This window comes from Secundilactobacillus odoratitofui DSM 19909 = JCM 15043 (assembly GCF_001434895.1).
Classification (GTDB): Bacteria; Bacillota; Bacilli; order Lactobacillales; family Lactobacillaceae; genus Secundilactobacillus; species Secundilactobacillus odoratitofui.
The window spans coordinates 114,500-220,259 of record NZ_AZEE01000030.1; the positions used below are offsets into that span (position 1 = coordinate 114,500).

The 105,760-nt window shown below is 43.8% G+C and carries 94 protein-coding genes and 1 riboswitch (1 of these 95 only partly in view); of the genes, 74 read left to right on the forward strand and 20 right to left on the reverse strand.

The window, feature by feature from the left end; translation table 11 throughout:
- A protein-coding gene (locus FD04_RS10770; protein WP_056948796.1) for an MMPL family transporter crosses the window boundary here: on the reverse strand, positions 1-1,905 show its 5' portion. It extends 810 nt beyond the left edge of the window; only the first 1,905 of its 2,715 coding nucleotides appear in the window; it begins with the start codon at positions 1,903-1,905; the stop codon falls past the left edge of the window.
- Positions 1,906-2,101: 196 nt separating this feature from the next.
- On the opposite strand from FD04_RS10770, the gene FD04_RS10775 reads away from it, so the two are divergent.
- From FD04_RS10775 to FD04_RS10800, 6 genes are all read left to right on the forward strand, one after another.
- Positions 2,102-2,344 (forward strand): hypothetical protein, encoded by a 243-nt coding sequence (locus FD04_RS10775; RefSeq protein WP_054700717.1) that lies wholly within the window; start codon positions 2,102-2,104, stop codon positions 2,342-2,344.
- 5 nt (positions 2,345-2,349) lie between these two features.
- Positions 2,350-3,327, forward strand: a complete 978-nt coding sequence (locus FD04_RS10780; RefSeq protein ID WP_056948798.1) for a linear amide C-N hydrolase — start codon at positions 2,350-2,352, stop codon at positions 3,325-3,327.
- Positions 3,328-3,417: 90 nt separating this feature from the next.
- Positions 3,418-4,041 carry a glycoside hydrolase family 73 protein gene (locus FD04_RS10785; protein WP_056948800.1) on the forward strand — a complete coding sequence of 208 codons (624 nt, stop codon included), beginning with the start codon at positions 3,418-3,420 and terminating at the stop codon, positions 4,039-4,041.
- Between the two features lie 70 nt (positions 4,042-4,111).
- The gene (locus FD04_RS10790; RefSeq protein WP_056948802.1) at positions 4,112-4,855 is read left to right on the forward strand and encodes a TerC family protein; all 744 of its coding nucleotides are present in this window, start codon (positions 4,112-4,114) and stop codon (positions 4,853-4,855) included.
- Positions 4,855-5,193 carry a thioredoxin gene (trxA, locus tag FD04_RS10795; RefSeq protein ID WP_056948804.1) on the forward strand — a complete coding sequence of 113 codons (339 nt, stop codon included), beginning with the start codon at positions 4,855-4,857 and terminating at the stop codon, positions 5,191-5,193. Before FD04_RS10790 ends, trxA begins: the two co-directional genes overlap by 1 nt.
- A gap of 91 nt (positions 5,194-5,284) precedes the next feature.
- Positions 5,285-6,163, forward strand: a complete 879-nt coding sequence (locus tag FD04_RS10800; protein ID WP_056948805.1) for an NAD(P)-dependent oxidoreductase — start codon at positions 5,285-5,287, stop codon at positions 6,161-6,163.
- A gap of 173 nt (positions 6,164-6,336) precedes the next feature.
- Here FD04_RS10800 and FD04_RS10805 read toward each other — a convergent pair whose 3' ends face one another.
- The 3 genes from FD04_RS10805 to trpX are packed head-to-tail and all read right to left on the reverse strand — an operon-like array spanning position 6,337 to position 9,000.
- Entirely contained in the window at positions 6,337-7,110 is a 774-nt protein-coding gene (locus FD04_RS10805) for an ABC transporter ATP-binding protein (protein WP_056948807.1), read from the reverse strand.
- A complete protein-coding gene (locus FD04_RS10810) occupies positions 7,103-8,008 on the reverse strand; it encodes an ABC transporter permease (protein WP_056948809.1) in 906 nt (301 codons plus the stop codon). Before FD04_RS10810 ends, FD04_RS10805 begins: the two co-directional genes overlap by 8 nt.
- The gene (gene trpX, locus FD04_RS10815) at positions 8,005-9,000 is read right to left on the reverse strand and encodes a tryptophan ABC transporter substrate-binding protein (RefSeq protein ID WP_056948811.1); all 996 of its coding nucleotides are present in this window, start codon (positions 8,998-9,000) and stop codon (positions 8,005-8,007) included. The genes FD04_RS10810 and trpX overlap by 4 nt, the downstream gene beginning before the upstream one ends.
- A gap of 612 nt (positions 9,001-9,612) precedes the next feature.
- On the opposite strand from trpX, the gene FD04_RS10825 reads away from it, so the two are divergent.
- Complete coding sequence (locus tag FD04_RS10825; protein ID WP_056948815.1) at positions 9,613-10,455, forward strand: homoserine O-acetyltransferase/O-succinyltransferase family protein; 843 nt, start codon at positions 9,613-9,615, stop codon at positions 10,453-10,455.
- Positions 10,456-10,603: 148 nt separating this feature from the next.
- On the opposite strand, the gene FD04_RS10830 is transcribed toward FD04_RS10825, so the two are convergent.
- Both FD04_RS10830 and FD04_RS10835 read right to left on the reverse strand, forming a co-directional pair.
- The gene (locus tag FD04_RS10830; RefSeq protein WP_056948817.1) at positions 10,604-11,281 is read right to left on the reverse strand and encodes a CPBP family intramembrane glutamic endopeptidase; all 678 of its coding nucleotides are present in this window, start codon (positions 11,279-11,281) and stop codon (positions 10,604-10,606) included.
- 20 nt (positions 11,282-11,301) lie between these two features.
- Positions 11,302-11,688: a VOC family protein gene (locus FD04_RS10835; RefSeq protein WP_420806524.1), complete on the reverse strand. Its 387-nt coding sequence runs from the start codon at positions 11,686-11,688 to the stop codon at positions 11,302-11,304.
- Between the two features lie 414 nt (positions 11,689-12,102).
- Here FD04_RS10835 and FD04_RS10840 point away from each other — a divergent pair, with 414 nt between their 5' ends.
- On the forward strand, positions 12,103-13,650 hold the full coding sequence (locus FD04_RS10840; RefSeq protein WP_056948820.1) for an ABC-F family ATP-binding cassette domain-containing protein: 1,548 nt from the start codon (positions 12,103-12,105) through the stop codon (positions 13,648-13,650).
- A gap of 89 nt (positions 13,651-13,739) precedes the next feature.
- Positions 13,740-14,327 carry a L,D-transpeptidase gene (locus tag FD04_RS10845; protein ID WP_056948821.1) on the forward strand — a complete coding sequence of 196 codons (588 nt, stop codon included), beginning with the start codon at positions 13,740-13,742 and terminating at the stop codon, positions 14,325-14,327.
- 360 nt (positions 14,328-14,687) lie between these two features.
- Here the strand turns inward: FD04_RS10845 and FD04_RS10850 are convergent, their stop codons facing one another.
- Positions 14,688-15,599: a proline-specific peptidase family protein gene (locus FD04_RS10850; RefSeq protein WP_056948823.1), complete on the reverse strand. Its 912-nt coding sequence runs from the start codon at positions 15,597-15,599 to the stop codon at positions 14,688-14,690.
- A 51-nt stretch (positions 15,600-15,650) separates the two neighbouring features.
- The gene (locus FD04_RS10855) at positions 15,651-18,065 is read right to left on the reverse strand and encodes a Xaa-Pro dipeptidyl-peptidase (RefSeq protein WP_056948825.1); all 2,415 of its coding nucleotides are present in this window, start codon (positions 18,063-18,065) and stop codon (positions 15,651-15,653) included.
- Between the two features lie 154 nt (positions 18,066-18,219).
- Here FD04_RS10855 and FD04_RS10860 point away from each other — a divergent pair, with 154 nt between their 5' ends.
- Positions 18,220-19,398 (forward strand): cation:proton antiporter, encoded by a 1,179-nt coding sequence (locus FD04_RS10860; RefSeq protein WP_056948827.1) that lies wholly within the window; start codon positions 18,220-18,222, stop codon positions 19,396-19,398.
- A 506-nt stretch (positions 19,399-19,904) separates the two neighbouring features.
- On the opposite strand, the gene FD04_RS10865 is transcribed toward FD04_RS10860, so the two are convergent.
- The gene (locus FD04_RS10865) at positions 19,905-21,290 is read right to left on the reverse strand and encodes an APC family permease (RefSeq protein WP_054700734.1); all 1,386 of its coding nucleotides are present in this window, start codon (positions 21,288-21,290) and stop codon (positions 19,905-19,907) included.
- Between the two features lie 220 nt (positions 21,291-21,510).
- Here FD04_RS10865 and FD04_RS10870 point away from each other — a divergent pair, with 220 nt between their 5' ends.
- The 10 genes from FD04_RS10870 (at position 21,511) to FD04_RS12830 (ending at position 28,422) form a co-directional block, all read left to right on the forward strand.
- Positions 21,511-21,936: a bis(5'-nucleosyl)-tetraphosphatase gene (locus FD04_RS10870; protein ID WP_056948829.1), complete on the forward strand. Its 426-nt coding sequence runs from the start codon at positions 21,511-21,513 to the stop codon at positions 21,934-21,936.
- A 13-nt stretch (positions 21,937-21,949) separates the two neighbouring features.
- Positions 21,950-22,519: a nucleoside/nucleotide kinase family protein gene (locus FD04_RS10875; protein WP_056948831.1), complete on the forward strand. Its 570-nt coding sequence runs from the start codon at positions 21,950-21,952 to the stop codon at positions 22,517-22,519.
- A 102-nt stretch (positions 22,520-22,621) separates the two neighbouring features.
- Positions 22,622-23,059 (forward strand): Fur family transcriptional regulator, encoded by a 438-nt coding sequence (locus FD04_RS10880; protein WP_054700737.1) that lies wholly within the window; start codon positions 22,622-22,624, stop codon positions 23,057-23,059.
- Between the two features lie 110 nt (positions 23,060-23,169).
- Positions 23,170-23,661, forward strand: a complete 492-nt coding sequence (locus FD04_RS10885) for a hypothetical protein (protein ID WP_056948834.1) — start codon at positions 23,170-23,172, stop codon at positions 23,659-23,661.
- 17 nt (positions 23,662-23,678) lie between these two features.
- Complete coding sequence (locus tag FD04_RS10890; protein ID WP_191981761.1) at positions 23,679-24,641, forward strand: DUF6681 family protein; 963 nt, start codon at positions 23,679-23,681, stop codon at positions 24,639-24,641.
- Between the two features lie 579 nt (positions 24,642-25,220).
- Complete coding sequence (locus tag FD04_RS10895) at positions 25,221-25,961, forward strand: amino acid ABC transporter ATP-binding protein (protein ID WP_056948835.1); 741 nt, start codon at positions 25,221-25,223, stop codon at positions 25,959-25,961.
- A gap of 17 nt (positions 25,962-25,978) precedes the next feature.
- Entirely contained in the window at positions 25,979-26,812 is an 834-nt protein-coding gene (locus FD04_RS10900) for a transporter substrate-binding domain-containing protein (protein WP_054700746.1), read from the forward strand.
- Positions 26,809-27,447 (forward strand): amino acid ABC transporter permease, encoded by a 639-nt coding sequence (locus FD04_RS10905; protein ID WP_054700749.1) that lies wholly within the window; start codon positions 26,809-26,811, stop codon positions 27,445-27,447. Before FD04_RS10900 ends, FD04_RS10905 begins: the two co-directional genes overlap by 4 nt.
- Positions 27,448-27,460: 13 nt before the next feature.
- Positions 27,461-28,114: an amino acid ABC transporter permease gene (locus tag FD04_RS10910; RefSeq protein ID WP_056948837.1), complete on the forward strand. Its 654-nt coding sequence runs from the start codon at positions 27,461-27,463 to the stop codon at positions 28,112-28,114.
- Between the two features lie 128 nt (positions 28,115-28,242).
- Positions 28,243-28,422: a hypothetical protein gene (locus tag FD04_RS12830; protein ID WP_054700751.1), complete on the forward strand. Its 180-nt coding sequence runs from the start codon at positions 28,243-28,245 to the stop codon at positions 28,420-28,422.
- A 249-nt stretch (positions 28,423-28,671) separates the two neighbouring features.
- Here FD04_RS12830 and hflX read toward each other — a convergent pair whose 3' ends face one another.
- Positions 28,672-29,949 carry a GTPase HflX gene (hflX, locus tag FD04_RS10920; RefSeq protein WP_056948839.1) on the reverse strand — a complete coding sequence of 426 codons (1,278 nt, stop codon included), beginning with the start codon at positions 29,947-29,949 and terminating at the stop codon, positions 28,672-28,674.
- Positions 29,950-30,177: 228 nt separating this feature from the next.
- Here hflX and FD04_RS10925 point away from each other — a divergent pair, with 228 nt between their 5' ends.
- From FD04_RS10925 to FD04_RS10950, 6 genes are all read left to right on the forward strand, one after another.
- Complete coding sequence (locus FD04_RS10925) at positions 30,178-31,827, forward strand: peptide ABC transporter substrate-binding protein (protein ID WP_056948840.1); 1,650 nt, start codon at positions 30,178-30,180, stop codon at positions 31,825-31,827.
- 391 nt (positions 31,828-32,218) lie between these two features.
- Entirely contained in the window at positions 32,219-33,853 is a 1,635-nt protein-coding gene (locus FD04_RS10930) for a peptide ABC transporter substrate-binding protein (protein ID WP_056948842.1), read from the forward strand.
- 155 nt (positions 33,854-34,008) lie between these two features.
- A complete protein-coding gene (gene opp3b / locus FD04_RS10935; protein WP_056948844.1) occupies positions 34,009-34,938 on the forward strand; it encodes an oligopeptide ABC transporter permease in 930 nt (309 codons plus the stop codon).
- A 16-nt stretch (positions 34,939-34,954) separates the two neighbouring features.
- Positions 34,955-35,977 (forward strand): ABC transporter permease, encoded by a 1,023-nt coding sequence (locus FD04_RS10940; protein WP_056948846.1) that lies wholly within the window; start codon positions 34,955-34,957, stop codon positions 35,975-35,977.
- A gap of 13 nt (positions 35,978-35,990) precedes the next feature.
- Positions 35,991-37,082, forward strand: a complete 1,092-nt coding sequence (locus FD04_RS10945) for an ABC transporter ATP-binding protein (protein ID WP_054700752.1) — start codon at positions 35,991-35,993, stop codon at positions 37,080-37,082.
- A complete protein-coding gene (locus FD04_RS10950; RefSeq protein ID WP_056948848.1) occupies positions 37,082-38,041 on the forward strand; it encodes an ABC transporter ATP-binding protein in 960 nt (319 codons plus the stop codon). Before FD04_RS10945 ends, FD04_RS10950 begins: the two co-directional genes overlap by 1 nt.
- Before the next feature lie 711 nt (positions 38,042-38,752).
- Here FD04_RS10950 and FD04_RS10955 read toward each other — a convergent pair.
- Positions 38,753-39,238 (reverse strand): hypothetical protein, encoded by a 486-nt coding sequence (locus FD04_RS10955; protein WP_054700755.1) that lies wholly within the window; start codon positions 39,236-39,238, stop codon positions 38,753-38,755.
- A 486-nt stretch (positions 39,239-39,724) separates the two neighbouring features.
- Here FD04_RS10955 and FD04_RS10960 point away from each other — a divergent pair, with 486 nt between their 5' ends.
- Genes FD04_RS10960 through FD04_RS10970 form a run of 3 tightly spaced genes read left to right on the forward strand, consistent with a single transcriptional unit; the run spans position 39,725 to position 42,468 of the window.
- Positions 39,725-40,213, forward strand: coding sequence for a hypothetical protein (locus tag FD04_RS10960; protein WP_054700758.1), 489 nt, complete (start codon positions 39,725-39,727; stop codon positions 40,211-40,213).
- A 16-nt stretch (positions 40,214-40,229) separates the two neighbouring features.
- Positions 40,230-41,204 (forward strand): hypothetical protein, encoded by a 975-nt coding sequence (locus FD04_RS10965; RefSeq protein ID WP_054700761.1) that lies wholly within the window; start codon positions 40,230-40,232, stop codon positions 41,202-41,204.
- Positions 41,205-41,256: 52 nt separating this feature from the next.
- Complete coding sequence (locus FD04_RS10970; RefSeq protein WP_056948850.1) at positions 41,257-42,468, forward strand: hypothetical protein; 1,212 nt, start codon at positions 41,257-41,259, stop codon at positions 42,466-42,468.
- A gap of 256 nt (positions 42,469-42,724) precedes the next feature.
- On the opposite strand, the gene FD04_RS10975 is transcribed toward FD04_RS10970, so the two are convergent.
- The 3 genes from FD04_RS10975 to FD04_RS10985 form a co-directional block, all read right to left on the reverse strand.
- Positions 42,725-43,147 carry a hypothetical protein gene (locus FD04_RS10975; RefSeq protein ID WP_056948852.1) on the reverse strand — a complete coding sequence of 141 codons (423 nt, stop codon included), beginning with the start codon at positions 43,145-43,147 and terminating at the stop codon, positions 42,725-42,727.
- A 436-nt stretch (positions 43,148-43,583) separates the two neighbouring features.
- On the reverse strand, positions 43,584-44,246 hold the full coding sequence (locus tag FD04_RS10980; RefSeq protein ID WP_054700769.1) for a histidine phosphatase family protein: 663 nt from the start codon (positions 44,244-44,246) through the stop codon (positions 43,584-43,586).
- A gap of 40 nt (positions 44,247-44,286) precedes the next feature.
- On the reverse strand, positions 44,287-46,143 hold the full coding sequence (locus FD04_RS10985; RefSeq protein WP_056948854.1) for a cation:proton antiporter family protein: 1,857 nt from the start codon (positions 46,141-46,143) through the stop codon (positions 44,287-44,289).
- A gap of 100 nt (positions 46,144-46,243) precedes the next feature.
- On the opposite strand from FD04_RS10985, the gene helD reads away from it, so the two are divergent.
- From helD to FD04_RS11055, 14 genes are all read left to right on the forward strand, one after another.
- Entirely contained in the window at positions 46,244-48,538 is a 2,295-nt protein-coding gene (gene helD / locus FD04_RS10990) for an RNA polymerase recycling motor HelD (RefSeq protein ID WP_056948856.1), read from the forward strand.
- Positions 48,539-49,389: 851 nt separating this feature from the next.
- A complete protein-coding gene (gene coaA, locus FD04_RS10995) occupies positions 49,390-50,313 on the forward strand; it encodes a type I pantothenate kinase (protein WP_056948859.1) in 924 nt (307 codons plus the stop codon).
- A 237-nt stretch (positions 50,314-50,550) separates the two neighbouring features.
- Positions 50,551-52,101: a glutamine-hydrolyzing GMP synthase gene (gene guaA, locus FD04_RS11000; protein WP_156660462.1), complete on the forward strand. Its 1,551-nt coding sequence runs from the start codon at positions 50,551-50,553 to the stop codon at positions 52,099-52,101.
- Positions 52,102-52,595: 494 nt separating this feature from the next.
- Entirely contained in the window at positions 52,596-53,183 is a 588-nt protein-coding gene (locus tag FD04_RS11005) for a hypothetical protein (protein ID WP_056948862.1), read from the forward strand.
- Positions 53,184-53,229: 46 nt separating this feature from the next.
- Entirely contained in the window at positions 53,230-53,829 is a 600-nt protein-coding gene (locus tag FD04_RS11010) for a hypothetical protein (protein WP_056948864.1), read from the forward strand.
- A 27-nt stretch (positions 53,830-53,856) separates the two neighbouring features.
- Complete coding sequence (locus tag FD04_RS11015; RefSeq protein WP_235805695.1) at positions 53,857-54,537, forward strand: zinc ribbon domain-containing protein; 681 nt, start codon at positions 53,857-53,859, stop codon at positions 54,535-54,537.
- A gap of 27 nt (positions 54,538-54,564) precedes the next feature.
- Positions 54,565-55,125, forward strand: coding sequence for a hypothetical protein (locus FD04_RS11020; protein ID WP_056948866.1), 561 nt, complete (start codon positions 54,565-54,567; stop codon positions 55,123-55,125).
- A 729-nt stretch (positions 55,126-55,854) separates the two neighbouring features.
- On the forward strand, positions 55,855-58,557 hold the full coding sequence (locus tag FD04_RS11025; protein ID WP_056948868.1) for a class I SAM-dependent DNA methyltransferase: 2,703 nt from the start codon (positions 55,855-55,857) through the stop codon (positions 58,555-58,557).
- Positions 58,547-60,499, forward strand: a complete 1,953-nt coding sequence (locus FD04_RS11030; protein WP_056948870.1) for a DEAD/DEAH box helicase — start codon at positions 58,547-58,549, stop codon at positions 60,497-60,499. The genes FD04_RS11025 and FD04_RS11030 overlap by 11 nt, the downstream gene beginning before the upstream one ends.
- On the forward strand, positions 60,492-61,703 hold the full coding sequence (locus FD04_RS11035) for a GIY-YIG nuclease family protein (RefSeq protein ID WP_056948872.1): 1,212 nt from the start codon (positions 60,492-60,494) through the stop codon (positions 61,701-61,703). The genes FD04_RS11030 and FD04_RS11035 overlap by 8 nt, the downstream gene beginning before the upstream one ends.
- A gap of 41 nt (positions 61,704-61,744) precedes the next feature.
- The gene (locus FD04_RS11040) at positions 61,745-62,350 is read left to right on the forward strand and encodes a hypothetical protein (protein WP_056948874.1); all 606 of its coding nucleotides are present in this window, start codon (positions 61,745-61,747) and stop codon (positions 62,348-62,350) included.
- The gene (locus tag FD04_RS11045) at positions 62,343-63,320 is read left to right on the forward strand and encodes a hypothetical protein (protein WP_054700791.1); all 978 of its coding nucleotides are present in this window, start codon (positions 62,343-62,345) and stop codon (positions 63,318-63,320) included. The genes FD04_RS11040 and FD04_RS11045 overlap by 8 nt, the downstream gene beginning before the upstream one ends.
- Positions 63,321-63,684: 364 nt before the next feature.
- Complete coding sequence (locus FD04_RS12955; protein ID WP_369404645.1) at positions 63,685-63,771, forward strand: helix-turn-helix domain-containing protein; 87 nt, start codon at positions 63,685-63,687, stop codon at positions 63,769-63,771.
- A gap of 226 nt (positions 63,772-63,997) precedes the next feature.
- Positions 63,998-64,861, forward strand: coding sequence for an IS3 family transposase (locus FD04_RS11055; protein ID WP_162255761.1), 864 nt, complete (start codon positions 63,998-64,000; stop codon positions 64,859-64,861).
- A gap of 746 nt (positions 64,862-65,607) precedes the next feature.
- On the opposite strand, the gene FD04_RS11060 is transcribed toward FD04_RS11055, so the two are convergent.
- Entirely contained in the window at positions 65,608-66,087 is a 480-nt protein-coding gene (locus FD04_RS11060) for a hypothetical protein (protein ID WP_054700794.1), read from the reverse strand.
- Between the two features lie 473 nt (positions 66,088-66,560).
- On the opposite strand from FD04_RS11060, the gene FD04_RS11065 reads away from it, so the two are divergent.
- The 12 genes from FD04_RS11065 to FD04_RS11120 all read left to right on the forward strand — a co-directional run bounded on the left by FD04_RS11065 (position 66,561) and on the right by FD04_RS11120 (position 79,830).
- On the forward strand, positions 66,561-66,959 hold the full coding sequence (locus FD04_RS11065) for an iron-sulfur cluster biosynthesis family protein (RefSeq protein ID WP_054700797.1): 399 nt from the start codon (positions 66,561-66,563) through the stop codon (positions 66,957-66,959).
- Positions 66,960-67,029: 70 nt separating this feature from the next.
- Positions 67,030-67,548 carry a GNAT family N-acetyltransferase gene (locus FD04_RS11070; protein ID WP_054700800.1) on the forward strand — a complete coding sequence of 173 codons (519 nt, stop codon included), beginning with the start codon at positions 67,030-67,032 and terminating at the stop codon, positions 67,546-67,548.
- Positions 67,549-67,799: 251 nt separating this feature from the next.
- Positions 67,800-68,717, forward strand: coding sequence for an ABC transporter ATP-binding protein (locus FD04_RS11075; protein ID WP_056948876.1), 918 nt, complete (start codon positions 67,800-67,802; stop codon positions 68,715-68,717).
- Positions 68,704-69,486, forward strand: coding sequence for an ABC transporter permease (locus tag FD04_RS11080; RefSeq protein WP_054700802.1), 783 nt, complete (start codon positions 68,704-68,706; stop codon positions 69,484-69,486). Before FD04_RS11075 ends, FD04_RS11080 begins: the two co-directional genes overlap by 14 nt.
- Before the next feature lie 155 nt (positions 69,487-69,641).
- Positions 69,642-70,574, forward strand: coding sequence for a serine hydrolase (locus FD04_RS11085; RefSeq protein WP_056948878.1), 933 nt, complete (start codon positions 69,642-69,644; stop codon positions 70,572-70,574).
- 131 nt (positions 70,575-70,705) lie between these two features.
- Complete coding sequence (locus tag FD04_RS11090; protein ID WP_056948880.1) at positions 70,706-71,692, forward strand: C39 family peptidase; 987 nt, start codon at positions 70,706-70,708, stop codon at positions 71,690-71,692.
- A 19-nt stretch (positions 71,693-71,711) separates the two neighbouring features.
- Positions 71,712-72,740 (forward strand): DUF5776 domain-containing protein, encoded by a 1,029-nt coding sequence (locus tag FD04_RS11095; protein ID WP_056948882.1) that lies wholly within the window; start codon positions 71,712-71,714, stop codon positions 72,738-72,740.
- A 469-nt stretch (positions 72,741-73,209) separates the two neighbouring features.
- Positions 73,210-73,860 (forward strand): ABC transporter ATP-binding protein, encoded by a 651-nt coding sequence (locus FD04_RS11100; RefSeq protein WP_054700816.1) that lies wholly within the window; start codon positions 73,210-73,212, stop codon positions 73,858-73,860.
- A complete protein-coding gene (locus tag FD04_RS11105; protein ID WP_056948884.1) occupies positions 73,853-74,614 on the forward strand; it encodes an ABC transporter permease in 762 nt (253 codons plus the stop codon). The genes FD04_RS11100 and FD04_RS11105 overlap by 8 nt, the downstream gene beginning before the upstream one ends.
- Positions 74,615-74,680: 66 nt before the next feature.
- Positions 74,681-77,215, forward strand: coding sequence for a M1 family metallopeptidase (locus tag FD04_RS11110; protein WP_054700819.1), 2,535 nt, complete (start codon positions 74,681-74,683; stop codon positions 77,213-77,215).
- 198 nt (positions 77,216-77,413) lie between these two features.
- A complete protein-coding gene (locus tag FD04_RS11115) occupies positions 77,414-78,520 on the forward strand; it encodes a GGDEF domain-containing protein (RefSeq protein ID WP_054700822.1) in 1,107 nt (368 codons plus the stop codon).
- 218 nt (positions 78,521-78,738) lie between these two features.
- Entirely contained in the window at positions 78,739-79,830 is a 1,092-nt protein-coding gene (locus FD04_RS11120; protein WP_156660465.1) for a glycosyl hydrolase family 8, read from the forward strand.
- Positions 79,831-79,899: 69 nt separating this feature from the next.
- On the opposite strand, the gene FD04_RS11125 is transcribed toward FD04_RS11120, so the two are convergent.
- Entirely contained in the window at positions 79,900-81,273 is a 1,374-nt protein-coding gene (locus FD04_RS11125; RefSeq protein WP_056948889.1) for a sugar porter family MFS transporter, read from the reverse strand.
- 508 nt (positions 81,274-81,781) lie between these two features.
- On the opposite strand from FD04_RS11125, the gene FD04_RS11130 reads away from it, so the two are divergent.
- From FD04_RS11130 to FD04_RS11150, 5 genes are all read left to right on the forward strand, one after another.
- The gene (locus tag FD04_RS11130) at positions 81,782-83,527 is read left to right on the forward strand and encodes a thiamine pyrophosphate-dependent enzyme (RefSeq protein WP_054700828.1); all 1,746 of its coding nucleotides are present in this window, start codon (positions 81,782-81,784) and stop codon (positions 83,525-83,527) included.
- A 31-nt stretch (positions 83,528-83,558) separates the two neighbouring features.
- Positions 83,559-84,437: an RluA family pseudouridine synthase gene (locus FD04_RS11135; protein ID WP_056948891.1), complete on the forward strand. Its 879-nt coding sequence runs from the start codon at positions 83,559-83,561 to the stop codon at positions 84,435-84,437.
- Positions 84,438-84,601: 164 nt separating this feature from the next.
- Positions 84,602-84,793, forward strand: a complete 192-nt coding sequence (locus tag FD04_RS11140) for a hypothetical protein (protein ID WP_054700831.1) — start codon at positions 84,602-84,604, stop codon at positions 84,791-84,793.
- A 781-nt stretch (positions 84,794-85,574) separates the two neighbouring features.
- Positions 85,575-86,300 carry a DUF1003 domain-containing protein gene (locus FD04_RS11145; RefSeq protein WP_054700834.1) on the forward strand — a complete coding sequence of 242 codons (726 nt, stop codon included), beginning with the start codon at positions 85,575-85,577 and terminating at the stop codon, positions 86,298-86,300.
- Positions 86,301-86,374: 74 nt separating this feature from the next.
- Positions 86,375-86,959, forward strand: coding sequence for a GNAT family N-acetyltransferase (locus FD04_RS11150; RefSeq protein ID WP_054700837.1), 585 nt, complete (start codon positions 86,375-86,377; stop codon positions 86,957-86,959).
- A 78-nt stretch (positions 86,960-87,037) separates the two neighbouring features.
- Here the strand turns inward: FD04_RS11150 and FD04_RS11155 are convergent, their stop codons facing one another.
- Positions 87,038-87,982: a dihydroorotate oxidase gene (locus FD04_RS11155; protein ID WP_054700840.1), complete on the reverse strand. Its 945-nt coding sequence runs from the start codon at positions 87,980-87,982 to the stop codon at positions 87,038-87,040.
- Between the two features lie 355 nt (positions 87,983-88,337).
- Here FD04_RS11155 and FD04_RS11160 point away from each other — a divergent pair, with 355 nt between their 5' ends.
- The 9 genes from FD04_RS11160 (at position 88,338) to FD04_RS11200 (ending at position 97,274) form a co-directional block, all read left to right on the forward strand.
- On the forward strand, positions 88,338-88,745 hold the full coding sequence (locus FD04_RS11160) for a hypothetical protein (protein ID WP_235805696.1): 408 nt from the start codon (positions 88,338-88,340) through the stop codon (positions 88,743-88,745).
- A 19-nt stretch (positions 88,746-88,764) separates the two neighbouring features.
- Positions 88,765-89,961 (forward strand): MFS transporter, encoded by a 1,197-nt coding sequence (locus FD04_RS11165; RefSeq protein WP_420806525.1) that lies wholly within the window; start codon positions 88,765-88,767, stop codon positions 89,959-89,961.
- A 213-nt stretch (positions 89,962-90,174) separates the two neighbouring features.
- Complete coding sequence (locus FD04_RS11170; protein WP_056948895.1) at positions 90,175-91,461, forward strand: uracil-xanthine permease family protein; 1,287 nt, start codon at positions 90,175-90,177, stop codon at positions 91,459-91,461.
- Positions 91,462-91,523: 62 nt separating this feature from the next.
- The gene (locus tag FD04_RS11175) at positions 91,524-92,846 is read left to right on the forward strand and encodes a cytosine permease (protein WP_054700973.1); all 1,323 of its coding nucleotides are present in this window, start codon (positions 91,524-91,526) and stop codon (positions 92,844-92,846) included.
- Between the two features lie 556 nt (positions 92,847-93,402).
- A complete protein-coding gene (locus FD04_RS11180) occupies positions 93,403-93,939 on the forward strand; it encodes a GNAT family N-acetyltransferase (RefSeq protein ID WP_054700843.1) in 537 nt (178 codons plus the stop codon).
- A gap of 298 nt (positions 93,940-94,237) precedes the next feature.
- Positions 94,238-95,161 carry a cation diffusion facilitator family transporter gene (locus FD04_RS11185; RefSeq protein ID WP_054700846.1) on the forward strand — a complete coding sequence of 308 codons (924 nt, stop codon included), beginning with the start codon at positions 94,238-94,240 and terminating at the stop codon, positions 95,159-95,161.
- A gap of 19 nt (positions 95,162-95,180) precedes the next feature.
- On the forward strand, positions 95,181-95,828 hold the full coding sequence (locus FD04_RS11190; RefSeq protein WP_054700849.1) for a metal-dependent transcriptional regulator: 648 nt from the start codon (positions 95,181-95,183) through the stop codon (positions 95,826-95,828).
- Positions 95,829-96,029: 201 nt separating this feature from the next.
- Positions 96,030-96,779 (forward strand): threonine/serine exporter family protein, encoded by a 750-nt coding sequence (locus FD04_RS11195; protein ID WP_054700852.1) that lies wholly within the window; start codon positions 96,030-96,032, stop codon positions 96,777-96,779.
- Positions 96,780-96,788: 9 nt separating this feature from the next.
- Positions 96,789-97,274 (forward strand): threonine/serine exporter family protein, encoded by a 486-nt coding sequence (locus tag FD04_RS11200; protein ID WP_056948897.1) that lies wholly within the window; start codon positions 96,789-96,791, stop codon positions 97,272-97,274.
- A gap of 120 nt (positions 97,275-97,394) precedes the next feature.
- On the opposite strand, the gene FD04_RS11205 is transcribed toward FD04_RS11200, so the two are convergent.
- Both FD04_RS11205 and FD04_RS11210 read right to left on the reverse strand, forming a co-directional pair.
- Positions 97,395-97,775, reverse strand: coding sequence for a DUF1634 domain-containing protein (locus FD04_RS11205; protein ID WP_054700855.1), 381 nt, complete (start codon positions 97,773-97,775; stop codon positions 97,395-97,397).
- A 1-nt stretch (position 97,776) separates the two neighbouring features.
- The gene (locus FD04_RS11210; RefSeq protein WP_056948899.1) at positions 97,777-98,622 is read right to left on the reverse strand and encodes a sulfite exporter TauE/SafE family protein; all 846 of its coding nucleotides are present in this window, start codon (positions 98,620-98,622) and stop codon (positions 97,777-97,779) included.
- A 229-nt stretch (positions 98,623-98,851) separates the two neighbouring features.
- On the opposite strand from FD04_RS11210, the gene FD04_RS11215 reads away from it, so the two are divergent.
- From FD04_RS11215 to FD04_RS11230, 3 genes are all read left to right on the forward strand, one after another.
- A complete protein-coding gene (locus FD04_RS11215) occupies positions 98,852-99,517 on the forward strand; it encodes a phosphatase PAP2 family protein (protein ID WP_056948902.1) in 666 nt (221 codons plus the stop codon).
- Positions 99,518-99,917: 400 nt separating this feature from the next.
- On the forward strand, positions 99,918-101,363 hold the full coding sequence (locus FD04_RS11225; RefSeq protein ID WP_056948906.1) for an ABC transporter permease: 1,446 nt from the start codon (positions 99,918-99,920) through the stop codon (positions 101,361-101,363).
- A 19-nt stretch (positions 101,364-101,382) separates the two neighbouring features.
- Positions 101,383-102,054 (forward strand): ABC transporter ATP-binding protein, encoded by a 672-nt coding sequence (locus FD04_RS11230; protein WP_054700861.1) that lies wholly within the window; start codon positions 101,383-101,385, stop codon positions 102,052-102,054.
- A 166-nt stretch (positions 102,055-102,220) separates the two neighbouring features.
- On the opposite strand, the gene FD04_RS11235 is transcribed toward FD04_RS11230, so the two are convergent.
- Positions 102,221-103,021, reverse strand: a complete 801-nt coding sequence (locus FD04_RS11235) for a lp_1002 family arylesterase (protein WP_056948908.1) — start codon at positions 103,019-103,021, stop codon at positions 102,221-102,223.
- A 108-nt stretch (positions 103,022-103,129) separates the two neighbouring features.
- Between FD04_RS11235 and FD04_RS11240 the strand changes: the two genes are divergently transcribed.
- Positions 103,130-103,669: a GNAT family N-acetyltransferase gene (locus FD04_RS11240; RefSeq protein ID WP_054700864.1), complete on the forward strand. Its 540-nt coding sequence runs from the start codon at positions 103,130-103,132 to the stop codon at positions 103,667-103,669.
- Positions 103,670-103,753: 84 nt separating this feature from the next.
- Positions 103,754-103,931, forward strand: a riboswitch (Lysine riboswitch).
- Positions 103,932-104,009: 78 nt separating this feature from the next.
- The gene (locus FD04_RS11245; protein ID WP_056948910.1) at positions 104,010-105,476 is read left to right on the forward strand and encodes an amino acid permease; all 1,467 of its coding nucleotides are present in this window, start codon (positions 104,010-104,012) and stop codon (positions 105,474-105,476) included.
- Positions 105,477-105,760: the final 284 nt, after the last annotated feature.

Here is a 105,760-nt window from a genome sequence, read left to right on the forward strand (position 1 = left end):
AGAGAGGTAACTGTAAACGTTATTGTAGGACTTAATTAGACCAGTAAGACTTGAAGTTGTTTTCTTCAAACTACTTTGAATTGCTGAAATTTGACTAGCATAACCCGAAACACTGGTCTGCACAGAAGCTGTTTCAGTGCCGGCAGTTGAAGCTTGGTTGCCAAGGGCTCTCATGTTGCTGGCCACTGTTTGAAGCTGGGTGCTAATTAAGGCTAATAAACGCTGGTAACGTTTAACTTTAGCACTTGCACTGGACTGCTGTGAAACAGTTGCTCGACCAGCAATTTGAGAGACCTGTGATCGAACAGTGCTTGTATCAGAATTAAGCTTATTGGCGCGGGTCACTAAACTGTCGATTTTGGTTGCAGTCGCGTTTAATTTAACCTGGTTAAGTTCACTTCGGTTACTCTTTAATTCAGTTTCGAGTTGGGAAAGCTGATCGGTGGCACCTTTTAGGGTGACGTTCATTTGGTTAAGCTGGGTATTAACGTAGTACTCCGTCATTGGTTGCCCGTTAGGTTGTGTCAGTGAAGTAACACTGGCAACACCGGGCATTGATTGAAGTTTAGTGGTTAAATTATCTAGCTGTAGGAGGGCCTTCTCGTTGTCCACCCGTTGGTTACTTTGAACATAAATGGTGACTGGCGTTGCTTTACCTTCACCAAAGTGGGCGTTTAAGACACGCATCCCCATGACGGCCTGGTTATTAGGTGAAACGGTTTTGGCAGCCGAGAAGTTCAAATTGTCGTGGTAGAGAACCGCAAATGGTCCGACACAATATAGCACGGCAATAATCGCAATAAATGGTTGCCAGAGACCAAATTGCCCCATCCAGGTCCAGAAACGATGTGGTTTAGTTGGTAACTCAACAGCAGGCCAGAAGAAGCGTTCACCCAATAATTGCAAGAAGATGGGTGCAATCGTAATTAAGCCGAGGGTGACAATTAGGGTAGTTAAAGCTAGGCCTGACATGGCACGAAGCGTTGAAAAGCTGAAGAAGTAAAAGCTTGCAAAAATAACGGTTAACGTACCACCCAACAAAAAGAGGAAGTTACGACTACTCTGAATGCTATGAGTCGTTGCTGCAGTCGCATTCTCGCCAGCTTCTAGGTGGGCTTTGAAGGCGTTAAAGATGTGGTAATGGCCAAGCGTCCCCAAAATGAGCGTTACAAGTAAGATGAGGAGTGGCAAGTACTCCGAATAAGGAAAGCCGGTGTGACTGGCAAGATTATTGATCAAGCCGAGAGAAACTGCGAACATCATCAGCATTGATAACGTTGAAATCAGTGGTGCAATCAGGGATTTAAAAATAACGCCGATAATAAGAAGACTTAAAATAAAACCGATAATTGCGGTAAACGTAGTGACTTGGCTAATTTTTTGATTAGCAGCGTCGTTGACCAGTTCAGGGCTGGTTAGGTATGTTCTTAAGCCGTTTGTTTTGATCTGGGACTGCAACTGTTTAGCCAGGACCCGAGAATCACCCTGGTATCGATCAATGGCAATTGTGATGATCTCAGTTGATTGATCCTTAGAATAAAACTGACTCTTGGCAGTGGGGTTAGTCGTCATCGTTTGAATTGACTTGATGCCATAGACTTTTTCCTTGTTAGTTAAGCGTTGGACAGTTTTGTCAATACTTAGCTGTTGCGCTGTCGTTAACTTACCACTAGGGTTGTTAAAAACTGCCGTGACGTTGTATGTACCCGAGATGTTGCGACCCCAAGTGTTTTGTATACTACGTGCGGTCATAGGTTGACTATTGTTGGCCAATTGTGGTTGACCGCTGGTTTGAATCAAGTCAGAGGTGTTAGGCATCATCACGATTGCAATAAAGATTGCGATGAGCCAAAACAACAATGAAAAGATTCGATGATCATGTAACTGACGTATCCGCTCTTTCATTGAAAAAATCTCCCTTAAGAAGTCACCGTGTGTGGTGCATAGATATAAGTTCTATATTAACATAGCCTGACACGGTTTGGGCGTGATTCAACAAAATTTAACACACAAGGTGAAACAACTTGTTGAACAAAATAGTATCAATTTTTTGAAACTTTTCTTATAATAAGAAACCACGAACATAAAGGACGGTGGCATCATGTCAGACCATTATCAGAGCCCTTTCCAGGACTTAAACACAGATAAAAGATTTAATTTAGCTAATCAATTAGCAACGACTTATCAGCTTGATGTCAGTCAAATCTTATTTACTTACCTGAAGGTTGCGCAGCCTATTCTTGCCAAGCAATCTCGAACTAATCAGATTTCAGAAAAAGCGCAACGCGAAATTGATACGCAATTTGAACAAACGTTAAAATCCCTCAGTCAGTTAAAGGAGTAGTTGTTATGTGTACGAGTATTTACCAAATTGCATTGGACGGTAGTCACGTACTCGGTCGAACAATGGATTGGCATGCATTGGGTGCAGAACCCGTTTTTGTTCCTAGACAATATCAGTGGCGTTCGGTCTTTGATGACCATTCGTATCAGAATCGCTATGGTATTATCGGTAGTGGCGGTGCTCACGATGCCGAAATCGATATTTCAGATGGTATTAATGAATATGGCTTGAGCGTTCAGAAATTGACGTTTACCAATGGTGCTTTATTTGATGAAACAGCGTCAGATGACCTGATTTCGCTGGCGCCATTTGAATTGCCGCTTTACCTCTTGGGGCATTTTAAGTCAATTGCTGAAATTGAAGCCCACTTACCCGAAATTCAAATGATGAGTGGTGAAAACGCAGTTAAGCCATATGGCCACCCAGAACTGCACTTTGTCGCTTCGGACGCCACTGGCCGGATCGTTGCAATTGAAACGTCGCACCGGCCATTGAAGGTGATTGAAAATCCGCTAGGGATACTTACAAACGCTTACGACTTTAAACGGCAGCTTAGGCAACTCGACGACTACATGACGTTCACCCCCGCCTTCAAAGCGGGGACCGTGCCACTCAATACACCTCGCGTAACGACTGGTCGTTTTTCGGGTAAAAAAACGCCCTCAGGGTCTTATACACCCGGGTCACGGTTTATTCGAGCCGCCTACTACAAGGAACGGACTGATCAACCAGCTGATGAGGAAGCCACTGTGATTAGTACTTGGCACTTGTTAAACAGTGTGAGTGTGCCCAAGAGTAAGGCTTATCAGCAAAACTATTCGGTATATCGGGCCGCAACGAGCACTGAGAGTCGGTCGTATTATTATGAACCGTATAACCGACTTGGCATTGTTAAGTTGCAACTAACACCAGAGATGCTTTCCCGAACCAAGCCAAAGTTTTATCATGTGACGGATCGTTTAAAAACGACGACCCTGAATTAGGTCGATTATTAATGAATTATTTACAGTCACAGCTAACGTAGTCATGTTAAACTTAATTGGTAGAAAATTGATAACTAGGAGATTAAATTTTTGGCCAAGAAGCGTCGACGTAAAAAGAATAATCAATCGGGTGTGGCAACGCTGATTTTTGTACTCGCACTATTTGTCATCGGCGGTGGCGTGGGGGTGCGCTATTTAATGAACGACTTTTTTGGTACTCAAAATCGTTCGACAGCCCAAGTCTCAACTTCAGAAACACCGGAACAAAAACGACAACGACGGTTTATATCAGCAATGGCAAAGCCGGCAGTTCGGGTTTATAAGAAGAATCATCAAGTACTGCCAAGCATTGTTGTGGCGCAAGCCATTATTGAATCTAACTGGGGACAATCTCAACTCTATCAACAAGCAGATAATCCCTTTGGTATGAAGGGAAATTACAACGGTAACACGAAGTTATTTCCGACAACTGAGTATGTGAACGGCAAGGCTGAGAAAATCAACGCCTATTTTCGAGTTTATCCCAGTCTCGAAGCGGCCATTTTAGACCACGATGCGGTAGTTAGTCGGCAATTTTTACCATCTGGCACTACCAATTATCGAACGGCAGCTAAATTACTCCAAACCAATGGCTACGCAACTGACCCATCCTACGCTAAAAAATTGATCAACGTGATTGGTACGTATAGTTTAAATCGCTTTGATGGGTATTAACTGCTTGCGTATAGCTAGTCCCAATTGGTATGATAGTCCTTAACTAATAGGATAGGAGAGATGCACGAGATTGTTCGACTTAATTAGAAATCTATACGGCCCGTTTTTTGACCTGCATAACTGGGAGACGGTGATTAGCTCTGGTAGTGACTGGCTAATTATCTTTTCATTAGTTTTAATCGAATGTTTGCTTTCTGTTGATAATGCCGTTGTACTGGCAGCACAGACCCAGGCGCTACCGACCAAGGAACTGCGTGAAAAGTCCTTGTTCTATGGTATTTGGGGCGCATACATTTTTAGATTCCTGATTATTGGATTAGGCACATACCTCATCCACTTCTGGGAAATTAAAGTTTTGGGCGCCGGTTACTTACTGTTTTTGACGTTCCAGTATTTCTCAAAGTCCCGTGTTAAACATACCCGTAAGTTAGTTTCGAAACGTAAAAGCCACATCTCACTCTTTTGGTCAGTGGTGATCCAGATTGAAATTATGGATATCGTTTTTTCCATCGATTCCGTGCTGGCATCTTTGGCGGTTTCGCCTAACCCGGTCATTGTGTTGATTGGTGGTATGATTGGTATTTTGGCCATGCGTGGTATCGCAGAGATGATCATGCGTTTAATGCGCATTATTCCAGAACTAGAGCCGATGGCCTATGGTTTGATTGCACTGATTGCAATCAAACTGTTCTTGAGTATACCGATGATTGATATTGAAATTCCAGCAGCCATGTTTGGCTTGATCGTGTTGGCTGCTGTGGTGTTGACCTTATTGATCCACTTTGGCCGCAAACGACGAAAGAAGCAACAGTGATGGCAGTAACGATTACAGAACAAAACCTTAGCGACGAAACTAAGGAAGGCTTAGTTTTAGTTGATTTTTGGGCATCATGGTGTGCACCTTGTAAGATGATGGAACCGGTTTTAGAGCAACTCGAGACCGATTATGGTGACCAGGTGAAGTTTGGCAAACTCAATGTTGAACATCAACAAGACCTGGCCATGAACTATAAGGTGATGAGTATTCCAAGTTTGGTCCTGTTTCGTGATGGTAAGGCAGTTGAGAAAATCACTGGCCTGTATCCTAAGGACAAGCTGGCAGGATACTTAGATAAAAAAATTGCAGAGCATCATACAATCAAACAAAACTAGTGTTTCGGTCATTTTCAAAATGTCGCTGAACAAGGCTGGGACAATTTCACATTGTCTCGGCCTTTTTAATAAGTAATAGGAGGTCTTCAAGATGAAAATCGGCTTTATTGGTACTGGCGTGATGGGCGCCGCAATTGCACAACACCTCATGGCGGGTGGTCACGAGTTAATCGTGAATAATCGGACTAAGGCCAAAACCGATGCGTTAGTTAGCGCCGGGGCAACGTGGGCGCAGACACCAGCTGATGTTGCTCAGGCAGCCGACGTTATTTTTTCGATGGTGGGGTATCCGACCGATGTAGAAGAAATTTACTTCGGTGACACTGGTATTTTTCAGACGCTCTCAGCTGGCAAAGTCGTTGTTGATATGACAACCAGTACCCCAACCTTGGCGGTAAAAATTGCCAAACAAGCAGCCCAAATTGGTGCAACTGCCCTCGATGCACCAGTTTCTGGCGGTGACGTTGGCGCTCAAAAGGCGACCTTGACCGTTATGGTCGGTGGCGATGAAGCCACTTATCAACGTATTTTGCCACTATTCAATCTGATTGGTCAGCGCGTTCATTTGTTCGGTGAAGCGGGTAAAGGGCAACATACTAAGATGGCCAATCAGATCATGATTGCCGGAACGATGACTGGTACAGTTGAGATGATGGTTTACGCTCAACATGCTGGTCTTGAGATGACGGACGTCTTGGCGACCCTGAATAGTGGTGGCGCTGCTAACTGGAGCATGGCAAACTATGGTCCCAGAATTTTGAAAGGTGATTATACGCCAGGCTTCTTCGCAAAGCACTTTCTCAAAGATTTACGAATTGCATTAGACGAAGCAGATAAAATGCACCTCAAGTTACCAGCCACCCAACTCGCCAAGCAGTTGTATGAGACGATGGTCGATGAAAAGGGATTGGGCAATGATGGGACTCAAGCGTTAATTAAGCTGTATGAGAGTGGTGCTGTGAACGATTAGTCACTAACCTTTGAGTTAATGAGGTCAAGTGACCGCTTAAATTGCCTGTATATATTAATTCGTCCCAAACTGGCGGGCGACGACACAATCAAAAAGCGCATCATCGAATTTTCAATTAAGAGAACTCGATGATGCGCTTTTTGTCATATTATGATAAATTACTGGTCAATTTTTTAGTCTTGTAAATCTGAGAAGAAACTGTAAAGCGTTTCTTGGGTGAGCGCCTGTTTTTCGGCGCCGGAAACGTCAAAGGTGATTTGACCGTTGCCAATCACGATTAATCGATTGCCATACTTAAGTGCATCATCCAAGTGGTGCGTGATCATCAAGCAAGTTAGGTTCTCAGCGGTGATCCGTTCGTTGGTCGTGGTCATCAATTGCTGTGAGGTCTTAGGATCAAGTGCTGCAGTGTGTTCGTCGAGCAGCAAAATATCGGGTTTCCTGAGGGTCGCCATCAGGAAACTGAGTGCTTGTCTTTGTCCACCGGATAAATTACCAGTTGGGGTTGTCAGACGTTCATCTAAGCCATTTCCCATCCCGCTGGTTAGTTTCTTAAACTCAGCCATGTGGGCATTCAAATGACGTGGTGTTAAACGGCGGCGTTCACCACGCTTAGTTGCCAGGAGTAAGTTTTCAGCAACCGTCATTCGTGGCGCTGTACCTAGCTTTGGATCTTGGAACACGCGACTCAAAAAACGCGTGCGGCGTTCCTCGGATTCATGTGCGATAGATTCACCGCGGAGCAAGATATCACCTGAATCAATCGGTAAATTGCCAGCAATCGAGTTAAACAGGGTTGATTTACCAGCCCCATTTGAGCCCAGTACCGTAATAAAATCGCCTTCGTTGATGGTCAGGTTCAGATCCTTTAACAAAGTTAATTCTTCAGGTGTGTTGCGATTAACTTTAGTGACCACGTGACGTAATTCCAAAATTGGTTTACTCATCAGTCGAGACCCCCCGTTTCCAGATATGTTTAAAGTTAAACACGTTACGAAAGACTGGTAACATCATGCAAAGTGCCAATACAACGGATGAGAACAGCTTCAAATCATTGGTATTGAAACCGAGTCGAAGGACGATTAGTAAGACGAAACGGTAGAGGATCGAACCAAGCGTAACTGCGACCAACCGTTGATTCATGGTTAGTTCACCAAAGGCAACTTCACCAATGATGATGGACGCAAGGGCGATCACGATGACGCCGATCCCCATGTTGACATCTGCATAGCCGTCGTTTTGAGCGACTAAGGCGCCACCTAATCCAATGACACCGTTAGATACCATTAAGCCCATGATTTTCATACTATCGGTTTTAATTCCCAACGACCGCGCCATTTTTTCATTATCACCGGTAGCGATAAAGGCTTGACCGAGTTCGGTTTGGAGGAAATAAATCAAAACCAAGGTTAAAATCGTGATGACGACAAATCCGAGCATAACGCTATCAAAGTACATTGGTAAGTGTTCAAGAAATGGTAATTTGAGCAGCGTGGGTTTATCCAGCAACGTCAAGTTAGAACGCCCCATAATGCGGAGGTTAACGGAGTAGGCTGCCGTCATGACTAAGATACCAGCAAGCAGGATGGGAATTTTCCCCTTGGTATAGAGTAGGCCAGTTGCTAAACCACAAAGCATGCCGACACCAATTGCAATCAGTGTAGCCCAGATTGGGCTGATACCGTGGTTAATGGCAGCAACACAGGCTGCGGCACCCATTGGGAAAGTACCTTCAACCGTCATATCCGGGAAGTCGAGAATTCTAAAGGTTAAGAATAGTCCGAGACCAAGGGTTGCCCATAGCAAACCCTGACCAATGGCTGAAACACCTAATCCAAATGTCATTTAATGATCTCTCCTTTCTGTTTGGCTTCTTTAATTAGGGCACTTGGGAACGTGATCCCCAGTTTTTTGGCTTCCGGTAAATTCAAAATTAAATCACCGTGCTTGATGTAGTGAATCGGCGTGGTTGCGGGTTTCTTGCCCTTTAAAATATCGGCTGTCATTTGCCCAGTAATCACACCCAGTTTGTATTGGTTGATACTGTAAGTTGCCAGGCCACCGCTTTTAACCATCGTGTCGACTGCTGGGAATACGGGTACCTTGGCGGAATTGGCGTTTTTAACGAGGGTTTGCATCGCTGAAGCCACGGTGTTGTCGGTTGGGACATAGACCGCATCAACGTTTTGCACCATTTGCTGTGAAACCTGGTCCACGTCATTGGTGTTAGAAATCGAGTAGGCTTTCAACGTGATGTGTTCTTGCGCGCAGAGTACTTTGAACTGCTTATACTGAGCACTGGCTGAATCATCGCTTGAGGTGTAGAAGATGCCAAGGGTCTTCATTTTTGGCATCACTTTTTTAATTAAGCCAAGTTGTTCCTTCAGGGGTGCTTGATCAGAAACACCAGTAATGTTGTGACCGGGACGTTGGTTGTTTTTAACCAAACCAGCCCCCTTTGGATCAGTGACCGCACCCAAAACAATTGGAATTTTCGAGGTTGCATTGGCTAGCGCCTGGGCTGAAGGTGTGGCAATCCCAATGACTGCATCAGCATCTTCATTGACAAATCGGTTACTCATGGTCATTAAGTTACTCTGATCATTTTGAGCATTTTGAAAGTCAATTTTGACGTTTTTACCAGCGTGGTAGCCGTTTTCAGCTAAACCGTGAATAATGCCTCGGTGAATGGCATCTAGCGCTGGGTGGGACATGAGTTGTAAAATACCCACGGTTGGCTTGGCAGTTTTGGCAGGTTTGCCAACGCCGCCCTCGTCAACGTAAGCGAAACCTAGAAAAACTAATATAATGGCAATAAGCGCATATAATCGCTTCATAATCTGATTCCCCTAACTTAAAAATTGATGGCAATAAAAAAACGACTTCCTCGCAGAAGTCGTCAGAAAGGCGCGACGTGCAAGGGTAGTCATGCAGCGTCACTCACATATAAAGTAACCGGCATGGACACGTATTGAACATGAGCTCAAGCCGCATCCGAAGTAGCAGCTTGATTACCGGTTTTGCCAACTATTAAGTTGAAAATTAAACTTTAGCATGTGAATTCCTCCGATTTAAATTACTTTCATTATAAGCAGTGGGGTAACGGTGTGTCAATTATTTTCATGGTAGCCAACCCTTGACCGATGTTGGCGGATGTGCTAAATTAGTAGTCAATTAAAAAACGATGAGTCTATGACAAGAAGAGTAATCGCGCTTAACTGTTTAGAGAGCTCCTGAAGTGGTGAGAAGGAGACTGTGAGGCCGGTGAAGATGAACTTGGAGAATGGTAACGGTGTTACGCTGTTGCTACGGGGTACCCGATATCTGCGCGAATTTGAGGTGTCAATTTTTAATTGGCATGAAGATGGGTGGTACCACGTGAAAACGTCCCAAACTGCGAAAACAGTTTGGGACGTTTTTTTTGACGACATCGAGAGGGAGGACACAGCATGACAGTGATTTTGAATAATGGTTTAATGGCATTGCAACACGTAAACGCAACAACAAGTAAGCATTTTGTGAAAGTATTGGTTGTGAATCTGATGCCAAATAAATTAGAGACTGAACGCCAATTCGTACACCTGCTGAGTCACCTTTCTGTTGATGTTGCCGTTACTTTTTTAAGAATGAGTTCACATCGAAGTAAGCACACCGATGAGCGGTTACTGGCACAAAATTATGCCAGTTTATCCTCAATTTACCATCAGCATTTTGACGGCATGATTGTTACTGGCGCGCCGGTAGAAGAGATGGCCTTTGAAAAGGTTGATTATTGGGCTGAATTTCAAGCGTTGATGGATTGGCGTAAACAACACGTCAGTCAGTCGATTTTTGAGTGTTGGGCTGCTCAAGCAGGTGTGTATGCAGATTTTGGTATTCAAAAACAGGTGACAAATGCCAAGTTGTTTGGGGTGTATCGTTGTCGAATCAACCAACGTACTGAATTAACGGCTGGATTGGACCGGCTATCAATGCCCCAATCACGGCATGCGACACTTGGTGCAATCAATAACCCTGCCTTACGAGTCGTTGCCAGTGATCCAGAGGCTGGTCCGGTGGTTCTCACGTCGGCTTCAACGCATTCTACCTATATCAGTGGTCATCCGGAGTACGAAACCAAAACACTGTTCAATGAATTTCACCGTGATCAAGAAAAGGGGCTACCGATTCAATTGCCTAAGAATTATTTTTCTGCCGCGGTGCCAGTGAACACTTGGCAAAGCGATAGTATTCATCTTTATAATAATTGGGTGCATCAATTAACCCGTGATCAAGCAGGTATTATCAGTTAAATGAGTTGATTAAACATGAATAAACAAAAGGGCGCAACCACGAAATCATGGTTGCGCCTTTTTGTGCTTGATAAGCTACTTAGTAGTTATCGTATATTCATTATACACCAAGCTTTAAAATATAGAAACCGCATTCCCTAAAAAACCGTCAAATAATGCTCCAGAGGTTATTGAGGAAGTGAAGGGCGATGTTGTAGCGGATGTCCTTAAAGTAGAGATAACTCCCCGCTAGAACCCAACCAAGTGATGCATACAATAACGTGGTCACTGAAAATGACAGAGTGTGCATATAACCGAAAATCAAACCACTAACAATTACTCCTAGTAGGTTGGACCAACGCGTGTTTTTGGCAAAGAAAAAGTTAAAGAAAAAGCCACGGAACAGGTACTCTTCAAAAACTGGTGCGATCAAAACGCCATATACGTTATTCCAAAAGGGTAACAGCTGAATCTGACTATCCAGTGCAGATTGGTTGCTGGGCATGGGTAAGATATGGTGCAAGATTAATTGTGACCAAAAAATTTGGACCACTAGCATTATGAAAAAGGCAAACAAGACGCGTGACAAGCGCCGGATGGTCAGTTTGTAATGACCAAATTGGCGGGGGTTATTGCGCTTCAACTGGCGTTTATAAAACCAGGTAAAGCCGACCAGCAGCACGGCGACCGTAATCAGCATGACGCCGATTGCTCGATTCGCGAGTGCCGGGTTTGTTTTGGCGTACTTAGTGGCCAATGATAATTCAGATGAATTAATCAAGTAGGCAATCAGAAGTAAAATAAAGCCGAGAATTCGGCCGGTTTGTCTGGTTAAATAGTGAATCACAGTGTCACCTCGAATTGGACTTAGTAAGTGATGATCTTAATGAGATTATGGTCCGGATCACGGACCCAAAGCGCCGTTCCCTTACCTTTAGCGCCTTGATAATCAACTGGACCATCATCAATTTCAACCGCATAATTGGTTAAGTGGGCCAAGGTGTTTTCCAAATCATCGTGGGTTTCAAAGGCGAGTTCAGCGGAACCTGCTGCGACAGATTTAGCGGCTAAGTGTTGTGCAGCTTCTGCCTCAGTCTGAAATTCCAGATCACGGTGGGCAAGGTGAACAGTGGGTCTCGGCGCATTTTTAACGATTGGGAGGTCAAATACCTCGTGATAGAACCGAATTGAGCGGTTAATGTCTGTAACGGTTAGTGTAATGCTATCAATATCTTTAATGTTCAAAGTCGTCATCCTTTTATCGAAAATAGTATAGGTTTCATTATACCACGGCGTCTTGGGAGGAGAACTTATGAGATTACACAGCAACATTAAAACCGTTGGTAACGGTTACCGTTTATTTTTATAAGACACACGAACAATAATGTTTGAAAACGCTTGCTAAAACAGGCCCGTATCCCCGAATTTCTTGCTATTATGGGGTATTAGTGATAGGGTAGTTAAGTTATAAAGTAAAATGAGAAATGAACGTAATCGGTAGTTGACGCAGAGTTAAAACAAAATCGTGATGATGTCATCCCGACGTTAACTTCCGCATAAGAAAGGACGAGGCACACGGCCTGGCTTCTCAGACCGTGCGCCTCGTTCGCTTATAGCCAGAAGCCACTGAGATAAGTTACTCATTTTTGAATGTAAGGAGGAACACAAATGGCGTTACTAGAAGTTGAAGACCTAAGCATGGCGTTTGCTGATAAGCGACTCTATGACGGCGCAAGTTTTCAACTAAATAAGGGTGAGCACATGGGCATTGTGGGTCAAAACGGGGTTGGTAAGTCAACCTTGATCAAAGTTTTGACCGGTGACCAATTACCACTATCCGGTTCAATTACGTGGCAACGTGGGATCCACGTTGGCTACTTAGACCAATACGCGGACATTCCAGAAGGGATGACGTTAATTGATTTTTTGCACACTGCTTTTCAAGAACTGTATGATCAAAACGACCGAATGACGCAATTGTACACGGAGTATGCTGAAACGGCTGATGATAAGTTACTAGAGCGAGCCGGGCGAATTCAAGAAATTCTTGAAGCCAACAATTTTTATGATATCGAAACTGAAATTGAACGAATTATCACTGGCTTAGGTCTTGATGACATTGGCCGTGATCACGAAGTTGCGCAGATGTCAGGTGGTCAGCGTTCTAAAATCATCTTGGCAAAGTTACTGTTACAACATCCAGACGTGATTTTACTAGACGAACCGACCAACTATCTAGACGTCGGGCACATTGCTTGGCTAGTCGATTACCTCAATGATTTTGATGGTGCTGCCATGATAATTTCTCATGACTATGATTTCTTAGACCAAGTGACTAACTGTATCATCAACGTCGCCTTTGGGAAAATCATTAAGTACCGTGGCAGTTTCAAGCAAGCCATGCGACAACGAGCAGAACGTGAAGAAGCCCAGCGTAAAGAGTACGAAAAACAACAAGTTAAGATTGAAAAGACCGAAAAGTTCATCGCTAAGTTTAAAGCCGGAACGCGTTCTAAACAGGCGAAGTCTCGTGAAAAACAATTATCACACATGGACTTGGTTGATCCACCTTCGAGTAACATTCAAGCTAATTTTAATTTTCCGTACGCGGATACGGGCTCTCAAAACGCGTTGGTGGTTGACCAACTCTCAGTTGGTTACAATCGTCCACTTTTAAAACCGGTGACGTTCTCAGTTAACACCGGTGAAAAGGTGGGGTTTGAAGGGTTTAACGGGGTTGGTAAGTCAACTTTGATTAAGACGATTTTAGGCATTATTGAGGCTAAGGGTGGCGAAGCCCACTTTTCACCTTCGGCTCGGGTCAGTTACTTCAGTCAAGATTTGGAATGGGAGAACGATCGGCAAACGCCACTTCAGATTATTCAGGCCAAGTACGAAAAGTTGCCGCAAAAGGCCATTCGGACAAAGCTCGCTAAATGTGGTTTAGATGCCGCCAATGCCATGAAGCCAATTGGCCAACTCTCAGGTGGTGGGCAAACCAAAGTTAAGCTTGCCATGATGGAATTTGAACCAAGCAACTTCTTAATTTTAGACGAACCAACTAACCATTTGGATGAAGAAACCAAGGAAGCTTTGAAGGATGCAATCAATAAGTTCCCAGGTAACGCCATCGTTGTCAGCCATGAGGTCAGTTTCTACAATGGCTTGGCTGATAAAGTCTTAAACGTTGAAAAACTAAGTCTTAAGAATCAGTAATGTTGCAGCAAGTGTCAGCAAATTGTCATCGTCTTGTGACGTTGGCATGCTACAATTGAGAAAATTAAGCAAGGTTTGGAGATCTGAAAATGAAGCGGGTTCTGCAATTATTCGTCGTGGTCGTGGCACTAGGTGTGTTGGGCGTAGCTGCTCATCACCTGATGACCCCGACTGCTAGTGAACATGCGGCGACACAAACGACCAAAAAACAAACCAGTCAGACTAAGAAGAAGGCGGTTGTGATCAATTGGCATAAGCCATCTGAAAACAAACCGTATCCAACTTGGTCAAAGCTCGATGATCCATGGGTGCTGGTTTCAACGAAACACCAACGAGTCTACATCAAAGATGGTAAAAAGACCGTCTACACAATGTTTGCCTCAACCGGTGTTAATAACTCAACGCCAAAGGGGACGTTCCACATTCAAGCCGAACGTGGGGATTTCTTCTATAATGCCAATTCCAAGGAAGGGGCTCACTATTGGGTTTCCTTCAAAGATCATGGAATCTACCTTTTTCATACTGTGCCAACGGATGCCGAAGGTCACTACAACGTTGAGGAAGCCAATCAGCTTGGCAAAACAGCCCATTCTCATGGCTGTGTCCGCCTGGCGGTGCCTGACGCAAAGTGGTTCTACGAACACGTTACGTATGGGACTAAGGTAGTCGTTGAGTAGTTATATATGAGAATTTTAAACGCACTTATAGCCTTCTAATCAGGAGGATATAAGTGCGTTTATTTTATAATTCGTTTGATTGAGTCATGAGTATGCGGGAAAAGTTCGCCTTCGGCCGCCAGCCAGTTTTGACGAGTAGTTGTGGGACCGACTGCAACCGCTACGCGTTTTCCGTCTCGGTATTGAGACTCGGAACCCACGAGTCTCAATACCGTCCAGTGCCACTAAACGCTGACGCGTAAAGTGGTAGTGGCAGTACAAGTTATCATAGGAAAAGCGCCTCAGTCGATTAACCACAAAAGGCTATCAACTGAGACGCTTTACTTATGCATAGCTAAAATTGCATTGAAAACGACTTAATTAGTCATTGAATTGATCATTTTCAACGTCGCAAATAAAAGTTGCTAAGTGATCGTAGTAGACCGGTGCGTTATCGATCATGTGGTGGTGACCACCCTCAGGCGTCGTCACTAAACGAGCATGAGGAATTTCAGTGGCCATACGCTTAGCGGTTGCAACGGGCATGGTTTCATGTTCACCAAAGGTTAGCAACGTTGGGACTTTAATCTCGCTTAAGTGTGATTCAAATTGCCATTCCTTCAGTTTACCAGTGATGACGAATTCGTTATCGCCTTGGAAAGCACCGTAAACTGGGCGTGACATGGTTGGAATCAAGTGAGAAATAGCGGCTGGTTGCTTTCGATCAACGTAACCAGCGTTTAAAACATCCACGTACTTTTGGTATTGTGGATCGTCATAGTTGTTGGCGGCTTCTTGCTTCTTCATGTAGGCAACAGCGTCGGCGGGGAGGGCTTCTTCGCGGACTTGGTTGACGTGAGCAACGTACTCGTCGATATTGTCGACCATTGATGAAATGATGGCACCCTTCAGGTGTTGGCCATACTTAGCAGCGTACATTTGAACCAATGCGCCACCCCATGACTGACCAATCAAGTAAAATTGATCGATGCCGAGCTTTTGGCGCACTTCTTCAACTTCATCCAAGAAGTAATCATAAGTTAAATACTTGTCCGCAATTTTAGGGTCAGAATAGTCTGGTTGGTCTGAGTACCATGAGCCCAATTGATCGTACATATGAACTTGGACGTTGAGCCCCTGCTTTTTCAATTGTTGAGCAGTATCTTCCCAATATTCATGGTTGCCACCAGGGCCACCATGGAGGGCGAGCAGGTGAATATCGCCTTCGCCTTGAGTGTTAGTCCAAAGATGGTAGCCGTTATCTAATGTAATGATTGTTGTACCTTGCTTCATTAAACGTTCCTCGATTCTATAAATAAGTTAATTAACATCATAGCACTAAGCTTAAAGGTGTGGAACCTCCAACCAGCTATTTGTGGCTGAAATCGTGTAAGTGATGGCTTGATTACCGCGAATTGTCATACCAAAGTCCGTTGCGTAGATCAGTAGCCCAAGTTGATGACCTGGTGTCAGTCGATAATGGGTAGGTTGCAACTCAATTTGCGTTTGATAAAACTGATTAGGTTTAATCGCTTCGACTTGCGTTAAGTGTGTGCGGTTTTGTAAGTTCAAGTGGCCTTTGCTGATCAATTGGTAGGGTGATGGCTTAGTTGCTAATTCATACTCGCGTAAATCTTCTTTTTTAAAGTGGTCACCAAGATCCATTGCCTGACGCGCTAACGTTGTTGGCAAGCCGTTTAATCGCTTAAACAGCCCCAAATCAACCAATTGCGCGCTAATTAAACCAATCGTTTGATTGACAGCAACGTTAAGGTGAACAACCGGACAGCCATCGATAGTGAGTGTGTCGGTTTGAACTGGCGCAACTAGTCTTAATCGGTTAGTTGCCAGTGGCGATGACGCTGCTACTAAATCATGTTGCCAGTCAGAAATGTTGTGAGCATAGTGATCAAACTGTTTGGCCGGCAGTTGGTCTTCAAATTGATAGGTCTTGTCGTCAGTGTTAGTCGTTGAAAGGACTTGAGCGCCAAAATGGAAAGTCGTCTTATTATTCGTGTCAGCGCCCCAATCGTTGAAGGGGTGCCAAGTTTCTGGCGTGGCGTTATCTTGAACTAAAACATCTGGCAAGATGGTTTCAGCATGATTATCGACATCGTAAAGTTCATGTGATAGCCACAAATTAACCATGTCGGTGAAATCCAAAGACCTGAAGTTATTGATGTAGATGTGTGGGCCTTGGTGAAGAATTAATTTATGATTGATCGGTAATTTCGTCATTGCACGCCAAAGCTTCTCCGCATTGCGTGGTTTGACATTCCAGTCGTTCAAACCATGCACAATCATGACGTCAGCCTTGATGTTTGCGGCTTGATTACGATAGTTACGCTGATCCCAAAAAGCATCGTAATTACCGTTTTGGCGATCTTGTCCACGGGTGATTGTGTCAAGTTGCCGTTGCCAAGTGGCTTTAATTCTTGCGTAATCACCGGCTTGTTGCTGTCTTGAGAAAGTTTCTTCAGCTAAGACGTCAGCATCTTCGCCCGGAAAGCCACCCGGCGCAATGACTAAGCCGCCCTCACGGTAATAATCATACCAGCTGGAGATGCCCGCTTCACAAATAATGGTTTTGAGCCCCTCAACGCCAGTGGTTGCTGCAGCCGTTGCCAGCGTACCAAGGTAGGACCGGCCAGTCATGGCGACCCGATGATTCGACCAAGTTGCTGCAATGGCAACGTTAGCCGTCCGATTGGTAAAGGCAACCCGCTTGCCCGTTAACCACTCAATCACGGCAATGGTTGAAGTAGTTTCTTCTGGATCGCCCGTAGTTCTGAGACCATCGGATTCTTTGGTACCAATCCCCGCCGCGTACACCACGGCAAACCCGCGGGCAAGAAAATAATCATTAAGGCTGTAATCAAAAGTATTACCAAAGCTCTCTTCAGCTTGATCAGAATGACCGTTGATTACACGTGGTGCTGGCAAGGGATTTGAATCGTGGGTGAGAGTGTTCGAAGTTACGGTATTTGATGTTGGTTGTTTAACGGTTAAAGGGACATTAACATCGTGGGTCAATGCTTCACCGGCCGCATCGTTAGTCCCTTGATTATAGGGTGAGGCTGTATAGAGCGTCGGAACAGATTGCGTATTTGATTCGATTGGTCGAGTGATTTCAACCTTTAACAGGTCTCGTTGACCGTCGTGATCGGTGTCTTGGGGTGATTCCACGTAAACAACTTCGTGAATCAGTTTGGTCGTATCAAACACGGGTTGGGCCTTACCATTAAAGAAGAGTGGTTTTGGGAGTTGATTACGAGCAAGTAACTGGCGGTAATAGCCATGTGACGCCAGTTGATCTAGAAACGTTTGGCCAGTGGTCGTGTGGGTAATTAATAGTTGGTACCAGGCGTGTAACAGATCGGTATTCGTTAAGGTAGACTGGTCAAAATTCGGTAAATTCACGGTACTGTGCAGTTTTTCAGGGTGAGTTAAGTCAAAATCAGCCTCAACCTGGAAGCCTAATAGCTGTAAAAAGAGGTTCCAAATCATGGTCGCAGTAATGGGCGTGGTCATCTGAACCAGAGAAAGGGCGTCCATGTCTTTGCTGACAAGTAAATTAGCAATTTTGTTGTCTGCTGCTTCTTGCGTGGTCGTTTCCGGGAAACTCTGACGGAGTAAGTGGTGCAGTAACCGATGAGTTGTTAACCTTTCAGTGGCGGCTGTAATAAAGTAAATTCGTTTTAGTTCTTCAATTTCAGTAGTCGTTGAAGTTGGTGCGATTGCGAATTGATTTAGTTTCATAAATGAAATGACCTCCTGTCGTGACAATACTGTCATTATACCCTGAATGTGGTCATCCGGGCATTAAAGGTCGTGGCGTCTCGATGGCAATTGTAATTCATTCCATGTTAAACTAAAACGAGTGAAGCAACGTTACCGAGAAAGGAATGTGTTCGTGGATTATATTGGCGGCATAGCTTTAATTTTATTTGCAACTACTATTGCCGGTGCCTTGAGTCAACGGATTGGGGTACCGAGTGTCATTGGTCAGCTACTGGTTGGTATTTTACTTGGACCAGCTGTTTTAAATTGGATCCGACCGGGCGAGTTGGTTTCCGTGGGCGCCGAGATTGGCGTGATTATCCTAATGTTTATGGCTGGACTGGAAAGTGACCTAAAATTGCTGAAACGGTATTTTAAACCTGCCGTGAGTGTGGCAACTTTCGGCGTGATTTTACCCATGGCCTGTTTTTATGTCTATGGATTGGTGATGCACCAGAGTTTTGAACGCGCCGTTTTTTGGGGTGTTGTGTTCGCGGCTACCTCAGTTTCCATTTCCGTCGAGGTGTTGCGCGAATTAGGTAAATTGAATACCAAGGAGGGCGCTACGATTCTTGGTGCAGCTGTGGTGGACGACATTATGGCGGTGCTCATATTAAGTGTGTTTGTTAGCATGTTTTCGAGTCGCAGCCAACAATCGCCCAACTTGGCGCTAAGCTTAGTTGAACAGTTAGCGTACTTTGTGATGGTTTATGTTCTGATACGCTGGATTGCACCTATTTTGATGCACCTCTTTAAACGATTGGCACTGCCACAGTCAGTCCCAATTATGTCGTTAATTATCTGTTTAGGGATGGCATATTTGGCTGATTTAACTGGGCTCAGTGCCGTTATCGGTGCCTTCTTTGCCGGGATTGCAGTGGCTCAAACTCCTGCTCAAAAGGAAGTAACGGCAAACATCAGCCCAATCGGCTACGCGTTTTTTGTCCCTATTTTCTTCATCAGTGTGGGGTTAGAAATGCGTTTTGATCATTTCTGGACGAATATTTGGCTGATTGTGGGCATGACAGTTGTTGCCATTTTATCCAAACTAGTTGGCGGCGGTCTCGGCGCAAAACTCTTGGGCTTTTCGTTCAACAGTGCCTACGTGGTCGGTGCCGGAATGGTGTCACGCGGTGAAATGGCCTTGATCATTGCTCAAATTGGCTACCAAGCCAAGTTGCTGGCCCCAGCGCTGTATTCAGAATTGATTGTGGTCATTATTTTAAGCACAGTGTTAGCACCGTTGTTACTCAAACACGCCATTCGACGGAATCAAACTGAATTGCCTGCTGCAGATCAACAGGCGAGTTAAATCCGCGCTGTTTGTTTCACGAATAATGGATTGATTCGAGTAAGTTATTGATTAAAGGTATAAAAATATTGTTAAGTGGTCCGACTGCCTTCTTGCGTAGTCGGGCCACTTTTTTGACAAAAGCATAAACGGCAGTAAACTGGCTGGCCACTGAAAATAAGTCTTTTGAGGTTAACTCAAAGAAAGCGATATGAATGAAACCATAACGGATAAGGTCAAAATTGTAGTTTTGTAACGAGAACGGAAGGTAAGGCGCTGGATCAATTGCAGTGATAAGTACGAGTTGGCGCTTTAGCGCTTACTCGTACTGGACGTTTGTGAGACTTCGGGTTTTGAAGGCTCACAAACGAGGTGGAAGACACGTGGATTTCGTGGCTGAAGCCGGTCACACAGCAATTGAACCAGCGCTTTACCTGGAGTGGTAGTGACAGTAGCAATCTCGGCAACAGAAAAACCCTAGCGAAAACACGCTAGGGCTTTTCAAAACGTTTATTAAATTTAACGACTTAGTTTAAACGGCTATGTTTCAAACCATAACCAAAGTAAAGTGCAAGCCCAAACAGGAACCAGATACCAGATGCAATCCAGGTTTCAGCTTGTAATTGCGTTAACATGAAGATACAAAGTAGTCCAGAAATCACTGGTAATACAGGATACCATGGCACTTGGAAGCCTTGGTGATTTTGAATTTCTTTGTTACGATGAAGTGGAATAATGCCAAATGAGACGAATAGGAAGGCAATTAAAGTCCCAATATTAACCAAGTTTGTCAACTGATCAAGTGGGACGAAGCCACCCATAATGGCAATCACGGCCGTGACGGTTCTGAGACTGTGAATCGGGTTACCATGTTGATCAAGTTTACCAAGGAATTTTGGTAACAAGCCATCACGCCCAATCGAATAGATCAACCGCGAAGAACTGTAAATCATAGTGACCATCATCGTGAACATCCCGGCCAAGGCACCTAACGCGATGATACCGGCTGCCCAGTTTTGGTGAACAACTTGGAGGGCAAATGAAACGGGGTCTGATACGTCGAGCTTCGTGTAACTGATCATCCCAGTGAGCACGATTGAGACCAATACATAGAGGATGGTGGCAATGATCAGCGTCCCAATAATCCCAATTGGCATGTTCTTCTTTGGATTTTTAACTTCTGCTGCAGAACTGGAAACGGCATCAAAACCTAAGTAGGCAAAAAACACGGCAGATGCACCAGCAAAGACCCCGTGGGTACCAAATGGTGTGAACGGATGCCAGTTACCGGGTTTGACGTAAAAAGCACCAACAATAACGAATAATAAGATGATGGCTATTTTAACAAATACAATAAAATTGTTAAGCCGTACGGAGGACTTGACACCGTGGCCCAGCATAAAGGAAATAATCAACACAATGATGATTGCAATCCAATTCCCATACGTACCATGAGCGGGGTCTAGTGGCCCAACGATGGCACTTGGAATAGTGATTCCAAAGCCGCTCATAAACGATTTGAAGTAAGCACCCCAAGCACTTGAAACGGCGGCTACCGCTAAAACGTACTCCAAGATTAAAGCCCACCCAAGGATCCAGCCAATGATTTCGCCAAAAACGAGGTTGCCGTATGAATAGGCGCTGCCGGCAACCGGTAAAGCGGACGCAAATTCCGCGTAACACATTGCGGCCGTGGAACAGACAATTGCGGCAATAACAAAGGACAAAATGATACCGGGACCGGCTTTGGTGGCAGCAACGGTTCCGGGTAAGATGAAAATCCCAGTCCCAATCACGGCTCCAATCCCGAGCGAGATTAAATCAACTGCTGACATGGTCTTCACAAACTGTTTGTCAGTTTCCAGGTAGCGGTCAACCTTTTCTCGACGAAAAATACGAGAAATTAAAGACATGTTGAATCCTCCAAAAATTAAAAAATAATGATAGTCCTATGTTAACTTTTCTAAGGTATCTAAGCAAGCGGTTTGGGATTAGTTGTGGCCTGCACGTCACGAATCCAATTGATGACTTTTTTGAGCACGGCGCTGAAATGTCTGTTCGAACCTATTTAAATCCCTATCGGAATAAGCTAAAATAGAAGCTATCATTTAATGTAGGAAGGATTGATCGATTATGACTACGGAAGTCGCAAGTGGCGCCGTTGTTTACCGGGTTGTTAATGGGCAACCGGAATATTTATTGTTAAAGAGTGCAACTAGTCAGTTCTGGGGTTTTCCGAAGGGCCACGTTGAAGGTGACGAAGATCTGATTGCGACCGCGACTCGTGAAATTCGTGAAGAAACCCAACTTCAAGTTTCTGTGGATACTAACTATCATGATCAATTAGCTTACGATATGGCAAACGGCAACCATAAAGAAGTGCATTTGTTTGTCAGCGAGGTCCCAAGTTCCGTTGCAATTAAAAAACAAGATATTGAAATTAGTGATTACGGTTGGTTTGACGAGCAAGCTGCTGTGCAACGTTTAACTTACGATAATCTAAAAGCGTTGCTTAAACGAGCCCATCAGTATATTTCTGCTAAGATCAGTGCGCAATAGAGTGGAGGATGAGATGAAGCGAGTGATTGTGATCACCGGTGCCACGGGAACGGGGAAAACGACGGTGAGTACGTATTTAAAAAAGCAGTATCAGATTCCACGGATCATTACGCACACCACCCGACCGAAGCGGCCTGGGGAGCGAGATGGTGTTGATTATTATTTTGAAGACGCAACGACCTTTGATCATAACCACTACTTAGAAGACGTGGCGTATGCTGGTTACCGTTATGGGTCGTCTTATGAAGGGCTCGAACGCGCATTTCAAAAAGCGGACCTTGTCAGTATTGTCTTAGACACTAAGGGTGCTGAGACTTATGCAGAACGGTTAGGTGAACAAGCCGTCATTCTCTTTTTAACTGTTGGCAAAACAACTGTGTTGCATGAGCGGCTTAAAGAACGTGGTGATCAAATTGAGATGATTAAATCACGGATCAAGAGTGATGAATACGAACGTGATCTCACCTTACCAGATAGTTTAACTAAGACCGCGCGGGTGATTCAAAATGATGATTGGTCGCAAACTCAGGTACGACTTGATCAATTGATCAACTCACTGAGGCTTGGAACATCCACTGCCTAATGTGGCAACATGTATAAAACGTGCATCGGACTGAAATCTATGCTAGAATCGCTTAAGCGTAATCATTATGATTTAGATTGAGTCAATAAAGAGGTGCCACAGATGCAACAACAATTAAGCGAAGCATTAACCGTTTTAAAACAAAACCACTTAAAGGTGACCAAGCAACGTAAGGCGTTGTTGACTTACCTACTACAAAATCAAGACCACTATCACGATGTGACACTGGTGGATGACTATATGCGTCAACAATTTCCAGGAATGAGCCATAACACCATCTACCGCAACATTAAGGAATTCGAAAATGCTGGCATGGTGGAACAGCAAGTACAAGGTGATCAGGCACGGGTTAAGTATCAGTGCGACTTTAGTCACTTACACCACCACCACTTTATTTGTCAAAAGTGCGGTAAAGTCACCGAGCTAAAGGCCTGTCCAATGGATGTTTTTGAGGCACAATTGCCAGGCTATGAGATTGTTGGCCACCGGATCGAGCTGTATGGCATTTGTCCGGATTGTCAGCTTGCGATGACGAAATAATGACAACTGTAAACAAACCTTAGTTAATATTTAAGGTTTGTTTTATTGTTTCTTTGGTTAAATTTGAGATACTAGGGGTACAGAATTAAGTTTGAAGGGAGCAAGTAAACATGGCATATCGTACACCACCATTTATCACGCCATTTGCAATTGTTTCAATTGCCTTGGCACTTGGTGCAACTAACGTGGTGGTTAACTCTGTCAGCCATTCAAGTGAAGGCAAGCCCACCAGTTCAAAAGTGGTTTCAACAAGTGATTCACTTGGCTCAGATAAGCAATCGTCTGCAGACAGTAAGTCTTCTAAGAAGGACTCAAGCAGTGATAGCTCGAAAAAAGACGATAGTTCAAGCAGCAATAAAAAAGATTCAAGTAGTACGGATACACAGTCAGATACAGGTACTAGCAGTGCCAAAACAACCACGACTAAAAAAGCGAAATCAACGGGCATAACTACTGGCAATACGGGTACCGGGACTGGTACTGGTACTGGTAACACAACTACGGATAATAGTTCGGTGACGGCAAATACCGCGACGGATGATACAACGACTACAACCACTGGTAATACGGATACAGCCAACCAAGATACCACGGGACAATAATAGGGAGGTGAGATGGTTTGTTTAGTCTCTTAGATATGATTAATCACTACCTTGGGTACGTGAATTTAAACGTTAAACTGAAAAACCGAATCTATACAGTCTTGGGTGTGATTGGCGACATCTACCTTCTGTACGTTTCGATTCGTTGGATCCAAAACGGTTATGCGCTACGTGGTAGTCTAATTTTACTTGTGGCCTTGATATTAGCCTACTTTACGGTGATGAACGTCTTTTATTACTTCACTGAAAAAAAGCCACCGTTTGATGTTTCACCCAAGATTGAAAAAGTGTTAGGTAAAACGTTAGGTGGCACTGATCCGGCAGCTGAAGCGGAACGGAAAGCTGCTGAACAGGCACGCGGTTCAAATAACTTATTAAATGGAGCTAACATTCCAGCTAATGGTTACTTTGACAGTAAGAAAATTCTGCCAGGTAAAGTTGCAGTTGATATTAATCAACGGACGAACATTGCCCGACTGGCTGATCAACTACAACAGATGAACCTGATGGCCCCTGATTACGGTGGTCTTGGTGCTCGTGAACTCGGGCAACAGCTTAAACAGCATCACAAACCAATTTTTGCCATTGGCCTGGGGGTTAATATTCCCTACTTTGAATTACAGCATGACGGCAATGACTTAGTCGTGTACGCGGGAATTAATCAGGCACAAAAAGCACCAATGGGTAAAATAACGACTGTGGGCTTACAACCGATCGATGACGTTTATGACAAAGTAAAACTCTACTTGGCTAACGTGATTTTAGTTGGTGGTCCATTTATGGAACTGGGACGTAATGAACCCATCGAAAAACAGGCACCTTACACGATTCGAGTCCAGTTAGCCTATGAACGTGAAGCGACAGAACCTGAGACGAGCCATTCAACTGTTTCTGATCCAGTTGGGAACCTTTCAACCCATACGCTGCATCATGCACAACCGATGGCAGCGCCAACGTCACGGATGAAACGGTATCATTAATTTGATTTAAGTTAGCATGTCAACAAGGCATTGCAGATTCTACTTAGTTGGAATCTACAGTGCCGTTTTTGTTTGCTTGATGTTGAGAAAATGACCTGATTAGATTCGAAGTATGACTAATGTTCGGAATTTAAGCTAATTTGATTGAATTTGTGTTTTCATTTTTCATTTAAATTTTATGAGAAACATGCAACGTCTTTCATAAAATGAATATTTTTCCGCCAAATGAAAAAATTATCGCAGTACCGTAAGGTTGATTTAACGCTGTTTTAACCGGTGAGCACCCCATAATACCGGAGTTTGTGAGGATATTTATTTTGACCATTTAATGGTTTTGGTTTAGAATTTATTATGAGTTAAAATTAGAAGTATATGAAATTTCCGTTGTTCGATAAGGCGTGATGTTCGTATACTTTCGGTAATAACGCGACTCACAGGGGCGAACGTATCGGGCGTTCCGGAGCGTACTGCGAACAAGCCGCATGACCATCTGGGTCGTACAGCTTGTTCCTTTATACTCCGAGTAAAACCGTTGTTAAGTCTCAAGTTTGACTATTCATAGTGTGGAGGGGAATAAACATGTCAATGATTGAATTTCATGATGTTCAAAAATACTACGGCGACTTTCATGCCTTGCATGACATTAACCTAACCATTGATGCCGGTGAAACGGTGGTTTTAATTGGCCCATCAGGTTCAGGGAAGTCAACGTTAATTAGAACGATCAACGGGCTGGAAACCATTCAAGAAGGTAAGCTGATCGTTAACGGTCAAGACTTGGCTGAGAAGAAAACGGATATGAACCGAATTCGTAAGAACGTTGGGATGGTGTTCCAACACTTTAATTTGTACGCAAACAAAACAATTCTTGAAAATATTATGTTGGCACCCCGGATGGTGTTGCACCGTCCAGAAGATGAAAACAAGAAGTTAGCAATGGATCTGCTCGATCGAGTCGGACTGGCTGATCAAGCACCTAAGTTGCCAGCCCAACTATCTGGTGGGCAACAACAGCGTATCGCTATCGCACGTTCATTAGCCATGAAGCCAAAAGCACTGTTATTTGATGAACCAACCAGTGCCCTTGATCCAGAAATGATCGATGATGTGCTCAATGTTATGAAGGATATTGCTCGTGATTCAGCCATGACCATGCTGGTGGTGACCCACGAAATGGGCTTCGCACGTGAAGTGGCTAACCGAGTGGTCTTCATGGCCGATGGTCGCATTCTGGAAGATGATAGCAAAGAACGCTTCTTTGACGGTCAACCTTCAAATGAACGGGCCCGTCAATTCCTAAGTAAAATTATCACCCACTAAAGTAAGGAGATGTGAGCATGAAGAAATTATTCCGATTGGTCAGCGTCATCATCTCTAGTCTTGCATTGCTGGTTGTGTTGTCAGCCTGTGGTTCAAAAGCCCTGTCAGCACAAAACGTGGTTACGCGGGCTAAGCAAAGCAATACAATTACTTGGGGTGTCAAAGCTGACACAAAGTTATTTGGGTTAATGGATGTTAAAAACGGTCAGATCAAGGGATTTGAAGTTGATTTAGCCAAGGCAATGACCAAGCAGATTTTGGGACCTAAGGGTAAGGCTGATTTCGTGCAAGTCACGAGTTCGACTCGGATGCCGTTACTGAAAAACGGGAATATCGATGCCATCATGGCAACGATGACGATTACGCCAGAACGTGAAAAACAAGTTGATTTTACCCGGTCATACTTTGACGCTGGTCAATCGCTGCTCGTTAAAAAGGGCAGTTCAGTTAAGAATGTCAAAGACTTGAACAAGAAGGGTGCCACCGTCCTCGGGGTGGTTGGCTCTAACTCCGTTCAAAACGTCGCTAAATTTGCGCCAAAGGCTAAGGTGTTGCAACTGTCAGATTATGCACAAGCCATGACGGCATTGCGTTCTGGCCAAGGTGAAGCCTTAACTACTGATAACGGTATTTTAGCTGGTATGGCTGTTGAAAACCCTGGTTACGTGTTAGTTGGTGGCTCCTTCACCAAAGAACCATATGGGATCGCTGTTAATAAGGGTCAAACTGAATTCAAGGCTGACCTCAACGATGCTTTAACTAAGGTTGAAGAGAGTGGCGAGTATAACAAGATTCTGAAAAAATGGTTCGGTAACGTACCTGGGTTAAACTATAAGGGGATGGAACGATGATTGCTATCTTTCATAATTATGGTGGCTTATTGCTCCAAGGATTCGGTCAGACCTTACTTTGTAGTGTGATTGCGCTGTTCTTTAGTTTGATCATCGGATCTATGTTTGCAATTTTTGAAACGACACCAATTAAATTTTTGCGGGTGATTGCCCGTATCTATATTGAAGTTTTTAGAAATATTCCTTTGTTGGTGATTACGATGTTCTTCTTCGTTGTCATTCCAATGTTTGTGGCTAAAATCAGTGGATTTGCCGCCGGGACAATTGGGTTGACCATCTACACCTCGGCCTTCATTGCTGAAACGGTGCGGGCTGGGATTCAATCCGTTGATCCTGGTCAGATGGAAGGTGCCCGTGCTAACGGCCTATCATTCTGGCAAGCGATGCGCTACATTGTGTTGCCACAGGCCTTTCGTTACGTGATTCCACCACTGGGTAACCAATTTATCAACTTAGTGAAGAACTCATCAGTGTTAGCCTTCGTTGCTGGCTTTGATTTGATGTATCAAGGTAACGTCATTGCGTCAGATTCACTGAGTACCATGAGTACTTACGTCTGCATCGGGATTTTATACTTGATCATTACCTTGCCACTGAGTTACTGGATGCGTTATTTGGAAAAGAAATTAGCATAGGGGAGGTGCGATCATGAAAGACTTTATTAATGCATATTCATGGATTAACATTCATTACTTGCTACAAGGCCTTTGGATTACGGTGGTCGTATCCTTAGCCTCGATTGCGGGCAGTTACGTGATTGGTTCAGTTTTAGGGATTATCCGTTATGTCAACATTAAGGTAATTTCTCCCTTGGTTGGGTTAGTCATTGATATTATTAGAAATTTACCACTACTACTGATTATCTTCTTTACGTACTTTGGGTTGCCTAACCTTGGCTTCCGACCAAGTAGTGTTTGGGCAACGATTTTGGCCATGGTTGTCTTTGAATCAACCATGATCGCTGAAATTGTCCGATCGGGGATCATCGCAGTGGATCCAGGTCAAATGGAGGGTGCCCGTGCCAACGGGTTAACTTACGTCCAAGCCTTACGGAAAATTATTTTGCCACAAGCGATGAAGAAGATGATTCCAGCGTTAGTGAGTCAGTTTATCTCACTGATCAAGGATACGTCACTGGCTACCATCATTGTGTTACCTGACTTGATGCACAATGCGCAAATTGTTTATGGTCAAAATTCAACGTATATCTTACCGATGTTCTTGATGCTGGCTATTATGTACTTTATTGTTTGTTATGCATTGTCATTGGTTTCACGTTCGTTGGAGAAGCGAATGGGTTAAACAGCGACACTCTTTTATGACAAAGACACCGAAATTTCGATTGAAATTCAGTGCCTTTTTTTGTTTCTGCAAAGAGTAGTTGCTGAGACTGCCGTCTCCAGTTGCCAGAAATCGGGGGCGGAGTTGCCGTGGGGTCGGTCCAAGCCAAAGGGCGGTCTTGGACCTCGAATTCAAGCCCCGCCAAAGGTCGTGCGGGTCTTCAATTCGCCCCTGACTGGTGGCAAATGCCACCAGTTATTTCACGGCAGGTCCCCGATTTCTGGCAACTTCCGACTACGGGTGCTGTTGGGGTAACTGGTGAGGATTGAATCCGGATAATCACATTAACTTAATACATTCCAGAACCATACAAAAACAGTAATAACATCGTAGCCATCTGTGATAGTGCGAACGTTATTACTGTTTTGTTGTGATGATTGTTTTGTTGAAATATGCTTGATCGCTGTTTGTTTGCTAAACATAGTTAGCACAAATTCTAATTGCTATTCTACATAAAGCCGTAGCGCCAACGTCCGCTGGCCGGAGGCTAAGCGATAACGGGTTCTTACGGGATTTAGCTATTTTTCAACGACAAACTTCTGTAACCGCTGAAAGTCAATATCGGTCACTTCAGCGTCGAGTTGTGTGCCATCAGCTAAGTAATCAGTGCCCGTAACCGAAGCGTGCTCGTTAAGGTATGACACCAAGTCGCCCCGGTCAAACGGAATTAAGAAGGTGGCTTTCACGTAGTTTTTGAAGACCTTCTCACGAATCACATCGACCAGTAAATCGATGGAAGCTGGATCCTTAGCCGAAACAACGATTTCATCTCCAGCACGTGAAGGGTAGTCGCTATCCGTTAAATCGGCCTTGTTGTAGACGGTCACCATCGGCAAGTCGGGTACACCAATTTCATTCAACGTTTGCTTGGTCGTTGACATCATGTCGATTCGGTTAGGACTGGAATAATCAACTACTTGGACGAGTAAATCAGCATTGGCAGCTTCATACAGGGTAGACTTGAATGCTTCAACCAAAGTGGTTGGCAGTTGTGAAACGAAACCGACCGTGTCACTCAGCAGGAGCTTCTTGGTGTCCTCAAATTGGAGTTGGCGCACGCTGGTATCGAGGGTTGCAAACAGCATGTTTTTAACCATGACCTGTTTATCATCATTCATACCGAATCGCTTGATCAGTTCGTTCATGATGGTTGACTTACCGGCGTTCGTATAACCAATCAACGCAACGTTTGGTAATTGAACCCGCTCACGTTGTTGACGTTTGACTTCAGCTGACTTGTTAACTTCTTTAAGCTCGTGTCGGACATGATTGATTTGACGTTGAATGGTTCGCCGGTTTAATTCAACCTGAGCTTCACCAGCACCACGGTTGGTAAAACCACCACCGGCACTGGTCCCAGTTTGTTGATCCAGCCGTTGGTTCATAGCGGTGTGCAATCTTGGCATCTGGTACTGTAGCTTGGCTAATTCAACTTGTAATTTTGCCTCGCGACTTTGAGCACGGTTGGCAAAAATTGCGAGAATCAAGCCCGTTCGATCCATTACAGGGACCTTAACGACGTTTTCGAGGTTTCGAATCTGACTTGGTGTTAACTCGTCATTTGCCACGACAATTTCAGCACCAGTATCCACGACTACGTCACGTAATTCTTCAACCTTACCAGTTCCGAAGTACGTTCCGGCGATGGGTTGACTCAAATTCTGCACAATGGTTTCGATTACAGTCATGTTATTTGCTTGAGATAGTGCCTTCAGTTCTTCCATGGCATAATCAAAGTTGTAGCGGCCCGTATTAAGTCCAATGTTGATTACAGGAACCAGTTCGCTATTTTCCATGTTGTCACCATCCTTAATTTCTTTAATTTTAGTATACCATTTTGAAAGAGTGACTAATTAAAAAGTGCCCGAAATGCTGATTAAAACGGGATATTGTAGGGTATCGAAGGAACTGAAAACGAAATATAAGAACACTCACCGTTGATTTTAATCGTAAACTCATATAGAATTAACCTCGTATTAATATATCATTTCTATGTGTGTGAAAATTTGGGAGGAATGTGTGCGATGAAAATTACACGAATTGCTGAGATCGCAGCGGTGGCAGTGGTAGCACTGACGTTAACTGCGTGTGGTCAGAAGTCGAGTTCTTCGAGTCAAAGTGGCGATTATGCTGCGGATCAATCTGTGAACTGGATGGAAAGTTCACAGTTACCATCAATGGATATTTCTAAGGCCACTGATGAAATTAGTTTGAACATGTTGAACAACACCAACGAAGGGATTTATCGTTTGGGTAAGGACAACAAGGTAACGCCGGGGTTGGCCACTAAGACCACTGAGTCCAAGGACGGGAAAACTTGGACCTTTACATTGCGTAAAGCAAAGTGGAGTAACGGCGATGCCGTGACAGCTCAAGACTTTGTCTATAGCTGGCAACGAACGGTTAACCCTAAGACTGCAGCCCAGTATTCCTATATCTTCTCTGGTATTAAAAATGCTGATCAGATTATGAAGGGCAAGAAGGCACCATCGACGCTTGGCGTTCAGGCAGTTAACAAGCAAACGCTGAAGGTGACACTGGACAAGAACATTCCATACTTCAAGTTGTTGATGGGGTTTGTGCCATTCTTCCCACAACATGAGAGTTTTGTGAAGTCAGCCGGTTCAAGTTACGGCATCAAGGCCGCTGGTGTGCTTTCAGATGGCCCATATACGATCAAAGGTTGGACTGGGACTAACGATAAGTGGTCACTGGTTAAGAACAACAAGTACTGGGACGCCAAAAACGTCCACTTGAAGACTTTAAACGATCAAGTGACTAAGGATTCAAGTACGGCACTGAACCTCTTCCAGAGTGGTAAATTAGACGAAGCCGTGTTAAGTGGTAACCAGGTTAAGAACATGCTAAACGATAAGAGTATGACGGTCTTACCACAAGCTCGACTAGGCTACCTGGAAATGAACCAAAAGAAGATCAAAGCCTTTAAGAACTTGAAGATTCGTCAAGCCATGTCATATGCACTTGACCGTAAGACCTTTACTAAGAACGTCTTAGGTGATGGTTCCTTCGCAGCACCAGGATTTGTTACTAAGGACCTTGCTAAAAACCCTAAGACCGGGGCAGACTTCGTGAAGGATGCCGACAGTAAGGGCACTGGTGTGACATTCGACGCCACGAAGGCTAAACAACTTTGGAAGCAAGGCCTGAGTGAGATCGGCAAGAAGTCTCTGACAATCAACTTGATGTCAGATGATACACCACGTGAAAAGAATGCTGCTGAATACGTTCAGTCACAACTGGAAAAGGAATTACCTGGCCTCAAAGTAACTGTTTCAGCAATTCCTTATAAGCAACGGTTGGCTAAGTCAGCAGCGCATAACTTCCAGATGGTCTTAACACTCTGGGGTGCTGATTACTCAGATCCATCGACAGACTTGGATATTATGACGTCCACCAACTCATATAACAATGGCCAGTGGTCAAACAAGCAGTATGATCAGTTGGTTAAAGCAGCTACCAATGCCAGTGCCAGCCAAACGCAACAACGTTGGTCTGATATGGTTAAGGCGGAACAAGTGATGATGAAGGATCAAGGTGTCATTCCACTGTATCAAATGACGGTACCTCGCCTAATGAACACCAAGGTAAAGGGTGTTATCTACAACACTGCTGGTACACCATATAACTTTAAGAATATGTACGTTGAAAAATAGCATTTTGAGCATGACGAAAACGAGCGTCTATCCAAAAAATGGATATGCACTCGTTTTTTTGATTATATTTAGCAGTACACAATTGATTTTTGACAATTTGAAGTCTAAAATGATGAGAGTTTTTAATTCTATCAAATGCGAGAAAGATTCAACTGAAAATTTAGTTAAATCGGTTTCATGCCGTTAAACACGACTGATAAACGAAAAGTTATCCGCAATACCGAAAAAATATTCAGTTATGAATCCTCGTGATAGCACCTTTTCAACGCTACCCAAAGGTTTAAAATGATAAACTACCATTGATTTTAATGAATTTCTAATATACAATGTACACATTCTTTGTATTATCAATTAAAGCATGTTTATGCGAATTATAGGGAGTGCATTGCTTATGAAGTTTAACAAGGCATTGGCGTTAGGTGCAGTATCTGGCGCCTCGTTGCTACTATTAGCTGCCTGTGGTTCAAAGAGCAGTGATAAGTCGCTAGCGAGCGATCAGACGTTAAATTGGGTAGAAACGGCTAATTTACCAACGATGGATCCATCAAAATCAACGGATATTGTCAGCGGTGGAACGTTGAACAACGTTGATGAAGGGTTACTTCGACTTGGTGAAGGCTCGAAGTTACGTCCTGGTGTTGCGAAATCTTATTCGGTGTCAAAGGATGGCAAAACTTGGACTTTTAACTTACGTCACTCTAAGTGGAGTAATGGTGATCCGGTGACTGCCAACGACTTCGTTTATGGTTGGCGACGGACGGTTAAACCAAGTACCGCCTCCCAGTATGCTTACCTATATGATCACGTTAAAAACTTTAGCGCGGTCAATAAGGGCAAATTAGCCCCGTCTAAGCTCGGTATCAAAGCGGACGGTAAGTATAAAGTGGTGGTTACTTTATCGCGACCACAGACCTATTTCAAGTATCTGGTTGGGGCACAGGCCTTCTTCCCACAAAACCAAAAGGTGGCTGAAAAGTATGGTTCGAAGTACGCTTCGAATTCGTCGAGTGCCGTTTATAACGGACCATTTAAGCTAACGGGTTGGAATGGGACCAATAATACTTGGACGTTGAAGAAGAACAAGCAGTACTGGAACGCTAAAGCGACCAAGTTGGCAGCTATTAAGTTCCAGGTCATCAAAGATCAAGGAACTTGGTTGAGTCAATATCAAAGTGGTAAAGTCGATGAGATCATTACTGATGGCACGCAATATAAGCAGCTTAAGAACTCTAAAGAGATGCATTTGCGTAATGGTGCCTCAACGTTTTATCTAGAAATGAATCAACGCAAAGGGTTCTTTAAGAACAATGTTGCGGCCCGCAAAGCCATTTCATTGGCCATTAATAAGGAACAATTAGTTAAGAACGTGTTAGCTGATGGTTCTCAGGCACCTAAAGGCTTAGTGCCAACCAAGTTGGCTAAGCGTGGTAACACCGATTTTGCGGATGCTGCCTACGTTAAGTCTGGTACAGCGTATAATTTGAAGCAGGCTAAGGCTGAATGGCGTCAGGCCTTGAAGAAGTCAGGTCGGTCAAGCTTATCATTAGAGCTACTTGCGGATGATACACCAGCTGGTAAACAAACCGCTGAGTTTATCCAAAGTCAGTTGACCAAGTTACCTGGTTTAAAAGTCACGACGACAAATGTACCATTCAACGTCCGTTTGAGTCGTTCAACCAAAGGTGATTTTGATCTTGTCATTGGTGGTTGGAGCGCGGACTTCCCAGATGCCATTTCCTTTAGCTCACTGTTTACATCCAACAATTCCTACAACCGTGGGCAATGGCAGAACAGCGCCTATGATACAGCAATCAAGAATGCTGAGGGCAAGGATGCCGATAATAGTGCTGCTCGTTGGGATGATTTAGTCAGTGCTGAAAAGACTTTGATGAGCCAACAAGGCATTGTGCCACTTTATCAACAAACACAGGCACAATTGCTCAAGTCCAAGGTCAAGGGTGTTCAGTACTTCCCAACCGGTGCACAATGGGACTTCAGCCACGCTTACATTTCCAATAGTAAGTAACGGCGCACACGTAAATAAATGGTTATAACCGCAATTGTGGTCACACAATTGTTTATAAATAGTTTCAAGGGTGGAGGTAAGGATTCGCGCAATGCAATCCTTGCTTTTACATATTAGCAACACGTATAAAGATGTTAGGAATGAGAGGTATCTTCATGGCGAAATATTTAATAAAGCGGATATTTTATCTGCTATTGACCCTATTCATCGTCATCACCGTAACGTTTTTCATGATGAAATTGCTCCCAGGGACACCATTGACTAACCAACAAAAGTTGTCCCCTGCCCAGCAACACCTGATTTTAAAACAATACGGGCTGACAAAACCCGTATGGCAACAGTATCTGATTTACGTTGCCGGCGTTTTTCATGGTAACTTTGGGACATCCTTCCAATTCAGTGATCAACCCGTTTCTTACTTAATTTCTAGTCGGATCGGACCATCACTGTTGCTTGGTGCTCAAGCGATGATTTTAGGTGTGATTCCTGGGATCTTAGTTGGTGCCCTTGGTGCCATTAAGAAAAACACTTGGGTTGATTCAACCACTACGATTGTTTCAATCTTAGGGATTTCAATTCCTAGTTTCGTTTTGGCTGTCTTACTTCAGTACTATATTGGTTTGAAACTTGGCTGGTTGCCAATTGCTGATTGGGGTGGGTTTGCTTACACTATCTTGCCAACAATTGCGTTGGCCGCGTCACCGTTTGCGGATACGGCGCGGTTTATTCGAACCGAAATGGTCGATGTGTTGAATTCTGATTACATTGAGCTCGCTAAGGCTAAGGGGCTCAGCAAGTGGGGCGTGATTTATCACCATGCCTTGCGGAACAGTTTAATTCCAGTTGTCACAATCATTGGGCCATTAGCCGTTAACATTATGACTGGGTCAATGGTTATTGAAAACATCTTCTCGGTACCGGGTATTGGGGAACAATTCGTTAAGTCAATTTTGACTAACGATTATCCAACCATCATGGCTGTGACCATCGTTTATAGTTTAATGCTGATGGTTGTGTTGCTGATTACCGATATCGTTTACGGAATTATTGATCCACGAATCAGAATTACAAACACGAGTAAATAAAGTGGGAGGCAAATAAATGGCTGATGAAGTAAAACTTCCTGCAGATGCGTTTGAGCCGCTTGATAAATCAAAGCATCTTGACAGTGAAAAAATTTCGGCACCAAACCTGACTTTTATGCAGGATGCTTGGCGTCGATTAAAAAAGAACAAAGGTGCCATTATCGCCATGACACTTTTAATTATTTTCTTTGTAATGGCGTTTGGTTCAGCGTTCATTTCACCACACAATCCGAACGCGGTTAACCCACAGTATGCAAACTTACCACCAAAGTGGCCAGGTGTTGGCATTAATGGGTTTAACGGGACGCTGGTTCAAGCTGGTAGCCGAGTTGATGCTTACAAAGCCGCTGGTGCCGCAAGTAGCGTGCACTACTGGTTGGGGACCGACTACTTAGGTCGTGACTTGTTATCTCGGATCCTTTATGGGACTCGAATTTCATTGACAGTTGCGGTTGTGGCAACGCTGGTTGACTTGTTATTTGGTGTGACTTTCGGTCTGTTCTCAGGCTGGAAGGGTGGCCGAATCGATAACTTTATGCAACGAATCATTGAAATTATCATGTCGATTCCAACCTTGGTTGTCGTTGTGCTCTTAATTTTGGTTTTGAAACCCGGCATGATGTCGATCACGATTGCGATTGCCTTTTCAAGTTGGACCACCATGGCCCGACTGATTCGAGCGCAAACGCTGGAGTTAAAAGAACAGGAGTACGTTTTAGCCGCTAAAACGCTTGGCGAAAGTTCGATTAAGATTGCGTTTAAGCACTTGTTACCAAACTTGTCGAGTATCATCATTATTCAAACGATGTTTACGATTCCAAGTGCCATCTTCTTCGAAGCGTTCCTGTCCTACGTTGGGATTGGGATTAGTTCACCAAAGGCTTCACTTGGTACTTTGCTGAATGATGGTCAAAAGAACTTCCAATTCTTGCCATATCAAATGTGGTATCCAGCCATCGTGCTGTCAATCATCATGATTGCCTTCAACGTGTTTGCCGATGGCCTGCGAGATGCCTTTGATCCACAATCGAAAGGGTAGGTGAGACGACAAAATGGAAAGTAACGAAAATATTTTGGAGGTCAATCACCTCAAAATCAACTTCAACACCTACGCCGGAACCGTCAAAGCTATCCGTGACGTGAGTTTTAATTTGAAAAAGGGTGAAACCTTAGCCATTGTTGGTGAATCTGGGTCAGGTAAAACGGTCACGACTCGTTCAATCATGGGTTTATTGGCTGCCAACTCAGAAGTCGCTGGTGGTGACATTCAGTTCCACGGTAAGGATATATTGAAGATGTCACAAAAAGAATTGGAACAATTACGTGGTGCCCAAATTGCCCAAATTTTCCAAGACCCAATGACGTCGCTTGATCCAACCATGAGAATTGGCCGTCAAATTGCGGAACCATTAATGGTCCACAAAGGGATGAAGAAGGACAAGGCCATGGCCCAAGCCCTTGAAATGATGAAATTGGTTGGCATTACCGATGCTGAACAACGAATCAATGATTATCCACACCAATTTTCAGGTGGGATGAGACAACGGATCGTGATTGCGATTGCCTTAATCAACTATCCAGAAATTTTGATTGCTGATGAACCAACCACTGCGTTGGATGTGACGATTCAAGCCCAAATTTTGGATTTAATGCGTGAATTGCAAAATAAAATTTCGACGTCAATCATTTTCATCACCCATGACTTGGGTGTGGTTGCCGGGATGGCAGATCGAGTTGCCGTAATGTATGCCGGGAAAATTGTGGAATATGGTACGGTTGATGAGATTTTCTACAACCCAAAGCACCCTTACACTTGGGGTCTTCTGAGTTCAATGCCGACCTTGGATACCAACGGTGAAGAATTACCGTCAATTCCAGGGACGCCACCTGACTTATTGGATCCACCTGCTGGTGATGCCTTTGCTGCCCGGAATGCTTATGCGTTGAAGATTGATACGGAACAGGAACCACCATTCTTCAAGGTATCAGATACGCACTATGCAGCCACTTGGTTGTTGCATCCAGACGCACCAAAGGTCACACCACCAGAACAAATTCTTGAACGTCAGGAACAGTTTGCCAAGATGCAAAAAGACCTGGCGCAACAAGGCCATCACGTTGAGGAAGAGGAGGAAAAGCAATAATGGAGGACCAAAACGCTAAAAAAGTGCTTGAAGTCAGTCATTTGAAGCAGTACTTTAACGTCGGCAAAAAAGACGAAGTTAAGGCCGTGGACGACGTTTCCTTCGATATCTACGAAGGGGAAACCTTCGGATTAGTTGGTGAATCTGGCTCAGGTAAAACCACTACTGGACGGGCAATTATTCACCTGTATACCCCAACAAGTGGTTCCATCTTATTCAACGGTCAACAAGTGATTGGTATGCATGACCGAGCTAAAATGCAACAATTCCGGCGTGATATGCAAATGATTTTCCAAGATCCGTATGCGTCATTGAACCCACGGATGAAGGTTAAAGATATTATTGCCGAAGGAATCGACATTAACCACTTAGCTAAAGATGATGACGATCGGAGTCAACAAGTCGCTGACTTGCTGGACACTGTCGGGTTAAACCGCGATCATGCGAGTCGTTACCCACATGAGTTCTCTGGTGGTCAACGACAACGGATCGGGATTGCGCGGGCACTGGCTGTCCAACCAAAGTTCATCATTGCTGATGAGCCAATCTCAGCCTTGGACGTTTCCATCCAAGCCCAAGTGGTTAACTTGTTGAAGGAATTGCAACGTAAGCGAAAATTGACCTACTTGTTTATCGCCCATGATTTGTCGATGGTTAAATACATCTCAGATCGAATTGGTGTGTTACATTACGGTCGAATGCTTGAAGTGGGTAGTTCTGACGAAGTTTATAACCACCCATTACACGACTACACCCGCAGTTTGCTTTCTGCTGTGCCAGTTCCTGATCCTGAATACGAGCGGACTCGAACTCAAATTGGGTATGATCCTAAGTATGAAGATGGTTCCAAGAAGCGTGAACTCGTTGAAATTTCGCCACGGCACTATGTTCAAGCTAGTGAAGATGAAATTCCAATGTATCAAGAACGGGCTAAGAAAATGGGACTTGAGATCCTTTAAAATAGTTTGTTATTTGAAAAAAGTCATTGCCTATCTTTTAGGTAATGGCTTCTTTTCGTTCTTCAGTCCGCCTTCGGCTTCCAGTCCGTTTTGGGGCGGGGTGCTGTGGGACCGACTTCAACCGCTTCGCGTTTTCCATCTCGTCTCTGATCCTCGAAAAAGCGAGTCTCAGAAACGTCCAGTACCACTAAGCGCTGGCGCACAAAGTGGTACTAGTCACTGCTACCCGCCCCAAAACGGACTGGAGGCGCTACGGCTTATGTAGCTAGTAAGTTCAACCAAGGACATCTGTTTACGATTTTTTCAGAAATTCGATAGATTTAGGCATACGTTTTATATTATGTGATAATTTTTTGAGTTTGGTTAAGTACATCACATTGTGCTTTTTGACGACTTAAAGAATGGCCGGATGAGTTTCAAATGTACTGCGAAAATCATGATTTAAGTTTATAATTTCAAGCGCCAATTGAAAAAAGCTTTCAGTATAGAACATTACACTAACGCCATTACTCTTTTCTTTGATTGAAACGGTGAACGTGAAGTAGCGAATTGTTTTATTTGTGTACACCGATAATGGGATAGAAAAAGGGGTTGAGAGGCAAATCGCCTCTCAACCTCCAAATATCGTAGCACTACAAAAGCAGCCATCATCTTGATTAATAGATGTTAGCTGCTTTTGAATGATGCGCATAGGTTCTTTAGTGAGATTAATTACGCAAACGGTGAATCTGGATAAATAATGTTATATCCAATGTAGGTCACTAAATGCAACTTCTTTTGGCTTGAATAATGGGTGTAGCATCTGACTTCGGTTCTTAGTCTATCGACAGGATCACCAATTTGTTCAAGTACAACGCGTTTATGACCATTTACTTTTAGTGTTTGTCTACGAATGGTAGTTTGAGCACTTATTGATGGATTCGTGGTACTCATGATATTCCACCACCCTTTATTTGCCTTAACGGTGTTGATATGAGGGCTTTTTAATTCGTGACTTTTCCGATTTGCTCCAAATTCATAGTAATGTGTTCGAGTAATGACGATTTTTCGATTATAACCATACCAAGTTCCTCGAGTATTCTTCGGAGTAACGTGATAGGTGTGGAATGATTTTGCATGGACGACGGTTTGGCTAGTGAAACTTAATAAGCCAATTCCGATAACGAGGATGATGATTGCTTTTATTATTCTAAACATGATTTAGTTCTCCCAACGTAGTGTTAATTATGAAAAAATTTTAAATTCTGGTAACTCACTGGTAACTCAAATGTAGTCTTGGTCTATTTTGATCGAAAAAATTGTAATCTTGAAATGAAACATGCCCTATAAAATAAAAATTTTGTTTTTTTGTAACTTGAGAAAGTCATTTTATAGACTTTGTGGGTCCTCTAATTTGAATCGAGTGTGCTTTTCTAACGTCAATAAATGTGGTTTATCGGGCACAGCCATTTACATAAATATGCTGTTTAAAGTGTATCATAACATCAAAGTAAAATTTTATTGATTTATAGGAAAGACAGCTTCAATTTAAAAAATAACTACCACTAGATTTTATTGTTCATCTGTATTTTAGAAAATAATTATAGTAGTATGTGTAAGTAGCTAAATGCTGAAATGCTTGTTGGCAGTGGAAATCGCTAACTTGCAAGGTATTAACTAATATTTAGATAGGGGATGTTGTTAATGGGGTTATTAGGAAGTTCGGCTTTATCGAATAAAGCTAAATCAGTATTGAAATTATCGTTGAGTATGATGGTGGTACCAGTCATAGCGGGAGCGGTACTGACTACGACTAAACCAGTAACGTCACACGCTGCTGCAACACCAAAAGCAATGCGAGGCACTTGGTACTTTGGCGGTGCTCATCATCGACAAACGTTAAAGGTGGCTCACTATTCGTTTTCGGATGCCACTGGTCACTATACAGGTAGTCAAGTGACAGCGAAGTATTCAAAACATAAAATCAAAGTAGCGGGTTACAAGGCTAAGACAGTTAAATTTTACCGGCTGACGACGTTAATGGGTGATCGTCAAACATACGCACCCTACAAGCTAAAAATGGGTGGTCACTACCGTAACGTTTTGCTGGTAATGCCACAGAATGTTTACTCACACGTGTATACCCACTTTAAACCAAATAAGGCGCACTATGTTAAAGTGCGGGTTTACTAGGTAGGGGAGTGATTGAATGAGACGGCAACAGACCTCTAAACCGAAGCGCGGACTTATTATTGGGTTGAGCGCGGTAATTGTTGTGTTAGTAGTGGTTATCGGTGTTTTGCTTCTTAATACAGTTGGTGCACAGCATCAGGCCGCTAAGCAGACAACCCGGACGAATCGTCATTCTACCAAGTATTCAGCCATGAAGGTGACGAAATCAAGTGATTCGAAGACTGATGACACAACCACGACTGATGCTAATTCTTCATCGACTGACTCGGAGCAAGGAATTGATAGTCTTTTATCTGATTTTAGCCAAAGCGCCTGTGAAGATCCCGCTACCCGAACGAATGGCGGTGATATTACTTATTCGCAATTTTATTACAGCAATGATGACGCAAACTGGCACTGGCGTTTCTGGTCAACTAAACGCGGTCAGGTTGAAGATGCTACGGTAAGTAGTGCGTCTAACGAAGGCTCCGATGACATTGTCGCATTGAAGAGCGACAAGTACGAACCTGGGACCAGGTACGTAGCGCACTTAACGTGGTTAAATGATGCACATACTAAATACAATTTTAAAACCAGTTTTAAGAACATTGATGGTGATTATACGATCGGTAAAGCTGCTATGACGGACTATGCTGATGTGAATGATATTGCTACTTCAAGTGATATTAAAAGTTGGTTATCATCAAACGCAACTGGGCGCACAAGTGAAGACGCTAGTACCAGAACTAATGGTGGGGAGACCACTTATTCTGAATTCGATAAAATTGGTGAATTATGGTATTGGACACTTTCCTCAAAAAAACGGGGCGTCATTGCGCAAGCACTTATTAATTCAGGAACCATTTCGGGTGATACTGCTAAGATTCATGCGACAAGTACCGCTCAACCTTATTTGAATCGGAACTTTGAGCTTACCGTTAGTTTAAGGACTGGCGGATACTTGGTTGATACAGATTTTCAAAGTATTCATGGCGCATTTAATTTTAAGTAGGGGTCTTTGAATCATGGCTAATATACCTACAGCAAATAGTTGAGGTGAAAAAATGAAGCGACACAAGTATGGTTACCTAGTAGCGGGTGTGGCAGTGCTAGGGCTGTTCCTAGCTGGCTGCCACTCAACCCAAAGTTCAAGTTCAGCAACCAGCCAACCTAAAGCAACGCACACTGCTAAAAAGGCGAATCCGGTTGATCAAGTATTTAAACCCCTTAGTCAGAAGGTTTCTGAAGACGCTGGTACGTTGACGAATGGTGGCGAGGAGACCTACTCTCAGTTTTATAAAAAAGCAGGGTACTGGCATTGGCGTCTATCGTCAAAGGCGCGGGGAACGATTGCGGCTGGGAAGATTTTAGCGGTTAAACAGACCAGTAAAACTGATAATCACTCATACTCAATGCCAGGTTACACGTTATCAATGCAATCGCAGTCAGGTGAAAAGTATCAGTTGAAACTCAAATACTTGGACTTTTCCGGCATCGGTTATTCCGTCAAAACGAGCTATGAAAATATCAATGGAAACTATTTAACCTGTGATACAGCCACGAACGGTGATTGGGTCACTGGGGCGCCGACAAAATTGAAGGCACAGTGGTTGGAAACGAACTTTGAAAAGAATGTCGATGATTCAACCAACAAGGAACCATTGCTTAAGCGTACTTTTGCGACTGATGGCACGCAAATGAATAGTTCGCTTTTGATGTACGATAATCAACACAAATTGGTTAATAGCGGGTCTGGTGGTGGCGTTAATCAAGATCTTAAATATAAACAGATTGGCCAACAAACGTATGTCTTAAAATCTTACTCAGGTGCGACTCAAGCAGCCCGGGAAACGCCCAACCTGGTTAAAATTCAAGTGTTAGGTGAAAAAAAGATTAAAATTTGGGACGTGACGACAAAGCCGATCACGATGACCTACGATAAAGCGATTAACGATAGCTCGAGTGATAATGGTACGACATCGAATGACAGTACGGACAGCGACAGTGCGGTTGATACGACTAACTTGACGTCAAAACAGGCGATTTCTTGGGTGAAGTACGAATTAAGCGAGTCTGGTGCTTCAGTTAAGGATTACATGATCACAACCCTGGTGACTGATGAAGGCTATCTGCATATTAATAGTCAAAAAAATAATGGCAGTGAGCATTCGTGGTGGCGAATAGACGAAAAAGGTCGTCTGCAATATGGAATTGGGGTTCAGGATAGCGGTAATCACTGGACAACCGTAAGCACGCATTACCATAGCTATCGTTAGACTCATAACGGTTTGAAAGTTGGATTAATCAAAAATGAGTGGGCAAAAACTCGTTTAGGTCCCAGAATATAAGAAGACCGGCCCGTGGATTCCTGGTTTTGGAATCTACGGGCCGGTCTTTTTATATTCTGGGACCTGAGCTTTTGCGCACGTTTAGACCAGATAACAGTTTTGAGTTAAAGTGAAATTTATACTCATTTCGAGTTAAGAAATTAATTCGATACCTACCAATATGGATTTTTTCAGCCTCTTTTAATCAGGCTTTGTAGAACCAACCATGGTAGTGCTTCTCCCAGTGTTTGCCTACCATAAATTTGATGGATATTCTGCGTTGACCATGATGGGTGCCGTAGATAACTTTAGAGGGTGTCCGATAACTGGCAATGATGCTTGAGACTTCATAAGTGTGGCTACCAATCCGCTTATAGCGAAGTTTGGTGCCGTGAAGGAGGTCGGAAAGGTTGCTACTCATGGTGAACCGGCTATTCGTAAATTCGATTAATCCTTGAGTGGTGCCCATATCGGTACGGAACCAGCTGTTTGTGAAAGTCCCCTTGATCGTTGATGGTACGCCCTTATGCCAGCTAGCCGCCTGAGCAGTTGGATGGTTAGTGCAGGCCCCGATAGCGGTGACACTGAATGCGATAATAGTGCCTCTTAGTATTGAATGATAGTTCATGATAATCCTCCCAATGTGAATGATGGTATAAGTATATCATGAAACAATTAGCGCAAATTAAAGCCTTCACGTATTTTGTACATACGTGCCGTTTTCGCTTCAGAATTTCTAGTGTTATTACATGAAAATGACACCATGATAAGTAATTGGTCATTATTTAGCTGACAGTACGCACATTGTAAGCCGTAGTGCGGACGGTAAGGGTGGGGCATGCAGTGAAACGACTGGGTAACCAGTCGGGGACGAAGTTGAAACGTGCAGGGGTTTTGGCACGGTTCAACTTCGAGGTTCGAGACCGAACTTTGGCTCGAACCGGCCCCACAGCATGCCCCGCCCTTACCGGGAGCCGGAGGCGAACTCTTGCACTTTCAAAAAGTACCTCAGACCAAAAAAAACGCCGTGGATTCTAACTAGAAGAATTCACGACGTTTTGTAGTTAATCTAAGTGCGCATCAACACGATTATAGTAATCGACAGTAATTGCATCACCATGAACGCTAAGCTTCGTTACCGAGCCATTTTGAGCCGATACTGCAATGTTAATGGCTGGGTTGAACCTCGATACGATACTTCGGATGGTTGTGCCATGACTAGTGATCAAAACTTTGTCACCGTCGACACAGTTGGTGATCAGGTCATCAAAACCTGGTTGTAATCGAGCCCAGAAAGTGGCGTTATCTTCTGCATCCTTGAACGGGTCCAGGTTGTGGATCATGTCCTTTGATTTTTCAATGGAGTAGGCCGTAATAATATCGTTAAACGTGTTGTGCCCCTCCGGACCGCCAATCATATGCCATGTCTGCACATCATCGTTACCCTCAAAGTAACCGAAGTTTTCTTCACGAAAAGCGGTATTGATGGTGGCAGTTTTAACGGTGCCACTGTTTTGCGCCAGAATATGAGCGGCCGTCCGCTGTGCACGAGGTGCATCGCTGGTAAACGCTTTGGTAAAAGCAACGTCGGCCAAACGAGCACCTGCAGCCTTTGCATCAGCTACTCCTTTTTCGGTAAGGGGCGCATCGATCCACCCCTGAATCCGGTGGTATTTATTAAGAATCGTTTGCCCATGACGGACAAGGTAAATGTCAAAGTTTGCCAAATGATTACCTCCCAATGATTATAGAATTAGTTTAATGGAACTAATTCAATTTGCCAAGCTCACGCCGAATTCGCGGCGCTTCTTGTTTATTACTGGTGAATAAGATTCGGTCGTTGATTTTAAGCGGTGTATCACCACTTGGTCGGATGAACCGGTGCTCTCGATAAATCTGAGCAATGGTGATGTCATCGATGAAGGGCAGGTTACGAACCTGAATGTCTGCGTACTTATGGTTGCGCAGTTGCACCTCATAAACACTTGAATCGGTGGAAGTCAATAACTCGATGGTTGATGGCGTCTGAATTAAACTTCGCAGCATACTGATTGAGACATCTGGTGTGCTATAAACCTCGACGCCCATATCGATTAAAGTATCTTTTCGTTCATCTAAAATATTAGGATCTTCAAAGCGGGCAATGACGCGCGGTACGCCGTATTGCTTGGCGGCTTTCGCCAGTCGGTAATTTTCTTTAGTGTTACTTTGACCAAGTACGATCACATCGGTATCGAAGACCAGATCATCCACCAAGTCGCTGGGCACTAAGTTGGGGAGTAAATGCACATCAATTTCACTGTTAAATGCCCGGTAGTTCGTTTCGCGGTCAGTGTACATGTGGACGTCATAACCGCTCTTGGTCAACTGTTGTGCCACCGGAACGGTCAGTAAATTGGTGCCAATAAAGTGGACGTTAGTGGCTTTGACATCGGCGGCTTCACTCGTGTAGCGTTTGTTAAAGATCAGCGGTCCAATGACACAGGTGATAATGGCGGCTAATAGGAAAGCACCAGATTGCTGTGAGGTCAGTTTGTGCAAATGTTCGGCGACCTGCAGAATGGCTAAAACAACGGTCAAAGTCGTGCTGGTCATAGCAGCGCCGGCAAAAGCGTTGCCGTTTTTAAACCGGAGTCGCAAAATTGGGTATACTAGGGCCTTTGAAAGTAAGTAGGCCACTAGAAAGGCGGGAATCAAAATCAACGTTTGCTTGTTAGATAGCAGTGTGCGTAAGTTCAGACCAACGCCACTCATGATAAAGAAGATTGGAATGAAAAACCCATACCCAATCGAATCTAGCCGCACTTTGGTTTCTTCATGGGGCTCCAGTAATTTGATTACGATACCAGCCATGAATGCACCCAAGATGCCTTCAGCACCAACGGATTCGGCAACTGTGACCAATGCAACGATCACAAAGAAGGAAAGTCGCACGTCCAACTGAGTAGTGGACTTGTTGATGCGGTCAAAGAACTTGAAGAAGGCTTTGAATCGTAAGAATAATAGCGCTGCAACCAGCAAAATAATCAATAAAAGCCACAGCGATTTAGAGGTTGGACTGTAAATGGAAGCGTAAAAGGTTAAACCTAGCATTGGGACCACTTCACCCAGCGCTGAAATCAGGAGGATCGTTTGGCCAAATGGCTTACTCAACAATTCCTTTTCCTTCAATGCCGCAATCACAATTCCCAGTGAAATGGTCAAAAAGAGGATGGTGGCTAGCCAAATATCGCTGAACAGACCCGTAAACTTCAAAATGACAGCCAGAATCACTGACATCACAGCGATACTAGCGTAACTTAAGAAGGCTAGCGTGACCGGCGAGTATTTTGGGGCATCAGCGGACTGCTTTTGCTCTAATGGTGTCAGTTCGTTCTTGCGTCTGCTGAACAGGCTAAAATCAATTTCAAGCCCACTTAAAAACAGCAACACGATGACGCCGACACCTTTTAGCATCGTTAGTGTTTCACTGATATGAATTAAGTTGAACAAGCTGGGACCCAGAATCACCCCAACGATAATTTCAATCACAGCGGTGGGTAGTAACGTTAACTTGAATCGCGCCATGACTAACGGAATCAGGAGCGCGGCTAATAAAATTATGACTAATGAAAGTTGATCCATGAGAATACCTCGAAAATTAATCAGATTATGGTGCTAGATAGTTCTTATCTGTTTCTAATAGTGGTAGAATGGAATATCGAATTTACGATTGGAGGGCGCTATGGCTGAAACAATTAAGCAACAGGAACAAGCACACTTAGATGTGGTCATCGACAAAATCAAGATTGCGCAGACTAAATCGCAGGAGCGAATTGATCAAGCAGAGTCTGATGAATCCGCCATTCGAAAAAACTTTGAAAATGATTTGCGACTTAAAACTGATTCATACGAAGGTATGTTAGAAACTGCCTTGTCGGTTCGGCAACAGCAGCAATTGCTGGGGGAACGGCAGAACAGTTGGAAACATGCGACAAATGAATTAGAAACACTACACAAAATGGAGAAAACGCCATACTTTGCTCGGATCGATTTTCACGAAGCGGGGGAACCTAAGACCGAAAGTATCTATATTGGGTTGGCGTCTTTTTCAGATGAACCTGATCGTTTTCTAGTATATGACTGGCGGGCACCAATTTCCAGCGTCTATTATGACGGTGGTTTAGGTGATGTGACTTACCTGACGCCAGATGGGGAACAGACCGTTGACGTGAAGCTCAAGCGGCAATTTCAAATTGAAGACGGCACGATCAAAACCGTTTTCGATACTGAAGAAGCCGTGGGTGATCAGATGCTGTTGGATGCGTTAAGTGAGCAATCTGACACCAAGATGAAGAGTATCGTCACCACGATTCAAAAGGAACAAAACCAGATTATTCGGGATACCAAGTCTGATTTACTGTTCGTTCAAGGGGCGGCTGGCTCAGGTAAAACGGCTGCCGTTTTACAACGGGTTGCGTACTTACTTTACCGTTATCGTGGTCACCTTACTTCCGGACAGGTCGTTTTGTTTTCGCCGAACCAATTGTTCAACGATTATATCGACCAAGTGCTACCAGAGCTGGGCGAACAAAATATGGTCCAGATGACGTACTATCAGTATGCCGGTCGTCGTCTACCTAAGATGGCAATCGAAACACTAGCTGAAAGATTCAGTGAGGATTACGGCGAGGCAGAGAAGCGAATTGATGCGCTCAAGGGGAGTTTGACCTTCTTTGACGCAGTATCAGCTTACGCTAATCACCTGGAAAAAGAGGATATGATTTTTAAAAATATCAATTTCCGGGGCAAACCGTTCTTTACCAAAGAGAAAATTCATGAGATTTACTATAGCTTTAATGAACACTATCGCTTGGGTAACCGTCTTGATGGCACCCGCGAGCAACTCATTAAAATGTTAAATCGCCGAATTAGCTCTGAGATGCGGGCTAAGTGGGTTGAAGAAGCCGTTCAAGATCTAAGTCGTGAAGAAATGAACCAGATGAAGGGCGACGACCCACACGAGTTTGAAGACGGCGACAAGGAATTTCAATTCTACGCACGCAAAATTGTGATGAAGGCCTTTACGCCAATTCGGCAGGCCGTCGTTCGCAATCGTTTCTTGAGTATCAATTCCCAGATGGTCCACATGTTACGCAGCATGCCAGCGATTGTTGACTTAGATAAGTATGGTATTTCAAAGGCTGACTGGAAGGCCAGCGTTGAGCGGGCGGTTACGGACATTAAGCAACGCAAGATGACATTGAGCAACGTGTCGGCCTACTTATACCTTTACGATAAAATGACGGGTAAGAAGGGCGAAAAAGACATTCGTTACGTATTCATCGATGAAATTCAAGATTACACACCGTTCCAGTTAGCTTACTTGAAGTTTAGTTTTCCGCGGGCACGGTTCACGCTACTTGGTGATTTGAACCAAGCCATTTTCACCAAGGAAAACAGCAAGACGTTACTGAGCGAGTTAAGCACCATGTTTGATCCGGAAAAGACACGGGTTGTTCAGTTGACCCAGTCTTATCGTTCAACGCAACAGATCACTGACTTTACACGTCATATTTTGGTTAATGGTGAAGCGGTGACTGCGTTCAATCGGGCGGGCGATTTGCCAACGGTCTTTGTCGGCCAGGATAACGCTGCCACGCAGGCCCAGTTGATCTCGCAGTTGGATGCTAACAATGCGGCCCACGAAACGACCGCCATCATTGGCAAGTCGTTGGCTGATTGTCGTGAACTGGCAACCCAGTTAAGTGACGCGGGTGTGAAGACCACCTTAATTCAATCCGAAAACCAACGGCTAGCACCAGGTGTCATTATCGTGCCATCGTTCCTTGCTAAAGGTCTCGAATTTGATGCCGTTATTGTTTGGGGCGCGTCTGAAGCCAACTACCATGACGACGGTGAACGCCAGTTGCTGTACACGATTTGTTCACGGGCAATGCACCAGTTGACCGTTTTAGCCACTGGTAAGTTGTCACCGTTGTTTGATACAGTTCCAACGGATGAATACGTTAAGCTTTAATGATTAAACCATTTTCTGAAATGACTCAGGAAATGGTTTTTTTGATATCAACTTTTAAGTTATGGGTTGTGCTAGATGTCGCCTTCGGCCACCACTTATTTTTTGGCTGGTGGATGTGGGACCGACTGCAGCCGCTTCGCGTCTTCCGCCTCGGTTGTGAGCCTAAAGACCAGTCTCACAACCGTCCAGTGGACAGTAAGCGCTAAAGCGCCAACTGCCACTTGTCACTGCCACCAGCCAAAAAATAATTGCTGGCACTACGGCTGAGATGGTGGATAAACTGCAATAGTAGTTGCTGAGTGTTACTTTTGAGTTGTATTTGGGTGAACTTGTTATGGCAGAGAATTTTTGAATTTGGTTGCAACGCGTATTGAATTTTTTGCGAGTTATCGACGATGGTATTCGTAACAACAGTTTATCGAAATAGTATAAGTGACAAGCAATTTTAATTGTAATGCGTTGTTATTTTTCTAGTCACTGTTGATTGATAATGCTCAAATGTAACGAGAACGGAGGGCTAGCGGGCTTTTTTCGTTGCAGTGACAAGTACCACTTAACGCTTTAGCGTTTAGTGGTACTGGACGTTTCTGAGACTCACGGGTTTGGTGAGGCTCAGAAGCGAGACGTAAGCCACGGCTTTTTCGTGGCTGAAGTCGGTCTCACAGCACCGGAAAAAGCCCGCTAGCACGTAGTAATAGTGACAGTTCAAAATGGGGTGGTAGAGGATGCAAATGAAATCATTTGTGAAATTTAACCGCACTAAAAACCGGGAATGTCGTGTAAAATGATAGCGCTTCAGGTATAATAGTCACAATATTGATTGTGAAAACGGATTAATGAGGCAGACACTGATGACTGATTTTATGAATTACGATGTATTTACTAAAAACCAATGGCGTGACTTCTACCAGGCTGCGTCGGTCCCATTGACGCAGGCCAGCTTAAAGCAGATCAAGGCGTTTAACGATCAGATTTCTGTGCAGGATGTTCAAGACATCTACATTCCCCTGATCCACTATTTGGGACTTCTGATCAAACACTTTGATCAATGGCAGAATTCTAAGGCCGCGTTCTTACGTCAGCCGACCCGCCACGTGCCTTACATTATCGGAATTGCTGGTAGTGTCGCGGTGGGTAAAAGTACCACTGCGCGTCTCTTAAAAGTGCTGATGAACCACTTTTTTGCGGACCAGCGAATTGAAATGATCACCACGGATGGTTTTTTGTACTCAACGTCTGAACTGAAACGAAGAGGCTTGTTGGCACGCAAGGGGTTTCCTGAAAGTTATGATATGAAGGCCCTGATTAAGTTTTTGAACGATGTGAAATCTGGTAAGCCGCTAATGGAGGTACCAGTATACTCGCACAAAGTCTACGATATCGTACCAAATGAAGTGCAAGAAATCGTGCAACCTGACGTTTTAATTGTGGAAGGGATCAACACTTTGCAGCTGCCAAGTACCGAACAGATTTATGTATCGGATTTTACGGACTTTTCGATTTACGTCGATGCACGGCCTAAGTTGATTGAAACTTGGTACCTTGATCGCTTCAAGGCGTTATTGAAACTGGCAGCTGGTGACCCAGAGAACTACTATCACTCTTACACCAAAATGCCGGAAGCAGAAGCTGTGGCAGCGGCTGAAAATATTTGGTTAACGATTGATCTACCAAACTTAGAGGATTATATTTTACCGACCCGCAACCGTGCGGATATGATCATTCATAAGGCGGACCAGCATATTATTGATCAAGTGATGTTGCGGAAGTCATAGAATTAGGCGGTTGCGCTGGCTCGTATTTCAGGTCTAGTGAAGTTGAAAGCGACAACAAAAGTCGAAACGTTCATGGTTGAGTGTTGAAGATGGTGTAAACGATTGAATACAATCTATTTTGGTAGCCAAAAGCGAACAATGAAAACTTTCTAATTTTGATTGACCGGCATTAGAAGTATCGGTATAGTATATCTATGGAAACAGATTCTGTTTGACAATAAGAAAGGTGTGAATGGATTGGCAAAGGTGGATTTATCGTCCTTTGATAAGATCATTGTGCTGGACTTCGGTTCTCAGTACAATCAGTTGATTACTCGCCGGATTCGTGACCTCGGCATCTATTCTGAATTGATGTCACATAAGATCACAGCCGATGAAGTCAAAGCCCTTAATCCCAAGGGTATCATCTTTTCGGGTGGCCCTAACAGTGTGTATGCTAAGGATGCGCTGCGGGTTGACCCTGAGATTTTCAAGTTAGGCATTCCAATTTTGGGAATTTGTTACGGGATGCAGTTAATGGCTTACACGTTGGATGGTCAAGTCGACTCTGACAACGGTCAGTACGGTCGGGCTGCCATCACCGTTACCAGTGATGATGCCAAGTTATTTGCCAACACACCACGGGAACAAAACGTCTGGATGAGTCATGGTGACTTGGTTACCAAGGTGCCAGAAGGCTTTACTGCCGTTGCAACCAGTCCCGAATGCCCAATTTCTGCAATGCAGGATACGGCGCGTAACTTCTACGGCATTCAATTCCATGCCGAAGTTCGTAACACTGATTATGGTAACGAAATCTTGAAGCACTTCGCCTTTGACGTGTGCCAAGCTGAAGCAAACTGGTCAATGGATGACTTCATTGACTTACAAATTCAACATATTCGTGAAACTGTCGGTGACAAGAAGGTCTTACTTGGCCTTTCCGGTGGGGTTGATTCTTCCGTTGTCGGCGTGCTCTTGCACAAGGCCATTGGTAGTCAACTAACCAGTATTTTCGTTGATCACGGTCTGTTGCGTAAGGGTGAAGCTGAACAAGTGATGGACAGCTTGAAAGGTAAGTTCGGGTTGAACATTATCCAAGTCAACGCCCAAGAACGGTTCTTGTCGAAGCTGGCTGGTGTCAGCGAACCCGAAAAGAAGCGGAAAATCATTGGTAACGAATTTATCCAAGTCTTCAATGATGAAGCCCAAAAGTTGGACGGCATCGACTTCTTGGCTCAAGGTACGTTGTATACCGACGTGATTGAAAGTGGAACTGACACAGCGCAAACCATCAAATCTCACCATAATGTGGGCGGTTTGCCAGAAGATATGCACTTCCAATTGATCGAACCACTGCGTTCACTCTTCAAGGATGAAGCCCGTGAATTAGGTGAGAAGTTGGGCATGCCATCCGATTTAGTTTGGCGCCAACCATTCCCTGGTCCTGGTCTGGGCATTCGAGTTATCGGTGAAATCACCGAAGAAAAGCTCGAAATTGTCCGTGATAGTGACCTGATTCTCCGGGAAGAAATTAAAAAAGCCGGCTTAGACCGCGACATCTGGCAATACTTCACCGTCTTACCAGGAATTCGTTCAGTCGGTGTCATGGGTGACGGCCGGACCTACGATTACACCGTTGGTATCCGGGCCGTAACGTCAATCGATGGGATGACTGCTGACTTTGCACACATTCCATACGAAGTCTTAGCTCAAATTAGTACGCGAATCGTTAACGAAGTGAAGCATGTTAACCGTATCGTGTATGATGTAACGAGTAAGCCGCCTTCGACCATTGAGTGGGAATAAGTCTGATATTTTAGGCTGAGTTCTTGCTCGTTAAATGATTAAGATGAAATTTGAAAGCTACTGCGAGTACTTAGAGATAAGTGCCAGCAGTGGCTTTTTTGCTGTTATGAAAAATTGACTGTTAAAAGCGATTTTAGTTATTTTAAAGTTGATAGAAGATTGGAGAAGTATGTGCTTTCTGTAGTTAACATTCATGCTTACTCAGAAGTTTTTTATGAGAGATAGTATGTAGGCTTGCAAGTAACAATTAGTGTGATTAATTATTTTTTAAGTAACTCATTAATGTTTTATTGACACATTAATATACATTTATTAGTATTAGTTTAACAAAATATTTATATCAGAATATTTTAGAAAAGGTATAGGTCCATTAGACTAAAAAGGGGGAACTGATCGCATCAGTATTATTGTTAATGGGTACTTATTTTCCAACGCCAACTAAAATTTTGAATGGTTGGCATTGAACATATTCTGTAATTCTTGGGGGAATTAGGATGACACATTTTAGAAAAAGTTTAGGGTTATTGGGTGTTTCACTTGGCTTGATTGGTGGCGCAATCGTAGTTGGTAGTACGGAAACTGCAAATGCGGCTACATGGCACAAAGGCATCCCTAGCACATTTAAGACGCATAAGTATTGGGTAACAAAGTCCAAAGTTAAGACTGAGTATGGTAAGAACTACTATGGCCGAAAGTACATTACATTTTCATACCGGAATAAGATTTGGTCAATCACCCGATTTGATGCGATGTACTACAAGGATGGCAAGGGTTACATCAACAATAATTTTATTAACTACGATTCCGGAGAAGGTACACCATATTTAGCGTATGCCAAAACTAAGAAGAATACGTACGAGTTGAAGCGGACGAAGCAGATGTCTGGTTGGCCTGAGCGACATTACAGATTCCAAAAATCCGGTAGTACGTATAAAGTTTGGACTAGATCTTACTGGAATCATATTGATCCCAATGTCGCTTCGAATCGAACTGAAAAGAAGTGGACTAAAGTTGGCAACTTTTCAATCTTGAAAAAGGGCGTTCGGCAAAGCACGTTAGATAAAAAAGATCCGCTGAAATAAATTATCAGTTAACTGAATACATTTAAAAATTCATGGGGGAATTAACATGATTAAATTGAAAACGGCCTTTTTATTAATTGCCGCCACTTTGGGTTTAGGCATGGCAACGACGAGTCACGCGCAGGCTAAAGTTTTGAAGTATCGTACCACATCTTCTAACGCCTTTAGTTATACGAAGTACCATCAGGCTTTTATGTATGGTGGAAGAGAGGGTAAATCAACTTTACTATTTAAAACAAAGTTTGCGGCCAACGCTGATTTTGATAATTTTTATACGAAATATACTAAGACACAGCAAAATCAGATTTTGGATGCATACGGTCCAGTATTTAATGATGGATTAGCGCATAAAGTTTTTTATGCACGGAAAGTTAAAGGTTATCCAAAACTAATGCAGCTAAAAATTGGCAAAAAAACCTGGTACACCTTTTTGTTAGACGCTAAATTTTATAGATACAACACGTGGCGTTCCGGCCATAAAATTAAATCTTTACTACCACCTACGGACAAGAAGCACATTATGCTAAAAGCCAAAACGCACGTTTATTCTTCTCAACCATGGGTAGAAAATTGGGCTTTTAAACAGAATCCTGGTTATACGTGGTACCGCTACAACGGTCACAGTTGGTACAAGTTTGATAAATAATTTAAAGAATGAATCCTAAAAAACGTCTTGATTAAAGGCGTTTTTTGTCAATTAATCACGAATTTTGGGGGAACTAAAGAGATGACAAATCGTAACTATTGCACCAATTGTGGTGAAGAAATGCCAATTGACGTACCTTTCTGTGGCAATTGTGGCGTCGCAAAGGGAACGGCAAATAACTTCTGTGCTAATTGTGGATCCGCAGTGATTGCAGGTTCAGCTTTTTGTACTGTTTGTGGCGCAAAACTACTAGTTGAATCAATGCAACAAAATAACCAACAACCGGCAATGGTGAATAATAATCAGAACGCTGGCAATACCAATCAAAATGCTCGACATCACTCAAATCTCTTACCGTGGCTGATTGGTGGGGTTTTCGTGCTGATTGTAGCAGTGGTCATTTTATTGCCTAAAGATCCTAATGGAAAATTCGTATATCAAAAGATTGATACTTCCGACTCAGCCAAGGAAAAGATTACCAAAACATTCACGATTTCCGGTGAGAAATATACGTTCCACGGTGTTGTAAAAGTTCAACAATCAGACGGTAAATACGTCAATGCGGGGACTACTGACGAAAAAGGCAAGGTTAAGTACAAGAAAGATAAAATTATGTTCACTAACACGAATGGAACAAGCATCGTTGGTAATTTAGCCAAAGATCATAAAAGTATTATTTACGACGGTCAAAACTTTAAAAAGAAGTAGTCAGTATTTATATTGGGGGACTTGGATATGTTTAAGAAAGTCGGCGTCACATTTTCAATCATGTTAACCGCAGTCTTGATGCTAGCAGGTTGCGGCAAACACCAAACTGAAAACACCGATGGCAGTTCAAAAGTGACGAGCAGTAAATCGACTGCCACCAGTGGCCAACAAAGTAGTGATACGCATAAATCGAAAAGTAATATCTTTGAAATATCAAAAAGAAAATTGGCAAACGATAAAAAAATCGTGACGGAAAAATTAACTAGCCAAGATTATATGATCATGCCGGTACTTTATAATGGCGAGGATGTTAATCAAGCGATGTCCAAACAAAAAGCACCACAAAACACAGCCCATGACTATGCCATTTCAGTTCATTTTGAAAATAATGGTACTGCGGAATTGACGCATTTAGGACAGGTGCGGCCAGATGACGAAACCTACAAAATTTCGGCGCAGACGATTTCGGTTGGCGAGAACCAAATCCCATACCGTATTAGTAATAAACAGGTATCATTTTCTTCTTGGACGGGTTCTGACACTCAAGGTGGAAAAATTACTTATCAATTAGTGGTAGCTCAGAATTGAAATAGATTTAATGAACCGTACCCCAAAATGATTGGTTCTTCGTCAAACATCCTAAAGTAAGAGGTATCAAGATTGTGACGACAATCTTGATACCTCTTTTACTATACTTAAATTGAGATTGAGGTCGTCAATTCCAGTGGAAGTTAAATTCTGGGTGTCAAACTGAAGTTGAGAAGCAAACTGTAAATCAATTCCAAATAAGGTAGCACAGGTAAAATTTGGTTTCAAAGGTGTAAGGAAAATAGGGTAAAATGAACATCGCCGGTTAAATTTTATTCGTTTTGCACATTTGCATTATGTGATTGGAAATGTTTGAGCTACCGACTACTCAGACTCAAATCTTTGGAATTTCAGAGTAGCTTGTCCACCAATCAGAGGCACAAATGTCGTTGGAAAATCAAGTTATCTATAGCGGAATACTGGGTGTGGTCTTTATTTTGAGGCGACTGTAATGAAGAAATTTTTTTGACTCAAGTGTTTCCGACTCAGGTGTTTCCAAAAATTGGTGGTGTTAGCGAGTTGGTTTACTTGACGAGAAAATGAAAAATCCTGTAATCATTAGTTTCTTGTCTAAGAATGGTAGGACACTCCAAGCTTCAATTATTGTAGGAGATAACGTGTGCTTCCTTATATTTATTAGGTAACGAAATACATTATTGTATAGCTTCTTGTGTCTTACTACACTTTATTGGATAATTAGATTAAGAATACTATTTAGGGGAGAACATAATGGCAATCATTGAGTATGAGGATCAAATTCAAGAAATCGTGGATAAACTGGATCACTCTGAGTTTATCTATGATTTTTTAAGTGTCTATGATATTCCAAGAGCAACGATTACGAAATTGCGAAAAGGAATAAATAACTTAGCAACAGAAATCGGCGCTGTATATCTTAAAAATAAATTGTATTTCAGAGAAGGTATTGGTAATCTAATGCAGGATTTTGCTGACTTACAAGAACGCGTAGACGAAATCGGTTCTAAGCCACGGTATCTTCTTGTTACGGATTATCAGCACTTACTAGCTAAGGATACAAAGACCAACGAAACGTTAAATATTAAATTTGATAAGTTGCCACAGTATTTTGACTTTTTTCTTGCGTGGAACGGAATTGAAAAGGTCGATTTTGATAAGGAAAATCCAGCTGATGTTCGTGCTGCCGAACGATTTGCAAAGCTATACGATGTTGTGGTTAATGATAACCCCGATGCAACACGCAAAGGGTTAAATCTTTTCTTGATCCGTATCCTGTTCTGTCTATTTGCTGAAGACACCAATATTTTTAAACATGACTTGTTTACTAATCGGGTTAAGCAGATGACTGCAGATGACGGTAGCGACTTCAATCAATTCATCGGTGGTCTTTTTGGTGTGCTGGACTTTGAAAAGAGTCAGCGACCAGCAAATACTCCCGATTGGTTGAATGAATTTCCGTATGTTGACGGTGATTTATTCAAAGACCAGCATGAACCTTTACACTTTAGTGCTAAGTCGCGAAAATTGATTATTGAAGCTGGGGAACGCCTTAAATGGAATCAGGTTAATCCTGATATTCTTGGTTCGATGATTCAAGCAGTTGCCAGTGAAGATAGCCGTAGCCATTTAGGGATGCACTATACGTCAGTTCCAAATATTATGAAAGTTATTAAGCCGCTGTTCTTGGATGGATTGCGCGAGGACTTTGAAGTGGCTAAGGGTAACGAAGACAAATTGCAGCGGTTATACGATCGCATTGGCAAGATTAAGTTTATGGATCCAGCCTGTGGTTCAGGTAACTTTCTGATTATCACGTATAAGGAGCTACGACAGCTTGAAATCGATATTCTAATTGAACTTAATAACATTGGTGTTTCCACTATGTATGTGCCATCAGTTACATTGAATCAATTCTATGGAATTGAAATTGATGACTTTGCTTGTGATGTGACGCGGTTGTCGTTATGGATTGCTGAACATCAGATGAATGTGAAATTGCACGAACAAGTTCGTGATGCTGTACGTCCCACGCTGCCGTTACAGCATGCTGGGGCAATTGTAAACGATAATGCACTTTTGGTGAACTGGAATAAGGTTATGCCAACAAGCCCCACTTCTGAAAGTTATCTATTTGGTAATCCTCCTTATCTTGGATCTTCCATGCAGAGTAAGAAACAAAAATCAGAAGTGACTGAAGTTTTATCTCACGTTATTTCAAAGTATAAGAACTTAGATTATATTGCGTGTTGGTTTGTACTAGCAGCAAACTATTCAAAAAACTCAAAGACTCAGTTTGCATTCGTCTCAACGAATTCAATTTGTCAGGGAGAGCAAGTTGCACCATTGTGGAACGTTATATTAAGAGACTTTGATATTAAGTTTGCATATCAGTCGTTTCCTTGGGAAAACAGTGCAAAAAACAATGCAGGTGTTGTTGTTGTAATAATTGGATTAGTTAACCACAGTATTAAAACAAAAAAGATCTTGATTGATTCGGAAAATCTGATGAGGGAGGTTGATAGCATAAGTCCATATCTTGTTGAAGGTGAAGCTATCATTGTTGAACGTACATCCAAGCCTATAAACAATCTTCCGGAAATGGTTAAAGGAAGCCAACCATCGGATGGCGGAAACCTTATACTAACGAATGAGGAGATAGATGATTTAAAAAAAATACCACTCAAAAATGGAATTATACGGAAATATGTTGGATCCAAAGAATTTATTAACGGAACGTATAGATACTGTTTGTGGATGGATAAATCAAGTTATTTAGTTAATCGACAGTTCAAACAAGTTGAGATGCGGGTGAAAAACGTTGAGCGGTTTAGATTAAGTAGAAGTACGCAAATCACAAAGAATGCCGCAAAAATTCCATGGGCATTTATGCAGCGTGGCGCATATGCTACTGCGTACGGTGAAATCAAGGATGATTCTAAAATTACTATCATTGTTCCTCGTGTCTCTTCTCAAAATAGGCTCTATATTCCGATAGGGATTGTTAGTTCGGACGTAATCGTAGCTGATTCTGCAATGGCGATTTACAACTCAAGTGTATGGATAGTGGGATTATTGATGTCAAGAATGCATATGGTATGGGCATCCAATGTTGGTGGTAAGTTAAAGTCTGATTATAGATATTCAGCTGGACTTGTTTATAATACTTTTCCGGTACCAAAAATAACTTTGCGTAGAAAAAAAGAAATTGAAGAGTTAACTTATCAGATACTTGATCTTCGTGAGGAGCGAGGACTTTCGCTAGCTGAGTTATATGGTGCTCCATTGGCGGATAAACATCCCAAAGATATGGATTCTAATCTGAAAGAAATTCACTTTGCGCTTGATGAATTAGTTGACCGAGAATATGGAACAGGGCATTTTGAGAATGATTCTCAAAGATTAAAGTTGTTGTTGAGTATGTACAAAGAAGAGGTACGAACATTTGAAGAGTAAGCAAGTAGTCGATATAAGTTACCACCAGACTGGCAAGAGCACCAATACAAACGAATTGGGCATGCGTGAGATGCAGGCACGCGTCTATCAACATCGCAATTCACGGTACATTTTAGTAAAAGCGCCCCCAGCTTCTGGTAAATCTCGGGCTTTGATGTTTGTTGCCCTTGATAAGCTAGCCAATCAAGGCGTTCGGAAGATTATTGTAGCAGTACCTGAACGATCGATTGGTAAGTCTTTTCAACATACCGAGCTAACCAAGTCTGGTTTTTATGAGAATTGGATAGTAGATTCACAGTATGATCTTACATTGAACGGGGGTGCTGCCGGAAAAGTTCAAAAATTCGTTGATTTTCTAAATGATGATACGGCGACCATTCTCATTTGCACACATGCCACGTTGCGGTTTGCCTATGAGAAAGTTGACGATGACCATAAGTTTGATAATGTAATGCTGGCTATTGATGAGTTTCATCATGTTTCTTCTGAAGATAGTTCCGTTCTGGGTGGGACGTTAAAGAACATTATGCACAATTCAACGGCACATGTTCTAGCAATGACCGGGTCTTATTTCCGTGGTGATTCATCGCCAATTCTGACACCGGGTGATGAGCAACAGTTCGATAAAATTAATTATACCTATTATGAACAATTGGACGGTTACAAGTATCTGAAATCGTTTGGCATTGATTATAAGTTTTATCAGGGGTCGTATCTGACTGCTTTGGACAAGGCAGTAGATGTTTCTAAGAAAACCATCATTCACATTCCTAGTGTTAATTCAAGTGAATCAACTAAGGATAAGTACAATGAAGTTGATGCTATATTTGATGCCATTGGAACGGTTGAATCACAGGACGATGAAACAGGTATTTACACACTTAAGAGTCATGTAGATGGGCGTTTATTGAAGGTCGCTGATTTAGTCAATGAAGAGGGTCGCGATAAGGTTCAAGAATATTTGCGTGAGATGAAGCAGGCTGATCAGCTGGATATTTTGATTGCGTTGGGTATGGCTAAAGAGGGTTTTGACTGGCCATGGGCAGAACAGGCATTGACGATAGGTTACCGTCGTTCGCTAACGGAAATTGTGCAAATCATCGGTCGAGTTACACGGGATAGCTCCAATAAGACGCATGCCCAGTTCACAAACATGATTGAGCAGCCGGATGCTAAAGACGGTGAAGTTCAATATGCGGTCAATTCGATTCTTAAAGCAATTACTGCCTCACTGTTGATGGAACAAGTACTGGCACCAGAGATCCATCTGAAAGCTCGTAAGCATAAGACGGACAAGTCTTCGGATAATGGTGGTGATATCTTTGTACGGGGATTAAAAGATCCGTCAACCAAGGCTGTTCGTAGCATTATTGAGAACGATATGCCTGACTTGAAGGCAGCAATTCTACAGGATACCGCAGTGAAAAATGGTATTGCGGCTAATGTGGACGCTGAGACGATGAACAAGGAATTGATTCCTAAAGTTATTATGACTCGTTATCCAGGTCTGAATAATGATGAGGTCGAGGAAGTCCGTCAGTACGCGGTTGCAGATACTGTGCTTCGGCATGCTGTCGTGGATCAAACTACGGATAAACACGGTAATACCAACGAATTCTTACGAATGGCTGATAAGTTCATCAACGTTGATGAACTGGACATCAACCTGATTGATTCAATTAATCCGTTCCAGCGAGCTTACGAAGTATTGTCCCAGAATATTGACAGTGACGTTTTGCGGACAATTCAGCGTTCCATTGACGCGAAGAAGTTTGATTTTGATGAAGATGAACTAGTCTATCTATATAATCAGACTAAGCAATTCATCGCTGATAATGGTCGGGAGCCGGATAAAGGAAGTCGCGACGAACTTGAAGTGAAGATGGCATATGCACTTGCTAAACTAAGGGATATGCAGGCACGGAGGCAGCAAAATGGATAATCAAAATTTGATTCGGTCACTGGATGATATTTTCAATGATCCGGATGCAGCATCTTTACTTGCTAGTAAACCTAAACATAGTGATGTAAGCTATAACCCCACGGTTGAAGGGTTTAAAGAGATTACCGACTGGGTTATTGCTCATGATGGTAGTGAACCACAGAAGCTGCGTGACCCATCACAGATGAAGCAACGTAAGCTGGCAAGCCGATTGAAAGGCATTCGTGAAAATCCAGAACGTCGTGATATGTTATTACCGTATGATACGGCAGGGTTACTAGTGGTTCGTGAAGAGAGTCCGGCACTGAATGAAATTGTGAAAAAAGAAAAGCAAAATTTTTCTTCGTTAGACGATATTCTTAGCGATGATTCCATTCTGTTTAAAAAAAGTGATCAGCAGGCTGCCGGTAGTAAGTTATTTGATACCAAAAAGCTGAATGAGATTCAGCGTGAACAAGAAAACAGACCAGAAGTGATTTCTCATCGTAAGCGGATGAAGAACTTCAGTTCGTACGAGGTAATGTTTCAAAAGGTTCAGGCTGAAATTGCATCCGGTCAACGGGAACTCCGTCCATTCAAAAACTACGAGTTATTAAGTAAGCATTTTTACGTTCTTAAGGGACAGTTACTGTACATTGATGAAATTGGTGAAGAAATTAAACTTGACGACAAAAGTAATCGAAAAACCGATGCAAGAATGCATGTGATTTATGATAATGGAACTGAAAATAATCCTACTCGAAATGGTCTAGCCTCGTCTTTGTATGGACGTCAAGGTAGAATTGTTACAGAAGTTGAAAATGGTGTTGAATTATCTAGTGATGATCATGTGACTGGTTTTATTTATGTACTGAAATCATTGAGCGACAATCCTCAGATAAAAAAAATACAAGCAAAGCATACATTGTACAAAGTTGGTTTCACTACTGGTTTTGTACAAAAGAGAATTGCCAATGCGGAGAATGAATCGACGTATTTGTATGCTCCAGTACAGGTTGTTGCAGAAATAAAAGTGGTGAATTTGAAAGCAGAAACGCTGGAAACTGCGCTGCATCATGCACTAGCGCAATATCAATTAAATGTTGATATTACAGTTGCAAATGGAAGAATCGTCAGACCGCGAGAGTGGTTTGTGGTAGACCTGAGTGTAATTCAAGATATTGTCCAGAAAATTGTGACACAGCTTCTTGCCAAAGAGCCCTGATACTTGATAAATTTTGAAAGTGTATATGAAAGGAGTAAGAAATGCTGATAGGCACAAACAGGCTTTTTAAAATCGTCTACTTTATAACAGCAATGAGTCCAGCGTACCTTTTGTTTACCACAACATTTATTCCAAGCAAGGAAGAACTTATTCAACTTGAATGGCCAGTCTTTGTATCTTGTGTACTAGTTGTGCTTATTATTGAGTTGGTTATTTCAGCATTACTTACTTGGGTGTTAATTAGACTATTGAAACAGCAGGCGATGTTAAAAAACGGTGGAATCAAGACTAAAGTAGTTAAAAGAAAAATGAATGAGGGCCTCGTTGAATTTTTAATGGGAACCGCAGTAAGCTCAACAATCGGTCTTTCATTGAGTACTTCAAGACCCTTTCTCTCAGTGATGATTTTATTTTTATTTCAATCCCTTCTATTTTCATTATTTCAATCTAGTACAAATTCTATGCCCAATGTGTTTTTGGTTCTAGGTGGCTGGTCATATGTACGGTGGGGTGAAGGGTATTTGTTCATGCGTACAAGAGACTTTCGAGATTTAGCAGGACAAGAAGTCCAAGGTACGCCAATTGGTGATTCGATTAGTGGTAGTTATGTGATTGTAAGAGAAAATGAAGGTGAAGTCGATGATTGATACTGTGTATTTAGGAATTTATGGTCGAAGTAAAATTGATTCAGTCCTGAACTGCTGTTTTAGTCAGCAACTTTGTACGGAAATCGACAAATCACTTTATTATGGGCAAAAAGATAACGAAGACTTCTATCAGGCAACTGATCAATTAGGAATTTTTGATCAAAACTCATTGATAACTGAAGATCCATACAAAGAGTGTTTAAGTGAAGAATCACCGGAGTGGAAGGCCCTATTACAAATCACTGAAGGTATAGAAAGAAACATTCCATCAAATGGCTTGGTAGATGAAAGCTATCGTTTTGTCGCGCTTAAAAGTAATACAGCGGATGGGTATCTACTACATCTGATTCCAATTTATCGTGGGGCAAAGATGATTAATAAAACTCTTGGTTGGAAAATAAAAGATTTATTAACTGGGCAGATGGGTACAGCTCATGTTCCATTAACCGTTGATTTTGATAAGGCGTCCTCCTTAAATCTTGATTATTGCGTTGTCACGACATTTCGAATTACGCTTGATGATTCTCAAAAATTGCTAAGTGCGACTGAATATGTCTGGAATGTAACTGGGCATGAATATTTATTTAAGTTGCACGAAGCCAATAGGCAGATTGCGAAGAAAATAATTGGAGAATTTGCGGCACATAGTGACGGATTTTTAGTTTCGAGTGACAAATATCAAGTTAGTTTACCCGATACTGAAGAACTATTTGCAGTGGTTAAAGATGACTTGCGCACTATTAATAGGCTTGCTAAGTATCGTGGAGGAGCGGATGACTTCGATATTTCTAAAGTAAAGGCAGCTAATGAAAAGCTGAATTCAGTAGATCGAGTTTTAATCAACGATGAGAAAAAAACGATAACAGTTAACAAAGAGTGTATCGGTACTTTTACCGCTCTGATACACAATTTACTTCTTGAAAGGCTTATTTCTGGTGATGTGGAAATTCCATTCAAGAATCATCATTGATTCTTGATATCCAAATTAAGCCAGTGAACGGATAAATGCTGTCGTTGCTTCGATAATTTAGGACAAATAAAAAAATTCTCAGGTTGCAGGTTGAAGTGCCCTACAATTGTTAGACTAGAAGTCTAATGATTGTGGGGCTTTTCTTATGACCAAATGTAGTAGTCAATTTAAAGCTAAATTTGTCTCTCGATATATCGAAAGTGGTATTAGCTACAAGGATCTCTGTGCAGAGTTTGGGATACCTAACGCTGGAATTGTCAAAGCATGGGTTGGGCAGGCTTGGGCTCATGATATTGATTCTTTAAAAATTTAGCGTACAAAGGCAAATTATTCTCAAACATTTATAATTAACGTGGTAGAGTATGTGCAGACACATCAAGTCAACCATGCGCAAACAGCGGCTCACTTTGGCATCTCTCCTAGCCAAGTCACCTCTTGGATTGTATTGTGAGAGAACAAGGAGTGGCTGGCTTGTGTGTGAAACGTAAAGGGAGACCAACCATGGGTAAGCACAAGAAAACAAAACCAATCAAACACCTTGAACCAACACAAGAGGAGAAGTATAAACAAGAAATTCTAGAGCTTAAAAGCAAGCTGCACGATGCTGAATTGGACCGTGATATTTTAAAAGCGCTCGCGAATTTGACGAAAAAATCATCGAAGCATTCTCCACGAAAGTGAAGTATGGTATCGTGATTTTGTTAAAGTCGCAGTATGATCTCAATGAATTGCTTAAAGCCCTCAGCTTAACGCGAGCGACTTATTACGATCGGCTTAAGCGTGATAAGAAACCTGATAAGTACGTCGAAGTTAAAGCCTTCATCAAGAAGTGTTTTTATGATTCAAAGGAGATTTATGGATATCGTCGAATTCATGATGAACCAGATAAAGTCGGCCTACACTATGCCGAGGAGACAATCAGACGTCTAATGTGTGATATGGGATTAAAATGTGTGATTTATTCCAAACATACATCTAAATATCACTCTTACAAAGTCAGTGTTGGCATAACTGCACCAAATATTTTGGAGCAAAAGCTTGTAGCGACACAACCGCTTACTGTGCTTCATACCGATGTAACGCAAGTTCGACTCTACAATGGTGAATGGGGATATATCTCATTAATCACCGACGAAGCTAGTCGTGAAGTTCGTGTGACTATCGTCAGTATTTCTCCGAACAAAGCCTCGATTCAAGCTTCGCTTGATGAACTAGAACATCACCTCAAATCCAGTATCCAACCAATCCTTCACCCAAATCAAGATTGGCAATATCAAATGACAGATTACCAGCAGCGTCTACAAGACATGAACATTACGCAAAGTATGCCTCGTAAAGGGAACTGTCACGATAACGCGCCTATTGAAAGCTTCTTCAACCTTTTGAAGCGTGAGTACTTGAATCGATATCAAATCAATACACTTGAAAATCTACGTGAATTGGTAAATGGTTACATCGATTGGTTTAACAATGTCAAAACTTCAAGAAATAAAAATGGCTTGTACCCGGTATTCCACCGGGGTCAAGCCATGGTTGATTAATTTAAAATCTAAATTGTCTAAATTTTCTGTTGCACCTCAACTCGGAAGTAGGCATTTTTAGATGGGAAATTATTACGTTAACACTCTCGAATTTAGTGAAGTAACAAGCGTAAAATAATTCAACATCAAGAAGAATATAACCTTACTGTAGACAAGTTAGGTGTTAATGAATATGATAACCACCTTGGAAAAACAAGCAATGAATATGCTCACCACGGTAAGCGACAGTGGCAATGCATTGCCTTTCAATCACCAATGCCAGTGCATTAAGATGCCAACAAGTATATTGGACTTTTAGCCCTAGAGCAAACTACTCGTTTTACGGGTACTTATGATTTTTCAATCATCTTGGTGTGTTTTTCGCCACTTTTCACCGCTTGGACGAAAAAAGCTTCAAAAAAAGGCGATCAGAACTGCCATCCAAATTAGGTGCTCCCATCAGACAACTTAAAAACCATGAACTCAATACGGTACCCCAGTATCTTAGACTACGGAATAGTAGTTACTTTTCCCTGCGTTCCTATTTTTTTGACCGTCTTGGTTGTTGAGAAATTTCCAGATCCTGTTCGATCGTCATTTTCGTTATCTACTTCTTATTCAGTTGGAGGTGCATTAACACTGGTTACCGCACCACATATAGAACAAAATTCGGCATTCGCTGGAACTTGATTGTTCCAATTTGTACAATAGATTTTATTATTCGTATTATATATTCCTATAAAAATTGGAATTAAATCGAACCATTTTTAATACCACGCCGAACGCTTAAAGTAATGTGTATATTCAAAATTACCATACTCATCAGGTAGTGGTGAGTGTTCAGTCAGACAAACATATTTATAGCGCTTACCATTGTTGTCCCATAAGTAAGAATGCGACTTTTTCCAAGCAGGCCATTCATCACTAGCATATTGGCCGATGGTATAGTATCCGTGGGAACTGCGTTTACTTACGAACAATTCAACATGTTTTTCTGAACTTTCCCATTTTTTACCGGAAATTGTATACCCGTGTTTATTGTTGGCGTCTTTCCAGTAATACTTGTATTTCGAGAATACCACTTTATCAAACTTGGATGAATCATCCAAATTTTGAGCGTACCAAGTACCTCTCAATGATTTCGGTATCACAACGTAATGATGTTTGGCACTCGCGTGAGTTGTTAAAGTGCCAAATGTTGTTAAAGTCACCAATATAACTAATAGGCTGTTAATCCATTTTTTCATTATTAAATTTCCCCTACAGAATACTAAATTTGATATATCAATCATACGACCATTTTGGAATCAATGCTACACTAACCTGAATTATATAAATTCATTGTGTTAATCAAATTGTGCGATTAGGCAAGTTTCGAGAAAATAGAAGGCCTACTTTTTATAATGTAATTAATTTTAACTGAGATGCCACATTGAGTTTCAGTTTCAGGATTTTAAATGATTCTACACAGATTTTTACGATGGCTGGAAATAAAATCGCAGACTGATGAGTTTCAAAAATATTCGTACTTTTCGTTGCACATTTCTATGATTAATTGCTGAATCCTCATTGCTCGTATTAGCTTGAAGGGGCGGATAAGTGTCAGAAATGGATTATGTTTGATATTTTAAAAATTTTCAACATGGAGTAATTTCATTGAAAATGTAGGCCTGATTGCGTACCATAAGACTAATTATAAGAGAACCTCAGGAGGACAACCATGGTCTCATCAATCAAATTAACCCAGGCGTTCGTTGATTATTTAAAGCAGAAAAACCTCCAGGATAAGGTATTTTTGCTCATTGCGGATGATGGTGGCGGCAAGTATTCACTTCAGGGAGGGGCGTGCACGATTGGATCAGTATTCAACTTGGTTATGCTGGATGAACTTGATGCAGCCTATCCAATACCATTAAACAATGATGCGGGTGTCAAACTATACAGTTCGACCTACAACCTCTATTTCTTGGAAGAGGGATTAGTGCTCGATGTTAAAGACTACCGGATTTTGTTACGTGACAACGCGCATCAGTTTGAGAACGACCTTCAAATTGTGAACGGTGCTGAAATTTTAGCCGCATTTAAAAAGGGGATTGTTGCCAAGAATGTCGGCTGTTAACGTGCGATGCACAATATAATCGGCGGACTCACGTTACATGAAAGCAGTGTTATCTAAGGAGAATAAAGACATGAAATTACAATCCGTCACAACCCCATACTCAGCAGCTAGCCTAGACTTGATCACCACGGCTTTTGCAACGGCTGAACACAGCGATGGTCATGAAGCTGAATTGGTCGCAACACTGCGACAACAGCCAAATTACCATCCCGAATTTGATGTCATTGCGATTGATGATCAAAGCCGACTAGTGGGCCACGCATTATTAAGTGAGGCAGTTGTGGGTGAACAATGGCCAGTACTAGTATTGGCACCACTTGCTGTGTTACCTAAAGCCCAACGACAAGGCATTGGTCGCGCTCTGATTGCTGAATTAGAAAAGCGGGCGGCTGAGACCAAATTTTTAGCTATTTCAATTTTGGGTGATCCGGCCTACTACGGTCAGTTTGGGTATCAACCGGCCGCTGATTTTGGTGTGACAGCGCCGATGGCCGTTGAGTCAAAATACTTTATGCTCAAACCATTGGGCCAGAAACGGCTACAATCGGTTCGTGGGAAGCTGCAATATGATCCAGCATTTGGTATCTGAGGCTAACGCAAGTGGCATAACACCGCTGCATTAACTTTCAATTGAGTGATAACGGTCATCGGAATTAGAGGGTGACCGTTTTTTGTGCACTCAGAAAAAAGAATTCTAATAGTTGACACGTTGGGTACTCACTGTTACTATATAGCGGTACTTAGCATTAAAGAGCACTGTTCAAATAAAAAAGGGAAGTACATCGTTTTAGGCAGACTACCTAGTAATACTAAATAGACTGATTAATCTGGAGGAAGAACATGAATGCAATAGAAGTCAAAAATGTAAAAAAGGGCTTTGGTAAACTTGAGGTTTTAAAAGACGTCACTTTAACGGTTCAACCGGGCGAAATCTACACGTTGCTCGGTGAAAATGGAGCGGGTAAAAGTACGTTGATCAATATTTTAACGACCCTTTCGCAAGCAGATGCTGGTGCCGTTAAAGTGATGGGACTTGATCCGATTTGCGACGGCAAACATGTTCGTCGATTGATCAGCCTGAATGCCCAGACCATGACACTGGATGAAAATTTCACCGGTGAGGCGAACTTGCGTCTGATCGCCAAATTGAGGGGAGTGGCAGATGTTGATGTTGCCATCAAAGAAATGAGCCAACGACTCGAACTATCGGCGTTTATTCAGCGAAAGGTCAACACTTATTCAGGTGGCATGCGCCGGCGTTTGGACATTGCCATGTCGTTGCTGGGCTCACCTAAATTGGTCTTTTTAGATGAACCAACCACGGGTGTTGACCCCAAGAACCGCTTGGCGCTTTGGCAGCTGATTCGAGAAATGCGGGCAAATGGGCAGACCGTTTTTTTAACGACGCAGTACTTGGATGAGGCGGATGCGCTTTCTGACCATATTGCGTTCATCCATGATGGCCGAATCGTTAAAGTGGGGACGCCTGCAGAAATCAAGCGTCAGGTCACCACAACGTATTCGCTTAAAGTTGCTGAAGTCCAACGTGATGAAGCGACCAACTTGTTGAAAAATGCAGCGATTGCCTTTACGCAACGGGAGTCTGAGTTCGAACTTGACGAAATCGCAGCCAAACAGGGATTGCCAATTTTGCTAGCTAATGGCATCCAAGTTCAACATTTTAATTTAAACGAAACGAAGTTAGAAACCGTTTTTCTGAACTTAATGCAGCAGGAGGTTAATCATGCAAACCATTAAACAACTTACAGCACTAGTCACTCGAATCGTGCGCCAAAATCTCACCAATGCCGACACACTCATTACCGTTATTGCCATGCCGGTCTTTATGCTACTCTTCTTTGTATACGCGTTTGGTGGTAACATCGTGACGGCCACCGGTCCAGCCAGTTCGTCAGAATATTTGCGGTACGCGTTACCAGGATTTTTACTGCTGACGATGGCAATGGGTTCGGCATATACGGCATTGAGAATTAACTACGACCAAACTTCTGGGTTTCTGAACCGACTTCACACGTTGCCAATTCCACGATGGGTGATTCTAGGATCACACGTGATTGCTTCGGTGATATTTATGTTACTGGCGGAGGTTGTTGTGTTCCTAACTGGTTTACTCATGTGCTACCGCACCGATGCGGGCATCACTTCGATTGTAGCTTTTTGGGGTCTGTCGTTACTTTTCAGCGTGGCGATTACGTTACTGGCCATTCCGTTTTCACTGAAAGCGGCCGATTATGCTTCTGCCGGTGGCTTTTCCTACTTGCTATTAATGCTGTTATTTGTGAGTTCCGCGCTAATGCCCACCGCAGGAATGGCCAAACCAGTTCGGCTTTTTGCAAATCACCAACCGATGACACCAATTGTGAACACTGCCAGAGGCTTACTGGATCATTCAATGGCAGTTAGTAATCATACCCTGTGGTTAGCAATGGGCTGGTTAGGCGCTTGTGTGATCATCTTCAGCGGCTTGTCGTACTGGGTATACTCGCGTTTGTTCTTGCATAAATAACGTTCGGTTAGTCTTGACGGAATCATTCAAGACTAAAATAAATTGTGACTAATAATTGAATGTCGTAGTCTCTGTAAAATGTTAACGGTTTCAGTTGGCGTCAAATCACAACTCCGATATAATGACACTATAAGTTGAATAGAGGAGTGACGACGATGACTAAGCATTTAAACCGATTTTCAACCTTTAAGTGTTGGGTAGTTGCAGCTGCCGTAATCTTTGGTGTTAGTGTAATCAGCTGGGAGACGGCGGTTGTGTCCGTTAAGGCCGCTGAAACGCAGGCCGTGGTTACGCAGCAACGGGCAGTGAAAGCTAAACTTCAGCGGTACGTGAACCTCGTGACTAAGGACGGTACGACCAGTGTAGCGTTTTATAATCTTGGCGCTAAGTCCACCACTCAAGCTGGCCGCGCCAAAAGTGCCCGGTTTTATGCGCCAGGTAAGTTAGCTGTGTATAGCAAAAACGCCCATCGAGCATATACATCTGCCAGCACGTACAAATTATTTGTAGCAGCTAGCATTTACGCGAGAATCAATGCGGGCACGTTGAGTCGTTCAGTGACCCGTTCCAGCGGCTTTCAGCAGATGATTCTACACAGCCGCAATGAGTTTGCGGAGCACTATCTTGGCACTTACGGCTACGGTCGCGTGAATAACTTTGTCGCCAAACAAAACTGGTACAAGCATCCATTTGGCACGGGCAGAGCGGCTCGAACAACTGCTGCGACACTAGTCTCGGTTCTGCGTAAACTTGATCAGCAAAAATATCCGTTTAATCAATCATCCAGTCGCCAACAACTGCTGTCATTAATGAGTCGCCAGGTTTACCGCAGTGGGATTCCCAAAGGTGCTGCCACAGCTACTAAGGGAAGTCGCGTTGCGGATAAAGTTGGCTGGTTATGGTCCTACAATAATGACGCAGGTATCGTGACGCTACCGAATGGTCAGCGGTACGCGCTGGTCATCATGACGCACGGCCATGGCCAACACGGGTTTAGTGGCTTTCCAAGGATTGCCAGGATTACTAAAAATATCCAGACAATCGTGTACGGTAAAGCGACAACGAAGCAAATTAATGCGCTTTATTAAGGAACTCCTGAGTAATCAGGTTATCTGCTCGTGGGTAAATTCTGCTAATCTCATGTATTTTGACTAATAAATGGTTAAAAAATGTTATACTTATTTCGTTATTCAAACATACGATTTTAGGGGGAGAAATGATGCAGAATCATCATCAGCTGGCAATGGCTATTGCGGTACTGACGTTAACTGCGGGTATGTTGTTTGGCATGACTACAGTTCGAGCCGATATTGCTACTGACAGCAGTAGTGCTGTGACCAGTTCGGCAAGTACGTCTTCAGCAACGAGTTCTAGTACGTCGCAGTCATCAAACACGACACAGTCTTCGGGGTCTCAGAGTACGTCTCAGACAACGACAACTGAGACCAAACCACAGCCAGTTTATGCCAAAGTTTCAAAGCTAACTAAGGTTAACTATTACACCACGATGGGGGCCAATCAGAAGCATAATTATGGTGTTTACTCAAGCGGTGCATACAATACGTCTGCTGCCAATCGGGTGAAGGTTAAAACTGGTCGGACCTTTGCGGGTAAAACCATCCATATCACCCGAGAAGAGGTAGTAGCGGGTGCAACTTGGTTGAAGTTTACTTACAACCATAAATACACGGGTTGGATTCACCAAAACGCCACGGTGAAAACCACGTATCGACTGTACGCACCGTTAATTGGGCAACGACCAGAGTTACCAACTGGGTGTGAGATTACGGCAACTGCGATGATGTTGCAATTTGCAGGTGCCAAGGTGACAAAGTTAAGTTTGGCTAAGGAAATGCCACGAAGTAGTAATCCTAATAAGGGTTTCGTCGGTAATCCATATTCAAAGTCTGGTTGGTACATTTACCCTAAGGGACTGTTACCAGTCGTCAAAAAGCACTTGGGAAGTGCCAAAAATTTAACGGGCGCGAGTTTGACCACGATTAAAAAATACCTACGTAAGAATCATTTGGTTGTGGTGTACGTTGCTGGGGTGGATGGCTTTAGTAACCATGCGTTAACTTTAACGGGTTATTCAAGCACTCGGCTCTATTACAACGATCCGTGGACGAAGAAACGAACAAGTATGAGCAATGCCACGATGACCAAACACCGTAAAGCGGATGCTAACCGGGCGTTGAGTTACTAATTTATTGGGGGAATTTAGGATGAAATTTAAATGGCTTTTAGTATTGGGTGCGGGATTATCATTAGGGTTGATGACCACCACAGTGCAAGCAAGTAGTTACTACACGACGAATCCTGGCATTATTAAAACCAAGAAGACCGTTGCTTATTACAACGACGCCAGCAAAACCAAAAAAGTTAAAACAGTTAAAAAGAACAATTATGCTAAAGTGTCAGCGGTCGTCACTCAAAAGGGTCACGCACCAATGCTCAAGTTGAGTGGCAACCAGTATGTGACAGCCAATAAAGCCTTCGTCTCTAAAACGGCAGGATATCAAAATCCAAAGGCCTACTATCAGGTTCAATACAAGCAGATTAAGCCTTATGGGACGGTAGGTTACACAGTTAAGCGCAATTATGAAGGGATTAAGACCTGGTACATTATGCGTAAAATGGGAACCTACGCAGGATACGACAAGTATAATAATGCGACGTATAACGCCGTGAAGGCCTTCCAACGCAAGCACCATTTGAAGGTGACTGGTAATGTCAATGAAAAAACTTGGGTTAAAATGGGCTTTACCAAGTCATCATGGACGAGTATTGATAGCTACATCGCGCCACTAGGGGCTCATGCCTGGAATGGCCGCAGTGCACACATCGAAGCCATGATCAAGCAAGCGTACAAGTATATGGGCAACCCATATTTGGTTGGCTCATCTTCAAGTCCTAAGTATGGGACGGATTGTTCAGGTCTTGTGATGCAGGCGTTATACGCGGGTGGTATTAACCCAGCACCAATTAGTTCAATTCATCATGCCTATCCAGGTAATGAGTGGAACAGCCGTAATTTGTGGGCATCTAAGAAATTAAAACGAGTTGCGTATGCTCATCGCCAACGTGGCGACTTGGTTTTCTATTATCAACCAGGAACCCACACGATTTGGCACGTGGCTATCTACTTAGGTAAGGGCAAGGTCATCGAGTCATGGCCACCAAGAATTATGGTTCAACCAATTAAAAATGGTCAACGGTCATATATTGCTGGCATTAAGCGACCATTTATTTAATCACTGACAGAATGAGATAAAGTTCAATTAAGTTCAGAAAATGAATTGATTCGTAAATTCCCCCTTTGGGAGTTTACGAATCTTTTTTATAGGTTGAACTTGTTTAGTTCATGTGTTTTGCAAAGGTCATACTGCTTAAACTTTTTAAGTATGATTTTCCAGTAACGAGAACGAAAGGTAACGACTGCTTTCGGCTGCAGTGACAAGTACGAGTTTGCGCTTTAGCGCTTACTCGTACTGGACGTTTGTGAGACTTCGAATTTTGAAGGCTCACAAACGAAGCGAAAGACACGTGGTTTTCGTGGCTGAAGCTGGTCCCACAGGAGCTGAAGGCGGTCGTTACCTGAAGCGGCAGTGACAGGCATACACCTGATCGAAAATATTTAATCAAACCATCATTAACAACCAAAACACCAGCCCAATATGATAAAGTAAAATCAAGACCAATCTGTACTGTGGAGGAGAAATTATGACAGCTATCTTTGAGATTCATAGTTTGGGTTATCAACCAGAAAGTAGACCAATTTTGGCGGATATTAATCTTGATATCGAAACTGGATCAAACCTCACCATTGTTGGACCATCAGGTTCCGGGAAAAGTACGTTGCTACGCCTGTTAGCAACACTTTTGACGCCTACTTCTGGCGAAATTTTATTTGAGGGTAAGCCGCAATCTGCGTTACAAAAACCACAGTTTCGCCAGCAAGTGTCCTATTGCTTTCAGCAACCGACCTTATTTGGCGAAACGGTGCAGGATAACCTCCAGTTTCCGTTTGAAATTCGTGGAAAAGCATTTGACCAAGAATTGGCTGAACAGTCTTTAACCGAAGTTGATTTGGCGAAAGAGATGTTGACACAACCGATTACTGAATTGTCCGGTGGTGAAAAGCAACGGGTCGCGCTGATTCGGAATTTAATGTTTACGCCCAAGGTGTTGTTGCTAGATGAAATCAGTGCGGGACTTGACGCTGACACCAAAGCGGTGGTTCACCGTTTGATCGAACAGTACCGTGCAAAAGGGGTTACGGTGCTCTCCGTCACGCATGATGAAACAGAAATTGCGGCTGCCGACCAGCTGATAACTATTCGTGACGGCAGATTGGAGGCTAACCATGAGTAATAATTTAATTGTGAGCCCAACAGCACTGGGCTTTGCGGTCGTGCTAGTTGTGATTGCACTAGCGATTAATTTAAAGGAAAAAATTGGCCTGGAACGCGACATGATCGTGGGTGTGATTCGAGCGGTCATTCAATTAACCGTTGTGGGGTATGTTTTGACCTACATTATTCGAGTTGACCGAGTATGGCTGACGGCGTTGATGGTGGCCATCATTATTTTCAACGCTGCTCAAAACGCCAAGAAACGCGCGAATGGTATTCCACACGCCTTTCCAATTAGTCTGTTAGCGATTGGAACGGCGACCCTGCTGACGATTGTCTTACTGGTGGTTGCTGGCGCGGTTAAATTCACACCAAGTCAAATCGTCCCAATTTCTGGGATGATCAGTAGTAACGTCATGGTGGCGATTGGTTTGGCCTATCGCAGTATGAATACGAGTTTCCACGATCAACGGCAAGGAGTACTTGAGCGATTAGCGCTTGGTGCAAACCTGAAGCAGGCTTCAGCTCATATTGTGCAAATGGCCATTCGAACTGGCATGTCGCCAACCATTGATTCAGCTAAAACAGTCGGAATCGTGAGCTTGCCAGGGATGATGTCCGGCCTGATCTTTGCGGGCGTTGACCCAACCAAGGCCATCATGTATCAGATTATGGTGACGTTCATGTTGATGGCCGCTACGAGTATCGGCAGCGTTATTGCCTGTTATCTGACTTATGCCAGATTTTATAACTCAGACATGCAATTGCGGTGACAAATTAACCTCGGTTCTGGCTAAAAGTCGTATAATATACATCAATAACTATAAACGGAGGCCACTATGACAGAAACCAATCATTTTTATGAAACGTTCCAACCTAACCACTATGATTTATACTTGGATATCAACCGTGAAACGAAGCAAATTTCAGGTAAAACCACGATTACCGGACACGCAACCCAGTCGGTGATCAAGTTGCATCAAAAATACTTGTCCATCAGTGAGGTGACGGCAGCTGATCAACCAGTTCCCTTTGATTTGGAGCAGGACAACGAAGCCGTTTCAATCACGTTACCTCATGATGGCGACGTGTCATTGACACTGACCTATACGGCACCATTGACGGATGCCATGATGGGCATTTATCCATCTTATTACGAAGTTGATGGCGAAAAGAAGCAAATTATTGGCACCCAATTTGAAACGACTTTTGCTCGTCAGGCCTTTCCTGGGGTTGATGAGCCAGAAGCCAAGGCAACTTTTGACCTTGCCATTAAGTTTGATGAACAACCTGGCGAAACGGTGATCAGTAATATGCCGGAAGTGCGAACTGAAAATGGTGTCCATTACTTTGACACGACCGTAAAAATGTCCACCTATCTGATTGCCTTTGCTTTTGGTGATTTACAGAGTAAGCAAACGACGACCAAGAGTGGGGTGAAAGTCGGTGTGTTTGGGACCCGGGCCCATGACGCCAAAGAATTAGACTTTGCCTTAGATATTGCCAAGCGGTCGATTGAGTTTTATGAAGACTTTTACCAAACACCATATCCGCTCCCACATTCATGGCAACTTGCCCTACCTGACTTTTCTGCTGGCGCCATGGAAAACTGGGGGTTGGTGACGTACCGAGAAGCCTACCTGTTATTAGATCCAGATAACACGTCATTAGCTATGAAGCAGTTAGTGGCCACAGTGATTGCTCACGAACTGGCCCACCAGTGGTTTGGCGATCTGGTTACAATGAAGTGGTGGGACGATCTTTGGTTAAATGAAAGTTTCGCCAATATGATGGAATACGTCGCCATTGACGCCCTTGAACCCGATTGGCATATCTGGGAGACTTTCCAGACGTCTGACGTGCCAGCTGCTTTGCAACGGGATGCAACGGATGGGGTTCAGTCCGTTCACGTTGCAGTTGAAGATCCGGCAGAAATCGATGCCTTGTTTGACAGTGCCATCGTGTACGCTAAGGGAGCCCGGATGCTGGTGATGGTTCGAGCCCTGATTGGTGATGACGCTTTACGGGCAGGTTTGAAGCACTACTTTGCGGCTCATCAGTATGGTAATGCGACAGGTGCAGATTTGTGGGCTGCCCTTGGTCAAGCCTCTGACCTTGCGATTGGCGACATCATGAACTCCTGGCTGGAACAACCAGGGTACCCGGTGGTCGATGCCAGCGTGGTGAACGGTGAACTTACTTTGAGCCAACATCAATTCTTCATCGGTGAACACCATGATGAGGCTCGGTTATGGCAAATTCCGTTAAATAGTAATGACGCAAAGGCACCCGTGATTTTTAAGGATGCGCAGCTATCATTGGGTAACTACAGTCAGACTCGTGAAGCCATTGGTGAACCATTCAGAGTGAACCTTGGCAACAACTCACACTTCATCGTGAACTACGATGAGACACTGATGACCGATATTTTGGCGCATGTTGATGAGCTGGATGCCATTACGCAGTTGCAACTTCTACAAGACTTACGGCTATTAGCAGAAGGTCGTCAAATTTCATACGCGACCGTTGTGCCACTCCTGAAGCGGTTTGCTGCTAGTCAATCGACCGTGGTTCAAACGGCACTGTACCAAGTTGCTGGTAATCTGAAGAAGTTTGTGACACCGGATACGACTGAAGCTACCCAACTGAAACAGTTGTTTGATCAATTGAGTCAAGCTCAGGTCAAACGACTGGGTTGGTTACCGAAAGCAACTGACAGTAACGACGATTTGTTGACTCGGCCAATGGTCTTGAGTGCAGCGCTATACGGTCAAAACGCCACTGCCATTGCTGATGCTCATCAATTGTTTGAAACTAATCAAGGACATTTAGATCGCTTACCAGCCGGGATTCGTGGCCTCATTTTAACCAATGAAGTGACCCATTACGGCTCTCGGGAGCTAATTGACCAGCTGTTAGTAGCTTATCGTCAAACAGCTGACGCCAGCTACAAGTCAGACATTCGAGCAGCAGTCACGAGTACACCAGCGACCGATTTGATTGCCTTAGTGATTGAACAATTTGAAGATGCTCAAACGGTTAAGCCACAAGATTTGCGTGGCTGGTTCCGCGGCGTGCTCGTCAATGAAAAGGGCGAACAGGCTGCTTGGGACTGGATTCGAAACGACTGGGATTGGTTGGAGGCGACCGTTGGCGGCGACATGGAATTTGCGACCTTTATTACGGTCATCACCAACGCCTTCAAGACACCGGAACGATTTAAAGAATTCAAAGCCTTCTTTGAACCAAAAATTAATACGCCTGGTTTAACCCGGGAAATCACGATGGATATGAGTGTGATCCAAAGCCGCGTGGCATTAATTGAAGCGGAACGGACTGCTGTTAATGCTGCTGTGGCGCAGGTCATTAAGTAATTTAAACATCCAAATGAGATATTATAAAACGTATACAGACCATAACTCGGTTGTGTACGTTTTTTTATTTTCAGCATCCCCAAAATTTCATAAAGAAAACGGTCTCTTTTTCGCAAATTTACCTCGTGTTTTGAATTGAAATGCGGTATTCTTGTGATAGTGATGTTTCTGTTGAAGGTGACTGGGGGGCCATCTATTATGGCACTATTGGGTAATACAAGTTTCTGGTTTTTCTTCTTTATGATCGGTTTTGTAGCAACGATAGAAATCATTGAAGATTTAGGGGCACAGTGGCTTGAGTCACACCTCCATCGTCAAATCAAAACGGTTTGGTTAGTGATCAGCTACATTGTCGCTATTCTTTTAATGATTAAGATGCTCCGGTTATTTGGGACAACGTATACGTGGACGGCTAATGCGCTACGTAACGGGGCACTGCTGTTTAGTACGACCAAAATTTGTGATCGGCGCGCATATCGTTATTTTCTGGTACTGGTCTTTTTAACTTTTTATCCGTACTGGCACCTTAGTCTCTTGGTGGCATTGGGTTTGGCAGCGACGCTAGTTATTTTACTACTGATCAATCAATTTCAAGAGTGGGTGGTGCACTCCGATTTTAGAGCCATTGTGGTTTTGATTGCGGCCAGCATTGCATTCTGGTTATTTGATATGTGGGCGTACGATTATCCGCTGGGCGAAACGTTGTTGATTACACTTGGCTTCATTGTGATTATGCTTCTAGCGCATTTATACGCCCGAATGCTGGTATACCGTAAACGACAAACCCATGAATTGCTGTACGACACACAACACGATTCATTGACGGGCGCGTACAGTGTTGGCAAGTTTAATAACGACTTTACGCGGTTCCGAACCCTGAACGCAAAGGGTGGCGCGCCAGCTATTCACCTCATTATGATGGATATTGACCACTTTAAACACGTCAACGACACTTATGGTCACTTGGTTGGTAACCAGGTTCTGAAGGCGTTTAGCACGAACTGTCATGATTTTCTCGAAAAAGTTGAATTCCCCTGTTCGCTGTATCGGACTGGTGGTGAGGAGTTTAGTATCATCGTCAATGGTGCGTCTGACAAACAAGTGAATCAACTCGCCGAAGATTATCGCCAGTGGTTAAAGCGGTTGGCTGTCAGAACAACTGCGGGCATGATTCACGTCACAATTTCAGCTGGTATCACCAGAATGCAGGCGGTGGACGTTCAAAATGATCAAGTCATTGGTCGAGCTGATTCGAACCTTTACGCGGCCAAACGTGCTGGACGAGACACCGTTATGATGGATTAAACGATAAATTAAAAGTTGTTGATCACACTGAATGCGTTCGCGTTCGGACAAGTGGTTAGCAACTTTTTTGAGTTCATGAAATTTAAGTTTGGTATGAGAAATGATTACAGCAGAAATTTTAAACAAAGTTGCAGCGGTGTACCGTCTTTCCCCAATTTCACTGAATCGCTACGAAGCTGTGTCATAATGGCCTTATCAGTAAAGTGGGAGAACGAGATGTGAAAGCAATATTAGTATTTTTGATGGGCTTGTTTATGATCAATCTTCAGGGGTGTGTGATGCAACCGAAAAGCCAACGTGCGATAGGGCGGGCTGGCCAATTCATCCCAACGACTCATTATTTTTTGAAAAATGTGCAGTCACGGCATGCAACTCAACTGAATCACTTTGTTAAAATGCAATTGCAATCGCCACAGGGGATTCGCAGCCATAATCACCGCACCGAAACTAGTAACGATTGGCTAGCGGAATCGTCGGGATTGTGGCTACTTTACCTTGCGAGTCTTGATCATGAACAAGCGTTTGACGCGCAATATCGAAGATTGTGCCACTACTTTGAGCGTGGCGGTTACTTCAGGTACCGGCTAAGTGAGCAGCGTCAGCTATCATCAGTCAATGCGACGGTTGACGATTTCCGGATCATTCGGGCTTTGCGGATTGCAGCATTAAAAACCGGTCGTCAACGTTACCAGGCAATGGCAAAATGGCACTTCCAAAGCCTAGCCAAACGAGTGCAGGTTGGTCACCAATTTCGCGATTTTTATGATGCACACACTCAGCAGACGGCTTCGATAACTTCACTGGCATACTATGATTTATTGACGATGCGAGCCTTTGAAAATCGTGATGCAAGCTACCGACAGCAATTAGCACTGGTGCAAAAAGGATATTTGAGCAATGACTTGCCACTTTACGCCGCTAATTACAACTGGCGCCAACATCGATATTCGACACAGCCACTTAATACGTCGGAGGCGTTATTAACGCTGCTTCATTTGGCTGAGGTTGGCCAATTAAAGCTCGTTTCATTAAAGTGGGTTCAGCAACGCGTCTCTGACCATCAACTCTATAACGGTTATAGTGTAACGGGTCAGCTCACCACGAGAACGCAATCAGCCGGGAATTATGCAATTGCCGCCCGACTTTTTGCGGTGGCACATCGCCCAGTCGATTACCAACGAGCGATGAAACAAGTCTGGCAATTTCAGATTAGGGGCCATGATCAGTTGATAGGGGCGCTGGGTGATCGCCAGCAACACTTAAGTTACGCGTTTAATGATCTCCAAGCACTTGTCGCGACGACCTATTAATGCGAGATAAACAAAAGAACCGATGACGATAAGGTCATCGGTTCTTTTGTTTAAAATTGAATGTTTAAATTATTTGTTAGTACCTTGTTCCTCAATTTCTTCAAGGGTCTTACCACGTGTTTCTGGGACACGGGTACGGATGAATAAGACACCGAGTAAGCAAATGACACCGAAGATACCAAACACAGCTTCTTGACTCATGTTGGCAGTCATGATTGGGAAGAGTAACCCAACTAACCATGAACCGATCCAGTTGAATGATGAAGCCAAGCCTGAAGCACGACCACGAATTTGGAGTGGGAAGATTTCACCAACCAACACCCAAGTAAGTGGGGCCCAAGTGAATGAGTAGAATGCAACGTAGATACATAGGAAGACCACGATCATCATTGGGTTAGCGTGTGGCATGATCCAGTTGATGATGGCTGGGAGTAAGAATGACAGACCCATTACGGCGCCACCTATGGTTAAGAGCGTACGACGGTTGAACTTTTCAGCAATTGCAATGTAGAGCAATGAACCAAGCACAAGGATCACACCTTGAATGATTGGCCACATTAAAGCTGAACTTGCAGCGTTACCAGTTGCCTTTTCAACAATCAGTGGAATGTAGTAGAAAATGGCGTTGGCACCTTGGAATTGTTGGAAAGCGGCCACACCGACACCGGCGATAACCAAGTAACGGTATTTGCCAGTGAACAAAGTGCCCCATGAAGTTGTCTTAGCAGCTTCACTTTCTTGTTTGTTGGTTTCAGCAATGTTGCTTAATTCTGAATCGATAACAGCATCATCTTTACGGATGAAAGTTAAAACTTGGCGTGCTTGATCTGGGTGCCCCGTTTTGATTAAGAAACGAGGTGATTCAGGCAAGCGTAGAACACCGAAGAATAAAATAATGGCTGGAACAGCGGCAAGACCTAACATTAAACGCCATGCAAGCGTTTCGGGTAAGTCTTTCAAAACGAAGTCAACAATGTATGAGAGTAACATCCCAGACACAATCATCGTTTGGTTCAACCCTGAAAGTGACCCACGTTTTTCAGCCGGTGCCATTTCAGACATGTAGGCTGGCACTAGGGCTGAAGCAGCACCAACGGCTAACCCTAAGAACATCCGAACGATAATCAAATAAATTTGACCATCATGAGGTGAAGCAGCGGAAAGTACTGAGCCAAGAACGAAGATCAAGGCGGAAACCAAAATCATCTTCCGACGGCCAAAGCGGTCAGAAAGTTGTCCGGCAAGTGCGCCACCAAAGATGGCACCAAACATAACGGCTGAAGTAATCCAGCCAGTGATACCAGCTGCATTTTGAAGATGCCAATCAATTTGCAAGAATGGCAAGGCACCGGTCATAACCCCAATATCGTAACCGAAAAGGATGCCGCCAAATGACCCGAAGAAATAAATAAAGCCACTTGGGATTTTCTTTTCTTTATCCATTTTGTTGCCTCCTAAAAGCATAAGTTTAAATTTAAATAGGAAATGAATTGAAAACGCTGTCATAAAATCGTTTTCTAAGAGCATTTTTAAGTATGCGCCAACTTTAGATACCGCGACCGATCTAGAATGGGTAGCCTGTCATAAAATTGGATAACGCTTACAAGGACTACTTTAAATTAATTGTCCGTATAAATCAAGGACAACTTAAATTTATTTCATAACTTATTCATCAAAATGACACCGATTTCACAATCCAATTATCAGCAAACTGCGTGAGATTCAGAATTTAACATGATACCAATCGGTTTTTAGCAAGACAAAAAATATTTTAAAAAAGTTTCAATTTATCGGACAAATCCGGACAAATTTGTTAAATTGATTAATTTATGTTGATGGTGGGAAAGCGAATTTGCTTGACGCCAGCCATGAATGTCATAAAACGTGGTTCTTTCATCAAACGTTGGTGAATCTGATAGAATAGAAGTAATAATGTTAGGGAGGTTGGCTCATGGTTAAGATGAAAGCATCACAGGCGTTGGTACAGGTTCTTGCAAATTGGCAAATTGATCACGTATACGGCATTCCCGCCGATTCACTGATTGACGGGTTTGCTGCTGAACGGGATCAAGTCCGCTACATTCAAGTTCGTCATGAAGAAGTCGGCGCATTGGCAGCCGCGGCAGAAGCTAAGCTGACTGGTAAAATCGGTGTGGCTTTGGCATCGGTTGGTCCGGGTGCACTCCACTTGCTGTACGGTCTGTGTGACGCCAAAATGGATCATGCGCCGATGCTGGTCATCATGAGTAACGTGGCGACCTCAATGATGAATACTCACTACCTGCAAGATATGAATGAAGATGAACTGTTTGCTGGTCTTGACACGTATCACGTTCAAGTCAGTGACGCCAAGCAGATTCCCACTACCATTCAAGAAGCCATTCAGGTGGCATACGAAACTCAGATGCCTTCTGTAGTCATTATTCCAGATGACTTGGCCAACCATGAGATTGAAAGTCCCACGTTACCAGTGGTGCAACCACAAACGCCGGTTTGCGAAGTTCACGGGCAAGACGTGTTAACCACGGCTAGTTTGATTCAAGCGGCACAGCGACCGGTCATGTTAGTTGGAACTGGTGTCCGCCACGCACAAGCAGAGGTCGTAGCAGTTTCGGAAAAGTATGGTCTGCCGGTGATTCCTACGGCACCGGCAGTGGGTTATGTACCAAGTCAGTTTAAAAACAATCTGGGTCCGGCCGGTCGCATTGGGACGCAACCCGCTCATGAAGCCTTGAAAATGGCTGATTTAATTGTCATGGTGGGAAGTAACTATCCATTTTTGCGCTTTTTACCAAATCAGCCAAAAGTAGTTCAAATCGACCGTAGTGCGAGTGCATTAGGCGTTCAATCTGCAGTAACCCAAGCGGTCCAAGCCGACGCTAAAAAGTTCTTAGACCAGTTACTCAATGTCACGATTGACGAACAACCGGCGACACCATTTTTATTAGCTTGTCAGCAGTCTCGTCGTAATTGGCACCATTACCTTGACCAACAGGCCAATGATCGACCGAATGGTTTATTAACGGCTGAGGCAGTCTTGCAGGCACTCCAGCCAGTACTGAAATCTGATGCCGTTTATGGCTTAGATATTGGGAATAACACCATTTGGTCAGTTCGTAACTTACCATTCAGTGGCCAGCAAGCCATGACGATGTCAGCTTGGCTTGGCGCAATGGGCTATGGTATGGCTGCTGGGATTGCAGCTCAGGTCAGCTTTCCGGATCGGCAAGTCGTCACGGTTTCTGGTGATGGTGGGTTTTCAATGGTCGTTCAAGATTTATTGACTCAAGTGCAGTATCAACTGCCGGTGCTCAACGTTGTGTTAGAAAATGGTGGTTACGGTTTTATTCGCCAAGAAAAGGCCAAAACTGGCCAGACCGACTACGCATTAACCTTTAAAAATGCTAATTGGGCTGGCGTTGCAGAAAATATGGGTGCAATTGGTCTGAGAGTAACCGATGACGCTTCACTGGCAAGTGCGATTGCTGTCATCGCGGAACATTTCAAACAAGGCGTTAAAATCCCCATCGTGTTGGACGCGATTATTTCAGATCAGTCGCCCCTTGATACGAGTGAGATGCTGCTTGATGAACAACGAGACGGGGTACAGGCAGTCGCGGATTATCGTAAAGCTAATCATTTGCCGGCTGATCAATACCCGTCACTTCGTACCCTCATGAATCAATTTACCAATTAAAATAAGTCAGTTTAAGGAGTCGAAATAATCGATGGAATTTACGTGGACCGCTACTCAAAACGGACAGTCGGCTAAACAAGTCTTGAGTGAACACGGTGTCAGTCACCGGATGTTTACCCAAATTAACCATAGTAATGGGCAGGTGTTAGTCAATCAAAAACCAGTTGCGCCAGCCACTCAGGTCAAACCAACGGATAAGGTCACACTCGTGGTCCCAGCTGAACCCGCAGATCCAGCTGTACCAGTGAGTCACGAATCATTATCGGTTGTGTTTGAGGACCAGCACTCGCTTGTCGTTCTTAAACCGGCTGGACTGACATCCGTACCTGGGCCAAGTAATCGAACGGATACCCTGGTTAATCGAGTTAAGGGCCATCTTGTGGCACAAGGGGACGTTAATTTAGTGCCCCACATCATTACCAGACTGGACCGAGATACCAGCGGATTAGTCCTGATTGCCAAACATCGGTTGGCGAACTCCTGGCTTAACCAACAGCTGGCTGATCATACGCTGCAAAAAAGGTATTTGGCCATTGTTGGTGGCCAGTTAACTAAGGACCATGATTTGATTGATGCACCACTCAGGCGATCTGATGAAGGCTTTAATCAAATTGTGGCGCCCGATGGTAAAGCCGCTCAAACAGAGTACTGGGTCAAGCAGCGCTGTGCTGAATGGACATTAGTGGAAGTGTTATTGCACACTGGTCGCACGCACCAAATTCGGGCGCACTTTCAGTCACTCGGGCATCCATTACTAGGCGACGCACTATATGGCGGTAATCAGCAACAGATTCAACGGCAGGCATTACACGCATTCTCATTATCTTATCGTGATCCGTTGACGAATGAAATCAGGCAGTTTGAAACGCCATTGCCCGCTGATATGGCGACTATCATTAAGCAAGTCTGACGAAAAATTATTCACTTCACGCATGATTATCTGAGGACAAAATGATGAGGTAAGACGCAATATTAGAATTCATCTCATAGTAGAAAATAAAGGCGGATTTTGCTTGCTATTTCTAAATAACCCTGTATCATGGCAGGTGTAAAAACTACTAAGGAGTGAATATGATGACAAGTAATGACGAGTCACAGCAGGCAATCGAGAAGATTTTGAACCAAATGGAGGAAAACCTTTCCGAATTATCATGGTTTGACTGCGACTTAAAGGATGACCAATTTACCAAGCACGTAGCTGATATTGAGGCTTCGTTGAAAGCTGCTAAGAAGCCTTTCTTCGCTGATAAATTAGTCACTGAATAACCCCGTTGCTTAGACATCTGTTTGTCGCCCAATAATTGTTTCATCGTACTCAAACAGGCCTTTAGTCAATAAAGGCGAGTTACACCAATCTCAGTTACTTGAGATGAAGACACGTGAATTGCGCTTGCAATTCACGTGTTTTTTCATGTGTCACGTATGAATTCAGTTCAATGGAACACTGTGGGCTGTATCCGCCTCCGGCCGCCAGCCAGTTTTGGGAACTGGTAGCTGTGGGACCGACTTCAACCGCTTCGCGTTTTCCGTCTCGCTTCTGAGCCTCGAAAACCACGAGTCTCAGAAACGTCCAGTACCACTAAGTGCTGCGCACAAAGTGGTACTAGTCACTGCTACCAGTCCCCAAAACTGGCCTCTGGCACTACGGCTACGTGATAATATAACCTGTCTTTCAGTTATTTAGAGGTAGTGTGTGAGACAGCAATATGACGACTTTAGTGAAGAATAAGTAACTAGAGTTCTTTTCAGTAACGGGAACGGAAGGTAACGCGCTGTTTTGGTTGCAGTGATAAGTTCGAGTTTGCGCGTAGCGCTTACTCGAACTGGACGCTTGTGAGACTTCGGTTTTTGAAGGCTCACAAGCGAGGCGGAAGACACGTTTTCGTGGCTGCAGCCGGTCCCACAGCACCGAAACAGCGCGTTACCTGGAGTGGTAGTGGCCACAATAAATGATGATTTCAGTCATAATCCTGTCAACAAATAATTTGGTATTGACGTTTGCCGCAACAATAAGATAGTTTAAAATGAAATAAAGGAGTTGGAGAATATGTCTGAAAAATTGACGGCAACTTGTATTGTTGACGGCCGGGAATATCAGGTCACTGAGGGGCTTTACTTGGCTGATTTGTCAACGGCGATTCGGCAACGTGTGAAGCAAGATTATCCCAAAGCAAAAATTACGGATTTTATTTGCGGTCACCATTTACTCAAGTATCGGTTGGCGAGCGTTGACGCAATGATCAATGCAGACCTGAAGCAAAGTCAAAAAATTAATCGGAAACTGACGCGAGCAATGCAAAGTGATGATTACGAGATCACGGATGTGAACGAAACGTTGACTAAGAGCTTATCCTTCGGTGAACGCGTTGCCGACAACGTTGCCAGATTTGGTGGTAGTTGGGGGTTTATTGGTGTTTTCGTCTTCGTTTTAGTCGCCTGGATGTTGATCAACAGCCTACAATTATTCGGCATTCATTTTGATGAATACCCGTACATTTTACTCAATTTATGTTTAAGTTGTATTTCGGCCATTCAAGCACCAATCATTATGATGAGCCAGAACCGATCAGCAGACCGCGATCGAATGGACGCTGAAAATGATTTCCACGTTAATTTGAAGTCAGAACATGAATTGCGCATTTTGCACGCGAAACTTGACCATTTATCACAAAATCAGATTCCTCACACCCTTGAAATTGAAAAACTGCAAATTGAAATTTTGGCTGAAATTCGAACGGAACTGGCTGATTTAAGACGAGAACGAGAATCGTAACGTCAGCGGAGCAATTTTTGACAAGCTTCAGTCTTTCATGTATCCTCAATATCAACATGATAGGAGGATTCATTTTGATTACGATTCGAGAGGCTCAGCCGGATGATGCGGGCCAGATAGCACCATTGATTGGGTTAATTTTTGACGAGATGCAATTAGAGGAATTAGAAGACGTTCCCGAACCTGACTTAGAGCAGGTCATCACGATGGCTTACCGGACGCGCAGTTATTTGTCCGGTGATGCAACCACCGTGGTGGCCGAGGCCGATGGTCAAGTTGTTGGGGTTGCCTTTGGGTATCCCGGCGAAAATGAAGAGCGGGTGGATGAAGTGCTTCGACGCTTGTCAGATAAGAGCGCAGCCTTCAACGCACCGTTTGAAGCTGAGTCTGAAACGGATGGTGGCGAGTGGTACCTAGACTCGATTGCTGTTTCACCAGACTACCAGGGACATGGTATTGGTAAGCGACTACTCGCAGCCTTGCCGGCATATGCAAATCGAGATCGAGAACAGGTCATGGGCCTGATCGTTGACTTTGATAATCCAGACGCAATGGCGTTGTATCAACGGGTTGGGTTTGAGGTTGTCGGTACTCGGATGGTGGGTGACCACCAGTACTACCATATGCAACGCCCTGTCCGTAAAGTGGTTGCTGCTTAGCAACGACGATTAAACAATAAATTTAAAAAACGCAGCTTGATTCCATTCGAATCAAGCTGCGTTTCATTTTCAGACGAATTAATCGTCGAAGGTTTTGAGTTTACCACGGAAGTCTTCGATTGAGTGATAGCCCTTTAAGGCCATGATATCGTCGAGCTCTTTTGAAAGTCGGTCAAATAGGTTAACGCCTTCATAGCCAAACTGGGTACCAATCTGAACCATGGAAGCGCCACACAGGATGTGTTCAAATACATCTTCACCAGATAAGATACCACCGACGCCAACGATGGCAATGCTTGGGTTAAGGCGTAAAGCCAAGCCACGAACGTTGGCTAACGCGGTTGGTTTAACCGAAGCGCCACCAATACCGCCAAAACCACCCTTAGGTTTGATTGCCACTCGCTCAGTTTGAGGATCAATCACCAGTGCGTTACCTATGCTGTTAATGGTAGTGACAAAGGTGAGCGGGTACTTGTTCAAAACTTCGGCAATTTGGTCAAAGTGAACAAGGTCAAAATAAGGCGGTAGTTTAACACCCAGTGGCTTTGTGTAGAAGTCAAAAATTTGATTTAGCGTCGTATCAACTTGTTCAAAGTCATAACCGGTCTGTGGATGACCTGGTACGTTTGGGCATGATAAATTGAGTTCAACAAACCCCTCATACGCAGAATCTTGGATTTGGTGAAGCATTGATAAATTATCAGCAAGGCTTGTGCCTGCAATTGATAGAAAGTTGGTGGCATCTGGCCGTTGTTGCTGGTCAGCGATAACGAAGTTCAAGTAGTAGTCCAACCCGTTATTTGGGAGGCCCATGGAATTAATACAACCCTTAGGTAGGGTCTTCATTCGCGGTGATGGATTACCCGCGCGTTGTTGCGGTGTCGCACTCTTCGTGACGTAAGCACCCGCATTGGAATTGATAATGGTTGTCAAATCCTCGTCTGATTGGCACCGAACCCCCGCCGCATTCATCATGCAATTCTCAAAAGTTCGGCCACCAATAGTCGTTGTTAAAGTTGTCATCAAAAGTCAGCTCCCTGTCTGAATTTATTTGGTATTTAATTGTGGTTAACTTTAACTGATTGAGGCGTCAACGTCAAGCAAAAAAGGTGCGAACCCAACCGTTTAGAGACCGGAGCCTAAGGTGTTCCCAGCTATGAAGCCGTTTTGGGGCTTTGTGGCGGGGAACGCCTTAGGTTCCGGTCTCTGGTTGGATGGGCCCGATTAGACCAGAGAAAAATTGGTTGAATCAAAATTTAAAAAGTATCTTTCATCCCCAAACACTCTAGCTGCAGCTTCACCAATCCATCAAACAGATGACCCTCACGCCAATAACTGGTAAGATAGAACAGATTAAATCAATTGGGGAGGGACTAATGTGTCTGAAAACGAAAAACCAACGCTCAGTTTGGGTGATGAACAATTTAACCAAATGATGTTATTTTTAAAAACACCAATCAATCAGGCCAATCACAAAGATTACCGCTTTGGTGAATCTGAATTACGTGAACTGCAAGAAGGCATTTGGGCGATGCCTGCCTACCTTGAAGAAGGTGAACCTTACAGCACTTTTTTTCTGTTTACCACGATTGAAACGGGAGAAATGGTCGTAGCTTTTGCTGAGGGTGAAAAGCAGGCACAACAGTTAGCCCTTGGCAAACCGCTAACGACTGGTGCGGGCTTAAATCGCCTGTACGCACAAAAGCAGCAACGTGCACAACGGGTTTTAAAATTTTTGAACGATATTTCACGCGCTAACGAAGCGGAATGGCGTCAAATTGTTTAGTTGAGTAAGTCTTAGGGGGGTGAGTCGTTTGCCCAAAAAACAATTTAACTGGCCTTTGTTTTTATCACCGTTCATTTCTCGGGTGGGTGATTCGCTTTACTTATTTGGTCTGAACTGGTTTGTTGTTAAGGCAACGAACAGTACAGCCTTACTGGGAATCGTCCAAGCTGTGGGTGGTCTCACACTGCTTTGCGGTGACCTGTTTTGTGGTGTTTTGATCGATAATTACAACCGTAAGCAAATTCTATTAGCGTCCGAATTAGTCAGTTTGCTAGCCTGTTTTGGGTTCGCGATGATCATTAACCCAGTTTCACCGGCGGGATGGCAGTTGATTGCATTAACTTGTATGCTAGACGTGGGCTTGGCCTTCAGTTTTCCGGCCGCTAAAGCCATCGTGCCTGAAATTTTGGCACCACAGTCGTTACAGCGATTTAATGCGTTTTCCAATACAGCGTTAAATCTGGCTGATGTGGTCACGCCGCTATTAGGCGGTGTCTTGCTGACGCTGAAATGGATCGACTTTCGATCATTTTTATTGATCAACGGGTCATCTTTTACGTTGTCGTTTATTTTGATTGCCAGTCTACGTTATCAACCCGTCATAACCCAGCAGGCTAAACTCACTTTTTGGGCGAGTTTGAAGTCTGGCTTTAGCTATGTCCGGGCTAACCCGACTTTAATTGAAAATGTGATCTTAAGTGGGCTCGCCAACGTTTTATTTGCGGCGGTCAGGTTAGTTTTACCGTTCGTCGTGGATCACTATTATCAGGGTAATGCCCAACGGTACAGTTATTTGCTAACTGGCCTGGCAATCGGTGGCATCTTGGGTGGACTACGCCTGACGTTAGCGAAACGTTCTGCTAACCGGGCGGATAACTATCGCGATTTGATATTGGCGGCGATTGCGATGTTGATTGCCGGCAGTTTTCAACAGTATGGTATTCTGCTCGTTGCGACACTTGTCTACGGATTCGCCATGGCATCGTTTAATATTCGCGCCTTTACGTTAACGCAGGATTTAACCGCAAACGAGTACCTGGGTCGAATCTTCGGCATCTGGTTCATTGCGTTAGATGGCGTGCAGCCGTTTGGCTCATTCGTATTTGGTTTTCTGACGGATTATACCAAAAATGCAACCTTAGCAATTATCGGCATCACGTTGATTGTCGCCATTGGCACAGTCGGACACCATTTTAAGCACGTCGATCGAGTTTGACGATACGTTTGAACTGTTATATACTTTTGTAAAATATCAACCTTTTAAATTAGTCCCGTGAGGCTAATAAAGGGGTCGGCCGCTGCTTTGCAGCGATTAATCGGCACCTCTATACCTGCGGGCATAGGGGTGTTTTTTCGTGTGTTTGCCCCGATACTTGGCGTTAAAAAGGTGATTTTGCAATTATTCAGCATAAATTTAGGGAGGCGTCACATGGCAAAACAACAAACAGATCGGTATCGTAATCCTGACGCGGTCCTAGATATTTGGGAACGACCATCCTTTGGACAATGGGTCGGGCTTTCAATTCAGCACTTGTTTTCGATGTTTGGTTCCACCGTTTTGGTGCCGATTTTAGTGGGGTTAAACCCCGGTATCGCGCTCTTTAGTTCCGGCGTGGGGACTCTGATGTACATTTTGATCACCCGCGGCAAAATTCCAGCGTACATGGGTTCGAGTTTCTCTTTTATCGTGGTGATGCAAAGCTTAATGAAGCAGGCCGGCTACCCTTCGATTGCTCAGGGGACCTTGGCCGTTGGGGTCGTTTACTTGATTGTCAGCGTCCTCGTGTCCTTGATTGGCTCGGACTGGATCGACAAAGCGTTACCGCCAATTGTGGTTGGTCCCATCATCATGGTGATTGGGTTATCGTTAGCTGGTAGCGCGGCAACCAACGCCACGATGGTCAACAATCATTACAGTCTGACTTCTTTTGGCATCGCCATGGTGACGTTATTGCTGACGGTCGTATTTAACATGTTTCTCAAAGGCTTCTTGGGCCTGATTCCAATCTTACTTGGCATCGTTAGTGGCTATATCGTGGCGGTGCTTGCCGGCGTCGTTGACTTTGCACCGGTAATTGCAGCACCTTGGTTCAAAATGCCAGCGTTTCAGATTCCGGGTGTGACTTACCAGTTGACCTGGCATCTGGATGCAATTTTGAGTATGGCGCCCATTGCGTTTGTCACGATGACCGAGCACATGGGTCACATTATGGTTTTGAATAAGTTGACCCACCGTAACTTCTTCAAAGATCCTGGGTTAAACCATACGTTGGCGGGGGACGGTACGGCTTCCATTATTGCTAGTTTTGTAGGTGGTCCGCCAATTACTAGTTATGGTGAGAACATTGGCGTTTTAGCTATTACCCGAGTTCATTCAGTATACATGCTAGCTGGCGCAGGCTTGTTCGCGGTTTTATTCTCTTTTGTAGGTAAGTTAAGTGCTTTGATAGAAAGTATTCCGTCACCAGTTATCGGTGGTATCAGCTTTTTGCTATTTGGTGTTATTGCCTCCAGTGGATTGCGAGTCTTAGTCGATAACCACGTTGACTTTAATGAAAAGCGGAACCTGATTATTTCAGCAACTATTTTAGTGATTGGAATCGGTAATGCGACGCTACAATTTGCTGGACTCACTTTTTCAGGACTTTCGATTGTTACAGTGCTAGGTATTTTGCTAAATTTGATTTTACCGAAGCACGCCATTAACGAACAGTAATTAATGAGGGGGAACACACTTTGGCAACGAAAAACGGTTTAGGACGGGTGCCCGCGATTCCAATGGCTGCTCGACACATGTCGTATTGGGATATGTTTGCGACTTGGGTTGGTGCGAATGCGAATAATGGGACGTGGTACATCGGTGGCGTGATTGCCGCCTGTGGCTTTTTGACCGCATCGACAACGTTGATTATCTCCGGCATCGTTTCATACTTGTTACTTGCGGCCGCCAGTTACATGGGATACAAAACCGGGCTAACGGCAATGACACTCACCCGTGCTTCATTTGGTCTGCGTGGATCATTATTACCATCAGTCATCAACCTCGTTCAATTTATTGGTTGGGCGGCGGTGAACACGTTTATCGCGGCAACTTCAATGAGTTTTCTCTTCCATGACTTATTTGGGTGGGCAACTTATGGCCAACCTGGCGGAACGATGGGCCTGGCAGTAGGAATCATTGTGATGAGTATTTTCCATCTGCTGAGTATTTCACTCGGACAGCGTTCGGTTCAATTGATTGAACGAGTGGGAATCGTCCTGGTTTTTGTGTTTGTGATTTGGGAATCCATCGTTGTTTTCAAGACCGTTTCGTTTCACCAAATTCTGACTTGGCAGCCACCGCACAATCTTAAAATGACACCTGGTGCGGCAATTGATGTCTTGGCGGCCTTTAACTTAGCGTGGGTTACTGCGGCGAGCGATTTTTCACGGTTTACAGGCGTTAAAAAGAACGCGACACAAGCTTCGTTTTTGGGTGCAAACTTGGGCCTGTTCTGGTTCGCATTTATTGGCCTCATTGCAACAATTGGCACGGCAATCACGCTGAATCGCTTTGATCCTAACAATTCGGATCCTAGTACGATTGCTAGCAAGTTAGGGCTTGGCTTTTTGGCCATGATCGTCATTATTTTGACCAGTACGACGGCCAACGCGGTTAACTTGATGTCGGCAGGCTCGGCACTAACAAATATGACGCGGCGCTTAAGCTTGACGGTGAGCCTGTGGGTCGTCACGTTGATTGCGACGGCAGTGACCTTTCTGCCAATTTTCTTGGCATCCTTTCTGGATATTTTTACGGCATTCTTGGATGGGATTGGCATGGTTTTAGGGCCGGAAATTGGCATTTTCCTAGTAGATTATTTCTGGCTACATCGGCGTCAATATGACGTTTCAGATTTTAACAAAGTACGTGGCCAATATTGGTATCAAGGCGGCATCAATTGGATTGCCATCCTGGTTTGGGGCGTCTCGGTTGCTTGCTACATTGGCCTGAAACACGTTGCCTTCATTGCCGATACGATTGGCGCCACGTTTGTTGTGATCTTACTTAGCATGGTACTTTACTGGCTTTTGATGAAATTGTCACAAAAACGGGCATAATCGGTTGCTCATTTGGAATCACTAATGTTATTCTTACAGTAGTGGTAGGCATTGGCTGATTATTACTGGAAATACTTTTGAAGTTTGTCTTTAAACGTAGTTTGATAAACGTCGTAGTCGCTAAACTTGACAGCATTGCCATGGATGGCGCTTCAATGCGCTTTGAGTGCTCAGTCTAAGCTGAGCCAGTAACCGTATCTGATTGACGGGTAAGTGAAAATTAAGAAATTGATTTTCTCAGTGCTAGTCGGTCGGCCAACCACTCAAAAATCCCACTCAGGGCAGAACTGAGTGGGATTTTTTGTGACTTTAAAGCCCAGTTAGTCCTTTGATAATCAAATAATTTTAGGATCAAAGGGCTTTGTGTCGGGATTTAACAAAAATAAAATATTAAGAAATCTAAAATGTCGGTCGCTTTCAATGCCGTTAAATCAGCCTTTTGAAATTAGAAAAACGTTAATTGAATTATTAGGAAAAAGTTACCTCGTTTTGGTAGACTTCCCCTCTTTTTCGCGTTAAGATATCAAAATCTTATTGAAAAAAAGGGGTGGAAGACATGTATTTACATCGCGCAGAAATGAAGGATTTACCACAAATTGAATCAATCATCCAGGATGGCAAGCGTCACTTGGCGGCACAACACATCGATCAATGGCAGGGAGGCTATCCTAATACCAGGGTGTTAGTGGACGATATTCAAAACGGGCACACAATGGTGCTTGTGGATGATTATGACATCTTAGGGACGGCGGCTGTGATTCCAGCGCCAGATCAGAGTTATCAAGTCATCGATGGCGACTGGCTCACGCACGATGAGACGTACGTGGCTATCCACCGGGTGGCAGTTTCAGCTAACCACCGTGGCCAGGGCTTGTCGGGCAAGCTATTTGATGCCATCTTTAACGAAATCGAGCAACACAAGTCCGTTAAGGGCGTTCGGATCGACACACACCCAGAAAACAAGGGTATGCAACACGTCATTAAAAAGGCGGGCTTTACCGAAACCGGCCGCGTTGAAGTTTTGGCCGATGAAGACACTATGGTTCAAGATTTCGCCTACGAAAAGCTCACTAATGCTGGTACTTTAGTTTAAAAATAAATTTTATTAGTAGTCTGAGAAGCACGCTTTCTTTTACGGAAGTGTGCTTTTTTGTCTTTAAATGATTGGTGCATTAGTGGAAACCGTCCGCCTCCGGCCGTCAGCCAATTTTGGGGTGGGTAGCTGTGGGACCGACTTCAACCGCTTCGCGTTTTCTGAAGTGGTAGTGACAGTAGCAGTGACCAGTGCAGTGAAAAATGTGAATTTCACAAAGATTTGAAAAAGTCGATTATAAGTCAGTTGCCGATTCTCGCCTAAAAATGCGATAATAGATTTACTAGGGGGAATCGGTATGGCCAAAGATCACCAAATGTCAGGACAAAGATTTTTCATCGTCACGGTTCTTAACGCCGTGATTACGATCTTAGAAGTGGTAGGTGGTTTGCTATCAGGTAGTCTCGCACTGCTATCAGATGCCTTCCATAACCTGGGTGATACGTTTTCAATCGTTATCAGCTATGTTGCACACCGTATCAGTCAGCGACAGGAAGATCAACGCAACACCTTTGGCTATGGTCGTGCGCAAATCCTGGCGGCTATGCTAAACGCGTTTTTATTGATTATCGTTTCGGTGTTCTTAGTGATCGAAGCCGTTAAACGATTAGGTCATCCGGAAACCATTAACGGTGGCTTAATGCTCTGGGTTGCCGTCATTGGTTTATTGGCTAACCTCGTTTCTGCCTTGTTAATGCACGGCGGTGCCAAGCATAATTTAAACATGAAGGCGACGTACCTGCACTTACTGAGCGATACGTTATCATCAATTGGTGTTATTTTCGGCGCATTTATGATTCAGTGGTACAATGTTACTATATTTGACCCAATTATCACGATTGTGGTTGCCCTTTATATCACAGTTGAATCGTGGCCCATTGTTAGACATACAATTACGATTTTGATGCAGGGTGCGCCGAAAATGGATTATGACGCTATTAAGGCCGATTTATTAACCATCGAAGGTGTGACCAATGTGCATCACATCCACGTTTGGATGATTGACGAGCACCGCATTATGTTTTCGGCCCACATTAATATGCAAGATATGCTTTTAAGTGAGGTTGAACCCATTTACCGGCAAATTGAACGGCTGTTGGCGACGAAGTATCAAATTTGTCACGTCACGTTGCAAGCTGAAGATATTAGAGGTCGCGATGAAGAACTGATTCACAACGAAGATTTAGAGCAGCAATTAAAACAACGACAACATGAAGAATAACAAGGAGTACGATACGAAAATGACACCCATGAAAGAGGACTATTTAAAAATAATCTTCGAACTTGGCGGCGCAAGTGAGAAAGTTTCGAACAAGCAGATCGCCATTAGTTTAAATATTGCAGCTGGTTCCGTGACAGAAATGGTCACTAAAATGGCTGAAGAAGGGTTAGTGGTTCACGAACCCTACGCCGGTATTTCACTGACACCTAAGGGACGTGAGCTTGCTGTGACGCTGGTTCGTAAGCACCGTTTGTGGGAAACTTTCTTGGTCAAACGGCTGAACTATGCTTTACCAGATTTAGACGTTGAGGCTGAAAAGTTAGAGCACGTGACCAGTGAAAAACTAGCCAACGCAATCGATGACGCCTTAGATAACCCAACCAAGTGCCCACACGGTGGGACGATTCCGGATCGCAGCGGCCACTTTGCTGGCGAATCTCACTTAATTTTAAACGATGTAAAAGATGGCGAAACCGTGACTGTGGCCCGGTTTATTGATAACCATGATCTGCTCACTTATCTTGGCGACATCAAATTGGATTTAGGTGATCAATTAGTTGTCAATAAGCATGATCCGTTTGAAGGCCCGGTACTGGTGACTAACTTGACGGATAAACAAGATTTAACGATTGGCTATAAGGCCGCCCATTATATCTTTGTAGAATAAGCGCTCACCGTTTCAATCACCCATTTTCAAAGCAAGAACAATACCACACTGGTGCACCGAGTTGATTTTCGAATGAAAAATCGCTTGGTGCATTTTTTTCACGTTCAAAAGCCACTTAAAATATTTTTAAACAACAGTACCCCAATCCCAGCGAAACAACGTATAATGACCTTAAGTCATTTAAAACGGAGGCAACCAATCATGACAACCGGTCAAGGACACTTAATGATAAAAACGGCCCTGCATGCAGGCCGTATCATGATTGAAAATGGATCAGAAGTCGCGCGGGTGGAAGATACGATCCACCGAATTGCGATTAACGCGGGTTATCCCGATAGTAAAGTGTACGTGACGATTACCGGGATGATGATGTCAATTTCTGGGGAGGAGAACGCTCAAATTGAACCAGTGGCATCACGATCGATCGACTTAGAAAAGATTACTCAGGTCAATGATTTATCACGGCAGTTTGCAGCAGGTACCATTGATTTACCTCAATTTGAGCAACAATTAACGGCACTTGAGGCTCATCCGCGTTACTTTCCTTTTTGGTTACAACTCATCTCGGCTGGTTTGGTTAGTGGCACACTGGAAGTGGTTTTTCGGCACAATTTGCCGGATTTTGGCATCACTTGTTTGATTGGTTTGGTTGGCTGGGCCATATTTTATGGTGTGAACCGGGTGGCTAGAGTCCGGTTCTTGAGTGAATTCTTGGCTGCAGTTGGCATCGGTGCATTGGCAATCTGGTTCGTGAATTTGCATTTAGGCAATAGCGTCGATGATATTATTATCGGTAGCGTGATGCCGCTGGTTCCTGGCGTACCACTGACGAATGCTGTCAGAGATATTTTGGCGGGGGACCTGGTTAGTGGGATTGCCCGTGGTATCGAAGCGTTGATGAGTGCAATTGCGATTGGTAGCGGGATTGCCATGATATTACAGGTACTGTGAGGGATGACGATGATTACAAACTTAATCATAGACCTAGCACTGACCTACGTTGCCACCGTGACGTTTGGCGTGTTGATCAACGTGCCACGTAGAGGACTTAACGTTGGCGGATGGATCAGTACGGTCAGCTTCTTAGTATACCGGCTTTGCTTAATGCTCCATACAGGCATCGCGTTAGCAAACCTGGTTGGTGCGTTACTCATTGGTATCTTGAGTATGCAAGCAGCCCGCTACAAAAAAATGCCAGTGATCAATTTTAATATTCCGAGCATGGTACCCTTTGTGCCTGGTGGTCAGGCGTATCAAATGGTGAAAAATTTTGCGCTGGGCAATAATTCGCTGGCACTGAGTTATTTGCTCCAAGTAGTTGTTATTGCAGGTGCCATTGCCTTTGGCTTTTTACTGGCCGAACTATTTAACCGACTGCAGGCGCGGCTAATGCTGAAGCTTTCAAGTCGGTGGCGACACGAGCATCGACATAATCCTAAACTATAAGTCACGTCAAATAGAATCAAAAATTAGTTCCAGAGTAAACGAAATGGACTGTCACTTTCCAGCTAGGAAAGTAGCAGTCCATTTTTAGTTTTGGTTACATTCAGATGATAGCGCGCCTGATTAAACTGTGTGACCAATAATAAAACTGACACATAGAATAATCAAAACGGCTGTTGTGATCCAGACGTACAAGTGGTCGTGTTCTTTATAGAAGGCGTAAATTGATACAACGACCCGTAATACCGGGGTTAAAATCAAACAAAACATGCCGACCATCATAATTGCGTAGGGCTTCATGTGTGCGGTGCCTGATAAAATAGTACTGATCGTGGTTGGCTGATGGCCAACGGCGTAACCACCGTCGCCACCATTAACGAGGAGTAAAATGAGGCCGATTAACATTACGATTGCGGCAATAACAACCCCAATTTGGAGAATTCGACCGATCATAATTTCGATGTGAGCCATTTCTTTTTCAGTTGACTCTGGTTTGTTCGCCATGTTAGTTCACCCCCATAATGCCCTTGTAGAGCATTTGTAGACCAATCAATAGGATTACCGGTACAAAGATCATGCGGATAACTCTAGCAGGCAGTACTTGCATGATTCGAGAGCCTAAAACGGCACCAACTAAAATACCGAGGGCTAGTGGGACAGCAATGTTGGGTAAAATTGAGCCATTAAAGAAGTAAACCGTTGCACTAGCAGCGGCGGTGACCCCCATCATCAAGTTACTGGTTGCAGAGGATGGTTTTAACGGCATCTTCATAAAGGTGTCCATCGCAGTAACTTTAAAAGCACCGGAACCGATACCAAGCATGCCACTGGCGAGACCAGCCCCTAACATTACCAGGAATCCTTGCGGGACTCGTTCAACTTGGTAGTCGATTTGTTTCATTTCGACTTTATCATAGTAGCTGCTATTCAACTTCAGTTTCGTCGCTAACCGATCTGGCTTAACATCTGAAACGATTTCTTGACCGCGCCGCAGTTTACGCCACATGTTCCAGCCAGAAAAGACGAGCAGTGCACCAAACAATAAGTAGAGCCACTTTGGATCTAAGATGCCGGTTAACAGTGCGCCTGCAATCCCGCCAATCGTCGTGGCAATTTCAAGAAACATGGCAACCCGCAAGTTCAGCACTTCATCCCTTAAATAAGCAATGGTCGAACCAGAACTGGTGGCAATCACGGCAATGATACTCGCACCAATCGCGTACTTGATGTCTAATCCCATTGCCAGCGTTAAAACGGGGGTAATGATGATCCCGCCACCAAGGCCTAAAATAGCGCCGGCAATTCCTGCGAACAGGCCCACGCCAATTAATAATAGCGTTGTTACAATCATGGCAATATCCTCTCTTTATCAACGAACAATAATATAACACCAAACTACGATAGCACACTTTGAGACTTGTGGGAATTGTTAGCCGAACTGTATCCGCATTCAATTTTACCAAGTTTCTGAACTATCTTAACTTTCAGTAAAACGCTGATTCGTCATTTCTTGGAAGAGTTAATATATGATATACTCAACGTTGCAGTGTTATAAACGTAAAATTGGGAGGAAGCAACAAATGATCATTGAACAAGAACGTGATCGGCCTTATCGATTGCTGGTCAGCGGTGGCTTGTTTGCCTTTTTGGCGGCTGTCATTATGGCACACTCCGGACTGCTGTCATTTATTGACGGTGTGTTCGTCGAAGTTATTCAAAAACACGAATCTGGCACAAAACAAGCAATTATGGGCGCCGTTTCATTTTTAGCATCACCAACTCTAGATATTATATGGGTGCTCATCATTGCGTTTCTGTTGTGGGGATTTAAATTTAAAATTCCAGCCTTGTGGGCGATTGGAACGTTGATTGGCGGTGACGTGGTGGCTACGATTGCCAAAGATGTTGTTCAGCGCGCCCGTCCTTTTGGTCACTTAGCAGCCGATGACGGGTTTAGTTTTCCAAGTGGTCACGTCTTTGGAACGACACTGATTATTGCCATTATCTGGATTGTCGTCGTGCCCATGATTCAAACTGACTGGAAGTGCATTGTCGTTCGGACAGTTTTGATTTTATGGATGTTACTGGTGGCTTGGTCACGGGTGTATCTTGGCGCACACTATCCATCTGATACGTTAGGTGCGATGTTGTTAGCCTATGCTTGGTTACAAATTGCTGAGTGGCTGTACCTCTGGCTGGCACCGAAACTTGCTAAGATTAAGTTCATTAGTCACACAGTTTATTAAATACGTCACACTTATAAGTCATGATTATCATCTTGGTAATCATGGCTTTTTTGCTGTCTTATGGTTTGTGTTCTGGAAGTATGCTGTGAAGGCCCGCCTTCGGCCGCCAGCCAGATTTTTGGTCGGGTAACTGTGGGACCGACTGCAACCGCTTCGCGTTTTCCGTCTCGTTTCTGAGCCTCGAAGCTCACGAGTCTCAGAAGCGTCCAGTGCCACCCGACCAAAAATCTGGCTTCTGGCGCTACGGCTCACATAGTGGGCAACTTCATCACCCGTTTAAGCTTACCTTAAGTCACCACCTGTATAAACTAAAGCATGCCTAAAACGAATTAGAAAGGGTGATACTTATGCAACAGTTACGCAAGTTTCAACAGATACCATCGTTTGAGGGGGTTCTGCAATGAATTTCTTTAAACGGGCGTGGCTCAGCTTAATTGCTAAGAAGGGTCGCTCAGTACTCATGTTGATCGTGACATCAGCTATTATGTTATTTGTCTTTGCCGGTCTGCTGATTAACACGGCCGCCAATAATGCCACCGAACAGGCTAAAGAGAGCGTGGGGGCTACCCTAACACTGTCAGCCAATCGAGAAGCTGCTTTTAAGAAAATGCAACAGAGTCAAAGCAGCAGTAGTAGCAGTCGTCCCAAGTTAACAACATCACCAGTTAAGTTGAGTGATGCCAAGAAGATTGCTAAATTAGCTAACGTGTCGAGTTATAATGCCACTACCAGTACGTCGGTAAATACGGATGGATTTGACACAGTGTCAACGACTTCTAGCAGCTCACCGATGGGGGGGATGAAGTCATCAAGCAGTACGGGTGATATTACGATTAACGGTGTGACCAATACCGCTCAATCCAGCAGCTTTAGTGATAAAACCAATAAACTAACAGCTGGCCGTCAATTAACCAGTGCCGACAGTGGCACGAACAATGTGATGATCGAGTCTGAGTTGGCGAAGGCGGATAGCCTTAAAGTTGGTGATACGATCAAGGTCAAGTCGACCTCTGGCAGCAAGACGTATCAATTAAAAATTGTCGGGATTTATAAAGCTAGCTCAAGTGCAACCACTCAGATGGGGCCGGGGGCCAGTGATCCAGCCAACACAATTTATACGTCAAACACCTTTGCTAATACGGTTAAAGGTAGTAAGTATGCTAATACGGCCGACTCAGTTACTTTTACCATTAGCAATCCGAGTGCCGTTAATCAGGTCAAAAAAGCTGGTAAATCAGTTATCAATACCTCCAAGTACAGTCTGAGTGCTGATGATTCAAGTTATCAAACGGTTAAAGCGTCCATGAAAAACGTTAAGTCGTTTGCCAATAAGATTGTTTGGCTGGTCTCAATTGCCGGCACAATTATTTTAGCGCTCATTGTAATGTTACAAATTCGTGAGCGTCGACACGAAATTGGAGTGCTCCTGTCAATGGGTGAGTCCCGATTCAAAATCATCAGTCAGCTCTTCGTTGAATTGGCGATGGTAATGGTTGTTAGCTTGGTGATTGCCGGGATTGGTGGCCAGTTTATCGGCAACAAGCTCGGACAACAGCTCGTGAGTCAGCAAACCACCACCGCAACAAGCAGTGGTACTAGTCAAGCAGGGCCTGGTGGAACAACGGGCCGACCAAGCGGTGCCCCAACTGGCAACATGCAGGGTGGCATGAGGCAAAATATGAGTAACCAAAGTAGCAAGGCCAAACAGGCTAAGCTGAAGGTGACACTTTCACCAGTTCAACTCGTAAAACTTGGTGCAATGGGCTTCGTCATTATTTTATTGTCGGTCGTCATTGCAGCAGGTGGTATTTTACGACTGCGACCAAAGCAAATCTTACTTGAGTAATTTAGAGGAGGATGATTAAATGCTAGAAGTATCCAACTTAGGCTATTGGTATGATCACCAAGATAACAGCCTATTCAACAACGTCAATTTAACTTTTGAAGCTGGCCAGTCGTACGCTGTGATTGGACAAAGTGGGTCAGGTAAAACGACCTTTTTGTCTTTGATTGCCGGACTTGACGTACCACGTGAGGGGACTATCTCACTTGACGGTCAAGATATTCAGCAAATTGGGTTGACCAACTACCGTAAACACGATGTTTCAATTGTTTTTCAGGCCTACAATCTCTTGACGTATATGTCACCGTTAAACAACGTGTTAACGGCGATGTCAATCACCAACTCCAGTCATCAAGGTGACCAGCAGTTTGCCAAGGATTTACTAGGTAAACTGGGGTTGACCGATGTTCAGATGACACAAATGGTGACCCATTTATCTGGTGGCCAGCAACAGCGCGTTGCGATTGCTCGGGCAATGGCTGTGGATGCCAAACTTGTGGTAGCCGATGAGCCAACGGGGAATCTGGACGAGGCCAACACGAAAGAAGTGGTCAATCTGTTCCAAAAACTAGCCCACGAACAACAGAAGTGTGTGATTATCATTACCCACGAACCAGATGTGGCAGCTGCTTGTGATCGTCAAATTAAACTGTCAAACCACGAGTTTGTAGTGAAGGATGCCACAACTGTCTAAGAATTGAAACTTTAAATTGTTAACTAAATGAAAATGCCCCAACAGCATTGACGATTATGGTAGTACCGCAAAGTTAGAGTGAAAATCACTTAACTTTTGCGGTACACGCCAAGATTGCGTCAATACTGTTGGGGTATTTTAAATTTTTGTTAGCGATAGCATGGCGCTATAACGTTTCGTTCAACCATTCGTCTGCTAATTGCAACCAACGCGCAACGTGGGGTTGGTTGGCATCTCGTTTCCAAGCCGTCAAGTGGTTCGCCAACGCTAAGCCATGAGGGCCGTGATGGAACAAGTGTAGTTCGTAGTCGACATTGTGAGCAGCCAAAGCGGTGGCATAAGCCAGACTATTAGACGCCGGGACTAACGGATCGTCGGCCGTGGCCCAGATAAAGGTTGGTGCATTTTTGTCAGAGACGTATTCATCGGCTGCTAGCTGTTCTGGTTGATCAGACCACGTCGCTAAAGTTTGCTCATCGGTTGGGAAACCAAGTTTGGGACTGATAACGGGGTAGCCTAAGATAGTGGCTTGAGGTTCCAAAGTTTCCGCTGAAACACCAAGTTGATCGGTTAGCCAGTCTTGATGCCAAGTATCGTTGTAAAGGGCGACGATGTGACCGCCAACTGAAAACCCAGCTAGGGCCAGTCGTTGTGGATCAATCGCCCAATCATCGGCATGTTGCCGAATTAAGGCAACGGATTGTGCTAATTCAACGACTGGTGCCGGATGGAGTGGTGATTTTTCATCCACGAAGCTGTAGCGGAGGTAAAAACTCTGGTAGCCTAAACCAGTGAACGCTAGGGCCAATTTTTCGGCCTGGGCTTCGGGAATGTGCGTGTAAGATCCGCCTGGTACAATAATGATTGCGGGATAATTTTGTTCAGGAAGTGCTTCATCGGGAGTCTGTAAGAAGCCGTGCAATACGGCCTTGGTATCTTCACCAAGTGATTCTGTAATAATTTGCATAGTCATCATCCTAGTTATAAGTTATGATTGAGATATTGATTGGTGTGTCTTGCACCAATAAGGACAGTTTAACGCATTTTGAGTTTTGATGAAAAAGGATCGATTTAAATGACAGTAGAATTACGGACAGACCGGCTTGAGCTGCGACCTTTCGTTGAGTCGGATGTAGCAGATTATTTTGAAATCGTGGGTGATCCGGTTAGCGCTAAAGCGGCTGGTTTTCAGTACGCTCATGAATTGGCGGATGCCGGCTATCTGCTCAAACAGACGATGAAGCAGGAACTTATTTTTGCCATCGTTGAAAGAACCACGAATCACGTGATTGGCAGCATCGGTTTTTATCCGCGTGTGGGTAAGGACGGGCTGACAGAAGCGCATACAGCTGAATTGGGTTACGTGCTGAACCGTGCATACTGGGGCCACGGTTACATGCCAGAAGCCGGTCAGGCGTTACTGGCTCAGTTCGTTGGCTCAGGTGTGTTTGAAACGGTGTGGGCCAGTCACTTGGCTGATAATGACCGGTCAAAACGGGTGCTACTAAAATTAGGCTTTGCACACGTGGATACATTCGTGCACCCAGCAACCGCTCTTTATCAGCCAGGTGAAACCGAATTAGTTTATCGATTGGATCGTGAGTCAGAAGAATAGTAGTTATGGTGCTTAACTAAAGCCTTTTCAGGACGTTTCACGGTTTGTCTTGCAATCTGAGACTAAACAGTTTACTATAGGAAACATTAAAGAAGAGGCGCGAATCAAAAGAGTCGCTTTCGTGAGAATAATCAGATTCATTGAGCGAGAGTAAAAGGGTGGTTTGCCGAAGTTGAGCGTAACTGATTGAACGTGATACTGGGACCTGTCTTAATAAGGCAGGGACTGTCGCAACGATGTGTTGTGGAGCGCTTCCTACGGTAGAATGACTCACTGGGTCGTCTCGCAGGTAAGCTGTGGGCGGCCTTTTTTATTGCATAATGAAAGTGAGTGTATAGACATGGCAGAAGCATCAGATCATGAAGTGAAGCGAGAACTCAAAACTCGCCATATCTCAATGATTGCATTGGGTGGTAGTATCGGAACTGGCCTCTTTGTCGCCAGTGGTTCAGCAATTTCAACTGCTGGGCCTGGCGGTGGCTTATTAGCGTACGTTGCCCTTGGTATTATGGTGTATTTCTTGATGACATCCCTTGGTGAAATGGCAACACACATGCCGGTTTCTGGTTCGTTTGCGACCTATTCGACCAAGTACGTTGATCCGGCGCTGGGGTTTGCAATGGGTTGGAATTACTGGTTTAACTGGGCAATTACGCTGGCCGTCGATATCAGTACGGCGGCACTGGTCATGAAGTTTTGGCTACCAAGTGTTCCCGGTTGGATCTGGAGCACGATTGTGTTGGTCTTCATCTTTTTGATCAACGCATTAACCGTTAAAGCCTTTGGTGAAACGGAGTACTGGATGGCAATGATCAAGGTGATTACGGTTGTGATCTTCTTGATTGTTGGGGTATTAACCATTTTTGGTATCATGGGTGGCCATGCTACTGGACTAGAAAACTTTACCTATAAAAAGGCACCGTTTGTCGGTGGTGTTCCAGCCGTCCTGAGCGTCTTCGTTGTTGCTGGTTTTTCATTCCAAGGAACGGAACTTGTCGGAATCACTGCTGGCGAATCCGCCACACCTGAAAAGAGTGTTCCTAAGGCCATTAACGAAGTATTTTGGCGAATTTTGTTATTCTACATTCTTGCCATTTTCGTGATTGCCTGCTTGATTCCGTATACCAGTCCTAAATTACTCGGTTCATCGGCTTCAGATATTGCCATTAGTCCATTTACCCTCGTTTTCCAACGAGCTGGTTTGGCAGCTGCCGCAAGTATCATGAACGCCGTTATCTTGACTTCCGTCATTTCGGCAGCCAATTCCGGGATGTACGCTTCTTCACGGATGCTGTACTCGTTGTCACTTGATCATTTTGCACCGAAATACTTCCAACACACCACTAAAAACGGGGTGCCTTTACGGGCTCAAGTGGCTACTACAGTGATTGGTGCAATTACGTTTATTACTAGTATTGCTGGGCCGCAAGTCTACACTTGGTTAGTGGCAGCGTCTGGCTTAACTGGTTTTATTGCTTGGTTAGGAATCGCCATTTCACACTATCGGTTCCGTCGGGCCTTCGTTAAGCAAGGCCATGATTTGTCGGAATTGAAGTACCATGCCAAGTGGTTCCCATTTGGTCCGATTTTGGCCCTGATTCTGTGTATCTTAGTGATTGCAGGTCAAAACACCGCTGCTTTTGCTCACTTTGATTGGGAACAGATTGGTGTGACATACTTGAGCGTGCCATTATTTGCAATTCTGTTCTTCTACTACAAGATTCGCCATCATACGCACATGATTCCATTGGATGAAGTCGACGTGGAACCGCATCGGGTTCAAGCGGCGGCGGATGATGAGAAATAGTGTTAATTAATCATTGCTAGCTAAAAGCCGAGACGGTTAAGTGTCTCGGCTTTTTATTTGCCAGTAACCCTTTCGCGGGTTGCAGTTGTCTTTTGTCGCCTCCGGCCGCCAGCAGACTGGTTGGCGGGAAGTGGCTGTGGGACCGGGTTCAACCGCTTGGCGTTTTCACCCTCGAACCAGAGCCCGAAAGGCAGGTCTCTGATTCGTCCAATGATGTAAGGGTGAAGCAACCCAAGAAGAAGTACACTTCTTGCGTCACTTCACCCTAACATCATTTTTCACTG

What these genes read in the sequence shown, in the direction of transcription:
- FD04_RS11210 (WP_056948899.1), bottom strand. Translation starts at nt 98,622, where the DNA reads ATGATTGTAACAACGCTATTATTAATTGGCGTGGGCCTGTTCGCAGGA.
- FD04_RS11075 (WP_056948876.1), top strand. Translation starts at nt 67,800, where the DNA reads ATGAATGCAATAGAAGTCAAAAATGTAAAAAAGGGCTTTGGTAAACTT.
- FD04_RS11135 (WP_056948891.1), top strand. Translation starts at nt 83,559, where the DNA reads ATGGAATTTACGTGGACCGCTACTCAAAACGGACAGTCGGCTAAACAA.
- FD04_RS10905 (WP_054700749.1), top strand. Translation starts at nt 26,809, where the DNA reads ATGATTGCTATCTTTCATAATTATGGTGGCTTATTGCTCCAAGGATTC.
- FD04_RS10780 (WP_056948798.1), top strand. Translation starts at nt 2,350, where the DNA reads ATGTGTACGAGTATTTACCAAATTGCATTGGACGGTAGTCACGTACTC.
- FD04_RS10775 (WP_054700717.1), top strand. Translation starts at nt 2,102, where the DNA reads ATGTCAGACCATTATCAGAGCCCTTTCCAGGACTTAAACACAGATAAA.
- FD04_RS10800 (WP_056948805.1), top strand. Translation starts at nt 5,285, where the DNA reads ATGAAAATCGGCTTTATTGGTACTGGCGTGATGGGCGCCGCAATTGCA.
- FD04_RS11245 (WP_056948910.1), top strand. Translation starts at nt 104,010, where the DNA reads ATGGCAGAAGCATCAGATCATGAAGTGAAGCGAGAACTCAAAACTCGC.
- FD04_RS10925 (WP_056948840.1), top strand. Translation starts at nt 30,178, where the DNA reads ATGAAAATTACACGAATTGCTGAGATCGCAGCGGTGGCAGTGGTAGCA.
- FD04_RS10955 (WP_054700755.1), bottom strand. Translation starts at nt 39,238, where the DNA reads ATGTTTAGAATAATAAAAGCAATCATCATCCTCGTTATCGGAATTGGC.
- FD04_RS10840 (WP_056948820.1), top strand. Translation starts at nt 12,103, where the DNA reads ATGGCGTTACTAGAAGTTGAAGACCTAAGCATGGCGTTTGCTGATAAG.
- FD04_RS10875 (WP_056948831.1), top strand. Translation starts at nt 21,950, where the DNA reads ATGAAGCGAGTGATTGTGATCACCGGTGCCACGGGAACGGGGAAAACG.
- FD04_RS10930 (WP_056948842.1), top strand. Translation starts at nt 32,219, where the DNA reads ATGAAGTTTAACAAGGCATTGGCGTTAGGTGCAGTATCTGGCGCCTCG.
- FD04_RS11010 (WP_056948864.1), top strand. Translation starts at nt 53,230, where the DNA reads ATGATTAAATTGAAAACGGCCTTTTTATTAATTGCCGCCACTTTGGGT.
- trxA (WP_056948804.1), top strand. Translation starts at nt 4,855, where the DNA reads ATGGCAGTAACGATTACAGAACAAAACCTTAGCGACGAAACTAAGGAA.
- FD04_RS11060 (WP_054700794.1), bottom strand. Translation starts at nt 66,087, where the DNA reads ATGAAAAAATGGATTAACAGCCTATTAGTTATATTGGTGACTTTAACA.
- FD04_RS10975 (WP_056948852.1), bottom strand. Translation starts at nt 43,147, where the DNA reads ATGAACTATCATTCAATACTAAGAGGCACTATTATCGCATTCAGTGTC.
- FD04_RS10970 (WP_056948850.1), top strand. Translation starts at nt 41,257, where the DNA reads ATGAAGCGACACAAGTATGGTTACCTAGTAGCGGGTGTGGCAGTGCTA.
- FD04_RS11215 (WP_056948902.1), top strand. Translation starts at nt 98,852, where the DNA reads ATGATCATTGAACAAGAACGTGATCGGCCTTATCGATTGCTGGTCAGC.
- FD04_RS11145 (WP_054700834.1), top strand. Translation starts at nt 85,575, where the DNA reads ATGTCTGAAAAATTGACGGCAACTTGTATTGTTGACGGCCGGGAATAT.
- FD04_RS10940 (WP_056948846.1), top strand. Translation starts at nt 34,955, where the DNA reads ATGGCTGATGAAGTAAAACTTCCTGCAGATGCGTTTGAGCCGCTTGAT.
- FD04_RS10845 (WP_056948821.1), top strand. Translation starts at nt 13,740, where the DNA reads ATGAAGCGGGTTCTGCAATTATTCGTCGTGGTCGTGGCACTAGGTGTG.
- FD04_RS10945 (WP_054700752.1), top strand. Translation starts at nt 35,991, where the DNA reads ATGGAAAGTAACGAAAATATTTTGGAGGTCAATCACCTCAAAATCAAC.
- FD04_RS11035 (WP_056948872.1), top strand. Translation starts at nt 60,492, where the DNA reads ATGGATAATCAAAATTTGATTCGGTCACTGGATGATATTTTCAATGAT.
- FD04_RS10880 (WP_054700737.1), top strand. Translation starts at nt 22,622, where the DNA reads ATGCAACAACAATTAAGCGAAGCATTAACCGTTTTAAAACAAAACCAC.
- FD04_RS11070 (WP_054700800.1), top strand. Translation starts at nt 67,030, where the DNA reads ATGAAATTACAATCCGTCACAACCCCATACTCAGCAGCTAGCCTAGAC.
- coaA (WP_056948859.1), top strand. Translation starts at nt 49,390, where the DNA reads ATGACTGATTTTATGAATTACGATGTATTTACTAAAAACCAATGGCGT.
- FD04_RS10835 (WP_420806524.1), bottom strand. Translation starts at nt 11,688, where the DNA reads ATGACGACTTTGAACATTAAAGATATTGATAGCATTACACTAACCGTT.
- FD04_RS10950 (WP_056948848.1), top strand. Translation starts at nt 37,082, where the DNA reads ATGGAGGACCAAAACGCTAAAAAAGTGCTTGAAGTCAGTCATTTGAAG.
- FD04_RS11230 (WP_054700861.1), top strand. Translation starts at nt 101,383, where the DNA reads ATGCTAGAAGTATCCAACTTAGGCTATTGGTATGATCACCAAGATAAC.
- FD04_RS11090 (WP_056948880.1), top strand. Translation starts at nt 70,706, where the DNA reads ATGCAGAATCATCATCAGCTGGCAATGGCTATTGCGGTACTGACGTTA.
- FD04_RS11180 (WP_054700843.1), top strand. Translation starts at nt 93,403, where the DNA reads ATGTATTTACATCGCGCAGAAATGAAGGATTTACCACAAATTGAATCA.
- FD04_RS11020 (WP_056948866.1), top strand. Translation starts at nt 54,565, where the DNA reads ATGTTTAAGAAAGTCGGCGTCACATTTTCAATCATGTTAACCGCAGTC.
- opp3b (WP_056948844.1), top strand. Translation starts at nt 34,009, where the DNA reads ATGGCGAAATATTTAATAAAGCGGATATTTTATCTGCTATTGACCCTA.
- FD04_RS11100 (WP_054700816.1), top strand. Translation starts at nt 73,210, where the DNA reads ATGACAGCTATCTTTGAGATTCATAGTTTGGGTTATCAACCAGAAAGT.
- FD04_RS10965 (WP_054700761.1), top strand. Translation starts at nt 40,230, where the DNA reads ATGAGACGGCAACAGACCTCTAAACCGAAGCGCGGACTTATTATTGGG.
- FD04_RS11205 (WP_054700855.1), bottom strand. Translation starts at nt 97,775, where the DNA reads ATGGCGAACAAACCAGAGTCAACTGAAAAAGAAATGGCTCACATCGAA.
- FD04_RS11095 (WP_056948882.1), top strand. Translation starts at nt 71,712, where the DNA reads ATGAAATTTAAATGGCTTTTAGTATTGGGTGCGGGATTATCATTAGGG.
- FD04_RS10850 (WP_056948823.1), bottom strand. Translation starts at nt 15,599, where the DNA reads ATGAAGCAAGGTACAACAATCATTACATTAGATAACGGCTACCATCTT.
- FD04_RS11085 (WP_056948878.1), top strand. Translation starts at nt 69,642, where the DNA reads ATGACTAAGCATTTAAACCGATTTTCAACCTTTAAGTGTTGGGTAGTT.
- FD04_RS11140 (WP_054700831.1), top strand. Translation starts at nt 84,602, where the DNA reads ATGACAAGTAATGACGAGTCACAGCAGGCAATCGAGAAGATTTTGAAC.
- FD04_RS11110 (WP_054700819.1), top strand. Translation starts at nt 74,681, where the DNA reads ATGACAGAAACCAATCATTTTTATGAAACGTTCCAACCTAACCACTAT.
- FD04_RS10895 (WP_056948835.1), top strand. Translation starts at nt 25,221, where the DNA reads ATGTCAATGATTGAATTTCATGATGTTCAAAAATACTACGGCGACTTT.
- FD04_RS11040 (WP_056948874.1), top strand. Translation starts at nt 61,745, where the DNA reads ATGCTGATAGGCACAAACAGGCTTTTTAAAATCGTCTACTTTATAACA.
- FD04_RS11005 (WP_056948862.1), top strand. Translation starts at nt 52,596, where the DNA reads ATGACACATTTTAGAAAAAGTTTAGGGTTATTGGGTGTTTCACTTGGC.
- FD04_RS10985 (WP_056948854.1), bottom strand. Translation starts at nt 46,143, where the DNA reads ATGGATCAACTTTCATTAGTCATAATTTTATTAGCCGCGCTCCTGATT.
- FD04_RS10885 (WP_056948834.1), top strand. Translation starts at nt 23,170, where the DNA reads ATGGCATATCGTACACCACCATTTATCACGCCATTTGCAATTGTTTCA.
- FD04_RS11200 (WP_056948897.1), top strand. Translation starts at nt 96,789, where the DNA reads ATGATTACAAACTTAATCATAGACCTAGCACTGACCTACGTTGCCACC.
- FD04_RS10870 (WP_056948829.1), top strand. Translation starts at nt 21,511, where the DNA reads ATGACTACGGAAGTCGCAAGTGGCGCCGTTGTTTACCGGGTTGTTAAT.
- FD04_RS10810 (WP_056948809.1), bottom strand. Translation starts at nt 8,008, where the DNA reads ATGACATTTGGATTAGGTGTTTCAGCCATTGGTCAGGGTTTGCTATGG.
- FD04_RS10855 (WP_056948825.1), bottom strand. Translation starts at nt 18,065, where the DNA reads ATGAAACTAAATCAATTCGCAATCGCACCAACTTCAACGACTACTGAA.
- FD04_RS11235 (WP_056948908.1), bottom strand. Translation starts at nt 103,021, where the DNA reads ATGCAAATTATTACAGAATCACTTGGTGAAGATACCAAGGCCGTATTG.
- FD04_RS11105 (WP_056948884.1), top strand. Translation starts at nt 73,853, where the DNA reads ATGAGTAATAATTTAATTGTGAGCCCAACAGCACTGGGCTTTGCGGTC.
- FD04_RS10865 (WP_054700734.1), bottom strand. Translation starts at nt 21,290, where the DNA reads ATGTCTTTAATTTCTCGTATTTTTCGTCGAGAAAAGGTTGACCGCTAC.
- trpX (WP_056948811.1), bottom strand. Translation starts at nt 9,000, where the DNA reads ATGAAGCGATTATATGCGCTTATTGCCATTATATTAGTTTTTCTAGGT.
- hflX (WP_056948839.1), bottom strand. Translation starts at nt 29,949, where the DNA reads ATGGAAAATAGCGAACTGGTTCCTGTAATCAACATTGGACTTAATACG.
- FD04_RS11045 (WP_054700791.1), top strand. Translation starts at nt 62,343, where the DNA reads ATGATTGATACTGTGTATTTAGGAATTTATGGTCGAAGTAAAATTGAT.
- FD04_RS10900 (WP_054700746.1), top strand. Translation starts at nt 25,979, where the DNA reads ATGAAGAAATTATTCCGATTGGTCAGCGTCATCATCTCTAGTCTTGCA.
- FD04_RS11195 (WP_054700852.1), top strand. Translation starts at nt 96,030, where the DNA reads ATGACAACCGGTCAAGGACACTTAATGATAAAAACGGCCCTGCATGCA.
- FD04_RS11065 (WP_054700797.1), top strand. Translation starts at nt 66,561, where the DNA reads ATGGTCTCATCAATCAAATTAACCCAGGCGTTCGTTGATTATTTAAAG.
- helD (WP_056948856.1), top strand. Translation starts at nt 46,244, where the DNA reads ATGGCTGAAACAATTAAGCAACAGGAACAAGCACACTTAGATGTGGTC.
- FD04_RS11240 (WP_054700864.1), top strand. Translation starts at nt 103,130, where the DNA reads ATGACAGTAGAATTACGGACAGACCGGCTTGAGCTGCGACCTTTCGTT.
- FD04_RS11185 (WP_054700846.1), top strand. Translation starts at nt 94,238, where the DNA reads ATGGCCAAAGATCACCAAATGTCAGGACAAAGATTTTTCATCGTCACG.
- FD04_RS11115 (WP_054700822.1), top strand. Translation starts at nt 77,414, where the DNA reads ATGGCACTATTGGGTAATACAAGTTTCTGGTTTTTCTTCTTTATGATC.
- FD04_RS11130 (WP_054700828.1), top strand. Translation starts at nt 81,782, where the DNA reads ATGGTTAAGATGAAAGCATCACAGGCGTTGGTACAGGTTCTTGCAAAT.
- FD04_RS11155 (WP_054700840.1), bottom strand. Translation starts at nt 87,982, where the DNA reads ATGACAACTTTAACAACGACTATTGGTGGCCGAACTTTTGAGAATTGC.
- FD04_RS11170 (WP_056948895.1), top strand. Translation starts at nt 90,175, where the DNA reads ATGGCAAAACAACAAACAGATCGGTATCGTAATCCTGACGCGGTCCTA.
- FD04_RS11190 (WP_054700849.1), top strand. Translation starts at nt 95,181, where the DNA reads ATGACACCCATGAAAGAGGACTATTTAAAAATAATCTTCGAACTTGGC.
- FD04_RS10825 (WP_056948815.1), top strand. Translation starts at nt 9,613, where the DNA reads ATGACAGTGATTTTGAATAATGGTTTAATGGCATTGCAACACGTAAAC.
- FD04_RS11125 (WP_056948889.1), bottom strand. Translation starts at nt 81,273, where the DNA reads ATGGATAAAGAAAAGAAAATCCCAAGTGGCTTTATTTATTTCTTCGGG.
- FD04_RS10960 (WP_054700758.1), top strand. Translation starts at nt 39,725, where the DNA reads ATGGGGTTATTAGGAAGTTCGGCTTTATCGAATAAAGCTAAATCAGTA.
- FD04_RS11025 (WP_056948868.1), top strand. Translation starts at nt 55,855, where the DNA reads ATGGCAATCATTGAGTATGAGGATCAAATTCAAGAAATCGTGGATAAA.
- FD04_RS10910 (WP_056948837.1), top strand. Translation starts at nt 27,461, where the DNA reads ATGAAAGACTTTATTAATGCATATTCATGGATTAACATTCATTACTTG.
- FD04_RS11225 (WP_056948906.1), top strand. Translation starts at nt 99,918, where the DNA reads ATGAATTTCTTTAAACGGGCGTGGCTCAGCTTAATTGCTAAGAAGGGT.
- FD04_RS11080 (WP_054700802.1), top strand. Translation starts at nt 68,704, where the DNA reads ATGCAAACCATTAAACAACTTACAGCACTAGTCACTCGAATCGTGCGC.
- FD04_RS10805 (WP_056948807.1), bottom strand. Translation starts at nt 7,110, where the DNA reads ATGAGTAAACCAATTTTGGAATTACGTCACGTGGTCACTAAAGTTAAT.
- FD04_RS11175 (WP_054700973.1), top strand. Translation starts at nt 91,524, where the DNA reads ATGGCTGCTCGACACATGTCGTATTGGGATATGTTTGCGACTTGGGTT.